This is a genomic window from Rhizobium leguminosarum (assembly GCF_010668065.1).
Taxonomy (GTDB): domain Bacteria; phylum Pseudomonadota; class Alphaproteobacteria; order Rhizobiales; family Rhizobiaceae; genus Rhizobium; species Rhizobium leguminosarum_S.
Genome location: NZ_WUEN01000002.1, coordinates 454,573 through 567,258 on the forward strand (window position 1 = coordinate 454,573; position 112,686 = coordinate 567,258).

Annotated in this window: 116 protein-coding genes, 1 tRNA gene and 1 pseudogene (1 of these 118 only partly in view); 43 read left to right on the forward strand and 75 right to left on the reverse strand. The window is 59.7% G+C overall.

Annotated features, from left to right (window positions below; translation table 11 throughout):
• Positions 1–381: 381 nt before the first annotated feature.
• Positions 382–1,118, forward strand: a pseudogene (locus GR198_RS06695) (hypothetical protein).
• A 17-nt stretch (positions 1,119–1,135) separates the two neighbouring features.
• Here the strand turns inward: GR198_RS06695 and GR198_RS06700 are convergent.
• Positions 1,136–2,629, reverse strand: coding sequence for an FAD-dependent monooxygenase (locus GR198_RS06700; RefSeq protein WP_164068001.1), 1,494 nt, complete (start codon positions 2,627–2,629; stop codon positions 1,136–1,138).
• A gap of 325 nt (positions 2,630–2,954) precedes the next feature.
• Positions 2,955–3,125, reverse strand: coding sequence for a hypothetical protein (locus GR198_RS35305; RefSeq protein WP_204337029.1), 171 nt, complete (start codon positions 3,123–3,125; stop codon positions 2,955–2,957).
• Positions 3,126–3,269: 144 nt separating this feature from the next.
• Between GR198_RS35305 and GR198_RS06705 the strand changes: the two genes are divergently transcribed.
• Positions 3,270–3,497: a hypothetical protein gene (locus GR198_RS06705; RefSeq protein WP_029873201.1), complete on the forward strand. Its 228-nt coding sequence runs from the start codon at positions 3,270–3,272 to the stop codon at positions 3,495–3,497.
• Positions 3,498–3,571: 74 nt separating this feature from the next.
• On the opposite strand, the gene GR198_RS06710 is transcribed toward GR198_RS06705, so the two are convergent.
• Both GR198_RS06710 and GR198_RS06715 read right to left on the reverse strand, forming a co-directional pair.
• Positions 3,572–3,775 (reverse strand): CsbD family protein, encoded by a 204-nt coding sequence (locus GR198_RS06710; RefSeq protein ID WP_012757373.1) that lies wholly within the window; start codon positions 3,773–3,775, stop codon positions 3,572–3,574.
• A gap of 155 nt (positions 3,776–3,930) precedes the next feature.
• Positions 3,931–4,158, reverse strand: a complete 228-nt coding sequence (locus tag GR198_RS06715) for a hypothetical protein (protein ID WP_164068003.1) — start codon at positions 4,156–4,158, stop codon at positions 3,931–3,933.
• Between the two features lie 266 nt (positions 4,159–4,424).
• Between GR198_RS06715 and GR198_RS36200 the strand changes: the two genes are divergently transcribed.
• The 3 genes from GR198_RS36200 to GR198_RS06730 all read left to right on the forward strand — a co-directional run bounded on the left by GR198_RS36200 (position 4,425) and on the right by GR198_RS06730 (position 5,492).
• Positions 4,425–4,619, forward strand: coding sequence for a hypothetical protein (locus GR198_RS36200; RefSeq protein WP_164045652.1), 195 nt, complete (start codon positions 4,425–4,427; stop codon positions 4,617–4,619).
• 126 nt (positions 4,620–4,745) lie between these two features.
• Positions 4,746–4,946, forward strand: coding sequence for a hypothetical protein (locus tag GR198_RS35700; RefSeq protein WP_012757370.1), 201 nt, complete (start codon positions 4,746–4,748; stop codon positions 4,944–4,946).
• A gap of 108 nt (positions 4,947–5,054) precedes the next feature.
• Complete coding sequence (locus tag GR198_RS06730; RefSeq protein ID WP_225510385.1) at positions 5,055–5,492, forward strand: ATPase inhibitor subunit zeta; 438 nt, start codon at positions 5,055–5,057, stop codon at positions 5,490–5,492.
• Positions 5,493–5,696: 204 nt separating this feature from the next.
• Here GR198_RS06730 and GR198_RS06735 read toward each other — a convergent pair.
• A tRNA-Lys gene (locus GR198_RS06735) sits at positions 5,697–5,772 on the reverse strand.
• 231 nt (positions 5,773–6,003) lie between these two features.
• On the opposite strand from GR198_RS06735, the gene GR198_RS06740 reads away from it, so the two are divergent.
• The 6 genes from GR198_RS06740 (at position 6,004) to GR198_RS06765 (ending at position 12,089) form a co-directional block, all read left to right on the forward strand.
• Entirely contained in the window at positions 6,004–6,753 is a 750-nt protein-coding gene (locus GR198_RS06740) for a cytochrome c biogenesis CcdA family protein (protein WP_164068005.1), read from the forward strand.
• Positions 6,754–6,841: 88 nt separating this feature from the next.
• Positions 6,842–7,612, forward strand: a complete 771-nt coding sequence (locus tag GR198_RS06745) for an SDR family NAD(P)-dependent oxidoreductase (protein ID WP_164068007.1) — start codon at positions 6,842–6,844, stop codon at positions 7,610–7,612.
• Between the two features lie 110 nt (positions 7,613–7,722).
• Positions 7,723–8,517, forward strand: a complete 795-nt coding sequence (locus GR198_RS06750; protein ID WP_164068009.1) for a potassium channel family protein — start codon at positions 7,723–7,725, stop codon at positions 8,515–8,517.
• Positions 8,518–8,821: 304 nt separating this feature from the next.
• Entirely contained in the window at positions 8,822–9,613 is a 792-nt protein-coding gene (locus GR198_RS06755; protein WP_164068263.1) for an SDR family NAD(P)-dependent oxidoreductase, read from the forward strand.
• Positions 9,614–10,029: 416 nt separating this feature from the next.
• Positions 10,030–10,965 carry an MBL fold metallo-hydrolase gene (locus GR198_RS06760; RefSeq protein WP_164068011.1) on the forward strand — a complete coding sequence of 312 codons (936 nt, stop codon included), beginning with the start codon at positions 10,030–10,032 and terminating at the stop codon, positions 10,963–10,965.
• Between the two features lie 161 nt (positions 10,966–11,126).
• Positions 11,127–12,089, forward strand: coding sequence for an AEC family transporter (locus tag GR198_RS06765; protein WP_164068013.1), 963 nt, complete (start codon positions 11,127–11,129; stop codon positions 12,087–12,089).
• Here the strand turns inward: GR198_RS06765 and GR198_RS06770 are convergent.
• Genes GR198_RS06770 through cysG form a run of 5 tightly spaced genes read right to left on the reverse strand, consistent with a single transcriptional unit; the run spans position 12,057 to position 17,262 of the window.
• Positions 12,057–13,268 carry a UbiH/UbiF family hydroxylase gene (locus GR198_RS06770; protein WP_164068014.1) on the reverse strand — a complete coding sequence of 404 codons (1,212 nt, stop codon included), beginning with the start codon at positions 13,266–13,268 and terminating at the stop codon, positions 12,057–12,059. The two genes, GR198_RS06765 and GR198_RS06770, sit on opposite strands and share 33 nt — an antisense overlap.
• A 38-nt stretch (positions 13,269–13,306) precedes the next feature.
• Positions 13,307–13,819: a DUF934 domain-containing protein gene (locus GR198_RS06775; RefSeq protein ID WP_164068016.1), complete on the reverse strand. Its 513-nt coding sequence runs from the start codon at positions 13,817–13,819 to the stop codon at positions 13,307–13,309.
• A gap of 10 nt (positions 13,820–13,829) precedes the next feature.
• On the reverse strand, positions 13,830–15,500 hold the full coding sequence (locus GR198_RS06780) for a nitrite/sulfite reductase (RefSeq protein ID WP_164052097.1): 1,671 nt from the start codon (positions 15,498–15,500) through the stop codon (positions 13,830–13,832).
• Positions 15,501–15,508: 8 nt separating this feature from the next.
• Positions 15,509–15,823 carry a DUF2849 domain-containing protein gene (locus GR198_RS06785; RefSeq protein WP_011651871.1) on the reverse strand — a complete coding sequence of 105 codons (315 nt, stop codon included), beginning with the start codon at positions 15,821–15,823 and terminating at the stop codon, positions 15,509–15,511.
• Between the two features lie 2 nt (positions 15,824–15,825).
• Complete coding sequence (gene cysG, locus GR198_RS06790) at positions 15,826–17,262, reverse strand: siroheme synthase CysG (protein WP_164068018.1); 1,437 nt, start codon at positions 17,260–17,262, stop codon at positions 15,826–15,828.
• A gap of 268 nt (positions 17,263–17,530) precedes the next feature.
• On the opposite strand from cysG, the gene GR198_RS06795 reads away from it, so the two are divergent.
• On the forward strand, positions 17,531–18,118 hold the full coding sequence (locus tag GR198_RS06795) for a deaminase (protein ID WP_164068020.1): 588 nt from the start codon (positions 17,531–17,533) through the stop codon (positions 18,116–18,118).
• A gap of 51 nt (positions 18,119–18,169) precedes the next feature.
• Entirely contained in the window at positions 18,170–19,015 is an 846-nt protein-coding gene (gene mazG, locus GR198_RS06800; protein WP_164068022.1) for a nucleoside triphosphate pyrophosphohydrolase, read from the forward strand.
• Positions 19,016–19,231: 216 nt separating this feature from the next.
• Here the strand turns inward: mazG and hflX are convergent, their stop codons facing one another.
• The 5 genes from hflX to GR198_RS06825 form a co-directional block, all read right to left on the reverse strand.
• Entirely contained in the window at positions 19,232–20,557 is a 1,326-nt protein-coding gene (hflX, locus tag GR198_RS06805) for a GTPase HflX (protein ID WP_164068024.1), read from the reverse strand.
• Positions 20,558–20,634: 77 nt separating this feature from the next.
• Positions 20,635–20,877 (reverse strand): RNA chaperone Hfq, encoded by a 243-nt coding sequence (gene hfq, locus GR198_RS06810; protein WP_003539403.1) that lies wholly within the window; start codon positions 20,875–20,877, stop codon positions 20,635–20,637.
• Between the two features lie 112 nt (positions 20,878–20,989).
• Positions 20,990–21,853, reverse strand: a complete 864-nt coding sequence (locus tag GR198_RS06815; RefSeq protein ID WP_029873182.1) for a D-amino-acid transaminase — start codon at positions 21,851–21,853, stop codon at positions 20,990–20,992.
• A gap of 64 nt (positions 21,854–21,917) precedes the next feature.
• The gene (ntrX, locus tag GR198_RS06820) at positions 21,918–23,282 is read right to left on the reverse strand and encodes a nitrogen assimilation response regulator NtrX (RefSeq protein ID WP_011651865.1); all 1,365 of its coding nucleotides are present in this window, start codon (positions 23,280–23,282) and stop codon (positions 21,918–21,920) included.
• On the reverse strand, positions 23,272–25,542 hold the full coding sequence (locus GR198_RS06825; protein WP_029873181.1) for a sensor histidine kinase NtrY-like: 2,271 nt from the start codon (positions 25,540–25,542) through the stop codon (positions 23,272–23,274). The genes ntrX and GR198_RS06825 overlap by 11 nt, the downstream gene beginning before the upstream one ends.
• 734 nt (positions 25,543–26,276) lie before the next feature.
• Between GR198_RS06825 and GR198_RS06830 the strand changes: the two genes are divergently transcribed.
• Positions 26,277–30,320: a hypothetical protein gene (locus tag GR198_RS06830; RefSeq protein WP_164068026.1), complete on the forward strand. Its 4,044-nt coding sequence runs from the start codon at positions 26,277–26,279 to the stop codon at positions 30,318–30,320.
• 396 nt (positions 30,321–30,716) lie between these two features.
• On the opposite strand, the gene GR198_RS06835 is transcribed toward GR198_RS06830, so the two are convergent.
• From GR198_RS06835 to dusB, 4 genes are all read right to left on the reverse strand, one after another.
• On the reverse strand, positions 30,717–31,706 hold the full coding sequence (locus tag GR198_RS06835) for a potassium channel beta subunit family protein (RefSeq protein WP_164068028.1): 990 nt from the start codon (positions 31,704–31,706) through the stop codon (positions 30,717–30,719).
• Positions 31,707–32,314: 608 nt separating this feature from the next.
• Positions 32,315–33,766 (reverse strand): nitrogen regulation protein NR(I), encoded by a 1,452-nt coding sequence (gene ntrC / locus GR198_RS06840; protein WP_003539347.1) that lies wholly within the window; start codon positions 33,764–33,766, stop codon positions 32,315–32,317.
• Positions 33,763–34,917, reverse strand: coding sequence for a two-component system sensor histidine kinase NtrB (locus GR198_RS06845; protein ID WP_072638582.1), 1,155 nt, complete (start codon positions 34,915–34,917; stop codon positions 33,763–33,765). The genes ntrC and GR198_RS06845 overlap by 4 nt, the downstream gene beginning before the upstream one ends.
• Positions 34,914–35,930, reverse strand: a complete 1,017-nt coding sequence (gene dusB, locus GR198_RS06850; protein WP_312876437.1) for a tRNA dihydrouridine synthase DusB — start codon at positions 35,928–35,930, stop codon at positions 34,914–34,916. Before dusB ends, GR198_RS06845 begins: the two co-directional genes overlap by 4 nt.
• Positions 35,931–36,075: 145 nt before the next feature.
• Between dusB and GR198_RS06855 the strand changes: the two genes are divergently transcribed.
• Positions 36,076–37,293, forward strand: coding sequence for a bifunctional 2-C-methyl-D-erythritol 4-phosphate cytidylyltransferase/2-C-methyl-D-erythritol 2,4-cyclodiphosphate synthase (locus GR198_RS06855; protein ID WP_164068030.1), 1,218 nt, complete (start codon positions 36,076–36,078; stop codon positions 37,291–37,293).
• Complete coding sequence (locus GR198_RS06860) at positions 37,290–37,793, forward strand: CinA family protein (RefSeq protein ID WP_204337031.1); 504 nt, start codon at positions 37,290–37,292, stop codon at positions 37,791–37,793. The genes GR198_RS06855 and GR198_RS06860 overlap by 4 nt, the downstream gene beginning before the upstream one ends.
• Positions 37,794–37,804: 11 nt before the next feature.
• Here GR198_RS06860 and GR198_RS06865 read toward each other — a convergent pair whose 3' ends face one another.
• The 16 genes from GR198_RS06865 to GR198_RS06940 form a co-directional block, all read right to left on the reverse strand.
• Positions 37,805–38,260: a type II toxin-antitoxin system RatA family toxin gene (locus GR198_RS06865; RefSeq protein WP_017993995.1), complete on the reverse strand. Its 456-nt coding sequence runs from the start codon at positions 38,258–38,260 to the stop codon at positions 37,805–37,807.
• Between the two features lie 9 nt (positions 38,261–38,269).
• Entirely contained in the window at positions 38,270–38,866 is a 597-nt protein-coding gene (locus GR198_RS06870) for an AAA family ATPase (RefSeq protein ID WP_164068034.1), read from the reverse strand.
• A 40-nt stretch (positions 38,867–38,906) separates the two neighbouring features.
• On the reverse strand, positions 38,907–39,455 hold the full coding sequence (locus GR198_RS06875; RefSeq protein WP_029873169.1) for an AAA family ATPase: 549 nt from the start codon (positions 39,453–39,455) through the stop codon (positions 38,907–38,909).
• 68 nt (positions 39,456–39,523) lie between these two features.
• Positions 39,524–40,495, reverse strand: a complete 972-nt coding sequence (lipA, locus tag GR198_RS06880; protein WP_012757334.1) for a lipoyl synthase — start codon at positions 40,493–40,495, stop codon at positions 39,524–39,526.
• Between the two features lie 48 nt (positions 40,496–40,543).
• Entirely contained in the window at positions 40,544–40,792 is a 249-nt protein-coding gene (locus GR198_RS06885) for a GlsB/YeaQ/YmgE family stress response membrane protein (RefSeq protein WP_003539331.1), read from the reverse strand.
• A gap of 24 nt (positions 40,793–40,816) precedes the next feature.
• Positions 40,817–41,071, reverse strand: coding sequence for a GlsB/YeaQ/YmgE family stress response membrane protein (locus GR198_RS06890; RefSeq protein WP_003539329.1), 255 nt, complete (start codon positions 41,069–41,071; stop codon positions 40,817–40,819).
• A gap of 120 nt (positions 41,072–41,191) precedes the next feature.
• A complete protein-coding gene (gene lpdA, locus GR198_RS06895) occupies positions 41,192–42,640 on the reverse strand; it encodes a dihydrolipoyl dehydrogenase (protein ID WP_164068036.1) in 1,449 nt (482 codons plus the stop codon).
• Between the two features lie 16 nt (positions 42,641–42,656).
• Positions 42,657–43,238, reverse strand: coding sequence for a GNAT family N-acetyltransferase (locus tag GR198_RS06900; RefSeq protein ID WP_164045633.1), 582 nt, complete (start codon positions 43,236–43,238; stop codon positions 42,657–42,659).
• A gap of 2 nt (positions 43,239–43,240) precedes the next feature.
• Positions 43,241–43,882 carry an SGNH/GDSL hydrolase family protein gene (locus GR198_RS06905; RefSeq protein ID WP_164023754.1) on the reverse strand — a complete coding sequence of 214 codons (642 nt, stop codon included), beginning with the start codon at positions 43,880–43,882 and terminating at the stop codon, positions 43,241–43,243.
• An 18-nt stretch (positions 43,883–43,900) separates the two neighbouring features.
• The gene (locus GR198_RS06910) at positions 43,901–45,262 is read right to left on the reverse strand and encodes a pyruvate dehydrogenase complex dihydrolipoamide acetyltransferase (RefSeq protein ID WP_025394427.1); all 1,362 of its coding nucleotides are present in this window, start codon (positions 45,260–45,262) and stop codon (positions 43,901–43,903) included.
• Between the two features lie 15 nt (positions 45,263–45,277).
• Entirely contained in the window at positions 45,278–46,669 is a 1,392-nt protein-coding gene (locus GR198_RS06915) for a pyruvate dehydrogenase complex E1 component subunit beta (RefSeq protein WP_164068038.1), read from the reverse strand.
• Positions 46,670–46,684: 15 nt separating this feature from the next.
• On the reverse strand, positions 46,685–47,731 hold the full coding sequence (gene pdhA, locus GR198_RS06920; RefSeq protein WP_003539317.1) for a pyruvate dehydrogenase (acetyl-transferring) E1 component subunit alpha: 1,047 nt from the start codon (positions 47,729–47,731) through the stop codon (positions 46,685–46,687).
• Positions 47,732–47,876: 145 nt separating this feature from the next.
• Positions 47,877–48,197 carry an FtsB family cell division protein gene (locus GR198_RS06925; RefSeq protein ID WP_003539314.1) on the reverse strand — a complete coding sequence of 107 codons (321 nt, stop codon included), beginning with the start codon at positions 48,195–48,197 and terminating at the stop codon, positions 47,877–47,879.
• Positions 48,198–48,334: 137 nt separating this feature from the next.
• Positions 48,335–49,609, reverse strand: a complete 1,275-nt coding sequence (eno, locus tag GR198_RS06930) for a phosphopyruvate hydratase (RefSeq protein ID WP_164068040.1) — start codon at positions 49,607–49,609, stop codon at positions 48,335–48,337.
• 137 nt (positions 49,610–49,746) lie between these two features.
• Complete coding sequence (gene kdsA / locus GR198_RS06935; protein ID WP_164068042.1) at positions 49,747–50,592, reverse strand: 3-deoxy-8-phosphooctulonate synthase; 846 nt, start codon at positions 50,590–50,592, stop codon at positions 49,747–49,749.
• On the reverse strand, positions 50,589–51,482 hold the full coding sequence (locus GR198_RS06940) for a VOC family protein (RefSeq protein WP_164068044.1): 894 nt from the start codon (positions 51,480–51,482) through the stop codon (positions 50,589–50,591). The genes kdsA and GR198_RS06940 overlap by 4 nt, the downstream gene beginning before the upstream one ends.
• A 197-nt stretch (positions 51,483–51,679) precedes the next feature.
• Here GR198_RS06940 and lexA point away from each other — a divergent pair, with 197 nt between their 5' ends.
• On the forward strand, positions 51,680–52,399 hold the full coding sequence (gene lexA / locus GR198_RS06945; protein ID WP_029873161.1) for a transcriptional repressor LexA: 720 nt from the start codon (positions 51,680–51,682) through the stop codon (positions 52,397–52,399).
• Here lexA and GR198_RS06950 read toward each other — a convergent pair.
• Positions 52,380–54,812, reverse strand: a complete 2,433-nt coding sequence (locus tag GR198_RS06950; protein WP_164068046.1) for a ComEC/Rec2 family competence protein — start codon at positions 54,810–54,812, stop codon at positions 52,380–52,382. The two genes, lexA and GR198_RS06950, sit on opposite strands and share 20 nt — an antisense overlap.
• 290 nt (positions 54,813–55,102) lie before the next feature.
• Here GR198_RS06950 and gltA point away from each other — a divergent pair, with 290 nt between their 5' ends.
• Complete coding sequence (gene gltA, locus GR198_RS06955; protein ID WP_003539304.1) at positions 55,103–56,392, forward strand: citrate synthase; 1,290 nt, start codon at positions 55,103–55,105, stop codon at positions 56,390–56,392.
• Positions 56,393–56,424: 32 nt separating this feature from the next.
• Here gltA and lpxB read toward each other — a convergent pair whose 3' ends face one another.
• From lpxB to GR198_RS07025, 14 genes are all read right to left on the reverse strand, one after another.
• Complete coding sequence (lpxB, locus tag GR198_RS06960) at positions 56,425–57,603, reverse strand: lipid-A-disaccharide synthase (RefSeq protein ID WP_164068048.1); 1,179 nt, start codon at positions 57,601–57,603, stop codon at positions 56,425–56,427.
• Positions 57,600–58,481 carry an LpxI family protein gene (locus tag GR198_RS06965; protein ID WP_003559080.1) on the reverse strand — a complete coding sequence of 294 codons (882 nt, stop codon included), beginning with the start codon at positions 58,479–58,481 and terminating at the stop codon, positions 57,600–57,602. Before GR198_RS06965 ends, lpxB begins: the two co-directional genes overlap by 4 nt.
• 3 nt (positions 58,482–58,484) lie before the next feature.
• A complete protein-coding gene (gene lpxA / locus GR198_RS06970) occupies positions 58,485–59,303 on the reverse strand; it encodes an acyl-ACP--UDP-N-acetylglucosamine O-acyltransferase (RefSeq protein WP_003559078.1) in 819 nt (272 codons plus the stop codon).
• A complete protein-coding gene (gene fabZ, locus GR198_RS06975) occupies positions 59,300–59,767 on the reverse strand; it encodes a 3-hydroxyacyl-ACP dehydratase FabZ (RefSeq protein WP_003539296.1) in 468 nt (155 codons plus the stop codon). The genes lpxA and fabZ overlap by 4 nt, the downstream gene beginning before the upstream one ends.
• Entirely contained in the window at positions 59,760–60,824 is a 1,065-nt protein-coding gene (gene lpxD, locus GR198_RS06980; protein WP_029873158.1) for a UDP-3-O-(3-hydroxymyristoyl)glucosamine N-acyltransferase, read from the reverse strand. Before lpxD ends, fabZ begins: the two co-directional genes overlap by 8 nt.
• Positions 60,825–60,874: 50 nt before the next feature.
• Positions 60,875–63,208, reverse strand: coding sequence for an outer membrane protein assembly factor BamA (bamA, locus tag GR198_RS06985; RefSeq protein WP_032984271.1), 2,334 nt, complete (start codon positions 63,206–63,208; stop codon positions 60,875–60,877).
• Positions 63,209–63,407: 199 nt separating this feature from the next.
• The gene (rseP, locus tag GR198_RS06990) at positions 63,408–64,541 is read right to left on the reverse strand and encodes an RIP metalloprotease RseP (RefSeq protein ID WP_029873157.1); all 1,134 of its coding nucleotides are present in this window, start codon (positions 64,539–64,541) and stop codon (positions 63,408–63,410) included.
• A gap of 28 nt (positions 64,542–64,569) precedes the next feature.
• Entirely contained in the window at positions 64,570–65,400 is an 831-nt protein-coding gene (locus GR198_RS06995) for a phosphatidate cytidylyltransferase (protein WP_029873156.1), read from the reverse strand.
• Positions 65,400–66,143, reverse strand: coding sequence for an isoprenyl transferase (locus GR198_RS07000; RefSeq protein ID WP_003539291.1), 744 nt, complete (start codon positions 66,141–66,143; stop codon positions 65,400–65,402). Before GR198_RS07000 ends, GR198_RS06995 begins: the two co-directional genes overlap by 1 nt.
• A 37-nt stretch (positions 66,144–66,180) precedes the next feature.
• Positions 66,181–66,741, reverse strand: a complete 561-nt coding sequence (frr, locus tag GR198_RS07005; RefSeq protein WP_011651816.1) for a ribosome recycling factor — start codon at positions 66,739–66,741, stop codon at positions 66,181–66,183.
• Between the two features lie 51 nt (positions 66,742–66,792).
• Positions 66,793–67,515 carry a UMP kinase gene (gene pyrH, locus GR198_RS07010; protein ID WP_003539289.1) on the reverse strand — a complete coding sequence of 241 codons (723 nt, stop codon included), beginning with the start codon at positions 67,513–67,515 and terminating at the stop codon, positions 66,793–66,795.
• 96 nt (positions 67,516–67,611) lie between these two features.
• Positions 67,612–68,538 (reverse strand): translation elongation factor Ts, encoded by a 927-nt coding sequence (gene tsf, locus GR198_RS07015; protein ID WP_029873155.1) that lies wholly within the window; start codon positions 68,536–68,538, stop codon positions 67,612–67,614.
• Between the two features lie 241 nt (positions 68,539–68,779).
• Complete coding sequence (gene rpsB, locus GR198_RS07020; RefSeq protein WP_003539287.1) at positions 68,780–69,547, reverse strand: 30S ribosomal protein S2; 768 nt, start codon at positions 69,545–69,547, stop codon at positions 68,780–68,782.
• Positions 69,548–69,874: 327 nt separating this feature from the next.
• A complete protein-coding gene (locus tag GR198_RS07025) occupies positions 69,875–70,711 on the reverse strand; it encodes a cell envelope integrity EipB family protein (RefSeq protein ID WP_029873154.1) in 837 nt (278 codons plus the stop codon).
• A gap of 136 nt (positions 70,712–70,847) precedes the next feature.
• On the opposite strand from GR198_RS07025, the gene GR198_RS07030 reads away from it, so the two are divergent.
• The 5 genes from GR198_RS07030 (at position 70,848) to GR198_RS07050 (ending at position 74,343) form a co-directional block, all read left to right on the forward strand.
• On the forward strand, positions 70,848–71,318 hold the full coding sequence (locus GR198_RS07030; protein ID WP_029873153.1) for a RidA family protein: 471 nt from the start codon (positions 70,848–70,850) through the stop codon (positions 71,316–71,318).
• Positions 71,315–72,034, forward strand: coding sequence for a glycerophosphodiester phosphodiesterase (locus GR198_RS07035; RefSeq protein ID WP_029873152.1), 720 nt, complete (start codon positions 71,315–71,317; stop codon positions 72,032–72,034). The genes GR198_RS07030 and GR198_RS07035 overlap by 4 nt, the downstream gene beginning before the upstream one ends.
• A 180-nt stretch (positions 72,035–72,214) precedes the next feature.
• Entirely contained in the window at positions 72,215–73,405 is a 1,191-nt protein-coding gene (locus tag GR198_RS07040) for a GNAT family N-acetyltransferase (RefSeq protein WP_029873151.1), read from the forward strand.
• A 158-nt stretch (positions 73,406–73,563) separates the two neighbouring features.
• Positions 73,564–73,995, forward strand: a complete 432-nt coding sequence (locus GR198_RS07045) for an HIT family protein (RefSeq protein ID WP_029873150.1) — start codon at positions 73,564–73,566, stop codon at positions 73,993–73,995.
• Positions 73,996–74,052: 57 nt separating this feature from the next.
• The gene (locus tag GR198_RS07050) at positions 74,053–74,343 is read left to right on the forward strand and encodes a Dabb family protein (RefSeq protein WP_029873149.1); all 291 of its coding nucleotides are present in this window, start codon (positions 74,053–74,055) and stop codon (positions 74,341–74,343) included.
• Positions 74,344–74,416: 73 nt separating this feature from the next.
• On the opposite strand, the gene clpA is transcribed toward GR198_RS07050, so the two are convergent.
• From clpA to GR198_RS07080, 6 genes are all read right to left on the reverse strand, one after another.
• Positions 74,417–76,909 (reverse strand): ATP-dependent Clp protease ATP-binding subunit ClpA, encoded by a 2,493-nt coding sequence (gene clpA / locus GR198_RS07055; protein ID WP_017993976.1) that lies wholly within the window; start codon positions 76,907–76,909, stop codon positions 74,417–74,419.
• A gap of 10 nt (positions 76,910–76,919) precedes the next feature.
• Positions 76,920–77,270, reverse strand: a complete 351-nt coding sequence (gene clpS / locus GR198_RS07060) for an ATP-dependent Clp protease adapter ClpS (protein WP_017988219.1) — start codon at positions 77,268–77,270, stop codon at positions 76,920–76,922.
• 276 nt (positions 77,271–77,546) lie between these two features.
• The gene (locus GR198_RS07065) at positions 77,547–77,921 is read right to left on the reverse strand and encodes a phasin family protein (RefSeq protein ID WP_029873148.1); all 375 of its coding nucleotides are present in this window, start codon (positions 77,919–77,921) and stop codon (positions 77,547–77,549) included.
• A gap of 274 nt (positions 77,922–78,195) precedes the next feature.
• Positions 78,196–78,399 carry a DUF3126 family protein gene (locus GR198_RS35705; RefSeq protein WP_003539277.1) on the reverse strand — a complete coding sequence of 68 codons (204 nt, stop codon included), beginning with the start codon at positions 78,397–78,399 and terminating at the stop codon, positions 78,196–78,198.
• Positions 78,400–78,539: 140 nt separating this feature from the next.
• Positions 78,540–79,373, reverse strand: coding sequence for a serine O-acetyltransferase (gene cysE / locus GR198_RS07075; RefSeq protein ID WP_017960263.1), 834 nt, complete (start codon positions 79,371–79,373; stop codon positions 78,540–78,542).
• Positions 79,374–79,501: 128 nt separating this feature from the next.
• Entirely contained in the window at positions 79,502–80,287 is a 786-nt protein-coding gene (locus tag GR198_RS07080) for an alpha/beta fold hydrolase (protein WP_138329648.1), read from the reverse strand.
• Positions 80,288–80,445: 158 nt separating this feature from the next.
• Between GR198_RS07080 and GR198_RS07085 the strand changes: the two genes are divergently transcribed.
• Positions 80,446–80,691, forward strand: a complete 246-nt coding sequence (locus GR198_RS07085) for a zinc-finger domain-containing protein (protein WP_003539274.1) — start codon at positions 80,446–80,448, stop codon at positions 80,689–80,691.
• A gap of 27 nt (positions 80,692–80,718) precedes the next feature.
• Positions 80,719–81,873 (forward strand): FAD-dependent monooxygenase, encoded by a 1,155-nt coding sequence (locus GR198_RS07090; protein ID WP_164023742.1) that lies wholly within the window; start codon positions 80,719–80,721, stop codon positions 81,871–81,873.
• A gap of 31 nt (positions 81,874–81,904) precedes the next feature.
• On the opposite strand, the gene GR198_RS07095 is transcribed toward GR198_RS07090, so the two are convergent.
• Positions 81,905–83,095, reverse strand: a complete 1,191-nt coding sequence (locus GR198_RS07095) for a cystathionine beta-lyase (RefSeq protein WP_164023741.1) — start codon at positions 83,093–83,095, stop codon at positions 81,905–81,907.
• A gap of 360 nt (positions 83,096–83,455) precedes the next feature.
• Here GR198_RS07095 and GR198_RS07100 point away from each other — a divergent pair, with 360 nt between their 5' ends.
• The 4 genes from GR198_RS07100 (at position 83,456) to GR198_RS07115 (ending at position 87,753) form a co-directional block, all read left to right on the forward strand.
• Entirely contained in the window at positions 83,456–84,481 is a 1,026-nt protein-coding gene (locus GR198_RS07100; RefSeq protein ID WP_003559026.1) for an amino acid ABC transporter substrate-binding protein, read from the forward strand.
• A gap of 104 nt (positions 84,482–84,585) precedes the next feature.
• Positions 84,586–85,788 (forward strand): amino acid ABC transporter permease, encoded by a 1,203-nt coding sequence (locus GR198_RS07105; RefSeq protein WP_164068050.1) that lies wholly within the window; start codon positions 84,586–84,588, stop codon positions 85,786–85,788.
• A 1-nt stretch (position 85,789) separates the two neighbouring features.
• On the forward strand, positions 85,790–86,944 hold the full coding sequence (locus tag GR198_RS07110) for an amino acid ABC transporter permease (RefSeq protein WP_138329657.1): 1,155 nt from the start codon (positions 85,790–85,792) through the stop codon (positions 86,942–86,944).
• Between the two features lie 35 nt (positions 86,945–86,979).
• On the forward strand, positions 86,980–87,753 hold the full coding sequence (locus tag GR198_RS07115) for an amino acid ABC transporter ATP-binding protein (RefSeq protein WP_012757299.1): 774 nt from the start codon (positions 86,980–86,982) through the stop codon (positions 87,751–87,753).
• A gap of 63 nt (positions 87,754–87,816) precedes the next feature.
• On the opposite strand, the gene GR198_RS07120 is transcribed toward GR198_RS07115, so the two are convergent.
• The gene (locus GR198_RS07120) at positions 87,817–88,422 is read right to left on the reverse strand and encodes a hypothetical protein (protein ID WP_246711053.1); all 606 of its coding nucleotides are present in this window, start codon (positions 88,420–88,422) and stop codon (positions 87,817–87,819) included.
• A 469-nt stretch (positions 88,423–88,891) separates the two neighbouring features.
• Here GR198_RS07120 and GR198_RS07125 point away from each other — a divergent pair, with 469 nt between their 5' ends.
• Positions 88,892–89,341 carry a DUF3597 domain-containing protein gene (locus GR198_RS07125; protein ID WP_164068054.1) on the forward strand — a complete coding sequence of 150 codons (450 nt, stop codon included), beginning with the start codon at positions 88,892–88,894 and terminating at the stop codon, positions 89,339–89,341.
• A 159-nt stretch (positions 89,342–89,500) separates the two neighbouring features.
• On the forward strand, positions 89,501–89,812 hold the full coding sequence (locus GR198_RS07130) for a hypothetical protein (RefSeq protein WP_029873139.1): 312 nt from the start codon (positions 89,501–89,503) through the stop codon (positions 89,810–89,812).
• A gap of 188 nt (positions 89,813–90,000) precedes the next feature.
• On the opposite strand, the gene GR198_RS07135 is transcribed toward GR198_RS07130, so the two are convergent.
• Positions 90,001–90,180, reverse strand: coding sequence for a hypothetical protein (locus GR198_RS07135; protein WP_003539245.1), 180 nt, complete (start codon positions 90,178–90,180; stop codon positions 90,001–90,003).
• A gap of 166 nt (positions 90,181–90,346) precedes the next feature.
• Positions 90,347–90,547 carry a hypothetical protein gene (locus tag GR198_RS07140; RefSeq protein WP_155248937.1) on the reverse strand — a complete coding sequence of 67 codons (201 nt, stop codon included), beginning with the start codon at positions 90,545–90,547 and terminating at the stop codon, positions 90,347–90,349.
• A 41-nt stretch (positions 90,548–90,588) separates the two neighbouring features.
• Here GR198_RS07140 and GR198_RS07145 point away from each other — a divergent pair, with 41 nt between their 5' ends.
• Positions 90,589–90,879 (forward strand): DUF982 domain-containing protein, encoded by a 291-nt coding sequence (locus tag GR198_RS07145; RefSeq protein WP_011651794.1) that lies wholly within the window; start codon positions 90,589–90,591, stop codon positions 90,877–90,879.
• An 83-nt stretch (positions 90,880–90,962) separates the two neighbouring features.
• Here GR198_RS07145 and GR198_RS07150 read toward each other — a convergent pair whose 3' ends face one another.
• Together GR198_RS07150 and GR198_RS07155 are read right to left on the reverse strand one after the other, a co-directional pair.
• Positions 90,963–91,802, reverse strand: a complete 840-nt coding sequence (locus tag GR198_RS07150) for an isocitrate lyase/PEP mutase family protein (protein WP_164045618.1) — start codon at positions 91,800–91,802, stop codon at positions 90,963–90,965.
• Between the two features lie 750 nt (positions 91,803–92,552).
• Positions 92,553–93,131, reverse strand: coding sequence for a helix-turn-helix domain-containing protein (locus GR198_RS07155; protein WP_130827684.1), 579 nt, complete (start codon positions 93,129–93,131; stop codon positions 92,553–92,555).
• Between the two features lie 65 nt (positions 93,132–93,196).
• On the opposite strand from GR198_RS07155, the gene GR198_RS07160 reads away from it, so the two are divergent.
• The 4 genes from GR198_RS07160 (at position 93,197) to GR198_RS07175 (ending at position 96,957) form a co-directional block, all read left to right on the forward strand.
• Positions 93,197–93,496: a hypothetical protein gene (locus GR198_RS07160; protein WP_164068056.1), complete on the forward strand. Its 300-nt coding sequence runs from the start codon at positions 93,197–93,199 to the stop codon at positions 93,494–93,496.
• 18 nt (positions 93,497–93,514) lie between these two features.
• Positions 93,515–95,503 (forward strand): AAA family ATPase, encoded by a 1,989-nt coding sequence (locus GR198_RS07165; protein WP_164068058.1) that lies wholly within the window; start codon positions 93,515–93,517, stop codon positions 95,501–95,503.
• A 213-nt stretch (positions 95,504–95,716) separates the two neighbouring features.
• On the forward strand, positions 95,717–96,529 hold the full coding sequence (locus tag GR198_RS07170) for a metallophosphoesterase (RefSeq protein ID WP_164068060.1): 813 nt from the start codon (positions 95,717–95,719) through the stop codon (positions 96,527–96,529).
• A 113-nt stretch (positions 96,530–96,642) separates the two neighbouring features.
• On the forward strand, positions 96,643–96,957 hold the full coding sequence (locus GR198_RS07175; protein ID WP_164068062.1) for a hypothetical protein: 315 nt from the start codon (positions 96,643–96,645) through the stop codon (positions 96,955–96,957).
• Positions 96,958–97,187: 230 nt separating this feature from the next.
• Here the strand turns inward: GR198_RS07175 and GR198_RS07180 are convergent, their stop codons facing one another.
• Positions 97,188–98,081 (reverse strand): hypothetical protein, encoded by an 894-nt coding sequence (locus tag GR198_RS07180; RefSeq protein WP_246711054.1) that lies wholly within the window; start codon positions 98,079–98,081, stop codon positions 97,188–97,190.
• 548 nt (positions 98,082–98,629) lie between these two features.
• Here GR198_RS07180 and GR198_RS07185 point away from each other — a divergent pair.
• Positions 98,630–98,956, forward strand: coding sequence for a hypothetical protein (locus GR198_RS07185; protein ID WP_164068064.1), 327 nt, complete (start codon positions 98,630–98,632; stop codon positions 98,954–98,956).
• A 143-nt stretch (positions 98,957–99,099) separates the two neighbouring features.
• On the opposite strand, the gene GR198_RS07190 is transcribed toward GR198_RS07185, so the two are convergent.
• The 4 genes from GR198_RS07190 to GR198_RS07205 all read right to left on the reverse strand — a co-directional run bounded on the left by GR198_RS07190 (position 99,100) and on the right by GR198_RS07205 (position 101,746).
• Positions 99,100–99,561, reverse strand: a complete 462-nt coding sequence (locus GR198_RS07190) for a hypothetical protein (RefSeq protein WP_164068066.1) — start codon at positions 99,559–99,561, stop codon at positions 99,100–99,102.
• The gene (locus GR198_RS07195) at positions 99,536–100,174 is read right to left on the reverse strand and encodes a protein kinase family protein (RefSeq protein ID WP_164068068.1); all 639 of its coding nucleotides are present in this window, start codon (positions 100,172–100,174) and stop codon (positions 99,536–99,538) included. Before GR198_RS07195 ends, GR198_RS07190 begins: the two co-directional genes overlap by 26 nt.
• Before the next feature lie 6 nt (positions 100,175–100,180).
• Positions 100,181–100,588, reverse strand: a complete 408-nt coding sequence (locus tag GR198_RS07200; RefSeq protein WP_164068070.1) for a DUF3010 family protein — start codon at positions 100,586–100,588, stop codon at positions 100,181–100,183.
• Positions 100,589–100,909: 321 nt separating this feature from the next.
• Entirely contained in the window at positions 100,910–101,746 is an 837-nt protein-coding gene (locus GR198_RS07205; protein ID WP_164068072.1) for a carbon-nitrogen hydrolase family protein, read from the reverse strand.
• A gap of 101 nt (positions 101,747–101,847) precedes the next feature.
• On the opposite strand from GR198_RS07205, the gene GR198_RS07210 reads away from it, so the two are divergent.
• A complete protein-coding gene (locus GR198_RS07210; RefSeq protein WP_164068074.1) occupies positions 101,848–102,447 on the forward strand; it encodes a hypothetical protein in 600 nt (199 codons plus the stop codon).
• Between the two features lie 117 nt (positions 102,448–102,564).
• Positions 102,565–103,470 carry a hypothetical protein gene (locus tag GR198_RS07215; RefSeq protein ID WP_164068076.1) on the forward strand — a complete coding sequence of 302 codons (906 nt, stop codon included), beginning with the start codon at positions 102,565–102,567 and terminating at the stop codon, positions 103,468–103,470.
• A gap of 130 nt (positions 103,471–103,600) precedes the next feature.
• On the opposite strand, the gene GR198_RS07220 is transcribed toward GR198_RS07215, so the two are convergent.
• Both GR198_RS07220 and GR198_RS07225 read right to left on the reverse strand, forming a co-directional pair.
• A complete protein-coding gene (locus GR198_RS07220) occupies positions 103,601–104,344 on the reverse strand; it encodes a phosphotransferase (RefSeq protein WP_164068078.1) in 744 nt (247 codons plus the stop codon).
• Between the two features lie 182 nt (positions 104,345–104,526).
• A complete protein-coding gene (locus tag GR198_RS07225; protein ID WP_164068080.1) occupies positions 104,527–104,847 on the reverse strand; it encodes a hypothetical protein in 321 nt (106 codons plus the stop codon).
• Between the two features lie 326 nt (positions 104,848–105,173).
• On the opposite strand from GR198_RS07225, the gene GR198_RS07230 reads away from it, so the two are divergent.
• Positions 105,174–105,722, forward strand: a complete 549-nt coding sequence (locus GR198_RS07230) for an AAA family ATPase (RefSeq protein WP_164068082.1) — start codon at positions 105,174–105,176, stop codon at positions 105,720–105,722.
• Between the two features lie 50 nt (positions 105,723–105,772).
• Here GR198_RS07230 and GR198_RS07235 read toward each other — a convergent pair whose 3' ends face one another.
• Positions 105,773–106,333, reverse strand: a complete 561-nt coding sequence (locus GR198_RS07235) for a hypothetical protein (protein WP_164068084.1) — start codon at positions 106,331–106,333, stop codon at positions 105,773–105,775.
• A 697-nt stretch (positions 106,334–107,030) separates the two neighbouring features.
• Here GR198_RS07235 and GR198_RS07240 point away from each other — a divergent pair.
• The 3 genes from GR198_RS07240 to GR198_RS07250 all read left to right on the forward strand — a co-directional run bounded on the left by GR198_RS07240 (position 107,031) and on the right by GR198_RS07250 (position 108,913).
• Entirely contained in the window at positions 107,031–108,005 is a 975-nt protein-coding gene (locus GR198_RS07240; RefSeq protein WP_164068086.1) for a hypothetical protein, read from the forward strand.
• Between the two features lie 237 nt (positions 108,006–108,242).
• Positions 108,243–108,437 (forward strand): hypothetical protein, encoded by a 195-nt coding sequence (locus GR198_RS07245; RefSeq protein WP_164068088.1) that lies wholly within the window; start codon positions 108,243–108,245, stop codon positions 108,435–108,437.
• 125 nt (positions 108,438–108,562) lie between these two features.
• A complete protein-coding gene (locus GR198_RS07250) occupies positions 108,563–108,913 on the forward strand; it encodes a hypothetical protein (protein ID WP_164068090.1) in 351 nt (116 codons plus the stop codon).
• Between the two features lie 60 nt (positions 108,914–108,973).
• On the opposite strand, the gene GR198_RS07255 is transcribed toward GR198_RS07250, so the two are convergent.
• The 5 genes from GR198_RS07255 to GR198_RS07275 all read right to left on the reverse strand — a co-directional run.
• A complete protein-coding gene (locus tag GR198_RS07255; RefSeq protein ID WP_164068092.1) occupies positions 108,974–109,585 on the reverse strand; it encodes a 2'-5' RNA ligase family protein in 612 nt (203 codons plus the stop codon).
• A 140-nt stretch (positions 109,586–109,725) separates the two neighbouring features.
• Positions 109,726–110,469 carry an NUDIX hydrolase gene (locus GR198_RS07260; RefSeq protein ID WP_164068094.1) on the reverse strand — a complete coding sequence of 248 codons (744 nt, stop codon included), beginning with the start codon at positions 110,467–110,469 and terminating at the stop codon, positions 109,726–109,728.
• A 63-nt stretch (positions 110,470–110,532) separates the two neighbouring features.
• Positions 110,533–111,117, reverse strand: coding sequence for a nucleotidyltransferase family protein (locus tag GR198_RS07265; protein ID WP_164068096.1), 585 nt, complete (start codon positions 111,115–111,117; stop codon positions 110,533–110,535).
• Between the two features lie 108 nt (positions 111,118–111,225).
• Positions 111,226–112,617 carry a calcium-binding protein gene (locus tag GR198_RS07270; protein WP_164068098.1) on the reverse strand — a complete coding sequence of 464 codons (1,392 nt, stop codon included), beginning with the start codon at positions 112,615–112,617 and terminating at the stop codon, positions 111,226–111,228.
• Positions 112,617–112,686 carry the final stretch of a hypothetical protein gene (locus GR198_RS07275; protein ID WP_164068100.1) on the reverse strand. 674 nt of this gene lie beyond the right edge of the window, so 70 of the gene's 744 nt are visible here — the last part of the coding sequence; the start codon falls outside the window, past its right edge; its stop codon occupies positions 112,617–112,619. The genes GR198_RS07270 and GR198_RS07275 overlap by 1 nt, the downstream gene beginning before the upstream one ends.

The window sequence follows — 112,686 nt, forward strand, 5'->3', positions numbered from 1 at the left end:
AACAGGAGAACGGTTCCCCATGAACAATTTGATCTGGCTTGTCGGCGCTGTCGTTATCGTGCTCGCGATTTTGAGTTTCTTCGGCTTCCGCTGATTGCAGACGTGCTGATGGAATGTGGTGGCTCAACCACGCCTTCCCTGGCCCGCGGCTTGGCCGGGCTGGGCCGATATATGCACGTCGAGCGGCTTGCTGCTGAGTGCAGTTGCACTGTCTTTAGCCCACTTCCCGAGTGGCGTCGGGGCCAATCGAGACGTACCGCCATTTCTTTGACAATCCGCAGAATGACCGGTGATCAGCGCCAAAAGTAGATGATCACCCCCTCGGTCTTCCTTTACAATCAGTCGTTTCGGCCGCTCAAGGCAGACCGTAAAGGAAAATCGATGGATCGCCTTGTTGGCGCAGATGAAGCAGCTCAATCAGAGAAGCAAGGGGTAAAAGCGGATCGGCCGGAGGGCTTGGCGCGGGATGTTACAGCCATCAAGGTCGGCGACTGTCTGCTCGGTTACAAGGCCGTCCAGCGCCGTACGCGGGCCAGCCGTTGGAACCATTTCCGCGGCCGGATGCGCGAGATCGAAAAATTGATCAGGCATCGCCATGGAGATATCGTGCCGGAGGCCGATGACGCATTGATTTACGTCGAGGTGATCGCCGGCCTCGCCCTTGTCGAGTTCAAGGAAGTGTTTGTCGAGGTGGTCCTCGGCTGGGCGGCGCGATGGCTTCCCTGGGCTGGGAAAGCCGACATAGAGGACGTGATCTACGAGCGGACAAAGGTGCGCTTTTCTGATTTGTCGGCCGACGCGCTCGGCCATGCTCTGCACCTCAGCTACTTAGAACGGAGCGCCCTCAATATCCGCACCATCGATGCATTCGATGTGCCGAAGCGGAAGAGAGCAAGACTTCAAAAGGAAAAGCGGCGACAGCGGGACCGAAGCCGAAAAGAGGAGCAGCGCCGTGCCGCCGGCGCGCTTTCCAGAGCCGATTATCTCGCCAATTCTTTCAGCCAAGCACGCCCCTGGAGGCTTTCGGCATCAGCCGCCGGACCTGGGAACGCCGCGGCAAACCGATGCCGGATCCTGCGACGATATTGGATTGCGGTTCGATCTCGCTCGCCGCTTAGTCAGCGCTTTTCGGCCTTTAGCCGGGTGACCCGAACCAGCTATTCAGAGCCTCTTGCAGACCATCCTGCGTCCCGTCGTCCACCCAGGCCACATATCCATCGGGCCGGATCAACACTGCCGTCGGCGCGGAGACCAAGCCCAGCGCCGGCAGCTCCCATGCGCCGTGATATCCGGCGTCGACCAACTTGATGCGGTCCGACCACGGCGCGATGTCGAAGCTGCCGGGCGCGTTAAGGTTCAAGAACACGGGCCGCGCATCCTGGAGCAGCGTAAAGAGTTGCAGAGGACCATCAGGCGTGGTGAGATCGAGGTCAGGCATGCGGCGGCCGAGCAGCGGATGCCCGTCGCCGAGATCGTAGTGGATTGCCAATCCGGACATTTCGGCTGCGATGCGTTTGCGCGGCTCCTCCATGCCAAGCAGCTCCGTTACCACGTCACGCAGGGCTTCGGTGCGATCGTCGGTCCGCTGCAATGCCACCTGCGCCATCGTCATGCGCAACACGCGGGCAGCAACCGGATGCCGCTCGGCGTGATAGGTGTCGAGCAATGCTTCAGGCGATATCCCTTTCACCACTTGGGCCAACTTCCAACCGAGATTGACGGCATCCTGCACACCGGTATTCAGGCCTTGCCCGCCGACCGGAGAATGCACATGGGCGGCATCGCCGGCGAGGAGTACCCGGCCCTCGCGGTAGGCCGTTGCCTGCCTGGACATGTCGGTGAACCGGGAAATCCAGTTGACGCGATGGAGTCCGTAATCCGTTCCGAAGGCGGCGATGAGCGCTTCCCTGAGATCACTGAGCGTCGGTTCGGTCGTGGCGCCGGAATTGTTCTCCGGCACCATCAGGCCGATCGGACCTTCCTTGGCAAAGACGATCTTGCCGTCGTGGATTTCATACTCCTCCCTGCCGAAGGCATAGATGCCAAGGGCGGTGCGATGTATGCCCAATGGCGGCTCCTCTTCCATCTCCACTTCGGCGAGAATGTTGCCGGTCGTCGGATCCCATCCGGGAAACTCGATGCCGGCAGCCTTGCGAACCAGACTGCGGCCGCCATCGCAGCCGACGAGATAGCGCGCCCTGAGCGAGGCGCCATCGGAGAGTGCGATGGTGACGCCGCTGTCATCCTGGGCGAAACCCGTTACCTCAAGGCTGCGATAGATCGGCACCGCCAGCTCGCCGACCCAACCGGCCAGAATGCGCTCAATATGCTTCTGCCGCAGCGCCAGCCCGTAATTGTGCCGGGTCGGAAAATCGCTGATATCCAGACGCGTGACCGCAAAACCCGTGACCTGGGCTATCTGCCCTTCCGCGAGGAACCGGTCGACGATGCCGCGCTGATCGAGAACCTCGAGCGTGCGTGCATTCAGACCGCCGGCACGCGTACCGGCAAGCCCCTGGTCAGGGCGGCGCTCGACAATGGCGGTGTCGACGCCCGCCAAGGCCAGTTCGCCTGCCAGCATCAGGCCTGTCGGCCCGGCCCCTGATATCACGACTGCATGTTCCCTCATCCGCAAACTCCCCTGTTCCGACGCACTCTTCAGGATTCCAGACAGAGCTGACCCACTACTAATCGGTCCTACGCAGATGCCGATTTTCTTTGTCGCAGGTTGTTCCCCCTATAATAAGAGTTCCATACCGGTTGGAAGGACTTGCGACAGGATGTCGGGCTTGCTCTCTAAAGCCATATTCTTTGCCACTTGCTGATTTCCTGCCGTGGAGCCAAAGGCGTTTCAGCACGACCTGACCGGGTGGGCGCCGGATTTTGACAGGCATCTTCCCCGGTCATCGTCTGTTCTCGGACGGCGATCAATCAATTCCCTAGAGAGACGTATCTCACTGCGGAGTCGGAGCTTTTTGCGGAATCGTCTCGGCCGCCGGTCGCTCGGACGGATCGGCGGGATGGCCATAGATCGTGTAGGCGGCGCCTGCCAGCACCCCGAGCACGAGAAGAGCGAGCACGTACAACATCATGCCGCGGATGGCCGTCTTCGGTGTCTTGTCCATCAGGATCTCCAGGATTGCTCAGCGGTCAAATTCCATGCGCGCGTGTTTGGTTCCGACGCGGCGGTTTTTCAGGTGAAGCCAAGCACGGAACGATCAGGTCCGGATTTGGTTTAACCCACATCCTCATCGCTAGCGGAGGCCATCATGTGGGCAATCCTCACCGGAGCCGCTCTCATCATCGGCGGACTTCTTTTTCTCTTTACCTCGGCGCTTGGTCGAAGACCGAGTGACCCGCATCAAATGCCGCAAGGCGGCACCACGCTGGAACCACGGCGCCAAGGCCTCAGGTTCCTCGGCGTATCACAAAACTGGCCGGCGCTCGCCGTGATCGCACTCGGCGCCCTTCTCCTGGGTTATGGCGGATATTCATGACATCCGACGGCCCTTGACCGCCTTAACTCCTTCGGCAGCAAAAACCCGGCTTTCACCGGGTTTTTGTTGAGTCATTACCAAGTCTGGCGACCAGACCAGTCATCGATGTCGCGTTTAATACGGTCCTTTTCGATGCCATACCGCTCCTGGATCTTGCCTTCCAGTTGGTCGCGCTTGCCGGCGATCTGGTCGAGATCATCGTCGGTGAGTTTGCCCCACTGTTCCTTGACCTTGCCCTTCGCCTGCTTCCAGTTTCCTTCGATACGATTCCAATCCATGGTGGATTTCTCCTGTTGTTGATGAGGAGAAAACGGACCGCAGCGGAATTTTGTTCCTGTGTCTGAGCCAATTTCACAAACCGTCACGTGACTTGCATCGACGCACCTAAACGACCGGACAGGCCATGCGCGCAAGCGCTCGCCATCGGCTTATTTCAGTGTTTGAGCAAATCGGCACCTATTGTACCGACCATAGTGCGGAGATCATCTTTCGACCGTACCCCATGCTCGAACATGGAGATCAACTCTTGAGCTGCTTTGATTGCACTTGGGCTATCCTTGGAGCAGCAGCGCGCGGCGCACCATTCGTCATAGATGTCTTTGATCATTGTGAGGTCTTCTGGACCGAGTGCCGACTTGGAGCCATGCATACCCTGAAACATCGCAATCCTCCCAGATGCTGACGTGACACGTAACCACAACGAACTGATTTTATAACAACTTTCAGAGATTTCAATGGGGGTATGGGATCGAGCGAAGCTCAATTCCTGCGGCAAAGACGCAAGGCCCTGCCCGCGTCGAATCAACCCTCACGTGAACCAAGAAACTCGGAAACAATTCTTGAAACGATAATATATGTTGAAAATATTTATCTGAGACTAAGAAAATACTTCTCTCCGTGTTATACTGCTCTAATGGGAGAGTAACAATGTCACTCAATATATTCGTTAACCTCTACAACTTAGGCGGCCTGGACGCGCTTAACGTTTCTCTGCGGAGCCTATCGAATGAAGAAAGGCTTGGCGCATTACTCTCGCTGGAGAAGATAGGGTACGAAGTGATCTGGAATGCCCGGAGAAAGCCGGCTTCTGCATATGTGTGGAGCGGGCCGAACGAGAATTAGTTGCCAGATGGGACAAAGACCTATCACGACAATGAGGGTGAGACCTCACGACCTTGTGTCTCCTTTCACCCGAATAAAAAGCAGATGTTCCACCCTCCTATCGATCCGAAGGAAGCGAGGGCGATCATGATCCGATCCCAGATAGCCGACGCACAAACCGTGTTGAGCGACGAAGAAGTTGCCCTCTGCCAGAGAGTATTCGACCACATCAGCTCGATGCGACAAATCACAACAGACACCGAGCGCGAAGATCTGGCTCGGCGGGTTATCCATTCGTACCAGCATGGGGTGAAGGACGAGGGCGCGTTACTGCGACTGTTGATCTAATATCGCTTCTTTCCGTGAAATTTATACCGGCGCTTGCCAACTCGTTCATGACTACGAAAAGCGATGCTTCGTGAGACTCGGGCTTGCGGCAGGTGCGGATAGAATCCGGTGACACACGATGTCCAAAGAGATGATGACTTCGTCGTGAACGCCAAAAATCAAGTTAAATCAGATGGTGTGGCGTTTGATGTGCTAAAATACCCTGTAGGCGGAGATGAAACAAATCAGGGAGAAAAAACGATGGCCGACTTAGGAGACCGCAAAAAGGCGATGGAGGATCAATACTTCCAAGACGCCGAGAGGTCCATCAAGCTCAAATCTCGCATGGACAGGCTTTTGGCACAATGGATTGCAGGGCTCATTGGTCGGGATGATGTTGCGGGCTACGGCGCTGAAATCACTGATGCCCGCTTTAAAGGGGGTGGAGACGCTGGAGTTCTCTCGAAAGCTATATCGGATCTTCAAGCGGCTGGTCAGAACGTCAGCGAGCAGGACGTGGCAGCAAAGATGAGTGAATTTCTGGTCGAGGCCGCTGGACAGCCTTGAGCACGAAGCGCTCCTGCACTGCGGGCGCTTTCCATACAGTATGTAGCCGTCGGCCTCGCCAGCCGACGGTTGTTTTTACATGCCCATGTGTCATGTGCCAATCGTGTGCCGTAAAACCGCGTCATGCGCCGTAAAGTGCGTAAAAAGGCCCCAATAACTGACGCCTTTTACACATACTACAGTATTGATATTGCTGGCAAATTATGGTGAGAGCGTCGGGGTTCGAACCCGAGACCTACTGATTAAAAGTCAGTTGCTCTACCAGCTGAGCTACGCTCTCCCTCTCCGCGGGTGTGACCACCCCGGCTGGAAGTGGGCGGAACATAGGCAGGCGACCCATGCCGGTCAACCGAAAATTTTGCCTTTTGCAAACGTTCGGCACATTTCTTGCGGGCGCCAAGACAAATGTCTTGCGTGCAGAGACAGATTTCTTGGGCGCGCAAAAAGGTGATTGGCAATCGCTTGGCTGCAAAGCTAGGAACATCACGCAGATTGCAGCCGGAGAGAATGCGTGTCGATTGCCGATATTTCCCTGTGGAGCGCGCTGATTGCCGGGGCGCTTTCCTTCCTGTCGCCCTGCGTGCTTCCCCTCGTTCCGCCCTATCTCTGCTATATGGCCGGCATTTCCGTCGAGCAGTTCCGCGGCGGCGGTACGGTGGCGGTGGCGCCCGACATCAGGCGCGGCGTGTTCTTCTCGGCACTGCTCTTCACGCTCGGCTTTGCCACCGTCTTCGTGGCGCTCGGCGCCGGTGCTTCCAGCATCGGCATGGCGCTTCGCCAGCATCTCGACCTCCTGTCGAAGATCGGCGGGCTGATCATCATCGTCATGGGGTTGAACTTTCTCGGCCTCTTTCGAATCGGGGTGCTGGCGCGTGAGGCGCGCTTCCAGGGCAGCGGCAAGCCGGCGACGCTGACGGGCGCCTATATCATGGGCCTTGCCTTCGCGTTCGGCTGGACGCCCTGCATCGGCCCGGTGCTCGGCGCCATCCTCGGCGTTGCCGCCTCGCGCGAGACGGTCGGCTCCGGCGCCGGGCTGCTCGCCATCTATTCGCTCGGCCTTGCCATCCCCTTCTGGATCGCCGCCGGCTTTTCCGGCGCCTTCATGCGCTTCCTGTCGCGCTTCCGCCGCCATCTCGGCACAGTGGAAAAGGTGATGGGTCTCCTCCTCGTGCTGACCGGCCTCGCCTTCCTGTTCGGATGGGTCAGCAATGTGGCGATCTGGTTCCAGCAGACCTTTCCGATCCTGATGCAGATCGGTTAGGCCACCGGCTGGGTCAGCACTTGCAGAACATCTGGCATCCGCACGCCGACGCTGCCATAAATGGAGCTTCATCGAGGGAGGCATCGTGATGCAAAAGAATGCGCCGGACTTCAGCCTTGAGGGCAAGGTGACTTTGGTGACGGGAGCGGGCCGTGGCATCGGTCGAGCTTGCGCACTTGCCTGTGCCGCAGCAGGTTCCGATATTGTTTTGGGGGTCCGCGATGTCGCAGCGTCGGCGGGCCTGGTTGCCGAACTCGAGGGCACGGGACGAAAAGTTTTGCCTGTTGAACTGGACATTCCCAACAAGGCCCATATCGCGCAAGCCGTTGAGGCGGCGCTCGCGACGTTCGGCCGGATCGACGTCCTCGTCAACAATGTCGGCGTGGCTCCGGGCAATCTCGCGGAACTCGTCGAGGAGAAGGATCTTGACGAGATACTCGATGTCAACATCAAGGGCACCTTTCTGATGACGCAGGCAGTAGGGCGTCACATGATCAAGCGCAATGGGGGCCGGATCATCAACATCAGCTCACAGGCCGGTACCGTGGCACTGCGCGGCGAGGCAATCTATTGCATGAGCAAGGCGGCCATCAATCACCTCACGCGCTGCCTTGCAGCCGAATGGGCACGCTATAATGTCACTGTAAACACCGTATCGCCGACGTTCATTCACACCGATGGTACAGCACCTTTTTTATCCGATGCCGACAATCGTGAAGCGACGCTCGGTCACATTCCACTCGGCCGGATCGGTGAAACCGATGATGTGGTGGGTGCCGTAGTCTTCCTTGCATCACCAGCTGCGAGCCTGATCACCGGCGCGAACCTGCTGGTGGACGGTGGATGGTCCGTCGCCTGAGATCGAGGCGCCCCTGCAGTGCAAGTCCTGTCCAGACGAGAACAACGATTTGCCGGACAAGGATCTCTTCGGCGACTTGCGGACGCCGATGAGGGATCTACATTCCCTGGATGAAGACTTTCGAATCCGACGACGGCTCTCTGCAGAATTCGCTTCGTCAGGTGCTGCGAAGGCTCGATAGGGCCGACGGCAGGCAGGCGATCGCCTTTCGGCTGGTATTTGCTGCCATTGACGTCGCCATTCTCGCCTTCTTCCTGCTCGGCCCGTACCTGCGATCCGGTCCGTCCTATCTGATCATCGACTATGCGATAGCAGTGTGGATCGCCGCCGAGATGGTCGGCCGGGCGGTCGCCGCATACTCTGTGCGCGAGTGGCTTCGGCGGCCGATGACCTGGATCGACTTCGTGGTGCTGGCCACGCTGTTGCTGCCGGACCTGCTCTTCAATTTCGCTTTCCTGCGGATCATGCGGCTCTGGGCGATCGGCACCAGTCCGCTGCTCAAGGACTTGCTGCGCAAGGCCGGCTATTTATACCTTCTCGACGTCGTCCGGGCGGTGATCAATCTCCTTGTATTCCTCTTCATGGCAACCGGGTTCGTTTATACGTCCTTCTTCTACAACAGGGAGGGAAGCGAAGGATTCGTCGATGCGCTATACTTCACGGTCGCGACGGTGACGACGACGGGATTCGGAGACATCACGCTTCCGGGAACGCTGGGCAAGCTCACTTCCGTCGTGACGATGATCGTCGGCATTTCCCTATTCGTCAGGCTTGCTCAGGCTGTGGTCCGCCCTCACAAGGTGACCTATTCCTGCCACCGATGTGGCCTTCAGCGCCATGACGCCGACGCCGTTCACTGCAAGGCGTGCGGAGAGGTCTTGAACATACCGGACGAGGGATCGTGACCGTCGACCCTGGCTAGACGATACGCTAGGAATTCGCACGCAGTCGTTGTCTAAGAGGGCGCCCAAGATCGTATTGAGACAACCAATGAACGTGGAATCGTGCAAGCGAGCCACGTCTTCAGGTTGGAGCGCAGCCCTGCAGATGCTGTTGTGCCAGCTCATTGGTTTGCGCCGCCCCGGCGCACCATTTCAAATCGGGTCCGTCGACATCATTCTCTCGCGAGAGGATTATCCGCATCGTGGGCTGTTGCGAGACCGGTCGCCAGTTCATACGTTCTGTCATCCAACCTCACAGGAGCAGAAGATGCAGATCGACCTCACAGGCAAGACCGCTCTGGTTACCGGATCTACCGAAGGCATTGGATACGCAATCGCCCGCCAGCTCGCGAGGGCGGGTGCGGACGTGGTGGTCAACGGCCGGTCCGAAGAAAAGACCGCGAAGGCCGCCGACCGCCTGAAAGGCGAAGGCGCCAAGGGAAGCGTGACCGCGGTGGCAGCAGATCTCGCAACCGCTGGCGGATGTGACGCTCTTGTCGCCCAAGTTCCACATGTGGACATCCTTATCAACAATGCGGGCATCTTCCAGCCGCTAGACTTCTTCGATGCGGACGACGAGGTATGGGACCGCCACTGGCAGGTGAACGTCATGTCCGCCGTCAGGCTTTCGCGCGCATATCTTCCGGGCATGCAGAAGCTCGATTGGGGCCGCGTCATCTTCATCGCGTCAGAATCCGGCTTTAACATACCGGTCGAGATGATCCACTACGGTGTCAGCAAGACCGCGGACATCGCGGTTGCCCGCGGCCTTGCTAAACGCATGGCTGGCACGGGCGTCACCGTGAACTCCGTCCTTCCCGGCCCCACACTGTCCGAAGGTGTCGAGGCGATGCTCGCCGAGGAACGTGCGAAGACAGGGAAACCGATCGAGGAGGTGGCGGCGGACTTCGTCAAGAAGCACCGCGCCGGTTCGATCATCCAACGCGCCGCGAGCGTCGAGGAAATCGCCAATCTCGTCACCTATCTGGCCTCCCCTTTGGCGTCCGCAACGACTGGAGCTTCGATGCGCGTGGACGGAGGCCTGATCGACACGCTTTGACGGACTCCACCGACCGGCCACTGCACCGTCTTCGTCGGAAGGTGTCTTCGCGATGCGCTGCGGTGGCGGGCTATTTTGGCAGCTTTCCGAAGCGGCTTTCGCGCGCCCGCTATGGTCCGTTGGCCCGGCATGGTGCCTCCCGGCAGCGTGGAAAACGGCATCAAGTCCAGGCTCGACTGTCAAAAATGACATTTGTGCGAGCCCCGTTACAGGCTTGCCGCGTTCGCTGATCTGATCGACTCCGCCCATCAGCAAGCCGCCGACAGCAAAAAGCGGGGCCTGCACCTATGCCGTGGTATGGCTTGTCCTGTCCCTCGGCCCCACTCGTCCTTATCCCTCGACCAATCGATCGCAAACACGCCTCCATGTAGCCTCGTCGATGCCGTGTTTAAGGCGGCGGTCAGAAGGAGACGAACATGAACCTTGAGACAAAGATGAGCCTGGAAAACACCGCACACACCGGCAGACCTCGGCTCGACGAATTGGTTCCGTCGCGCTACGCGGTGCAGGTCGGCGAGATTGAGGTGCTGGTGGTCAGCGACGGAGTGCTACCGCTCCCGACCGCGATGCTGGGACACAACATCGATCCCGCCGTCCGAGCGGCCTGGCTGAAAGACATGTTCCTCCCAGCGGACGCTTTCGACTGGGCGCTGAACGTGGTCGTGGTACGTAGCGGCGACCAGACCATACTCCTCGACGCCGGGCTGGGGCTCGACCCGGACTTGCACCTGCCGCGGGCCGGGCAGTTGATCAAGCGATTGGAAGCCGCCGGCATCGATCTTGCGTCGGTGACCGACGTGGTGTTGACCCACATGCACATGGACCACATTGGCGGGCTGCTCGTCGACGGAGTGAAGGACCAGCTGCGTCCGGACCTGCGGATCCATGTGGCGGCCGCCGAGGTCAAGTTCTGGGAGGAGCCCGATTTCTCCCGGGTCTCCATGCCGCCGGGGTTCCCGGACGCGCTTCGGGCGACCGCCAAGCGGTTCGCCAAAGAGTATCGCAGCCATTTCAGGCTGTTCGATGACGAGTACGAGGTGGCGCCGGGCGTGGTCGTCCATCGCACCGGCGGCCACACCCCCGGCCACAGCGTGATCCGCGTTGCCTCCGGCGGCGACAGGCTGATGTTTGCCGGCGACGCCGTGTTCGCTGTCGGGTTTGAACATCCGGACTGGTACAACGGCTTCGAACACGACCCCGAGGAGGCGGCGCGCGTTCGGCTCCGTCTTTTGCGGGAACTGGCGGAGACCGGCGAGCAGCTGGTGGCCACTCACCTGCCGTTCCCGTCCGTCGGCCGGGTGGCGGTCGACGGCGACGCCTTTCGCTGGGTGGCGGCCTTCTGGGACTACTGATCGATTGTTGGGTTGGGATCTTAGAGCGTGTATTCAATGAGTCCACGCTCTATCGATCTGTTTTTGCACAATTCCGGACGCAAAAACCGCTACACACTTTTGCTGGAATTGCTTAAGTCAGATCCTTACCCGCCGATCATCCCCGCGCTCTGGAAGACCTCTTGGCCGATATCGTCAGCCTGCTTTTGCCGTTCTTCGGCCTGATCCTGATCGGTTACATCGCCGCCAAGGCGACGAAGCAGCCTGCCGAAGCGCTCGGCTGGCTGAACACTTTCATCATCTATGCCGCCCTGCCCGCCCTGTTCTTCAAGCTCGTCTCGCGCACGCCGATCGAAGAGCTGACGCGCGTCGATTTCATCGTCACCGACATCGCGGCGACCTATGCGGTCTTCATCCTGCTTTTCGTTATCGGCCGCGTCTTGCGTGGCAATTCGCTGGCCGATTGCACCATCCAGTCCTTTGCCGGCGCCTATGGCAATATCGGCTATATGGGGCCGGGCCTGGCGCTCTTGGCGCTCGGTGAAGGTGCGGCCGTGCCGGTGGCACTGATCATCTGCTTCGAGAACGCGCTGCATTTCATCGTGGCGCCGGCGCTGATGGCGGCAGCCGGCGACGACAAGCGTTCGAAGGGCCAACTCGCCGCCGATATCGTCCGGAAGGTCGCGCTGCATCCCTTCATCTTGTCGACGGCAGCAGGCTTTGCGGTGGCCGCCTTGCACATCGACCAGCCGCCGGCGTTTCAGCGCCTGGTCGACTATCTCGCCCAGGCGGCGGCGCCCTGCGCGCTCTTTGCCATGGGCGTGACGCTGGCGCTGCGGCCGCTGAAGCGGATCCCGGCAGAAATCTCCTATATCGTGCCGGCGAAGCTGATCCTGCATCCGATCGCGGTTTTCGTTGCACTGACGGCGGTCGGCGGTTTCGAGCCGGTCTGGATCCAGGCCGCCGTGCTGCTCGCCTCACTGCCGACGGCGACCAACGTCTTCGTCATCGGCCAGCAATATGGCGTCTGGCAGGAGCGCGCCTCGGCGACGATCCTCATCACCACGGTGTTTTCGGTGGTCACTGTTTCGCTCTGGCTGATCGTGATCCGATCAGGCCTTCTTCCGCTTCAGCTTCTCCCGTAGCGCATCCGGAATATCGCGGAAGCCGCGGCCGGGCTCGATGCCCTCGCGCATGACGATATTGCGCAGCGGCGGTATGGCCGAGAGGATATGCAGGCCGGCAGCCCGCAGCATCTGGACGGGCAGGAAATCCGAAAGCAGCGAACGGTTGAGAAGATCGACACTGGCCGTGCGCGTCATGATGTCGGCGCGGCGCCTGCGGTCGAAGCTTTCGCCGGCGTCGGCCGGTACCGGCAATTCCGCCCTGTCGCAGAGGATATCGGCAAGCGCCATGATATCGCGCAGGCTGAGGTTCAGCCCCTGCGCCCCGATCGGCGGGAAGACATGGGCGGCCTCGCCGATCAGCGCAATACGTCCCTTGCCGAAGCGATGCGCCATCATGCCGGACAGCGACCAGACCTGGACGCCCTCCTCGACGCTGACCTTGCCGAGCATGGATTGCATGCGCGCCTCGACGAGAGCGCCGAGCTCGGCAAGCGGCAATTCCATGCGGCTCGCCGCCTCGGCCGGATCCTGCACCCAGACCAGGCTGGAGCGGCTTCCCGGCAGCGGAACCTGGGTGAAAGGGCCATGTTTGGTGTGGAATTCGGTCGAGATGTTCTGGTGCGGCAGCGAATGGGCGAAATTCAGCACCATGGCCGATTGCGGATAGGACCAGTTGCGCACGCTAATGCCCGAGGTCTCGCGCAGTTTCGAGCCGCGGCCATCGGCGCCGACGGCAAAATCGGCCGACAGCGTCTCGCCGCCGGCAAGCGTGATCGAAGCGGCCTCGGCCGATATTTCGATCGATTCGGCCATATCGGTGAAGCGGGTGATATTGCCCTCGCCGGCCGCAGCTTCTTCGAGAATGCCGGTCAGCACCTTGTTGGGGAAATTGTAGCCGAAGGCATCGAGGCCGACCTCGGCCGCGCGGAAGGTGGTGGTCGGCGCGCGCAGCAGCCGATCGGTACCGTCAACGATGCGCATGCTGGTCAGAGGAGCGGCTGCGGGACGGAGCTTTTCCCAGAGCGCCAGCCGGTCGAGGAAGCGGATCGACTGATCCATCAGCGCCGTGGTGCGCCGATCCTCCTTCGGAGCGAGGGGTGCCACCAGCGCGACATTGCGACCGCCGCGGGCAAGCGCGATTGCGGCGATCATGCCGGCGAGACCGCCACCGATCACCGCCACTTCGAATCTCTTCATGCTACCGTTCCGTCAAGGTAAAACGGCTGACCAGCCGCTTATGCGGCCGGCTTCGCCTGACGGCGCCAACTATAGCCCTTGCCGGCTTCGGCGTCACGCACCGCCGGCTGATAATGATGGGGAATGGCGGGAAGACGGTTTTCGGAAAGACGCTTCAGCGCCGTGGCGTTGGTGACCGAAAAGCTGTCGATCCCGACGCGGAGCATCAGCGGCACCTGATCGATCAGCACGTCGCCGACGGCACGCAGCTCATTGGTGTAGCCGAGGCGCTGGCGCAGCAGCGAGGCATGGCTGAAGGCGCGACCGTCATTGAAAGCCGGAAAGGCGACGGCGACGATTTCGAGGCGATAGAGATAAGGCTCCAGCCTGCGCACATCGTCGGCCGGCTTGATCAGCACGCCGAGGCCGACATCGTTGCTTTCGTCGGCCCTGGCGATCAGTTCGTCGAGACCGAGCAGCGGCTTCTGCTCCTCGGTCGCCTTCACCTCGTCGGTTTCGATCACCCAGGGATCGTTTTCGACAAAACCGGTTTCTCTCCAGATCTTCGTCATCATCCCCTCCTTATGCCGCTTCGGCGGCCGAGCCGTAGAGCGCAGTCTTGAAAGGCTGCGGTCCGACACGGCGATAGGCGGCGAGGAAGTTCTCGGAATGATCGAGGCGCAGGCCGAGATAGGTGTCGACGATCGTCTCGATCGCATCCGTCACCCGGTCCGGCTCGAAGCCGCGGCCGATGATTTCGCCGATCGAGGTATGTTCGTCGCCGGAGCCGCCGAGGGTGATCTGGTAGAGTTCGGCGCCCTTCTTCTCCACACCGAGCAGGCCGATATGGCCGACATGGTGATGGCCGCAGGCATTGATGCAGCCGGAGATCTTGATCTTCAGCTCGCCGATCTCGGCCTGGCGTTCGGCATCGCCGAAGCGGCGGGAGATTTCCTGCGCCAGCGGAATCGAGCGCGCATTGGCGAGCGCGCAGTAGTCGAGCCCCGGACAGGCAATGATATCGGTGATCAGGCCGGCATTGGCTTCCGCCAGATTGATGGCGACGAGGCCGCGATAGACGGCTTCGAGATCGGCAAGCGCCACATGCGGCAGGATCAGGTTCTGCTCATGGCTGACGCGGATTTCGTCGAAGGCATATTCCTCGGCGAGATCGGCGATCGCATCCATCTGAGCATCCGAGGCATCGCCCGGAATGCCGCCGATCGGCTTCAGCGAGATCGTCACCATGCCGTAATCGGGGTTCTTGTGCGGCTGCACGTTCTGCTGGACCCAGCGGGAGAAACCGGAATCGGCCTTCTTCCAGCGTGCGAGGTTTTCCCAGCCTTCGGCGCGCTGGGGCAGATCAGGCGGCGCGAAATAGGCAGAGATCGACTGGACGTCCTTTTCCGGCAGCTTGAGCTCGGTATCCTTCAGCGCGGCGAATTCAGCCTCCACCTGGCGCGTCAGCTCCTCGGTGCCGGTTTCGTGCACGAGGATCTTGATGCGGGCCTTGTACTTGTTGTCGCGGCGGCCGTGCAGATTGTACACACGCACGATGGCCGTGGTGTAGGAGAGCAGGTCTTCCTCGGGCAGGAAGTCGCGGATCAGCTTGGCGATCATCGGCGTACGGCCCTGGCCGCCGCCGACATAGACGGCAAAGCCGATCTCGCCCTTGTCGTTTGTCTTCACGTGCAGGCCGATATCATGGACCTGGATTGCCGCGCGGTCGCGCTCGGCGCCGGTGACGGCGATCTTGAACTTGCGCGGCAGGAAGGAGAATTCCGGGTGGACCGACGACCACTGGCGCAGGATTTCAGCGTAAGGACGCGGATCGGCGATCTCATCGGCGGCAGCACCGGCGAAGTGATCGGCGGTGACGTTTCTGATGCAATTGCCCGAGGTCTGCAGGGCATGCATTTCGACGCTGGCAAGATCGGCGAGCGCATCTGGAATATCGGACAGTTTCGGCCAGTTGAACTGCAGGTTCTGGCGCGTGGTGAAGTGGCCATAGCCGCGGTCATAGGTGCGGGCGATATGAGCGAGCATGCGCAGCTGGCGCGCGCTCAGCGTGCCGTAGGGAATGGCGATGCGCAGCATGTAGGCGTGGAGCTGCAGGTAGACGCCGTTCATCAGGCGCAGCGGCTTGAACGCATCCTCGGCGAGCTCGCCGGAAAGGCGGCGCTCGACCTGATCGCGAAACTGCTCAACGCGCTCGGTAACAAAGGCATGGTCAAATTCGTCGTAACGGTACATCGTCTTCCTCAGACTGCAATGAATTCGGGATCGGCAGGAGCGTAGCCCGGGGCATATTCCATGGTCGGGCCCTGTGCGCGGATGCGCTCGCGAAGGCGAAGCGGCCAGAGAATGCCGTTGGTTTCCTGAACGTCGACGACGGCGACGTCAACGACCTCGTTGTCGGCATAGGACTTTTTGCCGATCGCCTCCAGCGCCGCAACGGCCTCGGCATGACGGGCAACGAGCGCCTCCTGCAGCGAGGTGGACCACTTGCCGTTCGCATCCAGCCAGACGGCAATGCCGTCCGTCAGCCGGTTGGCGGTCAGAACCTTGTCACCCATATTCAGCTCCTTGCAAGTTCCTCGAGCCGGGCGTTTGCGCGCACCAGGGGCTCGGACAGTTCGAAATTAGCGCCTGCGACCGCATCGCCGATGATGACCATGACGGGCCCGGTCAACTCGTCGCGGTGCTGCAGATCGGGCAGATCGGCAAGGGTGCCATGCAGCAGGCGGCGCTCAGCGCGGCTGGCATTTTCGATGACGGCGACGGTGGTCTCAGACGGAATGCCCGCCTGCATCAGCCGCTCGGCGACGGAGGCAGCAACCGTGCGGCCCATATAGACGGCGATCGTCGCGCCGGAGACGGCAAGGCTTGCCCAATCGGGAAGCACGTCGCCGGTGAGATCATGGCCTGTGGTGAAGACCAGCGAGGAGGCAACACCGCGCAGCGTCAGCGGCAGCTCGAAATCGGCAGCGGCGGCGAAAGCCGAGGTGATACCAGGCACGACCTCATAGGTGACGCCGGCAGCCCGCAATGCCGCCATCTCTTCGCCTGCCCGGCCATAGACCAGGGGATCGCCGGATTTCAGGCGCACGACGCGCTTGCCCTGGCGGCCGAGATCGACCAGCAGGTCGTTGATTTCTTCCTGGGACTTCGAGTGACAGCCCTTGCGCTTGCCGACGGAAAGCCGCTCGGCATCGCGGCGGCCCATATCGACGATCGCCTGCGGCACCAGCGCGTCATAGACGATGACGTCGGCTTCCATCATCACGCGCTGGGCGCGCAGCGTCAGCAGATCCTCGGCACCCGGACCGGCGCCGACCAGCCAGACATGTCCGGCGACCTTGTCCATCGCATGCAGCAGCCGGTCGGCGGCATGGCGGGCCTGCGGCAGGTTGCCGTTGGCGACCGCATCGGCTACGGCGCCGGAAAAGAAGCGGTGCCAGAAGACCCGGCGGGAGACGCCTCTCGGAATCAGTTGTTCGACGGCTTTGCGGTAGCTCGTCGCCAGCCCGGCAAGGCGGCCGAGCGAGGGCGAAAGAAGCTGGTCGATCTGCGCGCGGATCATCTGCGCCAGAACCGGCCCTGCCCCTTCGGTGCCGATTGCAACGGCGACGGGGGCGCGGTTGACCAGTGCCGGCGTGAAGAAATCGCAGTAATCGGGCTGATCGACGGCATTGGCCGGAATTCTGGCGGCACGCGCAGCATCGACGATGCTGCGGTCGTCGGCTTCATTGCCGGTTGCGGCGAAGACGAGCGCCGAACCCTCGACCTGTTCGGCTGCGAAGGCAGCGCGCACGGTCTCGATCCGGTTGGCGATCAGGAAGGCGTGGTAATCGGCTTCCGGCCGATCGGCATAGGCAATGATCCGCGCCTTTGTGTTCAGCAGCAGCCGCACCTTGGCGAAAGCTTCGTCGCCATTGCCGAAGACAGCCGTCTTCTGGCCTTCCACGCGAAAGAAGGCGGGAAATACCGAAAGCTGTTCAGTCTTGGAAGGCATCATCAATCCACTTCGAGGTTGCCGGAATATGCCCTTGATCGACAAGGGATTGAAGGAACAGAAATTCGAAAGCCCAAGCAAGCGGGTATTCTTTTGCTCGTGCCGTCAGTGATTTGAGAAAAGTCACCCGTGCGGCCAAAAAGCCGCATATTCCCAGCCCGCTTGCTGCAATGCAGTATAAAGCCTGTGACAAAAGACGTCCACCGGTGCTTGACGCATTTCACTCGCGCCGCCAAGGCGATAGACTGAGGAAAACTGGAGGGCCCTCATGCCTGATAAGACCATTGCCTCCCGCCTGCTTTCGGTCATGGAAGACGATATCCTGCCGCTGACGGAGCGTGGCGTTTCGCTTGGCAATAAGGTGTTCGGTGCGGCGATCTTAAGGAAATCCGATCTTTCGCTTGTCGTCGCCGAGACCAATAACGAGCTGGAGAATCCGCTCTGGCACGGCGAGGTGCATACGCTGAAGCGCTTCTATGAGCTTGGGGACAAGCCGCCGACCAAGGATCTGATCTTCCTGTCGACGCACGAACCCTGCACCATGTGCATGTCGGCGATCACTTGGGCCGGCTTCGACAATTTCTACTATTTCTTCAGCCATGAGGATTCGCGCGATGCCTTCGCCATTCCGCACGATTTGAAGATCCTGAAGGAAGTCTTCGGGCTTGAACCCGGCGGCTACCGCAGGCAAAACGCCTTCTGGAACAGCTTTGCCATCGCCGATCTGGTCGAGACCGAAGAGGCTCAGCTTAAGACCGGGCTGAAGACGCAGACTGCCCGCATCAAGGCGCGCTACGACGCGCTGTCGACCAGCTATCAGTCGTCGAAGAGCGCCAACGACATCCCCTTGAACTGAGGGCCTCTGAACTGAGGGCCTCTGAACTGAAGCCTGCTGAACCGAGGCAACATGGAACCTTCCAAAGACATTTCGCGGCTGATCGAGATCATGGCGGCGCTGCGCCATCCCGAAACCGGCTGCCCCTGGGACATCGTGCAGAACTTCGAGACGATCAAGCCCTATACGATCGAGGAGGCCTATGAGGTCTCCGACGCGATCGAGCGCGGCGATATGGACGATCTCTGCGACGAACTGGGCGATCTGCTGCTGCAGGTGGTCTTTCACGCCCGCATGGCCGAGGAGGCCGGCGAATTTTCCTTCGGCGACGTGGTCAACGCCATCACCGCCAAGATGATCCGCCGCCACCCGCATGTCTTTGCCCGCTCGGCGGCGGATACGCCGGACGCGGTGAAGAGACAATGGGACGAGATCAAACAGGCGGAGAAACGCGAGCGCACTGAACGGCGGTCACGGCGTGGCATCACCGAGGATTTCAACAGCGGGTTCCTTGGATCCGTACAGCGCAGCTTCCCGGCTTTGACGGAGGCACTGAAGCTGCAGGAACGCGCCGCCAAGGTCGGCTTCGACTGGTCAGCGCCCGAGCCGATCCTCGATAAGATCGAGGAGGAGATCGGTGAATTGCGGGCAGCCCTTCGCGAAGGCGATCAGGCAAAGGTCAGCGACGAGCTCGGCGATCTGATCTTCGCCGTCGTCAATATCGGCCGGCATGTGAAGGCGGATCCGGAACAGGCAGTGCGCGGCACCAATACGAAATTCCGGCGTCGCTTCAGTCATATAGAACAGGTTCTTGAAGCAGAAGGCGAGACGCTGGAGGCTGCGACGCTGGAGCGGATGGAGGAAATCTGGCAGGCGGCGAAGGCGATTGAAAGAGCTGTTACGTCGGGGGCTGAGTGAGCGGGACGTTGCCACACATCCCTTCTCCCCGGCGGGGAGAAGATGCCGGCAGGCAGATGAGGGGTGAGCGACGACAGGAGCGAATGCGCTGAGCGCAAGCGAAGGGCAATGAAGGGCGTGCCGCGTGGCCCCCTCATCCGACCCTTCGGGCACCGACCGGGGTCGAGCCACGGGTCTCGATCCGTCCTTCGGACCCCCGCTGGGGAAGGGAACGCCTCACCGCTCCCAATCTTCCTTTGAAGACTTCGGGCCGTTGCCGATGCGGCGCTCGAGTTCGGTCGCTTCCGTTTCCGAGAGGCGCAGATCGAGGGTGATCGTGCCGTCCTCATTGTCCTCGCGGCCGTCGACGATCGCGTGATCGTAAAGCCAGGGCAGCAGCGCCAGCTTGTCGACAGGAAGGCGGATCGTTGCCACGGTCATCACGCCGGACAGCCTGCGGCTGATCTCTTCCATCAGCGTGTCGACGCCCTCGCCGCTGACGGCGGAAACGGCCACCACGTTGCTGGCGCCGGCCGATTTCTGCACCATGGTGTCGTGCACCTCGGGCTCCAGCCGGTCGATCTTGTTCCAGACCTCGATCAGCCGTTTTTCGGCTTCGGCCTCGTCGATGCCGAGGTCGTTCAGGATGCGCATCACGTCGGAGCTCTGCGCCTGGTTGTCGGCATCGGACATGTCGCGGACATGCAGGATGAGATCGGCTTCCAGCACCTCTTCCAGCGTTGCCCGGAAGGCGGCGACGAGATGGGTCGGCAGGTCGGAGATGAAACCGACGGTGTCGGAGAGGATGACGGTGCGGCCGTGCGGCAGCTTCATGCGCCGAAGCGTCGGGTCGAGCGTGGCAAAGAGCATGTCTTCGGCCAGCACGCCGGCGCCGGTGATGCGGTTGAACAGCGTCGATTTGCCGGCATTGGTGTAACCGACCAGCGCCACGATCGGGTGCGGCACCTTGCGGCGCTTGGCGCGGTGGAGCTGGCGGGTGCGCACGACCTGCTCCAGCTCGCGTTCGAGCTTGATGATGCGGTCCTGCAGCATCCGTCGGTCGGCTTCGATCTGGGTTTCACCAGGACCGCCCATGAAGCCGCCGCCGCCGCGCTGGCGTTCAAGGTGGGTCCAGCTTCGCACCAGACGGCCCTTCTGATAGTTCAGATGGGCAAGATCGACCTGCAGCGTGCCTTCCTTGGTGGAGGCGCGGCGGCCGAAGATTTCGAGGATGAGGCCCGTCCGGTCGATGACCTTGGCGTTCCATACCTTTTCGAGGTTGCGCTGCTGTACAGGTGTCAACGGATGATCGACGATGACGAGACCGGAATCGCGCTCGTCGAGCAGCGCCTTGATCTCCTCGATCTTGCCGGTGCCGAGCAGTGTAGCCGGTCTCGGATCGTTGACCGGGACGATCTGGCCATTGACGACATCGAGGTCGATCGCCTGGGCAAGGCCCGTCGCCTCTTCGAGCCGGCTTTCCGGCGTGCGGGTCGAGGCCGATTCGCTCTGGCCGCCGCGACTGCGCGATTTCAGAACCGGCACGACGACAGTCGCGCGCATGTCGTCCCTGTGCTTGGCGGCCTCAGGGATGATCGAATCGTTCTTGGTATCGCGTGTCGAAATGACGGCTGATCCTGTTAGGACGCTGCTTCTTCGCTCTCGAACATCTGCATGGGCTGGCCCGGCATGATCGTCGAGATCGCATGCTTATACACGAGCTGCGAATGGCCGTCACGGCGAAGAAGAACACAGAAATTGTCAAAAGACGTAACAACGCCCGTGAGTTTCACGCCGTTGATCAGAAAGATTGTCAGGGAAATCTTTTGCTTGCGAACAGTATTGAGAAATAAGTCCTGAAGATTCTGAGAACGTTCCGCCATCGCGCCGCTTCTTTCTTTATTGCCGACCTGATCCGGCCGGTAGAATATCAATCAACCTCACCATGCGAAGACCGGTGGCATCCTCATTCCACCTGTCCAGCAAATCTTGGTATCAAATCGCAATCTTTTCCGCAACGTCGAAAAAGGCCTCGCGGACTTTCTGCGAAACGCTGCCCGGATGACCGTTGGCAATGGCCTGGCCGTCGACGGAAACGACCGGAAAACAAATGCTTGTGGCTGCAGTGAGGAAGACCTCGCGGGCTGCGAGCATCTCCGAAACGGAGAAGCTTCGCTCGGCGATCTTCAACCCCAGCTTGGCTCCGACATCCATCAGAGTGGTGCGGGTAATGCCGCGCAGGATCCCGTGTTCGGCCGGGCGCGTCACCAGCGTTCCGTCCGGATCGACGATCCAGACATTGGTCGCCGCCCCTTCCTTCACCATGCCGTCGCCGTCGACATAGATCGCTTCCTGGGCGCCGGCCTCCTTGGCCTGCTGGCGGGCCATGGCATTCGGCAGCAGGCCGACGGACTTGATGTCGACGCGGTCCCAGCGATTGTCGACAAGGGTGATCGCCTTGATGCCGTTGGCGTTCTTGGCCGCGATGATCCTGGCATCGGTGCTCTTGGCGGTGATGACAAGCGAGGGCGGCGTTCCCTCGGCCGGAAAGACATGATCGCGGCGGGCGACGCCGCGCGTCACCTGCATGTAGAAAAGCCCGTTGCGGACATGGTTGCGGCGCAGCGTCTCGCGAATGACCTGCGTCAGCGCCGCCCGGCCCATCGGCCAGGCGATGCGCAACTCACCAAGCGAACGGTCGAGACGGTTCAGATGGCGCGTGAGGTCGACGATATAGCCATGGCGCACCTCGCAGACCTCATAGACGCCATCGGCAAACTGGTAGCCGCGATCCTCGATATGCACGCTAGCATCGGAATGCTTGACGTAACGGCCATTCACATAGGCAATTCTCGGCATGGGAAACCTGGTCTTCCGGGAAGCAATATGGGACGCGGCGCGGCGTCGGCCGCGCCGGATACACTCAGACGCCGAGCGACTTCAGCTTGCGGTGCAGCGCCGAACGCTCCATGCCGACGAATTCCGCGGTGCGCGAGATATTGCCGCCAAAGCGGTTGATCTGGGCGATCAGATAATCCTTCTCGAACATCTCGCGGGCTTCGCGCAGCGGCAGCGTCATGATGTGATAGTCGTTCTTGGCGGACACCTTCGGCAGCATGTCGCCGAGATCGGTCGGCAGCATGTCGGCGGTGATCGGTGCATCCGGCCCGTCGGTGCGGGCAAGGATCATCAGCCGCTCTATATTGTTGCGCAGCTGGCGGATGTTGCCGGGCCAATCATGCGCCTGCAGCACCGCCATGGCGTCGTCGCCGATGCGGCGCGGGCGGATGCCGGCCTGCTCCGATATCTGACGCATCAGCTGATCGACGAGGAAGGGAATGTCCTCGCGCCGTTCGGCCAATGCCGGCACACGCACCGGCACGACGGCAAGGCGATGGTAGAGATCCTCGCGGAACCAGCCCTCGGCGATGCGGCTCTCGAGATTATAGGCGGTCGAGGAGATGATGCGGACATCGACCTTGACGCGCTTGGAGCCGCCGACGCGCTCGAACTGTTGATCGACCAGCACGCGGAGGATCTTGTTCTGCGTTTCGCGCGGCATTTCGCCGACTTCGTCGAGATAGAGGATGCCGCGATGGGCCTCCTCGAGCGCACCGATCTTGCGCGCCTGGCCGGGCGTGCCCTCGGTGCCGAACAGCGCCACTTCCATGCGTTCGGGCGTGATGTTGGCGGCATTGATCGCAACGAAGGGTCCGTTGGCGCGGGCCGACTTCTTGTGGATCATTCGCGCCACCAGCTCCTTGCCGGAGCCAGAGGCGCCGAGGATCATGATGCGGCTGTTGGTCGGCGCAACCTTCTCGATCGTCTGACGCAGCTGCGAAACGGCAACCGAGGTGCCGATCAGCTCCAGCGCATCGCCGGTGCGGCGCTTCAGATCCGAGACCTCGCGCTTCAGCTTGGAATTCTCCAGCGCGCGTTCGGCGATCAGGATCAGCCGGTCGGCCTTGAAGGGCTTCTCGATGAAATCGAAGGCGCCCCGCTTGATCGCCGAGACGGCGGTCTCGATGTTGCCATGGCCTGATATCATCACCACGGGCAATTCCGGATGGCGGGTCTTGATCTCGTCTAGCAGCGACAGGCCATCGAGCTTGCTGCCCTGCATCCAGATATCGAGGAAGATCAGCCGCGGCACGCGATCGGAAATCGCCGCCAGTGCGCTGTCGCTGTCATGGGCCGTGCGCGTCTCGTGCCCTTCGTCGGAGAGAATGCCGGAAACGATCTCGCGAATATCGTGCTCATCGTCGACGACGAGAATATCAGAGGCCATAAACGCTTTCCTTGTCATTGGCTGCGGGGGCAGCAGGCGTCGGATCCAGGCGTGGCAGATGCACGCGGATCATGGCCCCTCTTCCCCGGTCAAAATCGGCGGGCGCATCATGCAGCTCGAGCTGCCCGCCATGTTCCTCGATGATCTTCTTGACGATGGCGAGGCCGAGGCCGGTGCCCTTCTCGCGCATCGTCATATAGGGTTCCAGAATGCTGTGGCGGTTCTCTACCGGCAGGCCGCGGCCATTGTCGATCACGTCGACGGTGAAGCGGTCGCGGCTGGTATCGAGGGCTGCGCGGACGAGAACCTTGCGTTCGTCCCGCTCGTCGCTCGGAACGGCCTCGATCGATTCGACGGCATTCTTGATGAGATTTCCGAAGGCCTGGCCGAGCATGCGGCTGTCGAACAGACCCTCCAGCGGCTGGTCGCCGAAATCCTGCTCGAAGGTGACGTGATGGTTGCCCATCTCGCGCAGAAAGATCGCGTCGCGCAGGATATTGCGCAGATCGCTCGGCTCCTTGGTCGGCTTCGGCATGCGGGCAAAGGCAGAGAATTCGTCGACCATGCGGCCGATATCGCCGACCTGGCGGATGATCGTATCCGTGCACTGGTCGAAGACGGTCCGGTCACCCGGGTCGATCTGCTTGCCGTAGCGGCGCTGGATGCGCTCGGCGGAAAGCTGGATCGGCGTTAGCGGGTTCTTGATCTCATGGGCGATGCGCCTGGCCACGTCGCCCCAGGCGGTCGAGCGCTGGGCGATGACGAGATCGGTGATGTCGTCGAGCGTGATCACATAGGATTCACTCATGTCGCGCACTTCCTCGCGGGTGACCTGGACGCTCAGCGTCCTCACCGTGCCGCCGCGCACAAGGGCGATCTGCTTGCGGAAATCGCCGCGATAACGCACCGCCGCCTCGGTCAGCACGTGATCGACCTCCGGCGCGATGTCGACCAGCTGCTTTCCGAGCATTTCGTCGGCCGACAGCGACATCAGCGTCTCGGCCGAACTGTTGACGATGGCGATGCGGCGATCCTGCTCGACGCCGATAACGGCGGCGGTGACGCCCGACAGCACCGCCTCGATGAAGCGGCGGCGGTCGTCGACCTCGTCTTTGGCCTCCAGGATCTCGTCGCGCTGGGTGCGGATTTCCGAGATCATCTTGTTGAAGGTGCGCGAGAGATTGGCGACGTCGCCGTCAACGGCATGCACCGGCACGACGATATCCATATTGCCCGATGCAACGCTGTCGGCCGCCGTGATCAGCAGCCGGATCGGCCGGACGATGCGGTCGGCGACGGCGATTGCGGTCCAGATCGCCGCCAAAAGCACGATCAGCGCGAAGCCGATATAGAGCACGGCGAAGGCGACCTGCAGCGAGAAGCGGTTGGCCTCCATCGAGCGATATTCGGTGGCGTTCTCCTCCATCATGCGCATGGCGCCCATGACCTTGGGATCGACGGCGCGCACGGTATAGAGGAAGGTGCCCTGGATGGCATCGAGCTTGATGATGGCGCCGACGAGATTGGTAACGCCGGGCGGGATCAGCGTCGGCTGGCCCGCAGCCGCCTTTTCCAGCGCGTCCTGCGGAATGGCCGGCAGCGGCTTTTCGGTGGCGATGTCGGCCTGGACGATCACCGAGCCGTCGCGCTCGACGAGGAAGGCGCCGAGCAGGCCGCGGCCCCTCGCCTGGCGGGTCATCAGGTCGGCAAAGCCGGTCCTGTCGAGGCTGTAGAGCGCGCGGTTGCGCTCCAGGTCGTTGGCCATGGAGACCGTCTGCCCCTGCAGGTAGCTGGCATTCTCCATCATATAGGCCTGGCCGATATTGCGCGACGAGCTGACGATCGACTGGGTGCGCAAGGCAAACCAGCGGTCGAGGCCGGCATTCAGCGTGATACTGGCGAAGATGGCGACGAGGATCGCCGGCGTGATCGCGACGATCGAAAAGAGCACGACGATGCGGATGTGCAGGCGGGCTGCCGCACGGCCGCGGGTGCGCGCCTTCAGCAGCCTTGCCACCTCGCGGCCGATCAAGGCGAGCAGCGTCAGGACAAAGAAGGAATTGACGATCACCGAGGTGATGACGACATGCGAGGTCGGGGCGATCGGCGTCAGGCCGAGCAGCACGAAAAGCGTCGCTGTGGCGCAGAGAAGCGCGCCGCCGGCGAGCACCAGGCCGGGCACGGCAAAAAGGGCGCGGCGGTCGGTCACTGTCGTCACCGTCTCGCCCGCCGCCGCCGGCGATACCCCATCCTGCGTCATTCGGCCTCTCTTCAGACGACACCTGCCGCCCTCGCCATCCGATCGAAAACCAAGCAACGCCGGCTTAAAAAAGCCAGCGCTGCAACGACTCGATCGGGAGCGAATGTCCAAAACCCTTGCGTGACCTTTAAGCAACGCATTGTGGCGAAAATGCAACGCGTGCCGTCACATTGTCAAGCCGTGTGAGCTCGAGCCGTCACAATGGCCAGCGGCTCGTTGAAGCGGTCGGAGAGAGCTGGACCAGAGGCGACGCGAATGGGTCATCCACTCAGTAAGATTTATGGAATTGCGCAAGCTTATGGGCGTACTCATCTCAAAAGACTAGGGCGGGCACGCGGAAGGAAAGCTCGAAACTCCTGCGGGAACGAGATGCAGTATTCTCGATGATATTTCGAAATTGGTCACCTATGATGCCGAGGATAGTCGCGTCGATGAACTTATCGCTAGAGCGAGCCATGAACCTTGCAGGAAGACCGGTCCGCTTTTGGACGCAAATATTGAGGTTCCTTCGAGTCGTGAAAAGATTCTGCCTTTGGCTGCCTCGGGCGATAAGACGTAGTTCAAGCATACCGGAACACGGCTAGCGTCGGCGGATTGTTCTTGCCGCAATAGACGGCCTTGCGGTCGTCTGCCGTCAGTCATTTGGATCCATCCGATTCACTCGCGAGCACGGATGACACATCAACCAGCATCTGGCGCTTGCGCCGCGTTCCGACTCGGTCATAGATCAGCTCATGGATGAAAATCCCGACCCAATTCCGCTTGTCAACGACGCCGCTCGCGAGGCAGTGGATGCTATGCGGGGTTATTCCTATCAGATCCTGCACAGCATCGAAGCCTGGCTCGATCTCGCTGTGGGAGAAATCCTCGTCCTTGAAGGCGCCGAGGATCTTGACCGAATCTACGCCTCGGGGGCCACGGTCGAGCAGGTCAAAGACACGCCCGGGTCGGGTAGCCTAACACTTCGGAGCCCGAACGCTCTTAAAGCGATCGGCAATTTCTGGCAGCATGGCCGGCGCAATCCGTCGACCACCATCCAGTTTCGCTATCTGACGACCTCCGGCATCGGTCAGGAACGCGGCGAGACCCTGTCGGCGCTGGGCGCTCCCGGCATTGAAGTCTGGGAAGACATCAGGCGCGCGCCGAGAGCATCAGCTTCGCTGGCAAACGCGAAGGTCATTCAAGATTATCTCGCCGTTAGCGACGTGCTTCCAAGGTCGCTGCGTGAATTCCTGGCTGAAGCCGCCGTCGACATCGTCATCGCGCGCATCATCCAACCAATCGAGTGGATCACCAGCCGGCCGGGAGCGGACGCCCTTTGCCGCCGCATAGAAGCCCGCCTCATCGAACTCGGAGAACCGCGAAACATCGGTGCGGCTGCCGCCGCACGTGCGCTTGCAAGGCTCTATCTTGAAGCGTGGACAAACGCCACAGATCATGCTCGTGAGCCGCTGCGCCGGGGAGACCTAATCCGGATCCTTGAGGATGCAGGAACGACCAGAGTCCCTGACGCGCTCCTGATGGAGTTGCTGAAACAGATAACCGGAACGGCCTCGTCGCAGGCGGCTGTAACCCATCTCGATCGGGCGATCACGAAACCTCCGCGTCCACCGCTGCGGCGCTTTGGCCGCCAAGATCTCGAAGAAGGCATTGGCAAGGCGTTGCTGCGTGGCGCCGTTTACATCCACGGATCGACTGGCACAGGAAAGACCCTGCTGGCGGCAGCAGCCGTCGCCGCGTCTGAAGCTGTTGGTTGGATTGATTTGCGTGATCTGGACCGTCAGGCGGTCGTCGCCAGGCTGCATGCGGCGGTCCAGTTTGTCGATGCTCACGCCGGGCGGATGACAGTCGTGCTCGATGATTTCGACCCTGGGGACGATCCGCGTCCTATCTTGCCGGGGCTTCAACGGCTGGTGGCCTCACTCAGCACGAGTGGCGGTGGCCTATTGATCACCGGCGCGCATCGCCTGCCGCCGCGTCTTGCTTCCGCGATCAACCTTACCGAGAAGGGCATCTTTCAGGCACCGTCCTTCGAGACAGCCGAAATCACCGTTTACTTCAGATCGGCCGGTTGTCCAGCCGAGGACGCCGACAATTGGTCAAAGATCGTCCATGCCTCGACCAGCGGCCATCCCCAGCTTGTCGACGCGCGCCTTGCCGCCCTTCAACAGCAAAACTGGCCCAAGCCGTCCGTCGGGGAATGGCTGGCGCCGACCTTAGATGTGGCCGATGTCCGAACCGAAGCGAGGCGGATGGTGTCGTCGCTTCCCGAAGATCAGCGGGAGATGCTTTCCCGCGCAAGCTTGGTTATGGGGCGCATATCTCGCAAGCGGCTCCTGGCGGTTGGGGGTATTACTCCTGCTATAGTCGAATCCGGGCACACGATTGATCGGCTGACGGGTCCCTGGCTTGAAGTGACCGATACGGCCGATCTGCGCGTGTCGCCGCTTTTGCGGGGGCTGGGCGGGGAGATCCGCGGCTCCATCTGGACCGAGGATATGCATGCCAGCATCGCCTGGGCTTGGCTCGCCGAAAGGTCGCTTACGGCCGGTGATGTCTCGACGCTTCTGATGCATGCGATGCTCAGCAAGCAGATGGGGCCTCTTGTCCATATTCTACCGTCTCTGCTTGAAGCGTCAGCCGAGGTCTGGGAGCAGATCGGCGAGACCGCAGGTTTCTTCGCGATGATCGGCGTTGACGAGGGACATGACAGTCCGTTCCCAGCGGCCGTCGACACCGCCGTGTTCCGGATCCTGCAACTGCGCGTTGCTGCCGAAGTGCAGGAAGTCCAAATCCGAGCCATTGTTACGCGGGCTCTGCAGGAAATCGACAGCCGCAAGGACGTTGATCTTGCCTCCGATTTCTTCGATTTCCTGTTCCTGTGGCAGGTTATCCGCGTGGAAACCATCATGCGCAACATTGAGTTTGCCGTATCTGTCGGCCGCAGATTCAGGCGTGTGATGGAAAATGTCGGAAGAGGGCTCGCGGCTATCGACCATGATGATAGAGAGGTTTTGGAAGTCTTTCCGGACTTGTCGCCGGTCTTCGCACTGAGCCTTATGCCGTCTCTTCCGGACGTGGCTGCATTTAACGAATTCCTCGCCACCGTCGAACCCCTTGAGTTGGAGGACCGCCAATTTATCCTGCCTGGCCTATCCGGCGGCAACGATGCCGCTGCCGTTATGCTCGACAGACTCTGGCTGAGCGAAATTGCAAAGCCCGTTCCGGACTGGATCGGCCTAGCGGCCGCACTGAGGCGGGCAATGTCAATCGCTCTCAAGTCGGATCTGCCGAGGCTCGCCGACACCGCGGCCGCGCGTCTAGTGCGGGTCACCGATGAGGACCTGAAAGATCCGGCCGCGGCAATGTCTGCAGCTGACGCCGCCGCGACACAGATTGGCGATCCGGTCCGCGTGCTCGCTGCTAAGGCGAAAGTCCTTTACCGCCTGGAACGATCCTCGGAGGCTTTGAAAATATACGAGCAGATCCTGCCTGCTCTTGAGGTGTCGCCATCCTATCGCGCGGAAATCCTCCGTGATGCTGCGCTTGCGGCTGCGCAGACCAAAGCATGGCCCTTGTGCGCGCGCCGGTTCGGCGAAGCCCTGTCTCTGCTTGGAGCTCAGGATCCAGCCGAGCGACAGGTTGGCTTCGGTGTCGATTACGCCCTTACGCTCGCGCTGGCGGGGGATCAGCGCGCTGCGGTCGCGGCCTTTGGCGTGGCACTCGACCGGATCCTCGAAGACGGTCGGGAGCGACCGCCCGAGCCGTTCCTATCCGTGAGGCAACTCGGCTCCGAAGCGATAAAGCGAGTTCAGATGATCATCACAGCCATCCCCAGCCAGAAGCATGACGATCTCGAGTCACTCGTCGGTCGCGCGAGTTCGCTCGACCCGCTCCGCTGGGACGATCAACGGCCCGCCAGCGTAGCACTCCTTGCAAGACAGGTTCTGGATCTGCAACTGTCAATCGTGGATTATGATCCCGCCGCGATCGCCCATCTCGCGACATGGATAAGACAGTCCCGTGATGTCGCGGTTGTGGGAACGAACTGGGAGACGTTCACGCGGCTCGCCGTGATCACCGGAGACGTGGCGCCTGTGATCCGTGACGCAATTCGGGAAACCGCCTATTTCGTGCGCCTTCGCATCCTGTATGAGGCGGGGCAGGATCCATACGAACAGCTCGAAAATGAACCGCCGACGCCGCAGTTGAGCGAAGCCGCAGGCTTCCTAATTATCTGCCGCATCCTGGCGGTGATCGTCAGCCTGATGGCAAAGGACACCCTTCGATCACTGCCGCTGCAAGGCTGGAGGGGGGATCTGCCGGCCGATCCTAGCTATGACCAGCTCCGCAGCTTTCTGACGGACGTTGAAGACCACTTGTTCGGGCCGGACGATCCGATATCGGAGCTTTTCGGTAAGCATTCGACCTGGGAGACCCGCATTCTCAGGTCGCTCGGCGCCCTGGCGCGTCAAAGGAGCGCGGACGAGTTACTGACGGCCCAGACCGTGCTTGCCCTTGGTCTTAATCAGCCTCAACTGGTTGCCGTCATTGCCGAGCCGCTTTCGGAACTCGTGACGCAAGCCTGGGAGCGGCTCTGCAGCGTGCCCGCCTTAATGGCGATGCCCAGATTGTCCGTCCCGAATATCCGGGCCGCCGTCTCAGCAACGCCATCTGGGTGGACACGAACGAAAGCTGTTCTCCATGCGGCCTTGTCGGCAGTTTCAAGCAGAACGGCGCGGGATCTGCGCGATTTTGTTGCGGCAATCAAGGAATAATAGTGGGCTTGCGTTGGATCGGTGCCTCGCGGATCCGTGGACCTTCCCCCGCTCGATGGTCTGTTTAACTCTCTGTAGCAAGTCAAATGCGGATGCTCTTTAAGTGCGTCGTCGTCCATTACGGGAACTTGGTGACGTTTGGCATGCAAATGAGAATGCGGCTGTTTTGACTTGGTTTGGCAGTTTTTTTTGTGGACGCTTAGGATTATCGATTTAACTGTACCTACCATCGCCATGAATTTGCTGATCTTTTTGTCGGCTTCATATTTTCCGTGCGGTTGTACTTTTTGGGCTGGCTCTCAAATTTATTGCCAAATGTCCGGCGTATGGGGCGGTGGGCAAACATGACTGCCCACAGCCTTCCTTCAATCAAGCCCGTCCTCCTCGATGGTCCCTCTAGAAGCGACGTGGTCCTTCGGGCTTGTTTCCGACGATCGTGTCGATCCGCTCCAGCACGTCAGACGTCATCTTCTCTCGGTGTGAGAGAGCGGCGAGATTGTCCTGCAGCTGGCTGGCGCGCGAGGCTCCAAGAATGACGGTCGAGACGTTGCGGTTGGCGAGGCACCACAAAAGGGCAAGATGCGTGATCGACATGCCGATCTCGTCCGCGAGCTTTGCGAGCTCGCCAACTTGTTTGAGCTGGGCAAGGCCGGCATCACTGGACCACTTTTCCTTCAGCCATTCGTAGCCCGGCAGGTTCATACGGCTGTCGGCCGGCACACCGTCGTTATATTTGCCGGTCAGGACGCCCGAGGCGAGCGGTGACCAGATCGTGGTGCCAAGGCCGATCAGGTCGTAGAGCGGCAGATAGTCGGATTCGACCTTCTGGCGTTCAAAGATGTTGTACTGCGGCTGCTCCATGGTCGGCGGCGTAATGCGCAGGTCGCGAGCAACGGCGTAGGCTTCCGTCAATTGCTGCGCGGACCATTCCGACGTGCCCCAATAGAGCACCTTGCCCTGGACGACGAGATCGTGCATCGCCCGGACCGTTTCCTCGATCGGCGTGTCTATATCCGGGCGATGGCAGAAGTAAAGGTCGAGGTAGTCGACCTGAAGCCGCTTGAGCGCTGCGTGGCAGGCGTCAGTCACATGCTTGCGCGACAGGCCGCGCTGCGTCGGCTTCTGGCCTCCCCAGAAGACCTTGCTGGAGACGACGAAGCTGTCACGGCTCCAGCCAAGCCTGCTGAGCGCCTCGCCCATCACGATCTCGGACTTGCCGCTCTCGTATCCTTCGGCATTGTCGAAGAAGTTCACCCCATTGTCGTAGGCAAGCTTCATGAGGTCGACGGCGTCGCCTCCATTGACCTGCTTGCCGAACGTGACCCATGAACCGAAGGAGAACTCGCTCACTTTCAGGCCCGACTTTCCCAAACGTCGATATTCCATCATGCAACTCCCGCAAATTATGAATATGTGCCGGCTGGTCACCGGGGTCGGCGTCGCCCGATTGATCGACGACCGATTCGCGTAATTTATGGCATGCGCAACGATATGCGAGGCTCAGCCCGCAAGTTGACCAAAACACGATGTCGCAGTTCCTGCCAGCCCCGACCGTGAAGAAAAAGGGCGCTCCACGACATCAGTCGGAGCGCCCCGTGGCATGCGATCGACGACGTTTGCGGCGGAGGTCGACAGCAGCAACGGCAGAATGACGAGATTCGGAACGGATAGGCAACATGCGATTGGAACCTGCGACATTATCGCCCGCTGATTGATCACGTCGTCCACCTGTTATCCACAGCTTATCCACAGGCACGGCGACGACGATCGCAGCAACTTCAATGACATTCACCCGGCGTCACATCACTCCTCACAAATGCTTATGTGACTGTTGAATGACACCGCATCTTTGTTTGTCTGCTTGGATATAAACCGCGACTTGGCTCAGATAGGCTCACCTCTCCTCCCGACCGTGGCGGCGGACGCCGGGAGGGGTGGGCGGTGGGCAAACATGAGGGCCCGCCGCCTTCTTTTCATCGTGCCCCAGAGCAGGCTCAGGCGGTGCGGGAACTCCTGTAGACCGAAACCCCAAGTTCCCTGATCTTCTTGCGCAAGGTGTTGCGGTTGAGACCGAGAAGATCGGCCGCCTTGATCTGGTTGCCGCGCGTCGCCGTCAGTGCGGCGAGGATCAGCGGATATTCCATTTCGGTCAGCACACGATCATAGAGGCCGGGCGGCGGCAGATTGTCGCCGAAGCCTGCGAAATAGCTGCGCATGTTCTCCTCGACGGCTTGCGCGATCGTCATCGAACCGCTGCGCATCGGCCCCTTGTCGATCGGGCTGTCGGGCACGTCGGAACGCAGTTCCGCGTCGATGATCTCGCGGGTGATCACATCCTGCGGATAGAGCGCCATCAGACGGCGGATGAGATTTTCCAGCTCGCGGACGTTGCCCGGCCAGGCATAGGCCTTCATCAGTTCGAGCGCTTCCTGATCGAAGCGCTTGGAGCCGAGGCCTTCCTTTTCCGCCTGCTGGATGAAATGGCGCACCAGATCGGGGATGTCCTCGGCGCGGTCGCGCAGCGGCGGCAGGCGCAGCGGCACGACATTGAGACGGTAGTAGAGATCCTCGCGGAAGAGGCCCTGGTTGATCGCCTGCTTCAGGTCCTTGTTGGTGGCGGCAACGATGCGCACATCGGTGCGGATCGGCGTGCGGCCGCCAACGGTGGTGTATTCGCCCTGCTGCAGGACGCGTAAGAGCCGTGTCTGGGCGTCCATCGGCATGTCGCCGATTTCATCGAGGAAGAGCGTGCCGCCTTCGGCTTGCTCGAAGCGGCCGGTCGAGCGCGTCTGCGCGCCGGTGAAGGCGCCCTTCTCATGGCCGAAAAGTTCGGATTCGATCAGGTCGCGCGGGATTGCGGCCATGTTGATTGCAACGAACGGGCCGTTGCGGCGCTTGCCGTAATCATGCAGCGCGCGGGCGACGAGTTCCTTGCCGGTGCCGGATTCGCCGGTGATCATCAGCGTCAGGTCCGTCTGCATCAGCCGGGCGAGCACGCGGTAGATTTCCTGCATCGCCGCCGACCGGCCGACGAGCGGCATGCCGTCCTGCATGTCGTCTTCGAGTTTGGCGGGCTTGCGCTTCGGCTCGGCCAGCGCCCGGCCGATGATGCCGATCAGCTCGGTGAGATCGAAGGGCTTCGGCAGATAGTCGTAGGCGCCCTTCTCCGAGGCCTTGATGGCGGTCATGAAGGTGTTCTGGGCGCTCATGACGAGGACCGGCAGGTCGGGCCGCGCCTTCTTGATGCGCGGCAGCAGATCAAAGGCGTTCTCGTCGGGCATCACCACATCGGTGACGACCAGATCGCCCTCGCCTGCCGAAATCCAGCGCCAGAGGGTAGCGGCGTTGGAGGTGATGCGGACGTCATAACCGGCGCGGCTCAAAGCCTGGTTGAGCACGGTCCGGATGGCCGCATCATCATCTGCAACGAGGATCGTGGCTGTCATCGAGAAGGTCCTGTCGAGCTTGCTATAGAGGCGTCTTCAAGCGAGGCGTCCTTCGACGCCGGCATGAGAACGCGGAATGTCGTGCGGCTGTTCTGGCTGTCGCATTCGATGATGCCGCCGTGATCGCCGATGATCTTGGCGACCAGCGCCAGGCCGAGGCCGCTGCCGTTCGGCTTGGTGGTGATGAAGGGATCGAAGAGATGCGGCAACAGATCGAGGGGAACGCCGGGGCCGTTGTCATGGACGCAGAATTCCAGCGGCAGCGAGATCTTTTCGCGCGTGCCGGCGACCGAAAGACGGATGCCGGGGCGATAGGCCGTCGTCAGCATGATTTCGCCGTCCGGCCGATCGCCGACCGCTTCGGCGGCGTTTTTCACCAGATTGAGGAAGACCTGGACGAGTTGGTCGCGATTGGCATAGACGGCCGGCAGCGACGGATCGTAACTCTCGGTGACCCGAATGTTGCGGGCAAAACCCGCCTTGGCGACCGCCTTCACATGATCAAGCACGGAATGGATATTGACCGGCATGCGGTCGACAGGGCGTTCGTCGGAAAAGACTTCCATCCGGTCGACCAGCGAAACGATGCGATCGGTCTCGTCGCAGATCAGCCGGGTCAGCGCCCGATCGTCGTCGTCCGCAGATTGTTCGAGCAGCTGGGCGGCGCCGCGGATGCCGGAGAGCGGGTTCTTGATCTCGTGCGCCAGCATCGAGGCAAGGCCGGTCACCGAGCGGGCGGCGGCGCGATGCGTCAGCTGCCGGTCGATCTTGTCGGCCATCGAGCGTTCCTGAAAGACGATGACGACGGCGCCGGGCTCGCTGAGCACCGGGGCGACGTAGAGATCGACGAGCTTGTCCTGGCCGAGGCGGGGCGAACTCAGGTCGACGCGATATTCGTTGACCGGCGCCTTGCGCTCGCGCACCTGGTCGATCAGTGCGAGCAGCGGGCTGCCGAAAGGAATGAAGGTCGAGATGCGGTAACGCGCCAGATGCGAGGCGCTGGCGCCGAAGAAGGCCTCCGCTTCCCAATTGGCGAAAACGACGAAGCCAGATTCGTCGACCATGACGACGGGGTTCTGGATGGCGTTCAGCACGGCCATGGCGACGGTCCCGCCGGCGTGATCGGACGGAGATGTCATATCCTTCATCATGCCGCCTCCCGGCTGTCGACAACACTGGCCGCCAATGCATCGTAAAGGCGCGCGGCCACCTCGCGCGGGTCGCGCGAGGTAATGATCTCAGCCTTTTCAGGGCCTGACAGATCAGGCGCGAAACGCTGGAGATACCAGCCAAGGTGCTTGCGGGCGTGGCGGATCGCCACCGCTTCGCCGTAGAAATCCAGCATCATCCGGTAATGTTCGATGGCGATATCGGCGATCTCCTGCGGTAGCGGCTCGGGCGCCCCCGATATGACGCCGGCATGCCACGGCCTGCCCTGGCAGCCCCTGCCGATCATCACGGCATCGGCGCCGGAGCGGCGCAATATTTCCTGCGCATCGCCTGCGGTTTCGACATCGCCATTGGCGATCAGCGGAATGGAGATCACCTCGCGGACGGCGCGGATCGCATCCCAATCGGCGCGGCCTTCATAGAATTGCATGCGGGTACGCCCATGAATGGTCACAAGCTGGATGCCGGCCGCCTCGGCGCGGCGGGCGATATCAGGCGCGTTGATCGAATTCTCATCCCAGCCAAGGCGCATCTTCAGCGTCACCGGAATGTCGACGGCCTTGACCGTCGCCTCGATGAGGCCGAGCGCGTGATCGGGATCGCGCATCAGCGCCGAGCCGGAATAACCGCCGATCACTTTCTTTGCCGGGCAACCCATGTTGATGTCGATGATATCGGCGCCGTGATCGGCGGCGATCTTGGCCGCCTCCGCCATCCAGTGCGCCTCGCGCCCGGCAAGCTGCACCATATGCGGCCGGAAGCCCGCAGCGCTGAGCCGCGACCAGGATTCGGCCGTGTCGTTGACCAGTTCGCGGCTCGCCACCATCTCGGTGACGACGAGGCCGGCGCCGAAGCGCCAGGCAAGCTCGCGGAAGGGCATATCCGTGACGCCGGACATCGGCGCCAGCACAACGCGGTTCCGCACGGACACGGGTCCGATTTGGAAAGGCGCTGCGAGGTCCTTGGAAATCAAATGATTATCTTTCGGGCACACAATAGAACTGCATTATTTTTAGCCACTATTCCCTGGCTTGCCAAGGGGGCTCGGACGGGAATTGATATTTTTCGGGCAGATGCTGGAAAAGGCGAAAGCAAGACGTTAGAGCACTCGGGTCAATTCCGCATAATTTAGGGGATTTATGCTGCAAATGCCTTCTAAGCAACCGATATCGGCTGGAATTGTCATCGTTGCCGCCGGCCGCGGCGAGCGCGCAGGATCTTCCAAGGAAGGCCCCAAGCAGTATCGCATGATTGGCGGCAAGCCGGTTATCGTGCATACGCTTGAAAACTTCATGACATGGGAAGCGGCAACTGAGATTGTCGTCGTCATTCATCCCGATGACGAGGCGCTGTTTGCGAGAGCCTTCCGCCACATCATCTCGGCAACGCCGATCGAAACGGTGCATGGGGGTGCGACCAGGCAGCAATCCGTGCTTGCCGGCCTCAGATACCTCAAGGACAAGCAAATCAGCCATGTGCTGATCCATGATGCCGTGCGGCCGTTCTTCGACCATGCGCTTCTCGATCGCATCGCCGAGAGCCTTGGCGCCGGCGCGCAGGCGGTCCTGCCGGCGATCCCGGTCACCGATACGCTGAAACGCGCCGACAATACAGGCACCGTGCTGACGACGGTTTCACGCGAGCATCTTTACGCGGCGCAGACGCCGCAATCCTTCGCCTTCGAAACGATCCTCGAGGCGCATGAGAAGGCGGCTTCAAGCGGACGAAGCGATTTCACCGACGACGCCTCGATCGCCGAATGGCTGGGCATTCCGGTGACGATCGTCGAGGGCACGGCCGACAACGTCAAGCTGACGGTTAAAAGCGATATCGCCATGGCCGACGACAAGCTCTCGTCTTCGCTGCTTCCAGACGTGCGCACCGGCAACGGCTACGACGTGCACCAGCTCGTCGCGGGCGATGGCGTGACGCTCTGCGGCGTGTTCATTCCGCATGACCAGAAACTGAAAGGACACTCCGATGCCGACGTTGCGCTGCATGCGCTGACGGACGCGCTGCTCGCCACCTGCGGCGCCGGCGATATCGGCGATCATTTCCCACCGTCCGACCCGCAATGGAAGGGAGCGGCATCGCGGATATTCATCGAGCATGCCGCCCGGATCGTGCGCGAGCGCGGCGGCACGATCATGAATGCCGACGTCTCGCTGATTGCCGAGGCGCCGAAGGTCGGCCCACATCGCGACGCCATGCGGGCGAAACTGGCGGATTATCTCGGCATCGATATCGAGCGCTGCTCGGTCAAGGCGACGACCAACGAGACGATCGGCTTTGTCGGCCGGCGCGAAGGCATCGCGGCGATTGCCACGGCAACCGTCGTCTATCGCGGGAGGAAATGATGAGCCTTTTTCCCGACGATATCCTTTCGGCGGCGGAGACGATCATCCATGACTTCACGGCCGCAGGGCTGATGGTCTCGACCGCCGAATCCTGCACCGGCGGGTTGATCGCCGGGGCGCTGACGGAGATTTCGGGTTCGTCAGCTGTCGTCGACCGAGGCTTCGTCACCTATACGAATAGCGCAAAGATCGAGATGCTCGGCGTGCAGGCGGAAACCCTGCTGCGCTTCGGGGCGGTTTCCGAGGAAACGGCGCGGCAGATGGTACATGGCGCCCTCTTCCGCTCACGCGCCGAGATCGCCGTCGCCGTCACAGGCATTGCCGGCCCCGGCGGCGGATCGGCGGAAAAACCGGTCGGCCTCGTGCATCTCGCCGCCAAGTCGCGCGCCGGTACGCTCATCCATCGGAAAATGCTCTATGGCGATATCGGCCGCAGCGAGGTCCGGCTGGCGACGATCAGGACGGCGCTGGAGATGGTGCGCTCGCTCCTTGCTGCCTGACGCCGGTTCGCTCATCGGGCCGGCGTGTAGATCCTGTTTGCCCTGGTCTCGAAGGCTTCGGTGAACATGCGGAAGGCGCGGTCGAACATCGAGCCCATCAACGCACCCAGGATGCGGCTCTTGAACTCGTAATCGATAAAGAAATCGACGGTGCAGCCGCCAGACGGCGTCTCGGCAAAGTGCCAGCGGTTGTCGAGATATTTGAACGGGCCATCGATATATTTGACCTCGATGACGTGTTCGGCCCGGTTCAGCAGCACCTGTGTCGTGAAGGTCTCGCGGATCGCCTTGTAGCCGACCGTCATGTCGGCGACGAGCAGGATCTTGCCGTCGCGCTCCTTGCGGCTCCTGATGGCGAGCGCTTCGCAGAGCGGCAGGAATTCCGGATAGCGCTCGACATCGGCGACGAGGTCGAACATCTGCTCGGGCGTGTGCGGGACGGGACGGTGCGTTTCGAATTGCGGCATAAGCGGCAATTAATCGGGCCGGCCGAGAAGATCAAGAAGCTCGCGCATCTGGCGGCGGGATTTTAGCTGAAGAACCGGCACTTCGGGGCCGTGCTCGGCGATGCCCGCGACGAGACGCGGCGCGAATTTTTCCTCGAAAGTCCAGATGAAGCGGAGGAATTCCAAATCGATCTTCTCGATACAGCCCGGCGCCATTTCGGGGCGAGTGCGGCCGATCCATTTCGCCCACCGGCTGATTGCACCCCAGATACAGAGAAGCCGCGGCATGCGGACCCAGACGACGAGATCGGTGCGCGGCAACCGAATGTCCAAGGAAGACGAATTCGTGCCGTCCATGATCCAACGTTCTTCGAGGATCCGACTGGTGATGATATTTCTCTGCTCGACCCTGTCGCGCACCACCCAGCCGGGAAGCCAAAATACGTCGCGATCGAGCGAAATGTAGGAAAGCCCGAAGCGCTTGGCAATCTTCAGCGATAGCGTGGATTTGCCGCCGCCCGAGCAACCCATGACGAGGATGCGGCGGGCTGTGCGAATATGCTCCGAAGCCTGTTCGAGATCGGTGATCTGCTGACGCGGCGGCAAGTCTACTCTCTGATCCATCATGCAACTCCCTCGAGCCAGACGTGCGTTTCGCCGGCGCGACTCAAGCGCTAAGAGCGGCGAACCGGTTAGCTGCTTTGCGCGATTTTATGATGACGGTGGAATTTGCAAGCCCGTGATCCTGAAGTGCTACCTCGATCAGAGGTGCGGCATCGCGCTCGAAATTCCAGATATAGGCGAGCGCGTCCAACGAGAGGCGTTCGGGGCAGCCGGCAGGCAGTTCGGGACGGTTGCGCCCAAAATAACGGTATGTTCTCGAGACCGCGCCGTACAGGCATGCATATCTGGGCAGCCGAAGCCAAATGACGGCGTCTGCGCGCGGCAGGCGAAGATGGAAGGAGCTGAGGCCGGTTCCATCCATGATCCAGCGTTCTTCCGCCACCGCCTTGGCGATCAGGCTGTCGATCTCGTTGCGCGGCCTCTTTCTCCAGCCTGGTAGCCAGTAGAAGTCGCGGTCCATGGAGATGTAGTCAAGGTCGAGCGCGCGCGACAGCCGCTTTGCCAGCGTGCTTTTGCCGCTGCCGGGGCAACCGATCACCAGGATACGGTCGGCTTCGGCCAACGCCGATTTCAATCCGAAGGTGATGTTCATCGTCGGCCGCCCAAAGAAAAACCGCGGCAAAAATCGCCGCGGTTCAATCAAAAAGCAAGTACTAGATGTTACTCGGCGGCGATCAACAGCTTCTTCTCGCGCGCCGCCCGCAGCCGAGCAAAGTCGTCGCCGGCATGGTGCGAGGAGCGGGTCAGCGGGCTGGAGGCGACCATCAGGAAGCCCTTGCTGTAGGCAACGGTCTCGTAGGACTTGAACTCGTCGGGCGTGACGAAGCTTTCGACCTTATGGTGCTTGCGGGTCGGCTGCAGGTACTGGCCGATCGTCAGGAAGTCGACATCGGCGGTGCGCAGATCGTCCATCAGCTGCAGGACTTCGTTTCGCTCTTCGCCAAGGCCAACCATGATGCCCGATTTGGTGAACATGGTGGGATCGAGTTCCTTCACCCGCTGCAGCAGGCGGACGGAATGGAAGTAGCGGGCGCCGGGGCGAACCGTCAGATAATTACCAGGCACCGTTTCCATATTGTGGTTGAAGACGTCGGGCTTGGCGGCGACGACGCGTTCCAGCGCACCCGGCTTCTTCAGGAAGTCGGGCGTCAGGATCTCGATCGTCGTCATCGGCGAGGCGGCACGGATTGCCCAGATCACCTTTTCGAAATGTTCTGCGCCGCCGTCTTCCAGGTCGTCACGGTCGACCGAGGTGATGACGACGTGGCTGAGGCCCATCTCCTTGACCGCCTTGGCGACGTTCTCCGGCTCGGCCATGTCGAGCGCATTCGGCTTGCCGGTGGCGACATTGCAGAAGGCGCAGGCGCGAGTACAGATCTCGCCCATGATCATGAAGGTCGCGTGCTTCTTATCCCAGCACTCGCCGATATTCGGGCAGCCGGCCTCCTCGCAGACGGTGACGAGCTTATGCTCCTTCACGATCGCGCGCGTCTCGGCATAACCCTTGGAGGTCGGCGCCTTGACGCGAATCCAGTCCGGCTTGCGCATGACTTCCGTGTCCGGCCGATGCGCCTTCTCCGGATGCCGCACGCGCTTGGCGTCGGGATTGATCGTGTCGAGGATGGTCACCATTGCAGTTTCAGCTTTCTACCGCCCCTATGCGGCAAATCTCATTCGGATCTAGCGCCGCACCAGCCGCGCAAGGAATATCAACAAGCAGGCGCCGAGGAAACCCGTCACGAAGTAGCCGAGCCGCCCGCCGACCACCTCGAGATGAAACTGCGCGAGGATGGCGCTTGCGACGACCGAGCCGACGATGCCGAGCACGATATTCAGGAAAATCCCGTATCGCGCTTCCATCAGCTTGCCGGCGAGCCAGCCCGCAAGCCCGCCGATGATGATTGCCGAAATCCAGCCGACGCTTTCCATATCTGCCCTAACCTCTTTTGACCCTTAAGCGACCGCTCTTGCGATCAGAACCACGATAATGGCACCGACCGTCGCGTGGATGATCTGCACGACCAGCGCGTTTTCAATGCCCAGCGAAATGCCGAGCGCGCTGAACAGATAACCGCCGACGAAGGCGCCGATGATGCCGCTCAGCAGGCATCTTATCAACCCGCCGCCACCGACGACCAGGCTTGCGAGGAAGCCTGCAACCAGGCCGATCAGCAAAAACACCAGCAACGCCTGCGTCTCCATAGACATGATGATTTCCTTTCTTGTTTTCCGCCCCAGCGGAATGGCTTTCCACTCCGGGGGGGATGGCTTTGCCACCCCGGCGGGACGGCTTTGCCGCCCTGAGATAAAGGGCGGATTGGGAAATTATCAAGCGTTCAGCACGCGGCCGTAAGCATCGAGCACCGCTTCCTTCATCGATTCGGATACCGTCGGATGCGGGAAGATCGTGTGCATCAGTTCTTCCTCAGTCGTTTCGAGATTCATCGCGACGACGAAGCCCTGAATGAGTTCGGTGACTTCGGCGCCGACCATGTGGGCGCCGAGCAGCTCGCCGGTCTTCTTGTCGAAGATCACCTTCACCATGCCCTGGTCTTCGCCGAGCGCGATCGCCTTGCCGTTCGCTGCGAAGGAGAAGCGGCCGACGCGGATGTCGCGGCCCAGTTCCTTGGCTTTGGCTTCGGTGATGCCGACGGAGGCGACCTGCGGATTGCAATAGGTGCAGCCCGGCACCTTGGCCTTGTCGGTGGGATGAACGTTCGGCAGGCCGGCGATCTTTTCGACACAGACGACGCCCTCATGCTCCGCCTTGTGCGCCAGCATCGGCGGGCCGGCGACATCGCCGATCGCATAGATGCCGGCGACATTGGTCTTGCCGTAGCCATCGATGACGACGCAGCCGCGGTCGGTTTTGATGCCGAGCGCCTCGAGGCCGAGGTTTTCGATATTGCCCTGAACGCCGACGGCCGAAATCAGCCGGTCCGCGGTGATCTGCTGCACCTTACCATCGGCGGTCTCGACATGAGCGGTGACGCTGCCAGCGCCCTTCTCGACCTTCGAGACCTTGGCGCTGGTGAAGATCTTGAGGCCGCGCTTTTCAAGCTGCTTGCGGGCGATCGCCGTTATCTCGGCATCCTCGACCGGCATGATGGTCGGCATGACTTCGACGACCGTGACGTCAACGCCCATCGAGCGATAGAAGCTGGCAAATTCGATGCCGATCGCGCCCGAGCCCATGACGATCAGCGACTTCGGCAGAACATCCGGCTTCAGCGCCTCGAAATAGGTCCAGATCAGCTTGCCATCCGGCTCGATGCCGGGCAGCGCCCGCGGGCGGGCGCCGGTGGCGATGATGATATGCTTGGCGGTATAGGTGCCCTCGCCGCTCTTGACATTCTTCGGCACGGGATGCTGCGGCTCGACGACCGGCTTCGACGACTTGCCGACGACGATCTCGCCGGGCTTGGTGATCTTTGCCTCGCCCCAGATGATGTCGATCTTGTTCTTCTTCATCAGGAAGCCGACGCCGGCATTCAGACGGGCGGAGACGGCGCGCGAACGGCCGACAACGGCCTTGGCATCCGGCTTGACCGTGCCTTCGAGAACGAGGCCGTAATCCTTGAAGTGATTGGCGTGGTCGAGCACCTCGGCCGAGCGCAGCAGCGCCTTGGTCGGGATGCAGCCCCAGTTCAGGCAGATGCCGCCCATATGCTCGCGCTCGACGATCGCGGTCTTGAGGCCGAGCTGGCTGGCGCGGATGGCAGCGACATAGCCGCCGGGACCCGAACCGATGATGATGACGTCGTAGGATTCAGCCATGTGTTTCCTGCCTTTGTTACACTGCGCTGCGGGTCATGAGCACCCACGCATGTCTTTTGCTGTTTTCGAAGAGCGGCACGGCATCGGCGCGCGCAGCCTCCAGGAATCCGTTTCTTCCATAAAGCGACAAAGCCGCTTCGTTGTCGCTGGCGGTGATCAGGCTGACGGGCCGCCGATCGGCCCTTTCGATCTGATCGTCCAGCAGCCTGCGTCCGATGCCGATGCCGCGCAGGTGGCGATAGACGCCGAGACTGCCGATGAACCAGCTTCCAACCACCGTCTTCTGCAGGGCAAGCATCGGTGCGGTCGCCGGAATCGTCGCCTCGATATCGCCTATCCCCTCACCCAGCGCGTGGCCGATCGCCACACCAGCGACCTCGCCATAGGCCTCGGCAATGACCGCATCCCGCCAGCCTCCGACAGCCTCCTCCTCGCTCATCTTCAGCCGGCCCCGCTCCAGCGGCGTGTCGCTTACGCCGTTTTCCACACCGCCAAACCAGAGCCAGGAGGCAAAACCGCGCGAAGCGATATCCGCCAGAATCGCCAGCTCCGAGGCATCCCGCCGTGAGGCCTGCCGGAGGGCGATGAAGGAGGTCATGGTCAGATCCCCAGCATCATCCGCACGATCGATTCCAGCCCGCGTCCGAGCCCACGCGTATTCTCCGCATCGAGGTGAATGCCGTCGATCGGTGTGGTCTTGGCGACCGAATTGCCGTCGAAGAAGCCACAACCGAGTTCGTCGGCAAGATCACGATAAAGCGTTGCAAGTTTTGCCGATTCCTCGATGCCGCCGGGAAACGATGCGGCGAAGGGCACATTGCCCGTCGCGCGGATCGCCGGCGGCGCCACGATCAGAATCTCCGGCCCATCGAATTCGAAGGGCCAGGCATGATTGCGGATCAGCCGCACGAGCCGGCTGATGCCCTGGCATGCGGCAAAGGCCGAGCCTGCCACGACCGGCTTCATGTCATTGGTGCCGAGCAGAAGGATGACCAGGTCGAGCGGCGCATGCGTCTGCAGGATCGTCGGCAGGATGCGCGCACCGTTGCGGTCGCAATCGGCGAGATGGTCGTCGAAAGCGGTGGTGCGACCGTTCAAGCCTTCGGCGATGATACGCGCGTCACCGCCGAGCGCTGCCTGAAGCACGCTCGGCCAGCGATTCTTGTAATCATGACGGCCGATCGTCTCGGCGTCATAACCCCAGGTCAGCGAGTCACCATAGCAAAGAACGGTCTTGGTCATTTCCGCCTCGTGCCGCTATCAGACAAGCATGCCCATCGGGTTCTCGATGTAGCCCTTGAAGGCCTGGAGCAGTTCGGCGCCGAGCGCGCCATCGACGCAGCGATGGTCGGTCGAGAGCGTGACTGACATCACGGTGGCAATCGCCATTTCGCCCTTCTTGACGACAACCCGCTGTTCACCGGCGCCGACCGCGAGGATCGTCGCATGCGGCGGGTTGACGACGGCTGCGAAGTTCTTCACGCCCATCATGCCCATGTTCGAGACCGAGCTGGTGCCGCCCTGATATTCCTCGGGCTTCAGCTTGCGGTCCTTGGCCCGCTTGCCGAGATCGCGCATCTCGTTGGAGATCGTCGACAGGGTCTTTTCCTCGGCCTTGCGGATGATCGGGGTGATCAGGCCGCCGGGGATCGAGACGGCGACGCCGACATCGGCGTGCTTGTGCTTGACCATGTTGCTGTCGGTCCAGGAGACGTTGGCATCCGGAACGTCGCGCAGCGACAGCGCCATGGCCTTGATGACCATGTCGTTGACCGAGAGCTTGTAGGCCGGAGCGTTGTCCTTGCGCGGAGCCGCATCGTTCAGCTGGGCGCGCAGCGCCAGCAGCGCATCGAGCTCGCAATCGACGCTGACATAGAAATGCGGGATCGTCTGCTTGGATTCGACCAGGCGCCTGGCGATCGTCTTGCGCATGCCGTCATGCGGCACGAGCTCGTAGGAGCCAGGCTCGAAGAGCTTGAGCACAGCTTCTTCGGACGCGCCCTTCGGCGCGGCGGCCGGAGCCGGAGCCGCGGAGGCTTGCGGAGCGGAGGCAGCAGCGGCAGGGGCTGCGGCCTTGGCGCCGCCACCGGCAACGGCGGCCTCGATGTCGCTCTTGACGACGCGGCCGTGCGGGCCGGAGCCTGCGATTGCAGAAAGGTCGATACCGGCTTCCTTGGCCAGCCTGCGGGCAAGCGGCGAAGAGAAGGTGCGGTTGCCATCAGCCGAAACCGATGCGGGTGCAGCGGCGGGTGCTGGTGCTGCAGCCGGAGTGGACTGCGCCGGAGCCGGTGCAGCTTCGGCCTTCGGCGCGGCTGCACCATCTGCCTTCGGCGCTGGGGCGGCGGAACCCGCAGCGCTTGCGGCAGCAGCGACGTCCTCGCCATCGGCGGCGAGAACCGCGATCAGCGCATTGACCTTGACGCCTTCGGTGCCGGCGGCAACGACGAGCTTGGCGACCGTGCCTTCATCGACGGCTTCGACTTCCATCGTCGCCTTGTCGGTCTCGATCTCGGCGATCACATCGCCAGACTTGACCTTGTCGCCTTCCTTGACCAGCCATTTGGAAAGATTGCCTTCCTCCATGGTCGGAGAGAGGGCGGGCATCGTGATATTGATCGGCATCGAAACACCCTCCCCTTATTTGTAGCAAACAGCCTTCACCGCATCGACCACTTCGCCGACGTTCGGAAGGGCGAGCTTTTCGAGATTGGCGGCGTAAGGCATCGGAACGTCCTTGCCTGCGATCGTCAGGATCGGCGCATCGAGATAGTCGAAGGCCTGCTGCATGACGCGGGTGGCGATTTCGGTGCCGACTGACGATTGCGGATAACCTTCCTCGACGGTGACCAGACGGCCGGTCTTCTTCACCGATTCGATCACGGCCGGCAGGTCCATCGGGCGGATGGTGCGAAGGTCGATCAGCTCGACATCGATGCCGAGCTTTTCGAGTTCGGCGACAGCCTTGATCGCATAGGTCATGCCGATGCCGAAGGAGACCACGGTGACGTCCTTGCCCGGACGATGGATGCGCGCCTTGCCGATCGGCAGGACGAAATTGTCGAGCTTCGGCACATCGAAGTGCTGGCCGTAGAGAATTTCGTTTTCGAGGAAGATGACCGGGTTCGGATCGCGGATCGCAGCCTTCAGCAGGCCCTTGGCATCGGATGCCGTGTAGGGCATGACGACTTTCAGGCCGGGGATGGCGCTGTACCAGGCTGCATAATCCTGGCTGTGCTGGGCGCCGACGCGAGCCGCAGCACCATTCGGGCCGCGGAAGACGATTGGAGCGCCCATCTGGCCGCCGGACATATAGAGCGTCTTGGCGGCGGAGTTGATGATCTGGTCGATCGCCTGCATGGCGAAGTTGAAGGTCATGAACTCGACGATCGGGCGAAGGCCGGCCATGGCTGCACCGACGCCGACGCCGGCAAAGCCATGCTCGGTGATCGGCGTATCGACGACGCGGCGGGGGCCGAATTCCTGCAGCAGGCCCTGCGTGACCTTGTAGGCGCCCTGATATTCGGCGACTTCCTCGCCCATGACGAAGACGTTTTCGTCGGCGCGCATTTCCTCGGCCATGGCGTCACGAAGCGCTTCGCGCACGGTCGTCGACACCATTTCGGTGCCGGCCGGGATTTCCGGATCGTTCTGCACCTGGGCTTTCGGCTCGGCCGGAACGGGCGCGGATGCCGGAGTTGCGGCAGCCGGCTTTTCCTCCTGCGCGGCCTGCGGTGCAGCAGCCGACGCTGCTGCCGGAGCGGACGCAGACATGTCGGATGCGGATTCACCGTCCTGCAGGAGAACGGCGATCTTGGCGTTCACCTTGACGCCTTCGGTTCCGGCAGGAACCAGAAGCTTGCCGATGACGCCTTCGTCAACGGCTTCGACTTCCATCGTCGCCTTGTCGGTTTCGATTTCGGCGATCACGTCGCCTGAGGTGACCTTGTCACCTTCCTGCTTCAGCCATTTGGACAGTGTGCCTTCTTCCATGGTCGGAGAGAGGGCGGGCATGAGGATATCGATAGGCATGGGTTCCCTCCCCGATTAGAGCAGAATGTCGGTATAGAGCTCGGATACATCCGGCTCCGGATCGGCCTGGGCGAAGTCGGCGCTGTCGGCGACGATGTCGCGGACATCCTTGTCGATCGCCTTCAGATCGTCTTCGGAAGCCCAGCCCTTTTCGACGAGGCGTGCCTTCACCTGTTCGATCGGGTCATGCTCGGAGCGCATCTTCTGCACTTCGTCCTTGGAGCGATACTTCGCCGGGTCGGACATGGAGTGACCGCGATAACGATAGGTCAGCATTTCGAGAATGATCGGGCCCTTGCCGGAACGGCAATGCTCGAGCGCCTCGTCGGCCGCCGCCTTGACGGCGCGGACGTCCATGCCATCGACCTGAATGCCGGGGATTCCGAAGCCGGATCCGCGCAGCGAATAGTTCGACTGCGCGGTGGCGCGGGCGGTCGAGGTGCCCATGGCGTAACGGTTGTTCTCGACGATATAGACGATCGGCAGCTTCCAGAGAGCAGCCATGTTGAAGCTCTCGTAGACCTGGCCCTGGTTGGCAGCGCCGTCGCCGAAATAGGCGATGGAGACGCTGTCATTGCCGCGGTAGCGGTTTGCAAAGGCAAGGCCCGTTCCGAGCGAGACCTGGGCGCCGACGATGCCGTGACCGCCGTAAAAATGCTTCTCTTTCGAGAACATGTGCATCGAGCCGCCCTTGCCATGGGAATAGCCGCTGCGACGCCCGGTCAGTTCCGCCATGACGCCGCGGGCTTCCATGCCGGTTGCCAGCATATGGCCGTGGTCGCGATAGGCGGTGATGACCTGGTCGCCATCCTTCTGCGCCATCTGCATGCCGACGACGACAGCTTCCTGACCAATGTAGAGGTGACAAAAGCCGCCGATGAAGCCCATGCCGTAAAGCTGACCGGCCTTCTCCTCGAAGCGGCGGATCAGCAGCATCTCGCGATAGGCCTTCAGCTCTTCATTGCGATCGAAGTCGGCTACCGGGCCTCCATTCGATGCTTTGGCTGCCGGTTTTGCTGCAGTTTTGCGGCTGGAAACGGTCGCGGTCTTTCGCGGCGCCATTCAACCCTCCCTATGGGTTTGTCGTTTCTTGGTGGCGCGTACCATAGGGAAGAAATATGACCACAGCAATGCCATAATTGCATGGCTCGTATTCGGTGCTAAATTATTGGAAAAGCAATGAAAATTCCAATTAACCTGTTTCCGGTTAATTGGAATAATGGTTGAATACGACGATCTCGTCGGCGCGCGACATGTTGAGCTGATAACGCGCTTTTTCGTCCAACATATCCTTGTCGAGCGAGCCATCACTCAAAAGCGCGACCTGGTTTTCCAGATGTTCGCGCTTCGTCTTCAAGACCGCAAGCTCTTTTTCACGGGCCACACGCTGACGCTCGAACGTCTCCGTCGCGCGCAGGCCGTAATCGCCATGGATGCAATGATAACCGAAATAGGAGAGGAAGGCGACCGTCATGGCCGGAATGACGAAGCGACCGATCTTTCTCTTCTTATGATGCTTTGTCCACATACACGCATGCTCTTGAACGCATTACCAATTCATTCAATCTAGCGCGCAGAGATTAACCGTTCGTTGACTCTAAAAAACGGGCAACAAAAAACCCGCGCCGGGAAGGCGCGGGTCGAGCCGTTGAAAATCAGATCCGATCAGCCGCGAATGATCGAGCGGCCGGCATACTGGGCCTGGGGGCCGAGGCCTTCTTCGATGCGGATCAGCTGGTTGTATTTGGCAAGACGGTCGGAACGCGACAGCGAGCCGGTCTTGATCTGGCCGCAGTTGGTGGCGACAGCGAGATCGGCGATGGTCGAATCTTCGGTCTCGCCGGAGCGGTGAGACATGACGGCGGTATAGGCCGCCTTGTGCGCCGTGTTGACGGCATCGAGTGTTTCCGTCAGCGTGCCGATCTGGTTGACCTTCACCAGGATCGAGTTGGCGACGCCCATGCGGATGCCGTCGCGAAGACGGGCGGAGTTGGTGACGAAGAGATCGTCGCCGACGAGCTGGGTCTTCTTGCCGGCCAGGTCGGTCAGCGTCTTCCAGCCGTCCCAGTCATCTTCGGCCATGCCGTCCTCGATCGAGATGATCGGATAGTTGGCGGCGAGCTCGGCCAGATATTCTGCCATGGCGCCCGATTCCAGCGTGCGGCCTTCACCTTCAAGAACGTATTTGCCGTCCTTGAAGAATTCGGTCGAGGCGCAGTCGAGGCCGAGGCACATGTCGTCGCCCGGCTTGTAGCCGGCTTTCTCGATCGACTTCATGATGAAGTCGAGGGCCTCAGGCGCGCTCTTCAGGCCAGGTGCGAAACCGCCTTCGTCGCCGACATTGGTGTTGTGGCCCTGCGCGGCAAGTTCCTTGCGCAGCGTGTGAAAGACTTCCGAACCCATGCGCACGGCTTCGGCGATCGAATCGGCGCCGACCGGCAGGATCATGAACTCCTGGAAATCGATTGGGTTGTCGGCATGGGCGCCGCCGTTGATGATGTTCATCATCGGCACCGGCAGCAGGCTGGCGGAAGCGCCGCCGACATAACGGTAGAGCGGCAGGCCGGACGCCTGGGCGGCAGCCTTGGCGACGGCGAGCGACACACCGAGGATGGCGTTGGCGCCGAGGCGCGACTTGTTCGGCGTGGCGTCCAGCTCGATCATGATGTTGTCGATCTGGATCTGATTTTCGGCGTCGATGCCGCCGATCGCGTCGAAAATCTCGGTGTTGGCGGCTTCGACCGCCTTTTCGACGCCCTTGCCGAGATAGCGCTTGCCGCCGTCACGCAGTTCGACCGCCTCATGCGCGCCCGTCGAGGCGCCCGAGGGAACGGCCGCGCGGCCCATGCTGCCATCTTCGAGATAGACATCGACTTCGACGGTGGGGTTGCCACGGCTATCGAGAATCTCGCGGGCGATGATATCGGTGATTGCAGTCATGGGTTCTTCCTGCTCGGTGGGTGATAAATGGTTCGAAACCTGTCTTAGTCGAAGGCGTGCAAATTACAATGCTGCAATAGCCTTCGGACCAGCGTTCGGATGTGGCCTATAGCACGATCATGTCAGACTGTTGAACGTCAAGCCTTGGCGACCGCATCGAAGGCGAGCAGCTTTTCGAGAAGCCGCGGCATGTCCTTGAGATAGACCATGTTCGGGCCGTCCGAAGGGGCATTGTCGGGGTCCTGATGGGTTTCGACGAAGACACCGGCGATACCGGCAGCCACCGCTGCGCGCGCCAGGGTTTCCACGAATTCCCGCTGACCGCCGGAGGATTCGCCCTGCCCGCCCGGCTGCGCCACGGAATGGGTCGCATCGAAGACAACGGGGGCGCCCATCGCCGCCATGATCGGCAGCGAGCGCATGTCGGAAACCAGCGTATTGTAGCCGAAGGAGGCGCCGCGCTCGCACAGCAGCACGTTCGGATTGCCGCTGGCGTTGAGCTTCTTCAGGACGTTCTTCATATCCCAGGGAGCGAGGAACTGGCCCTTCTTGACATTGACGACGCGGCCGGTCTTGGCGGCGGCGATGAGAAGGTCGGTCTGGCGGCAGAGGAAGGCAGGGATCTGCAGGACGTCGACGACCTTTGCCACCTCCTCGCATTGCTCGGCGGTATGAACGTCGGTCAGGACGGGAAAACCGAATTCCTTCTTGAGGTCGGCAAAGACCTCCATGCCCTTCTCGATCCCGATACCGCGTTCGGCCGACAGCGAGGTGCGGTTCGCCTTGTCGAAGGAGCTCTTGTAGACGAGGCCGATGCCGAGCTTTCCGCAAAGCTCCTTCAGCGTGCCGGCAACCATGAAGGCGTGGTCGCGGCTCTCCATCTGGCAGGGACCGGCAATTAGCGACAGGCGGCCGGTATTGGAAAAGGTGACCTGGCCTTGGCCTTCGCCGACCCTGACTTCGGAATTCGTATCAGTGCTCATCGTGTTTCCTCGAAGGCGAAGAGCGTGCCCTGCCCGGGCGCGGGCTTCACCAGAATGCGATTGTTCTTGCGCGTGTATGTCACCCCGTTAGCAGCCAAATGCGCTTCTGTCACGGCAAGATCGGCGACAGCGAAGAGGATTGCCCGGCCGCGCAGGCCGCGATCTGCGGATGAGCCGGCGATGTCGAAATAGGCCTCCAGCCCTTCCGGCGTCATCAGGCTGATTTTCGCATTCGACGCCGCGATATTGGCGCCGAAACCGGTTTTCTCGACTGCCGATTGCGCGGCAAGGCTGACGAAGGCGGCGAAGGCGGCAGCATCAGGCGCGCAAAGCGCTATCTCGACTATGCCGGTCACGCCATTGGCATGCGTCTCCAGCGCGGCGCGGTTGGCCGGTAGCGGATTGACGCGCTCGACGGTGAAAAGCAGGAGATCCGGAGCGCGCAGGTCGCCGGCGAAAGCCAGCTTGAAGCCGGCAATCGTCTCGGAACCGTCCGGCATCGTCATCGGCCGGGTGAACTCCAGCATCTCGCCGGCGCTCGATCCGTTGCCGACGAAATTCTGATGATCGATGCCGGCATCCTTGCTGCCGAAAGCCAGCCCTGAAAGCCCCTCCTCGCCGCAGCGGAAGCGGAAGGCCTGGTTGCGGGCAGTGAAGACATTGCCTTGCTGCGCAGATGCCTCGCTCTCCTCGACGCTCGCAATCCCGAGCGGCTCCAGATAGGTCTTGTCGGCAAAGAAGACGCAGGCATTCTCCGTTCCGAAGGGATGGCGTGCATCGGCGGCAACGGTGAAGCCGAGCTTGCCAAGCCTCTCGCGCGCCAGATCGATATTGACGACCGGCAGCACGACATGATCCAGCGGGTGCGCCTTGGCGGAATGCTCGTTCATGTGTCCCTCCTGGAAACGGCAAGAGATGTGCGACAGCGCCACCCTCAATACAAGACTTGTGTCCCAATCCGGCGAATGAAAATAAAAATCTCAACGAGTTGGCGCCAAGTTTTACGGAAATTTAGCTACTTGCGGAACACATATGGAACATATAGTGTCTGTTCTGGATTTGTTTCAATCACGAGGTCACAACGTCGATGCTCACGCGCAAACAACAGGAGCTTCTCCTTTTCATTCACGAGCGCATGAAAGAATCCGGCGTTCCGCCGTCTTTCGACGAAATGAAGGATGCGCTGGACCTCGCCTCGAAGTCCGGGATTCACCGGCTGATCACGGCGCTCGAGGAACGTGGCTTCATTCGCCGCCTACCGAACCGCGCCCGTGCGCTCGAGGTCATCAAGCTTCCGGAGGCCTACAGCCCCAGCATCCAGCCGCGGCGCGGCTTTTCGCCGAGCGTCATCGAGGGCAGCCTCGGCAAACCTCAGCCGGTCGCCGCCCCTGCTCCCGCAAAACCCGTCGCCGACAACGGCAACTCGGTCTCCGTGCCGGTCATGGGCCGAATCGCTGCCGGTGTGCCGATCTCGGCGATCCAAAACAATACCCACGACATCGTCGTTCCGGCGGACATGCTCGGCTCCGGTGAACATTATGCGCTCGAGGTCAAGGGCGATTCGATGATCGACGCCGGCATCTTCGACGGCGACACCGTGATCATCCGCAATGGCAGCACCGCAAGTCCTGGCGACATCGTCGTTGCTCTCGTCGACGACGAAGAAGCGACGCTGAAGCGCTTCCGCCGCAAGGGCGCCTCGATCGCGCTGGAGGCCGCCAACCCGGCTTACGAGACCCGGATTTTCGGGCCGGACCGCGTCAAGGTTCAGGGCAAACTCGTCGGTCTCATTCGCCGCTATCACTGACATTGGCCAGGCCCGATTCGGTAAAACTGTTGCTGCGCCAGTCATAGGCGCGATGGCGCATCCATGGCCGCGACAATGCATCAAATGCGGTTGCGACCTCCAGGCCGGTGTCCGTGAAGCGCAACTCGATGGAACCCGTCCTGCGCAGCGTCTCACCGGTGAAGAGCGTCGCACCTGAGCGGCAATTGTTGAAGCGAAGGCGGACCGATGTCACGACGATATCGGCCGCGTCACATGCCGGGCCGAGATAGGCGGCATTGTCGATGACGGTTACCACCTGACCATTGCCGAGCCTTGATGTGCACCAGGCCTTCTTGACGCAGGAAAAGCGGTTTGCGTCACCGGCCGCTGCGGCCGCCCGCATCGCGGTCCTTGCTTCGTTCTGCTGATCGCGGGAAAGCCTGACGCGGCGGTCTTCTCCCTCAGGCGGGATAGCAGGACCATCCAGCATCTTCGGCGGGTCATGCCTCGGCAGGACCAGAGCTCTCTGCCACTGGTCGAAGATGAAATCCGGCGGTCTTTCACGGTTGGAAGCCATTGCCGCCGCCTCGACCACCGCGACGAGACTGCCATCCTCCGAAATCACCAGATCCGGCGGCCGGGGAATCGGCAGAAGCAACAGGATGAGCGTTGCGACCGCGATGATCGATGTGCCGGCATGGCGCAACCGGGTGCGGAGCAGCGTCAGCAGCAGAAAGCCCGCCACGGCGACCGCGAAATACCAGGCGGGCAAGCGGCCGACGTCGATATTGCCATCCCAGCCGGACACCGCCTTTGCCACCGCGATCACCAGATCGAGGCCGAATCCGACGACCTTCCAGGCCCAAACATCCAGACCGAAAGGCATGAGCAGCATCGCCAGCAAGCCGGCCGGCATGACGATGAAGGAGATGATCGGCATCGTCGCGAGGTTTGCCGGCAGGCCGTAGGCGGTCAGGCGATGAAAATGCTCGATCGAAAACAGTGCGGTGGAAAAACCGCCGATCAGCGAGGTCAGGAAGACGCCGCCGAAGAAGCCCGCAACCGTAACGAAGGGCCTGATGATCGGCAGCTTCAGGAAGGCGTTTTCGCGGACGCGCCGGTCCTTCCACAACTGATAGCCCGAGACCAGCGCCAATGTCGCGGCAAAGGACATCTGGAAGCTCGGACCCAAGACCTCGGACGGCGAAATGACGATGATGACGAGGGCGGAGAGAGCGACATTGCGCAGGCTGATCGACGGCCGGTCGAAGAAGACGGCAATCAACATGATGGCCATCATGATGAAAGCGCGTTCTGCAGAGACCGCAAAGCCCGAGATCAGGAAGTAGGCAGTGACGGCGATGAGCGCGCCGGCGGCAGCGATCTTCTTCGTCGGGTAGGCTTCAGCGATGCCGGGAAAGAGGCTGAGCAGCATCCGGAAGCCGACGAAAAAGATGCCGGCCGACAGCGCCATGTTGAGACCGGAGATGGCGATGATATGAGCCAGGCCGGACTGGCGCAGCGCCTCCGTCGTTTCATTCGAGATGGCACGCCGCTCGTCCGTCACCAGAGCAGCGGCGAAAGCGCCGGTGTCGCCGGGCAGGATCGACCTTATGCGGTCACCAATGCCGCTGCGCAGCCGGTAGAGCCCTTCGAGCAGCGTTTCCGCCGTCGATCTGGCCGCCTGGGGACCAGCCTGCGCATCGACCTTCGTCGGTGCACCGTAGAAGAAGCCGTTGGCGCCGATGCCATCGAAATAGGCACTGAAGGAGAAGTCGTTGAGCTCGGGAAGTGCTGGGCCCGCCGGCGGCGTCAGCCGCGCCCTGCCGGTGATGATATCGCCGATCTCGAAGGCCGCGTCCGCGCCGCGGGCGATCGCGGTGATGCGTTCCGGCGGCCGCTTCACCTGTGGCGCCTCAGTGCCGGTGACGGCAAGAATGTAGCGCCACCGCCCGCGACCATCGCCTTCGCGCCGCTCAACGCGGCCGGTCACCGTCGTCGTCACTGATGAATCGAGGATCACAGTCGAAGCCCGCCGGCTCTCGAACTGCGCCGTGACCATGCCGCAGGCCACCAGCGAGAGCGCCAGCAGCGTTGCCCGCACCGCCGCCCGGCTGCGGCTGGCGATGAGAACCGCAACGGTCAGCGCCAACAGGCAGAGCAGTGATGCAACGAGAGGAAAATCCGATGCCGCGAGAAACCAGACGGCTGACCCGGCGCCGAGGAAGACCGGCGAGAACAGCAGCAGGCGGCCATGGTCCGCCTCCTCGCCCAGCATGCGCATGCCGGCACGCAGCAATTGCGAGGCTGCGGCCGGCAGCCGGTGGCGCAATGTTGTCGCCGACTGCGTCCGTGTCGGTCGCATCACCACGACAGGTGATGAAAAACTGGAGGAGTCGGCAAGGCCTTCGCCTGCTTCCGGCCGCAATTCGACTGTCGTCAACTCCTGCATGAACCGCCCCAGCCCGGCTGCGAAGGCGGCCAGAATGCAACCTCCAATCAAATCCGGCAAGAATAATCGATTGAAATATGAGGGAAAATCGCGAGCGCCAAAAGACCAGTCGAATCATCGGCTTCCGATATGCGTGCGGCTCATCGCTGCAGTGCCTAAAAGGTGATACCGCAATGCACAAAATGCCATCACGGTAACTTGGCATTAGCTTCGCGATCATATAGCTATCGGTGAGGACGCTTAACCCCTATGGCGCTTTTATGGCGCCACCGCCATTTCGGAGGATCAGCATGACGGATCAAAGCGCTACAATAAAAATCGGTGACAAGTCTGTCGACCTTGCTGTCAAAAGCGGTACGATCGGCCCGAGCGTCATCGATATCGGTGCCCTCTACAAGAACACGGCTTCCTTCACCTACGATCCGGGTTTTACCTCGACCGCATCCTGTGAATCGAAAATCACCTACATCGACGGCGACGAAGGTGTCCTGCTGCATCGCGGCTATCCGATCGAGCAGCTCGCCGAGCACGGCGACTTTCTCGAAGTCTGCTACCTCCTGCTTTACGGCGAACTGCCGACCACCGTGCAGAAGAAAGATTTCGATTACCGCGTCACGCACCACACCATGGTGCACGAGCAGATGAGCCGCTTCTTCACCGGCTTCCGCCGCGATGCGCATCCGATGGCCGTCATGTGCGGCTGCGTCGGCGCGCTGTCGGCCTTCTATCACGACTCGACCGACATCACCGATCCGCACCAGCGCATGGTCGCCAGCCTGCGCATGATCGCCAAGATGCCGACGCTTGCCGCCATGGCCTACAAGTACCATATCGGCCAGCCCTTCGTTTATCCGAAGAACGACCTCGACTATGCCTCAAACTTCCTGCGCATGTGCTTTGCCGTGCCTTGCGAGGAATATGTGGTCAATCCGGTGCTTGCCCGCGCGATGGACCGCATCTTCATCCTGCATGCCGATCATGAGCAGAACGCCTCGACCTCGACCGTCCGTCTCGCCGGTTCGTCGGGCGCCAACCCGTTCGCCTGCATTGCCGCCGGCATCGCCTGCCTCTGGGGGCCTGCGCATGGCGGCGCCAACGAAGCAGCGCTCAACATGCTGAACGAAATCGGCACGGTCGACCGCATTCCGGAATATGTCGCCCGCGCCAAGGACAAGAACGATCCGTTCCGCCTGATGGGCTTCGGTCACCGCGTCTACAAGAACTACGATCCGCGCGCCAAGATCATGCAGAAGACGACGCATGAAGTGCTCGGCGAACTCGGCATCAAGGACGATCCGTTGCTCGAAGTGGCGATGGAGCTTGAGCGCATCGCGCTCACCGACGAATATTTCATCGAGAAGAAGCTCTATCCGAACATCGACTTCTATTCCGGCATCACGCTGAAGGCGCTGGGCTTCCCCACGACCATGTTCACCGTGCTCTTCGCGCTTGCCCGTACCGTCGGCTGGATCGCGCAGTGGAACGAGATGATCGAGGATCCGGAACAGCGCATCGGCCGTCCGCGCCAGCTCTATGTCGGCGAACCGAAGCGCGATTACATCCCGGTTTCGAAGCGCTGATCGCTTCAGAAAGAACCCAAAAGAAAACCCGGTCAGAAACGACCGGGTTTTTTCTTTTTCAGCACGTCGAGAAGGATCTCGGCAGCGTGTTCGCCGGGCGGCTTTTCGGTCTGCATGCGTTGCCAGACGAGATCATAACCCTCGTTCATCGCCTTCAATTGGAACGTGTCGGCCGACAGCCGCTCCATCCAGCGCGCCAGGCTGGCGCCGCGGACGATCTCGTTCAGATATTCCGGCACGACGGCATAATCGGCGATGATGTTGGGCAATGCGCCCGTCCATACCTTGATGCGCCGGGCGAGCAGGCGGATAATCCAATCCGTCTTGTAAACGGACACCGTCGGCACGCCGGCAAGGGCGAGTTCGAGGATCACCGTGCCGGAAGCTGCCATCGCCGCATCCGCCTCGGCAAGGGCCTTCCATTTCTGCGCCGGCCCGACCGCCACCTCCGGCGGCGTGGCCCAGCCGGCGACGAGCCCCTTCACCAGCGCTTCGTTGTGCGGCACGGTCGGCAGCAGGAATCGCATCGGGCCGTTGCGGGCGACAAGTTCTTTGGCCGCATCCTCGAAGAACGGAAGCAGTTTGGCGATTTCGGAGGATCTTGATCCAGGAAGCATCAGGATCGCCTTGCTGGCTCCCTCGACGGGTGCGCGCATGGCGCGCTGCCGCCGCGCTTCGAGCAGCGCTGGATCGGCGGTCAAGCGATGGCCGACATAGGTGGTCTCAGGCCCGCCGAGCGCACGCATTGTTGCCGGCTCGAAGGGCAGGACGGCGAGCACATGATCGACATAGGCGAGCATGCGCGTGGCGCGATATTCCTTCCAGGCCCAGACGCTCGGACAGACATAATTGACGACAGGCAGATCGGGCAGCGCGGTGCGGACACGCTTGGCAACGCGATGGGTGAAATCCGGGCTGTCGATGATGAGAAGAATATCAGGCCTTGCGGCGATGATGGCAGACGTCGTCTGGCGGATCAGGGTATAGAGCTTCGGCAGTCGGCTCAGCACCTGGGTGATGCCCATGATCGACAGCTCGGAGAAATCGAACAGGGATCTCAAGCCTTCGGCCTGCAGCCCCTCGCCGCCGACGCCGACGAACTCCACCGGTCCGCTATGAATTCGCTTCAAGGCGGCGATGAGATCGGCACCAAGCAGATCCCCCGACACCTCGCCGGCAATGACGGCGATCTTCAGCGGCGCCCCGTTCATTCAAGCCCCCATGCCGGCAGGCCGCGATCGATGCCACAGACGAAAAGCCCGGCCTCATCGGCGGCTTTGATGACGGCGGCGCGATCGAGCACCAGCGAGCGGCCGGCCTCGACGGCGACGCCGGCAAGGCCGGCTTTCCTGGCGTTCAGGACCGTGGAAACGCCGATCGCCGGCAAGTCGGCGCGAATATCCTGCTGCGGCTTGCAGAGCTTGACCAGCGCGCCGCGGCGGCGCGGCGAGATGCGTCCGGCGGCTCTAAGACCCGCGACACGCTCCAGCATCTCGTCCGTGCCCTCAAGACCCTCCAGCGCGACGATACGCCCGCCGATGGCGACGGCGCCCTGACCGACATCGAGCCGGCCCAGCATCTCAGCGGCATCGGCTGCGCGCCTGATATCGCGCCGGTCTTCCTCGCCAGGCGCTGCAGCGCCAAGCGGACCGACGTAGGCAAGAAGGTCGGGAGCGATCTCATGAGCGCCGACGACCCGGCGGCCGTTTCCCTCGATCAGCCGGATCACCATCTGCAGCACCGTATCGTCGCCGCCGGACAGCAAGGTGCGGATCACGGCCGGCATCTTCATCAGCGTGCGCAGCGTCGGGCGCACCTCGCGCCATTCCGGCCGGCGCCGGACGCTGCCGGACATGACGACACGGCCGATGCCGTAGCGGTTCAAGAGGCCCTCGAGAGCTGCAAAATCGCCGACGCCGATGACGGCATGGTCATACCCTTCCCAGCGCCGGTCGCTTTCGTCCTTCAGCGCGACGATGACGGGATTTTCGCCCGCCGCGCGCGCAGCTTCGGCGACATAGGAAGGCAGAAGGCCGCCGCCGGCGATGATCGCCAGCCGGCCCGCAGCGGTATCGCCGGAAAGAGTCACGGACTAGCCCTTCTGCCCCCGGGTTGGCGAGGACAAGGCGCGGTCGCTGTCGGCGGCGATGAAGTCGAGGATGTGGACCGCCTGCTCGCAATCAGCATATTCTTCGCGGATGGCGGCGGCGTTTTCGCGGACGGAGCCCGGTCCTTCGAAGATCGACTTGTAGGCGCGCCGCACCCTGTGAATGACGGCGCGGTCGACGCCGGCGCGCGTCATGCCGACGACGTTGAGGCCGCTCAGCAGCCCGGGATTGCCGTTCAGCATGCCGTAGGGAATGACGTCGTAACTGACTGCCGAGAGCCCGCCGACGAAGGCCTGACGGCCGACGCGGGTGAACTGGTGAACGGCCGAGCCGCCGCCCAGGATGACGCGATCTTCGATGACGACATGGCCGGCGAGCATGACGTTGTTCGACATGATCACATGGTTGCCCACCCGGCAGTCATGCGCGACATGCGAATTGGCAAGGAAGAGGTTGTTGTCGCCGACGATCGTCTGGCCGCCGAAATCGGCCGTGCCGGTATTCATCGTCACGCCTTCGCGGATCGTGCAGTTGGCGCCGACCGTCAGCGTCGTCTCCTCGCCGCCGTGATGCACGCTCTGCGGATCGCCGCCAACGACCGCCATCGGGAAGATGCGTGTGCCCTTGCCGACCACGGTGCGGCCGGTCACGACAGCATGCGACAAAAGCTCGACATTCGCATGCAGGACGACGTGCGACCCGACATGGCAGAAGGGACCGATCTTGACGCCCTCACCGATGGTCGCGCCGTCTTCGACGACAGCCATCGGATGAATGCGAGCGCTTTCGGCGATAGTGCTCATGCCTGATCCTTACGAACGATCATCGCGCCGATATCGGCTTCGGCGACAAGTGCGCCGTCGACCTTGGCGTCGCAATGGAATTTCCAGATATTGCCGCGCTGCTTGTGCTTCCTGACATGGAATTCAACACGATCGCCGGGTACGACGGGCTTGCGGAAGCGCGCATTCTCGATGGTCATGAAATAGACGAGGTTGCCTGGCTGGCCATCCTTCTTGGCACAGATCGCACCCGCGGTCTGGGCCATGCCCTCGATCAAGAGAACGCCGGGCATGATCGGAGATTCCGGAAAATGACCGGTGAAATGCGGTTCGTTCACCGTGACGTTCTTGATGCCGATCGCCGTGTTGTCGCCGTCAATCTCGATGATCTTGTCGACCATGAGAAACGGGTAGCGATGCGGCAGCAGTTTCATGATCTCGATGATGTCAGCCGAAGAAAGCGTAGTCGTGGCTTCCTCAGTCATTTTGCTTGCCTCCAGGTTTCGTCCCGCGCAGCTTCGTCCTTGACATCTGTTGCGCGACATCTCTCAGATAGTCATTCAGCGGGCGCCCAGGTGTACCACCATATTGTCCGCCGGCGGCAAGATCGGTCATGATACCGCTTTGGGCGGCGATCTGCACGCCGTCGCCGATCGTCACATGCCCCTTGATACCGACCTGGCCGCCGATCTGAACGCCATTGCCGATCTTCGCGCTGCCGGCAATGCCGACCTGCGCAACGATGGCGCAATGGCGGCCGATCTGAACGTTGTGGCCGATCTGTACCTGGTTGTCGATCTTGGTGCCTTCGCCGATGACCGTATCGTCCATGGTGCCACGGTCAATCGAGGTGTTGGCGCCGATCTCGACATTATCCTGGATGATCACTCGGCCGATCTGGACGATCTTGATCATGCCGCGCGGGCCCGGCGCATAACCGAAACCATCCTGGCCGATGCGGGCGCCGTTGTGGATGATGACGCCATTGCCGAGCAGCGCGCAGAGAATACTCGCGCCGGCCGCAATCGAACAATCCCGGCCAATCTTGACATTCGGACCGATGACGCTGTGGGCGCCGATGCGCGTCCCTTCGCCGATCTCGGCATGCGCTCCGATGACGGCCAGCGGCTCGACGATCACGCCCTTTTCAAGCTTGGCGCTCGGATCGATCACCGCGCTTGGCGCGATCTCGCTTTCACCGGAGAAGACGACGGGGCGCAATGCCGCGGGATAAAACAGGCCGCCCGCCATCGCGAAAGCCGCATGTGGATTGGACGACAGGATGACCGGAATATGGGGGGGTATGAGATCGGCGAGCGCCTTGTCGCAGATCACTGCCGAGGCTTCGCATGTCGCCAGTTCATCGCGGTTACGACGCGACAGGATATAACAGACATCGCCCGCCCGGGCCCGGCTGATGGGGGCAACGGACCTGACGATAACATCGGCATAGTCGGAATTGGCGAGTTCCGCCCCAAGAAACTCTGCCAGCTCAGCGAGCTTCAGACCTTCATGGGGCAGAAAAAAAACGTTTTGCTCCATCGGCAATGCTCCAGAACGGAATTGAGTCTTACAGTTCCGGACTGCCGATATCAGAATTGGTTGTTGATGCCAAACTTGAAGTTCTGCGTCTTGTCGAAGTCTTCCTTGAGAACCGGGATCGCGTAATCCAGACGCAATGCACCGAAGGGAGACTGCCAGACGACGCCGACACCGACGGAGGCGCGCAGCGAAGCGCTGGTACCGTCGGCCTGATCTGACCCAAGAAGCTCGACGTCATTGCCGAACAGCGTACCGGCATCGGCAAAGACTGCGCCACGCAGGTTGAAGTCACGCGGGAAGCCCGGCATCGGGAAGGTCGCTTCCGCAGACGCCGTGAAATAGGTCGTGCCACCGAGCGGGTCATCATTATCCCCGCGGATGCGCGGGCCGATACCCTTGTTCTCGAAGCCGCGAATATCGCCGTTGGTCAGCGTAAACTGGTCGAAGACGTTCAGATGGTCACCCAAGGGAACGACATAACCAGCCGAAGCGGAGAGCGAGCCGATGATATCGGCATCGTCAGCGAGCAGGTGGTAATAACGGGCCTTGCCGTAGATCTTGTAGAACTGCGAGTCGCCGCCGAGGCCGGCAAGTTCGTGCGTCGCCGTCGCATAGATGCCTTCACGCGGCAGGACGGTGTCGTCAAGCGTGTTGTAGGTCAGCGTCTGCGAGACGGAAGAGCGTGTCCACGGGCTCTCGTCGACCAGATTAGCGTAGGTCGCCGAAAGATCAGAGGTATCGCCATCATACTTCATCTGCTTGTAGTTATAGCGGAAGGTCGTCGCCAGATCTTCGGTGATCGGCGCAGTCACACGCAGAACGACGCTGGTTTCCTCGTAGTCGTAGTCGTCGTTGCTCGACGTTTCGCTGCGGTTGACGTCGAAGCCTGCCGCCAGACGGTAGCCGAGGAAGTAGGGTTCGGTGAAGCTGACGCCGTAGGCGCGCGAGCCTTCCTGGCCGCCACCGGCCGAGATGCGGATGTACTGACCACGGCCGAGGAAGTTCTTTTCCTCGATCGAGGCTTCGAGCAGCAGACCGTCGCCGCCGGCGGCATAACCCGCGCCGACACCGAACGAACCGGTCGACTGATCCTGCACGTCGACGACCACCACGACGCGGTCCGGCGAGCTGCCCGGCTGGGTGGAAATGTTGACCGAGGAGAAGTAACCGAGCGCTTCGAGGCGACGCTTCGCCTTGGTGATCATCTGCTGGTTGAAGGCGTCGCCTTCGCTCATGTCGAATTCGCGGCGGATGACGTAGTCGCGCGTGCGGCTGTTGCCGCGGATCTCGATGCGCTCGACATAGGCGCGCTCGCCCTGGTCGACCAGATATTCGACACCGATCGTGTTGTTGTTGAGGTCGCGGTTACCGCGCGGCGTGACACGCGCAAAGGGATAACCGGCAGACGCCACCTGATCGGAGATCGCCTCGATCGACTTCTGCACTTCCTTGGCGTTGTAGACTTGGCCTTCGCGGGTGCGCACCAGCGGCTGCAGCTGCTCTGAGCCGACGCCTTCGACGGTCGACTGCACGGTCACCGGTCCGAAGTCGTAGCGCTGGCCTTCCTCGATGTTGAAGGTGAGCGTGTATTTGTTGGTCGCGTCGTCGAAGGTGGCATCGGAAGAGACGATGCGCATGTCGGCATAGCCGCGATTGTAATAGAACTGGCGCAGCGCTTCTTCGTCGGCGTGGAGCTTGTCTTCGTTGTAGACGTCCTTGCGGGTCAAGAACGACAGGAAGTTCGAACGCTTGGTGGCGATCACAGCAGCCAGGCGGCCGGCGCTGTAAGCATTGTTGCCGACGAAGTTGATCGAATCGATCTTGGTGCGGTCACCCTCGTTGATGACGAAGGCAAGGTTGACGCGGCCTTCGCCGAGCGGCACTACCTGCGTCGTGACTTCGACCTCGCTGCGGCCGGTGGCAGCGTAAGCTTCCTTGATCGACTGGATGTCAGCCTGAATCTGGGTGTCGCTGTAGGGACCGGCAGCGTGGGTCTGGACGATCGTCGCGAGCTTGTCGTCCTTGATCTTCCGGTTGCCGTTGAAGACGACCTGATTGACGAGCTGGGCTTCCTGAACGTTGACGACGAGCGTGCTTCCGGAAACCGAGATCTTGACGTCGGAGAAGTAACCCGTGCCGTAGAGCTGCTTGACCGAGGCATCGATATCGCTGTTCGAAAAACTCTTTCCGGGAGCGATGGTGAGGTTCGACCGAACGGCTTCCGCGCCGACACGGCTTGCGCCGCGCACATCGATGCGCTGGATGACCGCGGCCTCAGCGGCCGTAGCGGAAACGAACGTCAAAGCACCTGCGCCCGAAGCAACAACACTAGCAGACAGCGCAACCGCCGATACTGCGTTCAAAAACTTTGAACCAGCCTTCATTTCACCCATTACCTTTTGTTTCCCTCGTCCCCGGCTCCAGGAGAACCCGATTCCGGTCACGTGTGTCGTTTTACCCGCTTTTGACATACAAGCAAGGCAGGTCGTTAATTTCTGTTTACTTCATTTGCAAGCGTGACCCATTCGCCACTACAGCCTTGAAACATCGTAAATAAATAGTAATTACCGTCGCCTTGCTCGTTTACCCTCTCAACGAGCCAATGTCGTTCCAGGTCGTGAAAACCATCAATGTCAGTATCATCGCCAGGCCGATGCGAAATGCAATTTCCTGGGCCGAAGAGCCCAGCGGTTTCCCCCTCACCGCTTCCACCGCATAGAACATCAGGTGGCCGCCATCAAGTACCGGAACCGGCATCAGGTTAAGCAATCCTATCGAAACAGAAAGCACCGCCGCAAGCTGCAACACTGCGCCTATTCCAAGCGACGCCATCTGGCCCGAAGCTTGCGCCACGCGGATCGGCCCGCCCAATTGATCGGCCCGCATCGTTCCGCTGAAGATGTTGCCGATATATTTGAAGGTGCCGGTGACAATGTCGCGGGTCTCGATCACAGCCTCGCGCAACGACTCCAGCGGCGTATAGGTCTTCAGACGGAAGTTGCCGGCCTCCCGGCTGGTGACGATGCCGATCTGGCCGAGCTCGACCTTGTTGCCGAACTGGTCGGTCTGGTCTACGCGCTGCGGCACCATCGGCACATCGAGCTTCTGGCCGGCGCGCTCGATCGTTACGACGATCTTCTGGCTCGGGCGGATGCCGACATAGCGGCGCACGTCGTCGAAGGTCTCGACCTTGCCGCCATCGATGGCGACCAGCAGATCGCCGGGAAGGATGCCGGCGGCAGCGGCTGCGCCGTCTGGCTTGACCTCGGCAACGACAGGATCGGCGATCGTGCGGCCATAGACCGAGAAAAGAATGGTGAAGATGGCGATCGCCAGCAGAAAATTGGCGATCGGGCCAGCCGCGACGGTTGCAGCGCGTTTCCACAGCTTGGCGCCGGCAAAGGAGCGCGCCCTGTCCTCCTCGGACATGGCGGCGATCTTGTCGGTGTCGGGCTTGCTCGAGGCATCTTCATCGCCGAAGAACCGTACGTAGCCGCCAAGCGGGATTGCCGCAATCTTCCAGCGTGTTCCGTGGCGGTCGGTGAAGCCGAAGATCTCCGGACCGAAGCCGACGGAAAAGGCAAGGATGCGAATGCCGCTCCAGCGCCCGACGAGGTAATGGCCCATCTCATGCACGAAGACGAGCAGTGACAGCACGAGGATGAAGGTAACGATGTTCCCCATCAGAAATGAGTATATGCCGCTCATCGTTTCCATGAGTCCCTTCCGTCAGACCGCCGCGTTGTCAGAGTCCGAACAATGCCGCACCAAGCGACGTCATTCCGGCCCCCTTTATCAGGGAAAAAAGCCCAGCAAGCAAGAACGCCGAAAAACAGGCGAAAATCAGTCCGTCGACACGGTCCATGACGCCGCCATGACCCGGAATGAGACGGCTCGAATCCTTGACGCCGAATTTTCGCTTGATGAACGATTCGAAGAGATCGCCCGACTGGCTGCAAACCGAGAGAACCAACGCCACGCCGGCGGCGATGATTTCAGCGCCCGGAAGGAGAAAATGGACGAGAACGACGCCGGCTACGACCGCCGAAACGGCGCCGCCGATTGCACCCGACCAGGTCTTTCCGGGCGAGATCGAAGGGGCAAGCTTCGGTCCGCCAAGCGCCCTGCCGACGAAATAGGCAAGGATATCGGTTGCCCAGACGACGGCAAAGACGAAGAGCATGGCATAGAGGCCGGGCTGGTCATCGCCTCTGATGGCGGCGAGCGTCAGGCCGGTGACGCCGGCATAAAACAGGCCCACTGGCAACCAGCGGCTCGTGCCCTGCAAGATGATCAGGGCGATGCCGACGGCGGTGACGCCGGCCAGCATGCCGGCGGCGAATTCGAAATTGCCGACAAGCACCAGGAAGGCAATCGCCGCTTCGCCGATCCAGCCGACGGCATTGGCGACCCAATCCCGCGCGATGCCTGTGATTTTCGACCATTCATAGTAGATCAGCAGGCCGATCACGACCGCCAGGATACGGAAGGCAAGGCCGCCATACCAGGTGGCGGCAAGAACGATGGCCGCAAGAATCACTCCTGAAACGATGCGGAGCTTCAATTCCCTCTGCATCAGGTGCCGACCGCGGCCGCTTGCGACGACAGGCCGCCGAAGCGCCGGTCACGAGAGGCGAATGTCTCGAGCGCCGAGCGGAAGATCTCGGGGCTGAAATCCGGCCAATATTCCGGAAGGAAGATGAATTCCGAATAGGCGGCCTGCCAGAGAAGGAAGTTGGAAAGCCGCTCTTCGCCGCTGGTGCGGATAATGAGATCCGGATCGGGAATGCCGGCCGTGTCGAGACGGGCGTTGATCAGCGCCGGTGTAATATCCTGCGCTCTCAGGCGGCCGGCCTCGACATCCCGGGCGAGGCTGACGACGGCGCGGGCGATCTCGTCGCGCGAACCGTAGTTGAAGGCGATGACGAGCGTCAGTGACGTGTTGTCCTTGGTCGTCTCCTCCGCCTCCAGCAACAGGCCCAGAATATCGCTGCGCAGGCTGTGGCGGTCGCCGATCACCTTGATCCGCACGTTCTGGCGATGGAGCTCGGCGAGGTCGCGCCGGATGAAAGCCTTGAGCAGACCGAGCAGATCGGAAACCTCGGCTTCGGGCCGGCGCCAGTTCTCCGAGGAGAAGGCAAAGAGGGTCAGATATTTTATGCCGGCCGCACCGGCGGCGCGGACTGTCTCGCGCACCGCCTCGACGCCCTTGCGATGGCCCATCGTGCGCGGCAGGCCACGCTGCTTGGCCCAACGGCCATTGCCATCCATGATGATGGCAACATGCTCTGGCACAGTCACAAATACAGATTCCGACATTTCCCGTCCGGTCTTTCCAGGCAAAGGCACAGATCCACTAGACCTGCATGATTTCCTTTTCCTTCTCGCCAAGCAAGCGGTCGATTTCGGAAATCGTCTCGTCCGTCATCTTCTGTACACGTTCCGACTGCGCCCGGCTCTCGTCCTGGCCGATTACGCCGTCTTTTTCGGCTTTCTTAAGGCCGTCCATGCCGTCGCGGCGGACATGGCGAATCGCCACCTTGCTCTTTTCGGCATAGTCGTGGGCCACCTTGACGAGCGACTTGCGGCGCTCCTCGTTCAGCTCCGGCAGCGGAATGCGCAGGTTCTGGCCGTCGATGATCGGGTTGAGGCCGAGATTGGATTCGCGGATGCCGCGCTCGACGGCGCTGACCATAGACTTGTCCCAGACGGAAACAGACAGCATGCGCGGCTCAGGCACGGTGATGTTGGCGACCTGGTTCAGCGGCATGCGCGAACCATAGGCCTCGACCGTCACCGGGTCGAGAATGTTGGCCGAAGCACGGCCGGTGCGCAGCGATGCGATGTCGCCCTTGAATACGGAAATCGCGCCGTCCATGCGGCGCTTCAGTTCCTTGATGTCGATACCTTCACTCATGTCGATGCTCCCGTCTGGCGAGGGCTGCGCCGAAACCGCGGCGCAGCTTTATCAGTTGTCGGAGACGATGGTCTTGAGGCCACCGCCCGTCAAGATTTCAGCAAAACCACCCTTCTCGTGGATCGAGAAGACGATGATCGGAATGGAATTTTCTCTGGCCAGCGCCACGGCGGCAACGTCCATCACCGCCAGCCCCCTGTCCAGCACTTCCTGGTGCGTCAGCCGGTCGAGCCGGGTCGCATCAGGATATTTCTTCGGGTCGGCGGTGTAGATGCCGTCGACCTGCGTGCCCTTGAAGATCGCTTCCGCACCCATTTCGGCGGCGCGAAGTGCTGCGGCGGAATCGGTGGTGAAGAAGGGGTTGCCGGTGCCGCCGGCAAAAATCACCACGCGTCCCATCGACAGATGATAAAGGGTCGCGCGCTGCGAAAAGCTCTCGCAGATCTCGGGCATGGAGATGGCCGAAAGCACCACCGTATCGATGTTCAGCTTGCGAAGCGAGGTCGCCAGCGCCAGCGCATTGATGATGGTGCCGAGCATGCCCATATGGTCGCCGGTGACCCGGTCGCCGCCCTTGGACGCTACCGCGACACCGCGGAAGATATTGCCGCCACCGACGACGACGCCGACTTCCACGCCCATATGCCGTGCCTCGGCGATGTCGGATGCAATGCGGTCCGCCACCGTCACATCGATCCCGAAACCCTGGCCACCCATGAGCGCTTCGCCGGAAGCCTTGAGTAGAACACGTTTATAGACAGGCTCTAAAGACATCTTGGCTCCTCGTAAATTGCCGTGAATGCCCGATACACGAAGGGCACCGCGTTGTCACGCGATGCCCTTCGTGTTTTCCCAATTATGGCTGGAAGATCAACCCTTGACGGCAGCAGCAACTTCGGCCGCGAAGTCAGTTTCTTCCTTCTCGACGCCTTCGCCAAGCAGCAGACGGGCCATGCCGGCGACTTCGATCGGCGCGCCGACGGCCTTTTCAGCTTCCTTGATGGCGGCGGCGACCGTCAGATCCGGATTGATGACGAAAGCCTGCGAAAGAAGGGCGACTTCCTCGAAGAACTTGCGCATGCGGCCGTCGACCATCTTTTCGATGATATTGTCCGGCTTGCCGGAAGCGCGCGACTGCTCGATGAAGACGTTGCGCTCGCGCTCGGCGACGGCGGCATCGACTTCTTCCGGGCGGATTGCCAGCGGCGCGGTGGCGGCGATGTGCATGGCGACCTGGCGGCCGATAGCGTTCAGGGCTTCCTTGTCGCCGGTCGACTTCAGCGCAACGAGAACGCCAAGCTTGCCGAGGCCGTCGGAAACAGCATTGTGGATATAGGTGGCGACGACGCCGTCCTCGACCGAGAGAGCGACCGAGCGGCGCAGGTTCATGTTCTCGCCGATCGTTGCGATCGCATCCTTGATCGTGTCGGACACAGACTTGCCGGATGCCGGGTAGGTCGCTGCGGCAACGGCGTCGACAGTGCCGTCGGTCGAGACGGCGACCTTGGCGATGCCGCGGACGAGTTCCTGGAAGGCATCGTTACGGGCGACGAAGTCGGTTTCCGAATTGACTTCGACGACGACGGCCTTGGTGCCCTGGCTCGAAACGCCGATGAGGCCTTCGGCAGCGGTGCGGCCGGACTTCTTGTCGGCCTTGGCGATGCCCTTGGCGCGCAGCCAGTCGATCGCCGCTTCCATGTCGCCACCGGTTTCAGCAAGAGCCTTCTTGCAGTCCATCATGCCTGCGCCGGTCTTTTCGCGCAGTTCCTTCACCATTGCAGCCGTAATCTCGCTCATTAGCTTCCTCTTGTCGGTTCATACGGTGGACCGCAAAGCGCGGCTCGGCACCGGATTGAGGCACGAAATGTACCTGTATGTATGACAGCGTGATGAAGACGCGTCATAACGAAACTTATCGGGCGGAGAGCCTGACGCCCTCCCCATGAAACAGGCAAGGCCGCCGAACTTCGATGAGTCGCGAGCGGCCTTTCCCAGTCTCTGCAAGCGTCGGCGGACCTTTTCGATCCGCCCGCCTTCATCAGCCTTCGGCTGCTTCCTCGAGAGCCGGCTCGACCGGAACTTCGGAGGATGCGCCGAGATCGCGGCCGGAAGAACCCTGCTGACGCGCGATGCCGTCGATGGCGGCGCGGGAGATCAGCTCGCAGTAAAGAGCGATCGCGCGCGATGCGTCGTCGTTACCCGGGATCGGATAGTCGATCAGGTCCGGATCGCAGTTCGAGTCGATGATGGCGACAACCGGGATGCCGAGGCGCTTGGCTTCGTCGATCGCGATCTTTTCCTTGTTGGTGTCGATGATGAACATCAGGTCGGGCGTGCCGCCCATATCGCGGATACCGCCAAGAGCCTTGTCCAGCTTTTCACGTTCGCGCTCGAGGTTCAGGCGTTCCTTCTTGGTGAAGCCCTGGGCTTCGCCGTTCAGGATCTCGTCGAGCTTGCGCAGACGCTGGATCGAGTTGGAGATCGTCTTCCAGTTCGTCATCATGCCGCCGAGCCAGCGCGAGTTGACGTAGTACTGGGCCGAGCGCTTGGCGCTGTCGGCAATGATCTCAGACGCCTGGCGCTTGGTGCCGACGAAGAGAACGCGGCCGCCGCGGGCAACGGTGTCGCTGACGACCTGAAGGGCGCGCGACAGCATCGGAACGGTCTGGGCCAGATCGATGATGTGAATGTTGTTGCGATCGCCGAAGATATACGGCTTCATCTTCGGGTTCCAGCGATGCGTCTGGTGGCCGAAGTGGACGCCTGCCTCAAGAAGCTGGCGCATAGAAAAATCAGGCAATGCCATGCCTTGTTACTCCTTTTCCGGTTGAACCTCCGCAAGGCGAACAGCACCCTCTTCGAGGATGCCACCGGGCGGAACAGCCCGGATTTCTCCCGGACGATCCCATGCCTTACGTGTGGAATGCCGGTGCCCATACATTCGATTGGGCGCAAAAGCAAGGCTTATGCCGAAAAAACCTGGCTCACGCACCGGCCACGGCGCATGGATCCCGCAACAAAAGAGACGAAGGCGACTGCCTGCCCCTTGGAATGCCGCACTCAGCCTGCCAGCGTCGGCAGCAACATCGACAGGATGAATATCAGTCTCAGGGGCTGCGGAAGGCAACGAGGCCTACTTGCAAACCTCGGCCTTGCGGTCGAGCAGCTCCAGCTTGGCGAGCTTGCCGGTCAGGATGAAATCGCCGTAATCCATCGTCAGATCGCGGGTGATGCCGTTCTCATAGAGCTTGAAGGACATGCGGTAGACCGGCACAGCATCCGATTTCGCATTCTCGTTGAAATAGGCGATCGTCACCGGCCAGAAGGCGGTCTTGGAGAAGGCGCCGGCGTTGCCGGCATCGGCTTCCTCGGCGATCGGCGTCTCCTGCTTGCCGACGATCGTCGTCGTCGCCAGCGACTTGTCGCCGTCGTCCGAACCGTCGAAGACACGCGCCTCGAAGAAGCGCTTGCCGTCCTTGGCATGCTGGATCACATCGAGCATATGTTCCGTGGGAAAACGGCTTTCTAAAAGCTGCAGCTCGCGGCTCGCCGGCTGCTTGAGATCGACCTTGACGCCATCAGGCTGGTCCTGCGCCGCACCGTTGACCTCTTTGTCGAGCTGCTCGTCGGTGAAGGATTTGGTGTCGAAGGTGAACTTGCCGTCCTTCAGGTTCTCGAAGGTCTTGGTCTGCTGGTCGCTGACGCGCACGCTGTCGCCGGTGTCGATCTGTGTCACGAAGCGGAAGTTGGTGGTGAAGCCCTGGCAATAGCTGCCGTCGAACTCATAAACCATGCGACCGTACATGCCGGCGATGCCGGAGCGGTCCGAAGCGTCCTTCAGTTCCAGATCGTAGACCGCGCGATGGGCGACGAGGCCGGTCGCGATCGCAGCGCTCACCGCGGGCGCAGCCGCCCATGCATTGGCGGAAACGCTGGCGAGAAGCAGAGCGACAAGACTCGATCGGAACATTCATTAACTCCTGTTGGACTCGGTCGCGATGTTATAAGAACGCTTTCGGCCAAATCGAGGCTCGAAACTGTCATATTAAAGATTCTAGTCTTGATGCATAATTTTTGAAGAATTGACAACAAAAGCGGAGACGAAAATGTCCGATGAAATTGCAGCGCGCCTGATTGAGATGGGGATAACCCTGCCCGAAGCCGCAGCACCTGCTGCAAATTACGTTCCCTATGTCATCAGCGGCAATCTTCTCTACATTTCCGGCCAGTTGCCGCTCGAAGGCGGCAAGATCACTGTCTCGGGCCATCTCGGCAAGACCGTCGACGTTGCAACGGGCCAGCGCGGCGCCGAACTCTGCGCCATCAACATCCTTGCCCAGGCGAAGGCGGCACTTGGCGGCGATCTCGGCCGCATCCGGCGTGTCATCAAGCTGAACGGCTTCGTCGCCTCGGCGCCCGACTTCGTCGAGCAGCATCTCGTCATCAACGGCGCTTCGAACCTGATTGCCGGCGTGCTTGGCGAAGCCGGCAAACATGCGCGTGCCGCCGTCGGCATGGCGGCCTTGCCGCTGAACGCTGCCGTCGAGATAGACGCTATCATGGAAATAGCAGAATGACCAATGCTGCCTGGATCAGGGACCTGCCGGTCGCCCATCGCGGCTATCACGACCTCAACACGCATGTCTGGGAAAACACGCTTTCGGCCTTCTCGCGCGCCGTCGAAGCGGGCTTTGCGATCGAATGCGACCTGCACTACGCCTCCGACGGCGTACCGGTCATCTTTCACGACGAGGACCTGCAGCGCCTGTGCAATCTCAACGGCGACATCCGCGAGCGCACCTCCCGGGAACTCGGACTGATCGCCGTTGGCGGCACGAGCGACAAGGTGCCGACGCTACGCCAGCTTCTCGATCTCGTCGAGGGCAAGGTGCCGCTGGTGCTGGAGCTCAAGGGGCGCGAGGCCGATGACGAAGGTTTCGCCGAGGCCGTGCTCGAGGTGCTCGAAGGCTATGAGGGCCAGGTGGCGCTGATGAGCTTCGACCACTGGCTGCTGCGCGACCTGAAGGCGCTTGGCTCACCCTACCCGCTCGGGCTGACCGCCAACGGCAACACGCCGGAAGAGTTCAAGACGCATGCGAAGGCGATGGAAATCGGTCTCGATTTCATCTCCTATTATTATGACGACCTGCCGAATGCCTTCATCACCGGCGAACGCGAAAAGGGCATTCCCGTCATCACCTGGACGGTGCGTGACGAAGAGGCGCGCCGACGCACATTCGCCAATGCAGACCAGATGACCTTCGAAGGCTTCGATCCGCGTGTGGCTGCTTGACGCTCGCTTTTTGGCCATGATCATGCGCAGACTGCTGCATAACTCCTTAAATCGGATCGATTTGAGGATAAAATTATGCAGCAACTCAAAGTGTTACAGCGTTCTTTGCGCGTCTGAAAAGACGCGCGGCGCTGTAAGGCAGAGCCGAGACTATCCTCCCACAGGCTTCGCATTTGTCCCATGACTGATGAATTATCCATTCGCGTCGAACGCTCCTTCACCGCGATTTCCCCAGAGAGCTGGTCCAGGCTTTCCGGGGCGTCGAAGACCTGTGCTACGATTGCCTACAACCCTTTCGTTTCGCACGCCTTTTTATCGTCGCTGGAGGAATCCGGCTCGGCCGACGCAGAGACTGGATGGCTCGGCCACCATCTGCTGCTCGAGACCGAGCGCGGCGAGTTGATCGGCGCCCTGCCCGGCTATCTCAAGAACCACAGCCAGGGCGAATATGTCTTCGACCATGGCTGGGCCGACGCCTTCGAGCGGGCCGGCGGGCGTTATTATCCCAAACTTCAGTGCTCGATCCCGTTCACCCCGGCGACAGGCCCGCGGCTTCTTGTCGCCGAGGGGCTGCAGCGGCTGCCGATCCAGAGCGCGATCGCCGAAAGCCTGAAGGAGGTGGTGCGCCGGCTCGGCATCTCTTCGGCCCATATCACCTTCGTTCCGGACGAAGAGATCGGCGTCTTCGAGATGGACGGCTATCTGCACCGCACCGACCAGCAGTTCCATTTCATCAATGACGGCTATGCCAATCACGAGGATTTTCTCGAAACGCTTGCCTCGCGCAAACGCAAGGCGTTGCGCAAAGAGCGCCGCGCCGCACTCGAAAACGGTATCAGCATCGACTGGCTGACCGGCCGCGACCTGACGGAACACATCTGGGACCAGTTCTTCAAGTTTTACATGGATACCGGCGGGCGCAAGTGGGGTCGGCCCTACCTCACCCGTAAGTTCTATTCGCTGATCGGCGAACGCATGGCAGACGATATCCTGCTCGTCATGGCCAAGCGCGACGGGCGCTATATCGCCGGCGCGATCAATTTCATCGGTGGCGATGCGCTCTACGGCCGTCACTGGGGCTGCATCGAGGATCATCCCTTCCTGCATTTCGAGGTCTGCTATCACCAGGCGATCGACTTCGCCCTTTCGAAAGGACTGAAAAGGGTCGAGGCCGGAGCGCAGGGCGAACACAAGCTCGCCCGCGGTTACCTGCCGGTGACGACGCATTCCGCCCATTATGTCGCGCATGCCGGCCTTCGCCGGGCGATCGGCGATTATCTCGCCCGCGAGCGCGCCGATGTCGAACAGATGAGCGAGCTGTTGACCGAGCATAGTCCTTTCCGCAAGGGCGAGCGTCAGCAGGAGGATTGACGCGGCCGCACCGGCCGCGCTACCCGAACAACGACGCGTATTCCTTCAATCGGAATCGATTTAGGGATGAAATTATGCAGTAATTTCATAAAGTGCCACAGCATCCTTTGCGCGTCTGAAAAGCCGCGCGGCGCTGTAGAAAACGAGGAGATTTCGTGATGACCAGCCCGACCGCTTATGACGACGACAACATCTTCGCCAAGATCCTCCGCGGCGAAATCCCCTCGCACCGAGTTTACGAGGACGAGCATACCGTCGCCTTCATGGATGTGATGCCGCAGGCGCCGGGCCATGTGCTCGTCCTTCCGAAGGCGGCGTCGCGCAATATTCTCGATGCCGATCCAGCCACCCTGACCCATGCGATTACCGTCGTCCAGAAGATCGCCAACGCGGTGAAGGATGTCTTCGACGCCGATGGTGTGTTCATTGCCCAGTTCAACGAACCAGCGGCCGGGCAAACGGTGTTCCATCTGCATTTCCACGTCATCCCCCGGCATGAAGGCTCGGCGCTTAAGCCGCATTCCGGCAAGATGGAGGACGGTGCCGTGCTCGCCGCTAATGCAGAAAAGATCAAGGCCGCACTGGCGTAAGGTCAACACCCGTCGACTTCAGAGAATTCAATCCGGACAATCATTTGGAACAAGATCATGATCCGCCATACTGTCGCATTCCGCCTGAAGCACGAAGCTGGCTCGGCTGAAGAAACCTCGTTTCTCGCCGACGCGCTGGTGCTTGCCAAGATCCCGAGCGTGCGGAATTTCGAACAGCTTCGGCAGACGAGTCCCAAAAACGATTTTACCTTCGGCTTTTCGATGGAATTCGACGATCAGGCTGGCTACGACACGTACAACCTCCATCCCCTGCATGTCGCCTTCGTGCGTGACCGCTGGGTGCTCGAGGTCGCCGATTTTCTCGAGATCGACTACACCAAGCTCTGAAAAGGGCACATGCAGATCCGGAAACGAAAAAGGCCGCGGGTGACGCGGCCTTTTCCAATTCGATGACGGTATCTCACTTCTTGCGTGGAACCTTCGGAACCGCGCTTCCCTTCTTCGGGGCGTCGCGAACCTCAGGCTCGGCCTGTGGCACCGCCTTGGCGCGGGTCTTGCGGGCCGCCTTGGTCTTCAGCTCGCCGTCATCCCCATCATCGCCTTCGGGATGCACGACTTCAGCTTCCGGCTTCGGCTTGATCGGCGCCGTTTCCGAAATGGCTTCGAGCACGATGCCGGGTTTGCCGTCTTCCTTCGGGCCGACGGTGACATTGACGACGCCGCCCTTCTTCAGCTTGCCGAAGAGGATTTCGTTGGCGAGCGGCTTCTTGATCGTATCCTGAATGACGCGAGCAAGCGGGCGGGCGCCCATCTTCTCGTCGTAACCCTTTTCCGCCAGCCAGGCGATCGCATCCTCGTGCAGGTCGAAGGTGACGTTCCTTTCGGAAAGCTGGGCCTCCAGCTGCATGATGAACTTCTGCACGACCTTGTGGATGACGGCCGTCGGCAACGCCGCGAAAGGAATGATCGCGTCGAGACGGTTGCGGAATTCCGGTGTGAACAGACGGGTCAGCGCCTCCTCGTCCTCGCCGGTGCGCTTGGACGAGCCGAAGCCGATCGCCGCCTTGGCCATTTCGGATGCACCCGCATTCGTCGTCATGATCAGGATGACGTTGCGGAAATCGATCTTCTTGCCGTTATGGTCGGTCAGCGTGCCGTGGTCCATGACCTGCAGCAGGATATTGTAGATGTCGGGATGCGCCTTCTCGATTTCGTCGAGCAGCACCACGCAATGCGGGTGCTGATCGACGCCATCGGTCAGAAGGCCGCCCTGGTCGAAGCCGACATAGCCGGGAGGTGCACCGAGCAGACGCGAGACCGTGTGCCGCTCCATATATTCCGACATGTCGAAGCGCAGGAGTTCGACGCCGAGCGACGATGCCAGCTGCTTTGCCACCTCGGTCTTGCCGACGCCGGTCGGACCGGAGAAGACATAGGCGCCGATCGGCTTGTTCGGCTCACGAAGGCCGGCGCGCGCCAGCTTGATCGAGGTCGAAAGCGCTTCGATGGCGATATCCTGGCCGTAGACGACCGAGCGCAGTTCCTTCTCGAGATTGGCAAGCACGGCTTCATCGTCCTTGGAAACGGTCTTCGGCGGAATGCGCGCCATCGTGGCCACCGTCGCCTCGATCTCCTTTTCGGTGATCAGCTTGCGGCGCTTGGACGGCGGCAGCAGCATCTGCGCCGCACCGGTTTCGTCGATCACGTCGATCGCCTTGTCGGGCAGTTTGCGGTCGGAGATGTAGCGGGCCGACAATTCGACGGCCGACTTGATGGCGTCGTTCGAATAACGCAGGTGGTGATACTCTTCGAAATAGGGCTTCAGGCCCTTCATGATCTCGATCGCATCTTCGATCGACGGCTCGCTGACGTCGATCTTCTGGAAACGACGGACCAGCGCCCGATCCTTCTCGAAGAACTGGCGGTATTCCTTGTAGGTGGTCGAACCGATGCAGCGAATCGCGCCCGATGACAGGGCCGGCTTCAGCAGGTTCGATGCATCCATCGCCCCGCCTGAGGTGGCGCCGGCGCCGATCACCGTGTGGATCTCGTCGATAAAGAGCACGGCGCCCGGATATTCTTCCAGTTCCTTGACGACCTGCTTCAGGCGTTCCTCGAAATCGCCGCGGTAGCGCGTGCCGGCGAGCAGCGTGCCCATGTCGAGCGAGAAGATCGTGGCATCGGCAAGCGCTTCCGGAACCTTGCCTTCGACGATGCGCTTGGCAAGGCCTTCGGCAATCGCCGTCTTGCCGACGCCGGGATCACCGACATAGAGCGGATTGTTCTTCGAACGGCGGCACAGGATCTGGATCGTGCGGCTGACCTCGGCGTGACGGCCGATCAGGGGATCGATCTTGCCGCCCTTGGCCTTCTCGTTGAGATTGACGCAATAGGCCTTGAGCGCATCCTGCTGCTTCTTGGGGCCGCCCTCTTCTTCGCCGCCGCGCGCCGTCGGCTTGCTGCTTTCGGCTTCGTCCTCAGCGCCGCGCGGGGGACGCACATCCGAAGCGCCCGGGCGCTTGCCGATGCCGTGAGAGATGTAGTTGACGGCATCGTAGCGGGTCATCTCCTGCTCCTGCAGGAAATAAGCGGCGTGGCTTTCGCGCTCGGCGAAGATCGCGACGAGCACGTTGGCGCCGGTCACTTCCTCGCGACCGGACGATTGCACGTGGATGACGGCACGCTGGATGACACGCTGGAAGCCGGAGGTCGGCTTCGAATCCTCGTCATATCCGGTGATCAGGTTGGAAAGTTCGTTGTCGACATATTCGACGAGCGTCTTGCGCAGCGCGTCGAGATCGACATTGCAGGCACCCATGACCGCGGCCGCATCGGCATCGTCGATCAGGGCGAGCAGCAGATGCTCGAGCGTCGCATATTCGTGGTGCCGCTCGTTGGCAAAGGTCAGTGCCTGATGGAGCGCCTTCTCTAAACTAGGCGAAAATGTTGGCACGTTCAGATCCTCACTTCTTTTCCATGACGCATTGCAGCGGATGCTGGTGCTGCCGGGCGAAGTCCATCACCTGGCTGACCTTCGTTTCCGCTACCTCGTATGTGAATATTCCGCATTCGCCGACGCCGTGGTTATGGACATGGAGCATGATGCGGGTGGCACTTTCACGATCCTTCTGAAAAAAACGCTCCAGAATATGAATGACGAATTCCATGGGAGTGTAGTCGTCATTCAAAAGCAGCACACGATAAAGATTGGGCTTCTTGGTCTTCGGCTTGGTGCGCGTGATGACCGAGGTTCGATTTGCGTTGTCCCCGTTCCTTTCGCTGTCGTTCTGCATCCGGATCGGCTTTGCGATCATTGTCATTCATTCCTCAAGCAATCCGGCGGAGCATGGGAGGGTGCTTTTCCCGCCGAATATCTGAAACACTAACTTAGTTCATAATAGGCTGATTTTAAGCCCCCTGTCAGACACTGCAATCAAGAAATGGCCGGCATGCACGGGAAAGACCAAAAAAGTCCCCGGTCGATCCCATGCGGGCGCTGCAGCGAAAGTGGAAACAAAAAGACCGGCTACAGATGCGTAGCCGGTCTTCATTTTTCAATATGTAGCGCAGGTTGCGCCTTTGAAATCAGTTCAAGCAGCAGCAGCAGGCGTCGCCGCCGACACCGACTTGGCGGTCTTGACGACCGCAGCGGCGATCGGTGCCTCATAGGGCTTGTAGGCTGATTTGGCGAGATCGGCATACATCTCACTGAGCTTCGTCGTCTCGGAGACAAAGCCTTCAAAATACGCCTTGACGTAGCTCGTCTGCAGCTCGAAGGCAGCCTCGAAGCTCTTGACGCCGGCCAGCGTTTCGAAATGCGTCACCGCATCCTGAAAAGATTTCTTCGAATATTCAGTGGCTTCGGTGGCGATTGCCTGAAAGCCCTTGGACGTGTCGGTATAGGTCTTCAGGGCCGTGTCGACGGCTTCCTTGCTCTTCTTGTTGGCGTCTTCAAAGTTGAACATGAGCCATCCTCCGTTGGGCTGTTGGTGGCCGCAGGGTAGCTGCAATGCACAAATAGTCAAGTAGTCTTGTGCGTTGCAAAACATCCAAAGGTTGCATTACAAAAAGATAACCAAGGCAGCGCGCCGGGGCACGTACGTCTTTAACTGATTTTGCTAAAATATATCAGAATGCCGCAACCGGAAGTTTTGAATAAATTCTCGTTGCGAATCGAAAAAACGAAAAAAGGACCGAACGGATCGCGCCGTTCGGTCCTTTTGAAGCTTTCGAACGCGATCAGAGATCGACGTCGAGGATCGCCATCGAAAAGTTGTAGGAGCGGTCGCCGTCCTCGTCATCGATATAGACGACACCCAGAAATTCTTCGCCGAGATAGACTTCCGCAGAATCATCCTTGCGCGGACGCGCCTTGACGATCATCTGCGGATTGAACATGCGCTTGAAATAGGCGTCGAGCTTCTTGATTTCTTCTGGCTTCACTCTGTCATCTCCGTAAGCGGTCTTGATTGGCCGCTTCTTGCACAGGAAATGCAGCGGTGTAAAGGCAAGGTTGCCGTTTGCTCATGGCCCTCCCCGCTCGGATCCCGCCGACTTTTCCTATCCTTGTTTCCAACGGGCGCTCAGATATCGGCGCCGATCACCTGGTCCATGTTGCGCGACGGCTCGGAACAACCGGCCTCGCCGACGACCTTGGCCGGCACACCCGCGACTGTCTTTTTGGGCGGTACCGCCTTCAGGACAACGGAGCCGGCGGCGACGCGTGAGCAATAGCCGATCTCGATATTGCCGAGGATCTTGGCACCGGCGCCGATCATGACGCCGGAGCCGATCTTTGGATGGCGGTCGGCGCCCTCCTTGCCGGTGCCGCCGAGTGTGACGCCGTGCAGGATCGAGACGTTGTCGCCGATGACGGCCGTCTCGCCGACGACGAGGCCGGTGGCATGATCCAGGAAGATGCCCTTTCCGATACGGGCGGCCGGGTTGATGTCGGTCTGGAAGACGCTGGAGGAGCGGCTCTGTAGATAGAGCGCAAAATCACGCCGGCCGCGGTTCAGCAGCCAATGGGCGAGACGATGCGTCTGCAGCGCATGGAAGCCCTTGAAATAAAGCACCGCCTCCATGAAGCGCAGGCAGGCGGGATCGCGGTCATAGATCGCCTGGATATCGACGCGCAGGATGGAGCTCCAGTCCGGCCAGTCGAGGAGCATTTCTTCGAAGGTCTGGCGAAGCAGGTTCGCCTGCATGTCGGGGTGATCGAGACGTTCGCAGATGCGGTGGATGACGCATTCCTCGAGCGAATGGTAGTTGATCACGGTCGAATAGAGGAAGGCGGCGAGAACCGGGTCCCGTTCGGCGGCGAGCCGGGCTTCCTCGCGCAGGCTGTCCCAGATGGGATCCATCACCTTCACCGGATGGCCTGTGTCAAAAGCACGGATGTCAGTCTTTGCGACCATCGCCGCTCTCCTCGTTGCCGGAAGGAATGCCGTTTTCGGAATGCCGATATATAGAGGAAAACGCCAATAACATAAATGGGTGCCGTCGCCATGGTTTTTTAGCATGGTTTTTCGGCATCACGATGTTGTCAGCGATGGGCAACCCTTGCGTAGAAGGCCAGAACCGCCTGCTTGAAAACCCTGTCGCCGACGGCGAGCATATGATCGCGGCCCGGAATATCGAGCGCTTCGGCATTTTGCATCAGCGCCGCCAATTCCTGCGGCGAGCCGGCGATATCATCCTTGGTGCCGACGCCGATCAGCGTCGGCATATCGAGCTTGGCCATATCGGAGCGGGCGACGAGATCGCGCGAGCCGCGGATGCAATCGGCAAGAGCGACGCGGTCGCTCTTCGTCTGCTCGGCGAAGGCGCGGAACATGCGGCCGCGGGCATGCGTCACCGCCTCCAGCGAGGGAGCGAGCAGTGCATCGGCAATCGGGTCCCAGTCGCCGACGCCGTCGGTCATGCCGATGCCGAGGCCACCGAGCACCAGCGAACGGACGCGATGCGGATTGGCAAGCGCGGCGAAGACGGAAATGCGCGCGCCCATCGAATAGCCCATGACATTGGCTTCGGGGATGCCGAGATGATCGAGCAAGGCGATCGCATCGCCGGCCATGACCCAGGGACGATAGGCTTCGGCATCATGCGGCTTGTCGCTTGCGCCGTGGCCGCGATTGTCCATGGCAATCACCCGGTAGCCGGCATCACCAAGCGTCTTCAGCCAGCCCGGATGCACCCAGTTGACGTTTGCGGTCGAGGCAAAGCCGTGGATCAACAACACGGGCACACCGGCCGGATCGCCCTCATCGAAGAAGGCGAGTTGCAGTCCGTCATGGGTGAAGCTCGAAAATGTGGGCGTATTCAGGTTCATCGGGCCTTCCTTTTTGGCGCGACCATAGTCGAGCGGCCCTTCATCGTGAAGCCAAAAACTGTGGCTAAAAACTGTGCCTGGCGCGGCGGTTTGGCTCTACACATTTGCGGCGAAGGCTTATAAGGTTCGCGCACATTTCAAAGCATTCGGAGAGCGACATGGCCGGCCACAACATTCCCCACTTCCAGAACGACGGCGGTCACCGCGTTATCGAAGTCGGCGTCAAGGAATTCATGTGCACCGGCGCTTCGGCTCCCTTCGATCATCCGCATATCTTCATCGACATGGGCGACGACAACGAGAAGGTCTGTTCCTACTGCTCGACGCTCTATCGCTTCAATTCCGCGCTCAAGCCCAGCCAGACCAATCCGGCCGGTTGCGTTTTCCACGTGAAGGCGGCGTAGTCAGTCCAGATCCGGACCGAACGGACAATGCCGATCGAACATGCCGCCATCATCGGCGCCGGGATATCAGGGCTGACCGCTGCCCTTGCGCTTTCGCGCCGGGGTATCAGCTCGGAGATCTTCGAGCAGGCGGGCGAACTCACCGATATCGGCGCCGGATTGCAGGTTTCGCCGAACGCTTCCCGCATCCTTGCCGAACTCGGTATCCTTGAAGGCCTGTCAAAGGTCTGGCTCGAGCCGGAAGCGATCCGGCTGATATCGGGTGGGTCGCTCCGCCAGCTCGCGGCGGTGCCGGCCGGCAAATTCGCGCGGGAACGCTGGGGCGCACCCTACGGCGTCCTGCACCGCACCACATTGCAGAAAGCCCTTTTGGCTGCGGTTGCGGACGATCCGCTCTGCCGGCTTCACCTTGGCGTGCGGATAGATTCGACCCTACCGCCTTTCGAGCGGGCGGCCGATGTCGTGATCGGCGCCGACGGCGTCTGGTCGAAGCTGCGGCAATCCGTTCCGGGCAGCCCCTCGCCGCGCTTTTCCGGCAATATCGCCTACCGCTTTACCATTGCCGAGAACGAGGCGCCCGCGTTCCTCGACCGGGCAAGCGTTTCGGCTTTTCTCGGCGGTTCGGCGCATCTCGTCTGCTATCCGCTGAGGGAAAGCGGCAGCTTCAACATGGTGGCGATCACCGCCGGCAATATCGCGCCGCAGGCTTGGCAAAGCGAAGCGACGGCCGAGCAGCGGGCGCAGCTGCGGGCGCGCCTTTCCGGCTGGAACGCCGCGATCGTCTCTCTGCTCGACAGAAATAGGAAGCTGACGTTCTGGCCGTTGTTCGAAACCACATCAGGCGCATGGCAGGACGGCCGAAAGACGGTACTGATCGGCGACGCCGCGCATGCGATGATGCCTTTTGCCGGACAGGGAGCAGCGATGGCGATCGAAGACGCCTACGAACTGACGGCGTTTCTTTCGAATAGCCCCGTGGCGGAAGCGCTGGCGCGTTTCGAAAGACACCGGGCGCCGCGCATTGCGAGGCTTCGCCAGCGTGGCGCCTTCAACCGGTTCGCCTATCATGCGAAAGGGCCGATCCGGATCGGCCGCGATCTCGTGCTCGGCCTCAAGCCGCCGCTAAGCCTGGCGGCTGATCTCGACTGGATCTACGGCTATCGGGCTGCAGATCTGCCTTGAGGTTTCACAAGCGACGACAAAGCCTGTCTGATCAGACCGCGCTTGCCGCCGCAAAACCCCGTTCGATATCGGCCTTCAGATCGACCACGTCCTCGATGCCGATCTGCAGGCGGATGACTGGACCATCCGTGGGCGCCTTGGCGACCTTGCGATCGTTGAGATAGGCATGCAAGGCGAGGCTTTCAAAGCCACCCCAGGAATAGCCGAGACCGAAAATCCTCAGCGCATCGAGGAAGGCATGCGCCTTTGCTCTGGACTTCTCGGGACCGTCGGCGGCCAGCACGAAGGAAAAGATGCCGCTGGCGCCTTTGAAATCGCGCTTCCAGAGATGATGAGAGGGAAAACTCGGCAGGGCCGGATGCAGCACGCGGGCGACATCCTCCCTGCCCTCCAGCCATTTCGCGATATCAAGCGCGCTTTCATAATGCCGCTCGAGGCGCAGGCCCATGGTGCGCAATCCGCGCAGGATCTGATAGGCATCATCGGGTGCGCCGCAGATGCCGAGCACACCGTTTGCCTCCTTCAGCCGCTCCCAGTGCTCGGCATTGGCCGAAACCGTTCCGAGCAGGATGTCGGAATGGCCGGACGGATATTTCGTCGATGCGTGGATCGAGATGTCGACGCCGTGATCGAGTGGCCTGAAATAGATCGGCGTCGCCCAGGTATTGTCCATCATGACGACGGCGCCGTGGCGGTGCGCAACTGCCGAGATCGCCGGAATATCCTGCATCTCGAAGGTGTTGGAGCCGGGAGCCTCGGTGTGGACGAGCTTCGTGTTCGGCCGGAACAGCGTCTCGATGCCGGCGCCGATCTCCGGATGGTAATATTCCACCTCGACGCCGAGGCGCTTCAGCATCGTGTCGCAGAAATGGCGCGTCGGGCCATAGACCGAATCGACCACCAGCGCATGATCGCCGGCAGCGACGAAACCCAGAAACGGAATGGTGACGGCCGCAAGGCCCGACGGCACAAGGATCGTTCCGGCCGAGCCTTCGAGCGCGTCGATCGCCTCGCAGAGCGCATCCGTCGTCGGGGTGCCGCGCGTCCCGTAAGTGTATTTCTGCGTGCGCGTCTCCATCGCCCGCGCGTTCGGAAACAGCACCGTCGAGGCATGCACGACCGGCGGATTGATGAAGCCGTGATAATCGAAGGGGTCGTTGCCGATATGGGTCAGGCGGGTGTTGATGCCGGCATTCTGCAGCAAGCTGTCTTTGTCTTTCATGTCGGGGATAGCCTTTGGCAAGGGTCGCGAAGCCAGACTTTTGGACGCCCGGCCGTTTCGGGTCAACCCCTTGAAGATCGGTTGCAGGAGACGATCCGAAATGATGGAAATTTCGATTTTCGCGTTATTTTTCCGCAACCGGACGCCTATTTCCTAATCAACCGCCCATGAATGCAGCGCCATCTGCCAAAATGTTGCATTTCGCCGCAATTATTGAGCGCGACACTTGACCATAGTGACATTTGCGACTGTGATAGACCCACTCGCGCCGGGAGGGTGTCGAGACAATGGGGAGGCGGCACGGATTGTCGGCACGCACTCCCCACAAGAAAAGATAAGACAACGGAAAAGGTTGGGAAAATGAAAAATAAGCTCCTGTCCGCCGCTATCGGCGCAGCAGTTTTGGCAGTTGGCGCCTCGGCCGCCTCCGCCACCACTCTCTCAGACGTCAAGGCAAAGGGTTTCGTTCAGTGCGGCGTCAATACCGGCCTTACCGGCTTTGCCGCACCTGACGCTTCCGGCAATTGGGCCGGCTTCGACGTCGACTTCTGCAAGGCCGTCGCTTCGGCCGTGTTCGGCGACCCCACCAAGGTCAAGTACACGCCGACAAATGCGAAGGAACGCTTCACCGCCCTGCAGTCCGGTGAAATCGACGTCCTCTCGCGCAACACGACCTGGACGATCAATCGCGACACCGCACTCGGCTTCAACTTCCGTCCCGTCACCTATTATGACGGCCAGGGCTTCATGGTGCGCAAGGGCCTGAACGTGAAGTCGGCTCTCGAACTCTCCGGCGCCGCAATCTGCGTGCAGTCGGGCACGACCACGGAACTGAACCTCGCCGATTACTTCAAGACGAACAATCTGCAGTACAATCCGGTCGTCTTCGAAAATCTTCCTGAGGTCAACGCGGCCTACGACGCCGGTCGTTGCGACGTTTATACGACCGACCAGTCCGGTCTCTATTCGTTGCGTCTGACGCTGAAGAATCCCGACGAACACGTCATCCTTCCTGAGATCATCTCCAAGGAGCCGCTTGGCCCGGCCGTCCGTCAGGGTGATGATCAGTGGTTCGATATCGTTTCCTGGACGGCTTATGCGCTGATCAATGCCGAAGAGTTCGGCATCACCCAGGCAAATGTCGACGAGATGAAGAACTCGCCGAACCCTGACATCAAGCGCTTCCTCGGCAGCGAGACTGACACCAAGATCGGCACCGATCTCGGCCTGACCAATGATTGGGCAGCCAACGTCATCAAGGGCGTCGGCAATTATGGCGAAATCTTCGAGCGCAACATCGGCCAGGGCAGCCCGCTCAAGATCGCACGCGGCTTGAATGCTCTGTGGAACAAGGGCGGCATCCAGTACGCACCGCCGGTTCGTTAATCGAGCACTGGCAATGAAATACCGGGAAGGCGGCCAAGCCGCCTTCCCGCTTCCAAAAAGTTAAAAAGAAAGCCCGAAAACGGGCACAAGGGGATTGGCGCGGCATGACGCATGAGGCTGTGGATAAGACACCTTTGCATGGCACCGGCTGGAGTTTCCAGTCGGCAATGTACGACCCGAAATATCGGAGTATATTTTACCAGGTCCTAACAATCGTTATTCTCGTGGGCTTTGTGTGGTGGGTGGCCCACAACACAGCCGTGAACCTTGCGCGCAGCAATACGGCATCGGGTTTCGGCTTTCTTCGCGGCCGCGCCGGTTTCGAAATTGGCCAGTCGCTGATCAGCTTTTCGAGTGACTCGACTTATGCGCGCGCACTTCTCGTCGGCATTCTGAATACCTTGCTGGTGGCGGTGACCGGTATCTTCACGGCGACCATCATCGGCTTTCTGATCGGGATCGGCCGGCTGTCGCGCAATTGGCTGATTGCCAAGCTCTGCACGGTCTATGTCGAGGTTTTCCGCAACATTCCGCCGCTGCTCGTCATCTTTTTCTGGTATCTCGGTGTTCTCTCCGTCTTGCCGCAGCCGCGCGAGTCGGTGGGCCTGCCGTTCAACATGTTCCTCAACAACAGAGGACTAGCCTTCCCGAAGGCGATCTTCGAGACAGGCATGATAGCGGTCGGCATCGCCCTGCTGATTGCGATTGTCGCCACCATCATCATCGCGCGTTGGGCTCACAAACGCCAAGCCGCAACCGGCCAGCCGTTCCACACCGTATGGACGGCGATCGCGCTGATCGTCGGCTTGCCATTGCTGGTCTTCGTTGTGTCCGGCTTTCCGCTCACCTTCGACCTTCCGGTTGCCGGAAAATTCAACCTCACGGGCGGCTCCGTCGTCGGCCCCGAATTCATGTCGCTGTTTCTCGCTCTGTCCTTCTATACCGCCTCGTTCATCGCCGAGATCGTTCGCGGCGGCATTCGCGGCGTTCCAAAGGGGCAATCCGAAGCAGCCGGCGCGCTGGGGCTGCATCCGTCGAGCGTGACGAGACTTGTCGTGGTGCCGCAGGCGCTGCGCATCATCATCCCGCCGCTGACGAGCCAGTACCTGAACCTGACTAAGAACTCCTCACTCGCCATCGCGATCGGTTTCTCGGATCTCGTTGCCGTCGGTGGCACGATCCTCAATCAGAGCGGTCAAGCGATCGAGATCGTCTGCATCTGGGGTATCGTCTATCTCAGCTTGAGCATTCTCACGTCGCTGTTCATGAATTGGTTCAATGCCAAGATGGCACTGGTGGAGAGATAAGATGTCGGTCGCCGATAAACCCTTTGTCAGAACGTCCATCCTTGCCGCCGAACCGCCGCCGCCCGGAGAGAGGGGAGCCGTCGCCTGGATCCGCCGTAATCTCCTGGCAACTCCGAAGGACGTGATCCTGACGATTCTCGCTCTTGCGCTCATCGCATGGGCCGTGCCGCATCTCGTCAACTGGCTGTTCATCCAGGCCGTATGGTCGGGGCCGGACCGCACATTCTGCGCGACGACGATCCAGGGCGGCATCCAGCCCGACGGCTGGAGTGGTGCATGCTGGGCTTTCATCAGCGCCAAGTACGATCAGTTTATCTTCGGCCGCTATCCGCTCGGTGAGCGTTGGAGGCCGGCGATCGTCGGGATCCTGTTCATTCTGCTGCTGGTTCCGATGTTGATCCCGTCGGCGCCGCGCAAGGGCCTGAACGCCATTCTTCTGTTCGCCGTCCTGCCGGTCATCGCCTTCTGGCTTCTTCACGGTGGCTTCGGCCTCGAAGTGGTGGAGACTCCGCTCTGGGGCGGGTTGATGGTGACGCTCGTCCTGTCCTTTGTCGGTATTGCCGTCTCCCTACCCGTCGGCATTCTGCTTGCGCTGGGACGCCGCTCGAAGATGCCCGTCATCCGGATGCTCTGCGTTACCTTCATCGAGGTCATTCGAGGCGTTCCGCTGATCACCGTTCTGTTCATGGCAAGTGTCATGCTGCCGCTCTTCCTTCCGACAGGCTGGAACGTGGACAAATTGCTTCGGGCGCTGATCGGTGTGTCGATCTTCACGTCGGCCTATATGGCTGAAGTGATCCGCGGCGGCCTTCAGGCGATCCCGAAGGGACAGTTCGAAGGCGCCGATTCACTCGGCCTCGGCTATTGGCAGAAGACCCGGCTGATCATCATGCCGCAGGCCATCAAGCTGGTCATCCCGAGCATTGTGAACACCTTCATCGGAACGTTCAAGGACACGTCGCTGGTCACCATTATCGGCATGTTCGATCTGCTCGGCATCGTCAAGCTGAACTTCTCCGATGCCAATTGGGCAAGCGCCGTCACGCCGATCACGGGCCTGATCTTCGCCGGCTTCATCTTCTGGCTGTTCTGCTTCGGCATGTCGCGCTATTCAGGTTTCATGGAACGCCATCTCGATACCGGCCACAAACGATAAGAACGCTACAACGATAAGAATGAGGGAAAATAGTCATGGCTGAAGCTCCAGCGAAAAAGCTCACCGTTTCCGCAACGGAAGTGGCGGTCGAGATCGTCAACATGAACAAATGGTACGGCGATTTCCACGTGCTGCGCGACATCAACCTGAAGGTCATGCGCGGCGAGCGCATCGTCATTGCCGGCCCGTCGGGTTCGGGCAAGTCGACGATGATCCGCTGCATCAACCGCCTTGAAGAGCATCAGAAAGGCAAGATCGTCGTCGACGGCACCGAACTCACCAACGATCTGAAAAAGATCGACGAGGTGCGGCGCGAAGTCGGCATGGTGTTCCAGCACTTCAACCTCTTCCCGCATCTGACGATCCTCGAAAACTGCACGCTGGCGCCAATTTGGGTCCGCAAGATGCCGAAGAAGCAGGCCGAAGAAGTGGCCATGCACTTCCTGAAGCGGGTCAAGATCCCGGAGCAGGCCAACAAATATCCGGGCCAGCTCTCCGGCGGCCAGCAGCAGCGCGTGGCGATCGCGCGTTCGCTATGCATGAACCCGAAGATCATGCTGTTCGACGAGCCGACCTCGGCGCTCGATCCCGAAATGATCAAGGAAGTGCTCGACACCATGGTGGGTCTTGCCGAGGAAGGCATGACCATGCTCTGCGTCACGCATGAAATGGGCTTTGCCCGCCAGGTCGCCAACCGTGTCATCTTCATGGACCAGGGCCAGATCGTCGAGCAGAATTCGCCGGCCGAGTTCTTCGACAATCCGCAGCACGAACGCACCAAGCTGTTCCTCAGCCAGATCCTGCACTGAAGCAGGGAGCTGAAGCTTTTAAAGGACCCGCCGCACCTTCCGGTTCGGCGGGTCCTTTCACGTTCAGCGAGAGGCTGTCGCCTGCAGCAGACTGCAGAGACCGGCAAGACCGGAATCACCGCCGGAGGCGGAGATATCGGCGCAACGGACGAGCATCTTGCGCTGCTCATTGACAGGCCTTGCCTGGAAGGCCTCCAGGGTGCGGATCTGGGACGCGCTGAGGCTGCGCTCGCCCGCGGGTCTGCCGCTGCTGCCTGCCCCATCTACCCTGCCGATGGCGAGATCGGCATCGACGCCATTACCGCCGCCAACCGAGGCCGTGGCGTTGGCATCGATTCCATCGGAACCGCCGGTGCGTGCATTGAGATCGGCATTGACGCCGCGCCCGCCACCGATTCTGGCGTTGACACCGGCATCGATGCCCCGGCCACCGCCGGCATTGGCGGTCGCATCGGCATTGACGCCGTTCGAGCCACCAACGGAAGCATTGGCATCGGCGCTGATGCCGCTCCCGCCGCCAATTGAAGCCCCGACATCGGCGCTGACGGCATTGCCTGCATTCACCGACACACCGACATCGATCGCACGCGCATCGCTTGCCGGCACGGCAAGGAGGGCGCAGGTGGATGCGAGCACTGCAAAGGAGAGTCTATTGTGGTTATGGGTCATGTTTTCCTCCGTTTCCATTCCGCCGAACGATCTGCCCGGCAGTCGAAAATCGAGGAACGCGCGTACCTTCGATCGATCGGACGCCTGCAACTTCAGGACGTCCATGGCAAGGCAACGTGAAGAGATGACGAATGTTTCACGACAGGGCGCGGCAAGTCGGTTCTGCGGCGTATAATGATGTTTCGCGGTTAGTGAATTCCGAATCGCTCGACCGACTGTGCCATAAGCGGGCATGTCTGCTGACAGTCGGAGGGTTGCTCAAGTATTCCCTCCGATGGCGCCAGCAATCTTCAGCCGGCGGCGAATAATCCGATCGCAGCTTTCCTTGAGATCGACCACAGCTATCGCGGGCATTAGCTTTTCCATCAGCGATTGAACATACTAAAAATAACTCCCTTTCCGCCTGGATATATCAGGCGGGAAGTCCATGTTTCAGCATGTTCTCATCTGATGGAACTGGAGGTTTAGAATGGGCATTTTCGACAAGATCAAACATGCAATCTTCGGAGAGGCGAAAGCAGCCGAACCCGTTGCTACCGGCGCGCCGAAGACAGAGACGGCGCAAGCGCCTGCCTCACCGTCGGCAGCCCCCAGTCCGGCGCCTGCGGCCCCTGCCCCGCAGAGCAAGCCGGTCCCCACGGCCACCGCACCAGGCACAGCTACAGTGGATATCGTCCCGATCCTCGACGCGGCGGTAAAGAAGAGCGGTCAGAAACTCGATTGGCGCCGCTCGATCGTAGACCTGATGAAAGCCGTCGGGATGGATGCGAGCCTGACCGAGCGCAAGGAACTTGCCGCTGAACTCGGCTATACCGGCGACACCAACGATTCCGCAAAAATGAACATGTGGCTGCACAAGGCACTGATGAAGCGGCTTTCGGAAAACGGCGGCAAGGTGCCGGCCGACCTCCTGGATTGATCGATGACGCATCGCTGCCGCTATTCTGTGGCGGCAGCGATGCGGGTAACATCTCGGGCAAGGGGACGCCGAAACAAGGCGTCCCCTTGCCCGCAGGTGCTGGAACCAATAACGTTTCGCTCGATACTTCGATAATCGATCAGGGGAGAATTAAGTCCAATGAGATTGATGGCAGTCGTTGGTGTTGCACTCAGCCTGGCCTGTATATCGGCCGCAGAATCTCCTTCAAACTATCAATCCTACAGCGGCATTCGGGTCGATACCGACCCGGTCCTCCTGGCTCGATACGACAAGGCGCTCCAACGCTGCGTGCCGGAGGCAAGCTCATGGCGACGAGGCTCGCCGGACCCGCGAAGCCTGCACTACAACGCGGCTCTCAGAAATTGCCTCTATAGGCGCAGCTTCGTCGACAGGGGCGTCTACGCCTACCCCATCCCCCAGGTCTACTTCGATCATTTCCTGGATCGCTGAGAAGAGCCGAGCCCTTCAGAGGCCTATCTAACAAAAAACCCGCCAAACTTGGCGGGTCTGTCTTCAATCGCGATGCTGCCGCTACCGCATAATTCCTTAAAACCGAATCGATTTACGGACAAAATTATGCAGCAGTTCAAAGTGCTGCAGCGTCCTTTGCGCGTCTCAAAAGACGCGCGACGCTGTCGTCAGCGTTTGCCGCCAGCTGGTGGCCGGCCCTTGCCCGCCGGGCGGTTGCCGCTTCCGGACGCTGTCTTGGCGTCATTGCCCTGACCGAAGTTGGTGCCGCCGAGATGGCCACCGCCGCTGGTATTGGCAACCTGGCGCTGCGCTTTGCGCAACAGTGCCTCTGCATTGGTCTTGCTCATGAAATTCTCCTCAATGGCTGGAAAACCCAGCCGGAATGCCGGCACTGACTTCCGCGGTCAAAGACCGAAGGCATATCAGGCAGCGACGATGTGCGTTTGCTGGAGGCTTGCGTCGATCAAAGACTTGCCTGCATTCATGACGATTCCCCCTCAACCGGCATGACAATCACCCTCCGGCGGCTGCCGGACGGCGCAGAAATCGATTTTGAAAGGAAAGATCAGCCGGGACGCCAGAGCGCAAACCAAGCTCGACAAGCAATTTCGATAGATGAATCAATATGACGGCAATGTGTTTAAAACAAGTTCCCGGCTTCCTGCCTGGAGAAGCGTTGCCGACTGCTTTTGCCGATTCATAGAAGATAATCATCCTGCGGCGTCAGTTGGAACGCTTCTTGCAGAGTTACTAATATGTTTATGATGCAAGGACCAAATGTCATGAATCGGTACACATCGCATCAGTTTCCCGCGCTGAGGATCCTCATGAGCGGCCAGGAAAAATACAGCGTCGTCAGAACCCTCGGCGACGCAGCCACCATGCTCATTTCCGAATGGCCGGGTGATGACGGCGAGGAGTATGTCGTGGCGGTGAGGACATGCCTCGACGCCATCCGCGGAACCACGCCCCCGGGCGCCGCGCGGGAAGCGCTGATGAGAGCGGCTGATGAAGCCGGCATCCGCTACCTCTCGGTCGTTCACTGAGGTCGCTCGAGCAGATTCCAGAGAAGAATTTGCGGAAACGCTCGAGCAGTGCAAATCCGCCGCGACTTTCGCTTCTGCCCAGCTCATAGCCTGTCCTGGCGTTTCTCCCGTGACATCAGTTGGCTAACCACTGCAGCAGAGAGCGCGCCGTCGGCATACTCAAACGTACCGGCTGTTTTGACCTCCATAGCGGCGCGCATCAACGCACCCAGCGCGGCCCGCGCGAAAGAGCCGCCGACACTCACGCGGCGCACGCCGACGCTCGACAGTTCGGCAACAGAGTATTTTCGCCCTTTCAAACCCATGACCACGTTGACTGGCTTGTCCACGGCTGCACAAACGGTTCTGATTGCTTCGATATCAGGCAAGCCGGGTGCGTAAAGCACGTCCGCTCCGGCGGCCGAGAATGCTTGCAGCCGTTCGATGGTGTCGTCCAGATCGGGTCTCTCCCAAAGATAATTCTCCGCCCGCGCCGTGAGAAGAAAAGGCAGACCGCGCGCAGCCTCTGCTGCAGCATGGATGCGTTCGACGGCTTGCGACAGCTCGTAGATCGGGGCAGCAGGATTGCCTGTTGCGTCTTCGATCGATCCGCCGACAAGTCCGATTTCATAGGCCAAGCGGATGGTTTCCGCACAGGTTTCTGGCGACGTGCCGAAGCCATCTTCAAGATCAGCAGAGACAGGAAGATCAGCAGCGCCAACGATCTCGGCAGCGTTCTCAAGAACCTCATCCCGTCCAAGGCTCGCGAATGAATCCAACTTGCCTTTGGAAAAGGCGTAACCCGCGCTGGTGGTTGCGAGCGCCTCGAAGCCAAGACTTGCGAGAAGGCGAGCCGAACCGGCGTCCCACGGGTTCGGGATGACAAAGGCACTGTCCCCCTGGTGAAGTGCCTTCAGTCGCTCGAACTTGGCCCATTGATCCATAAATGCCCCCTCGCGGTCACTGAAGGTGAGACTAGCACCACGGGAACGAAATGTGAACACGCGCCGCGAACTTGCTTTGGAGAGAATAGCGACGATGGCTCTTGGGGCGCCTTTCCATAAGTCTCAAGCTCCTGGACCGGGCATCAGTCCGCAGCAGAGGCCGAAACCAGCTATTACCCGTGTCTTCGGTATGGACACTTGAAATGGTGGCGACCCATAGCGGACGAAAATCTGAACCCTGATAAGTATTGGAATATATTGATTAATTCCAGATAATTTCGGAGGCGAACTTTCTCGCCCAAGGGGACAGTGGATTTCTTGACCTCGTTGGAGCCACGAGAGCCGTCGGCCTTATGATTCTAAATTCTTTGGTCTCTGCGGAGGCGCTACTGCAAAAGGACATGGATCAGCTTGATCAGGAGAGATGCTGCAGCTAAAGGCTTTAGCTCGTGTCTGAATCAGCAGATGCGTTTAACCGAAAGAGCCAAGTGGCGGACGGATTGATGCGGGGCAACCCAAGTCAATATGATCGATCTTTCTTAAGTCGATCAGCCCGATGTTCGTCGTCTCATAGCTATACCGGCTTGGAGGCGCACCCCCTGCTTCCACCTCCGCCTCTCGCCGAGGATTGACACGCCGCCTTCGAAAAGCACATCGCGTAACCGCCGGAGCCCGGAGCCGCCTGCTCGGGGAATCTGCGAAGCTTGCCGCTCTCGACACGGTAATCACACGAGGTTAACGCCTAGTCTGTTAATATTGCCGCACCCGAAACCGGACTCCTGCCCCGAGGCCTTGCTCCTCCGGCAGGATTATAACGTGACGCTGTTCAAGTGTGTTGCGCAACATCCGAATGGCATGTTCGGGAGGCCTTTTGAGTAGTCCACGTTCAATGCGAGCAATCGTATCTCTTCCGATGCCAGACACTTCGGCCATTTCGTCGAGGGACAAGTCCAGCAAGGCTCGCGCGTGACGCAACATATTGCCCCACTCTGAAGCGTTCGGTTGATCAAACCGCACGCCTTCGCCGAAACTTTCACTGGCGTCCAAAAACCTGATCCCTTTTCCCTCAAGTGCAGTGCGCAATTGCAATAACGTGCGCGGGTCGGGGCGCTTTCTTTCGGGGTCTTCCAGCAATTTCAGAACGCTTCGCGTCACCCTAGCCCGTATCGCCAAAGCTAGCTGACTCTCGCCCGACATCGAACGAGCCGCGCGTATTTGTGCAGGAGTGACATAGAGCACCATGATAGCGAAAGAAAAGGAACAACAAAGAATGTCAACATATCCGCCTTGTGTAGCTTTAATGGACTTTTCTTTGCGTTTTGACTCCATTTGTAGCTCGAATCACTATAGATGGTTAGGAAAGTCGAGTTTAATGCGAATCAAAAGGAACCCTTATGAACGACAAATGGCTTGGAACCCCGCCCTTCGTGATCCTCCCGCGACTGAGGTCGCTCCTCGCTGATCTCGAACAACTTGCCGTGCCCGGCAGCCACCCAGTACCCAATGAGCTTGTCAACATCCGGAATTGCCTTGTCGCGAGCCGCGCGGTGCCCTGCTTGATGGGCGAGATGAGCGGGCATCCGTCTATCAAGGACGGTCCCGGGATCACCTCCGAGCTGTTTTACCTCGACAGGGAGCAGCGGCTTGGAAGGACGTTGAGCCGTTGGTATCGGTTCGACGAAGGCCTCATCTGATCCGGGTGGAGAATATCGATGGACACGGCCTTTAGGGACAACCTCGACGAATACATTAGCAAACTTCAGCGGATCGCGATCCAGCTGAACGGATTGCGATCTGCCCGCCCCTTCAGGGCTCGTCGCGAAGGTGCAGCACTCGCGATGAAGTCTGCCCGCCTTTTCTTGGCTTATTGTGCATTAGTGAGCCTGGTTCGCCGAAATATCGAGCCGATCTGTAATCCATTTTGCGTTGGGCTTGTCGTGGTACCGGCCGAATGGCACCTGAAAGATATCCAGGAGGCGGCGAAAATCATCTTCAAAGATGAGAAAGTTCGCTTCTGTCTGCATCCGGCTTCTAAGAGCAGGCGCGGCTGGGAGATCGACCCTGCTGAGCATCTCACATCGGGCAGATTGATCGTCTTCGTGACCGAGGGATCGACAATCCATGAGGATTTCGAACTCGCCGCAACGGTCCGTGACCGCCTCCACCTGTGTGATCCCCGCCACCTTCGAGCGCTTGGGAGGCTCCGGGGCTGCGGAGTCCTCTCCGACGAACAGGTTGCGGTAATAGCCGAACAGCCTTCAGAGAGGATGGAAGCCATCTTTCGGATTGGGCAACCGGCCGAGCGGGCGGCGATGCGGCTCCTGAAGGAAAGCAAGCAGCGCCTCCAATCGACCGAAGTCAAACGGCTGGATGTCTCCAAAGGCTTCGGTGAGGCTTCCACTTGGGCACTGGAGCTGAGGAAAGACCTCCAGGATTGGCATGACGGCAAGCTATCCTGGTCCGATGTCGACAAGGGGTGCTTGCTCTACGGTCCGCCAGGTACTGGAAAGACGAGGTTTGCAGCGGCCCTCGCCGCCGAATGCGAGATGCATCTGGTAGCCACGTCGATTTCAAAGTGGCAGAGTAGTGGGGATGGAGCACTGGGCGATATGCTCAAGGCAATGTACAGAACCTTCGCGTCTGCTAAGGAAAGTGCGCCGTGCCTCCTTTTTCTGGACGAGTTTGATTCGATTGGTGACCGAGCCAATTTCCCTTCGAGGCATTCTGACTACAGCACCCAGGTAGTAAACGGGTTACTCGAATGCCTCGATGGCATCGAAGGACGTGAGGGCGTGGTCGTCGTGGGGGCTTGCAATCACCCTCAACGAATTGACCCTGCGCTCATCAGGAGCGGCCGGTTGGAGAAGCGCGTTTACTTCCCCTTACCGAACGCGGTAGCGCGAGCCGAAATCCTCGCTTTCCATCTCCCGTCGCTCGCCGACCACGCTTCCTTGAAGGAAATCGCCGCCAGACTGCCCGGCAAGAGCGGTGCCGATCTGGAACGCCTGTCGCGGGATGCCCGTCGAATTGCGCGGCGGGAGCACCGGGACGTAACGATTGACGACCTTCGAGGGAAGATCGAGCCACTGCCTGTTTTGAATGAAGGTTACCAGCTGCACATCGCAATTCACGAAGCGGGTCATGCGCTTATCGCTCACGCATTGCGGGTTGGGAGAGTCGAGCGAGTTGAGGTGTTCGATAACGCCCGGAACTTCGCAACAGACATCGATGCGCACGGGATCACTGTTATCGAGCACCCAAGGCTACCCTTCAAAACTAAGGGGGAAATGATGAACCTGGTCGCCATGCACCTGGCCGGGGCGGCTGCGGAAGAAGTCTCTTACGGAGACCGGTCGACAATGGCTTCAGGTTCGAGCCAAAGCGACTTCGCGATGGCAACGGAACTCGCCGTCGAAATGATCACGAAATACGGCTTTGGTACGTCGCCCTACTATCTCCAAGGGTCCGTAAACACGAGCAACGCATCAGAGCTATGGCAGGATCGCAGGCTAAGAGCGGAGGTAGATGGCATCCTTCAAACCGAATACGCGCGGGCGAGAGACATGCTCAGTGGCCTTCGGCACACGCTGGTGATGTTCGCCACCGAGCTGGCCAAACACAAACGGCTGCAAGGAAATCAGCTGGAAAAGCTTTGGCCAGGAGCAACAACCTCAGACCAGACGGTGGCAAGGAAATGTTGAGCGGCCTTTTTCGTCTGCATTTCCTTTGGCAGAAGGAAACCTTCCTCTCACGGTGGCGCAGGCCGTGGCTTTCGACCTGAACGAACTGTGCCTGGCGATGCGCCCATGAAATCTGGCTGACGCCCAGCTCTCAGAAATCCTGAACCAGAAAAACTGCGGCGGAATACCGGCGCGTCATCCCCACACCTTTGCGTTCACGAAAGGAACGGCTAAGTGCGAGCTTGGATCATCAGTGACCTTCACTACTCCCCGATGGATGCTCTCGTGGGCGCTCCCCTTCGGATTCCGGATGCGGACATCTGCATCTGCGCAGGTGATATTTCGGAGAACGTCTCAAGGAGCATCGCTTACCTTCGGCGAGATATCGAGCCGCATATGCCCGTCGTCCTGGTCTTGGGAAATCACGATTATTACAACAGCAGCATTGAGTTTGCGCTGGAACGAGCACGCCGCGAGATTGAGGGCACCCATATTCATCTCCTCGAAAATCAAAGCATCGAATTGGCCGAATGTCGCTTCATCGGCGCGACGTTGTGGACGGACTTTGCGGTTTCCGTCGGAGACGATGAGCATGTTCCGCCGGAGGAACGGAGGACGAAAGCCTTCGGCTTGGTGCCGTACCTCATGGCAGACTTCGAATGTATTTTCCGATCCGACCCACGACCGCCCGGTGAAAACGGGCTGATTACAGTTCAGGAAATCCTTAAGCGCCACATCGTGAGCCGATCATTCATTGACCGCGAACTGGAAAAGCCATTTGCAGGCCGCACGTTCGTCGTGACGCATCATGCACCGCTCATTCAGAGCTTCGACGCTCGTTTCTACGGCGAGATAACCAATGCGGCATTCGGAAGTGATCTGTCCGACTTGATCGCGCGGCGGCGGCCATCGGTCTGGATTCACGGCCATATTCACAGAGCCCGCGATTACTTGGCTGGCGACACTCGAATTATTTGCAATCCTCGTGGCTACGGAGGCGAGCGTGAGATGAATGGATTTCGCTCCGATTTTGTCATCGATCTGTAGGATATGCTCAGCGGGACTGCCACACTTCGTCCGCACCGGCCTACTCATGCAATGGATCGCAAGGCCATCATGGATGTGTCCGCAAATCGAGGGTTTCGACGTGGATATAGATGTTGGACATGTCCGATTTGTGGTTCGAGGCATCTGATGGAGCAAGCATGGATCAAGAGAAGGCAACGCTCCTCGAATTCCGTCATTTGCTCGACGATGCACGAAATGCACGCCTGTTGGGAAGCGATCAGCCAATCCTCTCATTGGCGAAAGCGTTGCGCCAGGTCGATCACCTCGTTCGCGGGCGCACAGACGTAACCTTTCGCTTCAAAAAGATGGGTGGATGGCGAAGTCTACAGCCGGTTTGCTTCTTCCCGAACGGTCGAGATCGAATATTCAATGGTTGGGCCGCCCTCCTTAAGGGCGGCCATCGCTGAGATCATGGCGAAAGCTCGGGAAGAGTGCTTGGCGGATCGATGAGCATCTGTACCAGAGCGTTGACGAAGGTTCAGACTGGCAGGTATGCGCTGGTTTCCGATTTCTCCCTGTATCGCCTTTAGAATTGGGTCACTCATCGTACCGTGCCCTCCTTAGGTTGTAGACGCGCGGCCACCTTGCGAGAGGACCGTCGTCAATCGCCGTGGACGTGGGATAGAGATCAGACGAACTAAAGCTCAACGCCGTAATGCGCGGCAATGTGTTTCGCTTCAGTTTTATTATGCTTCACAATTGCGATGACAATCGCGACCAACGAGAAACATTCATCAACGTCTACCTTCGAGATGGCCTTGGAAGGTTCATTGTGGGCGATCCTATTCCGAAGGTCCTCGCATTTGGAGAACACGTTCTTGACGTCGCCCCATATTTTCACGTCGTTGAGCGCGATTTGCGTTCCAATCGCTTCTTTCACAACGATATCTAGCTTTTGCTTCAGCTTTTGTTCTGTTTTGATTACCGTGCTTTCGTCCCGGCCTTTATTGATCCGTAGGCGCTCTGATTCGATAAAGCTGTCCAATGCGGCGAAGTACCCGAAGAAGGCCTGTTTCATTTTGCCTTCACTTTCGAAAGACAAAGCCTCCGCGACGGCTTCTGCAGCATACCCCAGATCATGCCGACCAGGGACGAAGCCGACGATCTTGAATCGGAAAAGGACGTCCATATTCATCTCCATGGAAGAGCCTTGAAGAGTGCCGTGCACCACTGCGCGGCACGCAAAACGATCAACAGAGAGTATCCTCAGGTTCAAAATGCCAGCGTCACCTCGGGACACCGACCCGCTTGTCCATTTGAATAGGTCGTGATTCCAGTCGGCTTGATCTGGATGATCACTGCCGTACCCGTAATCGTGCAATTCCAATTCGTGTATGAACGTGAATTGGTCCGAGAAGCTGAACTCTTCCAACACAGGATAGTCTTTGTCTGTGAGGCCGCCGTACGAAACGAAATCGAAGTCTGGGAGTATTTCGGTGGATCGTTCGACCTCAAGAACGTGCGTCGCGCCCATCTCGAATGCAACCCGGAGCTTTGCGAGCGAAAGGCTTTTAAAAATCTTGTTCAACATGAATGCACCCATTCCGCATTGTCATTGATAACGCTCGTTTCTGCACGAAAAGGAGCCGCCCGTCATGTCATGGTAGCATCTATCGGCACTTTCCCTTGTTAGTCCAAATGCACGGTTCGAAGCGACTTCCCGAAGGTAGTGGATTAGTTCGTCTTATGTGTCGTCCGGGACGAACAGCAGTAGCTTCGATTGCGTTGCGGCAATCCCCTAAGTTCGCAATTTGCGGCGAATTGCATCGGAATAGCTGAGAAATTGCGACTGTATTTTTCACAGAATACTCAACGAGTTAAACCATTTAAAGTTGATAATCCTACGCGACATCCTAAACTGACACCGGCGAAACAAGTGCAGATACTCAGGCTAGTGGAATAGTGGTTCGAACACCCCGTTGGGCAGAAAAGGACTTTTCGGCGCGACGCTCTCTTGGAGATGCAGTCGCAACGCGGCCATGGAATTCGAAGCCTGGGTGCAGCCCGTCACAATAGCAACGCCCCACTTGCCAGGGCGACCTTGATCGCCCAGCATCCGGGAAATGCAGGAGTTTCAGGTTGGCCGAAATTAACATACCCGACTACGAAACGAGCGCCCTCAAGGCCATCGATGAACGCGAGTTAGACAGCCTAATCGACCAGGCGATACAGGAAGGGCAAACGGGGAACTTGTCTCGGCTTCCCCTATCGGCTGAACAACAGTTCATGGCAACGCTCGCCAATGCGGTGCTCCCCAAGTATCAAGGATGGGCTCTTCGGGAGGTCAGACGACGGACAGACGAACAAGAGAATCCGAACAAATTTCCTTTCGACTATGACAGCCTGCTTCCATGGATGGGCCGGATAAACCGCCTTGCGGAGGCAAAGGGTGGAGAATTATTTTGACGCTGTACCGGCTGATCCGGACCGCGTCGGTCTCGACATCAAGCTCGCCCACTTGGACACTCGCACGACGTAGCTGGGAGATTACCCGCACCGGTCCAGCGCCGATTGTCGAAGAGGACCGGGGATCGCCGACAGGGGTTTGATCACAGCATTTCAGCAATCTCGACGGCGTGGCGTAGGGATATCACTTTCTGACCGTGGTATTTTTTCCAACCATTTCCGCTATTCTTTTGAAGAAACCATCCGGCTTCGGTGTTCTCCACCTTGATAGACTTTTTTTCACGTGTCAGGAGGTAGCCGCCCTCTACACGCTTCCAGTCAAGCAGCCGAACCCTGAGATTGTTCAAGGCAGCCAAGAAGTCGGCAACGCTTTCGTGGCGTTTCGTGTGCTCCCTGTGCGTGGCCTTTCTCAAAAAAGTTCTCAATGCTGGCGGCACGTACGCTGGAAGGGTGTCAGTATCGATGACGCGGCCTGCCTTTATCTTTGCTTCAATAATCGCCGTGGCGAATAACTGGTCCTCCGGGGCCACAAGCCCTTCGTACTTTTTCTTCTGCTGGAGACTAAGCCAGTCGACTTCCTCATAGGAAAGTGCACCACCGAGCAATTGATACAGAACGACTCCGAGTTGATAGATATCGCTCGCTTTGAAGTGCTTCTTCGGTGACGACTTCCGGCGGGCGGTATATTAGTGAGTGCTGGGTGATGGTGTCACAAGCGCCGTTCCCGCCATAAGGCGCAACTGAGCCAAAATCTCCAATGACGAAAACGTCTCCATCGCAAAACACGTTTTGAGGTTTTAGGTCCCGGTGCACGTAGCCATTTGCGTGGAGAAAACTAGCTCCTGACGCGATGTCCATGACGACGTCGATAGCTTTCAAGACGCCGGTCTGTTCGGAGTTCAGCAGATGATCGAGATCGCCTCCTTCACAGTATTTGGTAGTAAAATAAGCGTAATCGCCGTTGACGGGTGCAGCGTGAAAAATCTTTAGAATGTTCTTATGATCGAGTTTGGCCAGCAGCTCCGGCTCTGCGTGATCCCCGTTCTCCCAATAATAGAATTTGATGGCAACGTCGCGCTTTAGGACCTTGTTCCGCCCAAAAACAACGTAACCCGAAGCGCCCTTCTCGCTATAGCCGTGAATTTCGTTCTGCTCAGCGAGGGTCAGGAGAGTGTCGTGCAGCTCACTCGGAAAGTTTTCTAGCTCAAACTGTTTCACGCTTGTCTACTTCACAAGCTTCCAAGCCGCCGCCAAATAGGCGTCAGTTTGGTATTTCAGAACCCCTTGGGGTATTGCCCCAACATTCGTCTTTCCAAAGGCACGCAGGGTGTTGCCGTGCACAAAGCTCACGTTCGCATGCGAGAGCTGGATCAATGCCTCTATTTTATACGTTATGCCCGAAGCTGCGGTTAGCCCGCCCCCAGTGCGTTCTTTGATGACGACCTGTTCCACGCCGTTTTCTTTAAAGAAACTTTCCGCTGCAGCCATAAATTGCCGCATCTGTGGAGCACTGTGCTCCTGGCTCAAGGCAAGCTTTTTTACCGGCTTACTACTGATCTGAGGCAGGCCGTCATGTTCCGTAACAATGACAAGCACGGCCGCGTTAGCTCTGATGTCAATACCACAGATCATGTAATTTTGTCCCTTCCTGAGCCGCAACCTCTCCAAACGACCGAATCACAAACATAGTATCAATTTCACGTTATGGTTGGTGAAAATCGGATGTTAAGTCAGAAAAACTCGGCGCTTGCTGTTTGCAATCTTGTGGGGCCAAACGAGTGGATAGCCAAAGCAGCTTATATCATAAGTTGTGCAATAGTGCTGTCGCTCGGGACACACGTCTCGCGGGGCCTGGAGGACTCGGGGCAGGCAAACGTTATCTGTTGTCGCAAAGGGCTATGAGACGCCGTCCAACGCGGGATTTTCATTGGAAGTCGTCGCTGTCCTTGCGCCTCAATATCCCTTTCTATTTATACTGCGATGATCGTTCACGATCTTCTCTCGGTAGATATCGCCCAACCTGGCGTTCTTCCGCCACGGACGCGCCTTTTGGAGCGGGATATCGTACAACGGATCATCCCGATTGATCTCTGCTATGGCAAAGCCCTGTTCGGGGGACGCAGGGCATCTCGCTGCCCAATTGCCGTCTGGACCAATAATGCAGGCGGGTCCCTTGTGGGCCTTTTGCACTTGCGGCGCACCGCTAATCCAGATGCAATTTAATCCCGCATGAGCCCGGAGTGCGATCTGATAATATTCGGGAATGCCCAGTGAGGAAAAAAGGACGCCATCGACCTGAAGGCGCTCATACTCGCTGAACACTTCGGGAAACTGCGACTCAATGCAGATCGCGCAGCCGAACCGATAGCCATCGACGTCGAATGTTATTGGTTCCGTTCCGGGCGTGTACCAACCGTCAAGTTCCGAGTTTGACAGAAACCTCTTGTCGTACCTCGTGAGCAGATTCCCGTTATCGGCGAAGACATACAGGCAGTTATGAGGCGGGTGGCCATCAGACAGCCGATGGGCTCCCCCGACAACAGCGAAGATGCCATGGCGGGAGCAAAGTTCAGCTATGGCCCGAAGCTCGGTTTCCTGCGATGCCCAGTCAAACGTTTTCCAATCTTCCTGCCTCACGATCTGAAACTTTCCATATCCGGACAGAGCGCCTTCGCAGAAGTTGATAAGCCGCACCCCCTCGCCCGCCGCGCTTGAAATCAGCGCACGAATGGCGTGTCCATTGTCGGCAATATTTGACGCAACAACTGTTTGTGCTGCAGCAATTTTCAAAGTCGACTCCCCTCCGTTGCCGACTCATATTCTTCACCGAATTAGGCGGCTGGGACACCCTTAATTGTAATAGCCTCGGCCCAGGTCACGGAGAACGTTCAATGCTACAGCTTCTAGATGCTCAAAAGCATATGCAGGTCGAGGCAGATGAAGTTGTCCGCATCCTGGGCTTAAACGAGCTTCTAAGTGAGATCGGCCGCCCAATTCGTGTCGGCAGTTCTGCTCTCGGGCTCATGGTCCGACGCGACATCGATATTACGGTCGTGTGCGATGGGTTGGATGATGGCGCTCTCGCGGCTTTTACTGGCGTCGGCGCACGCATGATGCAAAGAGCGGATTGCGTGGTGGCAGTCCGGTTCCGAAATGACACCAAGGATTGGAACACAGAGCCTGACAAATATCCCGACGAGCTGTACCTGTGGCTGTCTGTCCGTATGCCCGATAAGACAGCCTGGACTATCGATATCTGGTTGGTCGACCAGCCGGAAAGGCAGCCCGACCTTGCTCACCTGAAAACATTGCTGCCGCGTCTAACTGATGCGGATCGCGCCACAATCCTGCAGTTAAAGCAGGTTTTGGCAAATGGAGATCAGAAGGTGGCCGCGATACCAAGTGCGCTGCTTTACGATGCCGTCATGGACCACGGCGTGCGAACGTTGCAGGAATTCGAAAAGTGGTATCGCGACCACCAATCGGGCTGACTTGGGTGCCTACGACCCAAGGTCAGTAATCACATTGTGTGGCTTGCAACCTTTAGGATCGACTTTACCGTCGTGGCACCTCGTCCCTTATGGGCCGACATGTAAGGGATATGGGCCATGGACAAAACTGATTTTGATCTGGTTCAGGTATACGTCGATCCGCGATTACAGGCAGACGGAGGCAGGCTCGGATTCGCGATCAAGTCGCTGCGAGAGCAAAACGTATGTTTAAATGCGCGTATCGACCCTGCGACTGGTGGCGCGGTCATCCGAGCTGCGAGTGAAGCGGACCTCGACACTGCGCTTGATCTAATGAAGCGCTTCCACATCGACGTGGAAATTGGCCCTTTGCAAGTCGTCTATCGTATGACGATCACCAACTCTGTTGAGGTCGACTACACGCACAAGAAGCACACAGGAACCACAGGAGAATTCGCCCGGGTCAAGTTGATCACATCACCGAATGAAATTGGAAACGGCTTTCAATTCAAGTCGACTACCGTCAACAGTATCGTGCCGGACACGTACATTCCCGGCATCGAGAAAGGTGTGCTATCAGTGATCCAGTCCGGTTCACTGACGGACGGTCCAGTGGCGGTGGATATCAACGTTGTCCTGGTCGATGGTGCCTTCCACGATATCGACTCCTCCGAGTTAACCTTCGAGATCGCTTCCCGCGCGGCTCTGCTTGAGGCGCTCCGCATGACATCCTTGGCTCTGTTCGAGCCAGTTATGAAGGTCGAGGTCGTGGCCCCCAAGGATCATGCCTTAACGATCATCAAAGACCTCAAATCGCGGAGTGGACGCATCAGAGGCCAGGTGTCCCGTGGCGACGACGTTCTGATCGATGCGGTGGTGCCACTTTCAAAGATGTTGGGATATGCAGACACGCTTGACGAACTTGCACCAGGCCGCGCGACGCACACGATCCAGTTCGATCACTATCTGCAAGTTTCGCCGGAGCATCCCGATCCGCCGCTTCGGCCAGCAGCAGCAATGCGATTGGTATCCGTCGGCCCCTAAAATCAAGGGGGCCAATCGCTTTCGGCAGTGCCTTTTGTGGGCTCGTCCGCCCGAGAGCGGACGATGCCGATGGTTTCCGAACGCAACGCTATGTCAGCGCCGCTTCCAGAGTTAGTCGATGACGGAGCATCTAGGAGGCACTTCTCGTACGCCAAGCGATAGCCCATAGCGGTTCCGCATCGGTCGTCTCTGGCGTAACAGCCGCCTCCCTTGCTTGCTCGGCCGCATCGTGAACTGCGAACAGGATCAGCTTGTCGACGAATCCGCCGCGTTGCTTCCGGGACAGACCATAGCCGTCCAGCAGCAGGCGAACTTGTTGTGCTCGCATGTTCACAGAGCCCAATCCGACCCTCTCCGCAATGTCGTCATCGTAGAGCTGAGCATTCAGCCAACAAGCCTGGGCCAATTCGATATCCGCCCTAACCGGCCCAGCCACCTCCCAATCTATTAGTCCGACAGGCAATCCTGACCGGCAGACAATGTTCCAGGGGCCGGTATCGCAGTGTCCTATTACGTGTGGACCCTCACCGAGATTACGCCCGAACCAATCGCGCCAGATCGAGGCTTCGAGAGGTTTGAAAGAAGAAGAAGCATCATGCAGTCGCCGCAACATCATTCCCAGTTGCGGGAACGCCTCGTCCGTCCAAGGGCCTGGGTGAACAAACTCACCTTCGATAAACGACAATGTCTCCCGGCCGCGCTCGTCGAAACCCGTGCCGACAACGGAAGGAGCTTCAGTGAAGCCGGAGGACTCCAAATGCCGCAGGAGTGAAATGACCGTTGACGACCAGGGGCCGCCATCGCGATACACGACTCCACCGTGCCGCGTGACAGTCGTTCGTCCGCCACCTGTCAGGCAAATCTCATGATTCATGGCAACCACCTGGACTTTCGTAGCACCAAAGGGGCGCGTTTAGACTTTCAACCATCGACCGCCAAGCTCTTTCAACACGACCTACCCCCACCGCAAAACTCAACGATGCGGCCTCGGCGAAGCGTGTCGTCCGGCGCTAGTGGCAAATATTTCGCGCAAGCTGAGAGCGGGCAAGTTGGTGGCTAATTACTGATAAAAAAATCGGGGTCCGTATAGTCGATTTCAACAAAGTCGAGCCCTTCGGCCTCCTTGGGCAAGCCAATTGCAAAGGTTACGCCCTCTTGCTTCAAGGTCGTCAATCCGTGCAGCTTGTCAGTCTCGTGCGCTCCCAAAACAAAATGGGGACCGCGCTTGGTGACCTGTCCAGTAATTTCGTTGGTAGACACCCTGGAAAACACCCACTGAATCGATGGCAGCAGTTCTTTGTCACGCTCGCTTCGCGACAGGTATTCACCGAACGCCCGTACTTCCTTCAAAGCCTTTTGAGTGAGCAAGACCCTCACGTTTTGATCCTCCGAATTCATTCCTGGCGACGATGCCCGCCCCCAGTGGGCTCGCTCCCGTCGTTGACAAGCCCACATCAAATGACACCTGCTGGTGCCTGCCGCCGGTTCAATCTACCGCTTGCGGCCAAAACGGACGAAAAAATCTCGACGATCTGTGCAAGCGGATTTGTCCACGCTGCTTAATACCACCGAGGTTAAGGTCCGCCGTGGTTGACCGTGCCCGATCTTTATAGGGGCATCCGGAGCGCCCCAACCGTGAGAGCCACGGATTTCAGAGACGTTTCGATGCTATAGTGATTGGCCGCAATTATCGGAGACGTTTGGTGATAATCAATCTCAACGGATGGCCGGGAGTTGGAAAGTTAACGACGGCCCGCGAACTGTCGAAGCTCACAGGCGGCCGACTTCTCGACAATCATACCCTCCTGAATTTCGGCAAGGCTTTGGCCGATGAGGGAAGCCCAGAATATTATGCCTTGGTGCGAGCTGTGCGCTCAGTGGCCTTCGAAGCCATTCTCAAACTGCCGTCGGCGCTGCCCGTCATTTTCACCAGTGTTGTAGCCCGGGGCGGGACAAGCGGGTTTCTTGAAGAGAACTGGCAGGCCATCGTCGATCTCGCCGAGGCGCGAGTGTGCAATCTGTTTTCGGTTACGCTGACCTGCTCCGCCACGGAGAATGCCCGGCGGATTGTTCATGAAGACCGTGGCCTTCTCAGCAAGGAACAGGACCGCGAGCTTCTCGTCGAGCTTGCGAGAACGCGGACGCTCTTTGATTATGGTGCGACATTCCGGACAATCATTGACAACAGTGATTTGTCCCCCGAAGAGACCGCTTTCCGGATTCATAGCTGGGTGAATAACACGTCCTCATGAGGCGCTGACAACGAGGGTGATCAACACGTAGCCAAGGCCACTCATGATGCCTACTCGTTGCGGAGATCGATTGCGTCAGAGGGCCCTTTGATCCGGTCTCTTTTCGTCTCAAATATTGCCATCGCTACGGGGAAGGCAGTAGGAGGTTTTCCTATGAAATGACTCGTGATTTTGATGAACTTCGCAGTTGCTGTGGCAATCACGACTTCCGATTTGGCGTTATATCCGTTTCTTGACCAGTCAACCTGGAAAACCTTCACCGGCACTGCGCCATAGAGGCTGTCGGAAGCCTTCGAGCAATGCCGAAAAACAGCCCCGATTCCATGGACGGTCTTGCGTAGTTCACGGTGCCGCAAATGCCACCTACCGAGCCCTTGGCGGTCATAAGCTAAATCGCCAACAAAGATTCCGGTTTCGATTAATTCGTAATCCCCCGTCTGTTGAACACCATAAGTGCGGGCTGAGTAATTACGTCCAAATGTGCGCTCATAGGAACGGTTGACGAAATCACACGAAGGGTCTTCGCCTGGGAGACGATCTTCTTGCGCGGTACACGGCAAGGCTACCGACAATATCAATGGGAGAATTGGAGCATAGAAGCTGAGGCGCATGGTGTCCTTCACCTATTCCGATATGGCGATTCCGACCTGGCGAGAAGCCATGTTCGCAACCCTTCGACCCAACAGACAATGCCATGCCTACCTGAAAGGTAAGACAGCGACATCAACAACCTCCATCGATACGGTTGCTATTCACTGACCAGGCAACTGCCGTTCTTAGCAGTGCTCGCCGTGAGTGGGCAATCCTGGTAATCGCTCGCGCTGCTGGCCTCTGGAAGCGTATGTTGCAAAGTCGCCGTCGCCGGTAACTCGTCTTTTACGTGTGCCATTTTATAGTCGCTGATCGTTTGCGGCGGCCAGCATGCCAGAGGACCTGTCGGCATTTCTTCTCCGGACATTGATGGTCGTGGCGTTAGCCGCCAGTTGCATGCTGTCGTCTTCCGCATTCGCGACCAACACGCCGTGCAGTGGCAAGAAGGGCGGCATCGATCATTGTCAGGGGTCGACTTTCATCTGCCGTGACGGGTCGGTGAGCGGAAGCAGGAAGTCCTGCGAAGCAGTTATGGGCGGTCTCGGTCTCCTGGGGTCTGGCGCGACTGAAATGCAGCCGACTGGCTCGGCCAGCTGTTCGTGTCGGATCGGCTCATATTGCACTGGCCCGCGCGGTGGCCGCTACTGCATCACGGATGACGGGTCGAAGAGCTACCTTCGACGTTGAGGCGTGGTCTGAAATATCGAAGGATCATCCATGAGCCAGGCTAGCTTCATCCTCAGTGCGTTTGATTTGAACCTCTGGTGCTCAGTCCTTGAAACCAAGTTTACCGTCGACGATCTCGCAGCGCTACAGGCGATCATTGATGCGGATATCGCTGACGATCCGGATTTTGCCGGTTTATATTCTGTCGACCCGGACGAACTGAACGCCATCAACCAGCGTTTCGACGGCGGGTTCGACCCGGCCCGCCTCAAGCTTCCCGACATCGAGATATGGTTGGAACGGGAGCGGAAAGGCCGCTCAATTCGAGATGTCCCTTATCTCGTTCACACTAATTTCGAGCTACCGCTGATGCTGGAGGGCAGGAAGAAACTGGCGAGATTCACGGACGTCCTTCCCAAAACGGAGGAAGCATTTGATCGGTGGGTGGAGAAAGGCCTCTTTCATAAGGAAGTCTTCCTGGAACCAATCCCAGCATCGTTAAAACCCTATGTCAGCGATCCCGATCATAGTGCTGTTCGCGACGTCTATTACACCTTGAAAGGGGAGGAATGGCGCATCCCTGCCATGAACCTACTTTGGAAAGTGGGTGGTGGATGGAACGAGCACTTTGAGCGGCTTGAGGGCATGCTCTTCGGCTATGAAGACTGGCAAAACGACTGGTGGATAGCGCATTCGGGCGGCTTCGGCGGCATCCCCTTTTGCTGCACGGTCGATGCAGAAGGGCTGAAATGGATGGAATTGGCGGGTTTCAAGGCTCTGCCACCCTTGGCCGAAATTCAAATTCACATCTACGATACTGACGAAGACACCGTAGCGGCCGCGCTGCTTGCGGAAGATGAGTGTGCTGTCGCCCTCGCCCGGTTCAAACTCTCTCTCGAAATGCAGCGAAAATTGCTCGACGGAAATACACGGGGGCCATGGCAGATCAACAGAGAGCAAATTCCCGGAATCAATCGCCACCTGAAGCGACAAGTCGATGTCTTGTTCCGCCAATCAGCGCCGTAGGCTGTTTTGCTTCAAGCCGCCAGCCGGTCCAGGGGCAAATACTGAAGATTTGGAGCTTCGCGGCTTGGTAGGTAAGGGCTACTCCTGATTCTCCGAGTGGAGCGAGTTCATGCTGACGCCGATACGATACCGGAATTATCTACCGGCGGACGATGTCGATGAAGATGGAGCGGTCGACGGGAATGCCTGACAGGCGCTATGGTGGCGAACCCGGGATCACTAAATGGGAGCATCAGCATGCCAAGCCTCGCCCAAATGACCGGATCATTGCATATTCATCAGTTCTATATCGGTAAGTTGAAAGCTAAACAGGAACAGCTTTTTGACAGCGATCCGGATTTAGCGATGCCCCTCGACAATGTGGCTGCCGTTCTGTCCGAGCACGCTGAAGTCTTGGCTGGCGACATTGCTGACATGGAATGCGATGATTGATGGCCCGTGGCAGCCATTGAGCCACTCAGTCTCTTTGATAGAATTCTATGGACAGAGACGTCTATGGAGCGCGGAACGACGGAGCCTCGTCCTGCGCCGCACCACGCCGGAAGGATCAATTTTCTATGATCAAACCTGAACTTGCATTCGCCATCATATTTATGAGCAACTTCGCAGCTCCGATCTCGGCTTTTATCGCTGGCCGCAAATGGCCACGTTGCTGGAAGACATTGCATTTTTTGGCGGTGATCTGGATCGTTCTGTCGGTATACGTATGCGACAGATTGACGTTCACGCCAGATATCGCCGACGTGGGCGACGACTCTTATGACGGATTAGATCAGTTTATAGTCGTTGTCGCGATCTTCTTGCAGCAGCTAGCCATTCTAGTGACCTATCTAGCTTGGTATGTGTGCAGCGCATTTGCTAAGTGGCAGCGGGCATCTCGAAGAGAAGCAGGACCCTTCGTGCAATAACATATCAACGTCGCTGCCCGCTGGGGCGATGATGCTGATCAGTGGGTTCTAAATCGGGCATCATGTGCTTGCGCCCAGACACGACGGTTGGCCAAGCACATCAATTTCGACGCTCGGGTAAGTTTTCTCTTTCACCAATTGAAGGGCTTTCACGTTGCCTTCGATAGGCAACAACCCAGCATCGCCGGGGAGCGCTGGCAACTGTTCCTCGGCCGAGAACCTGAACAATGTGATGTGAGCTATTCGCGGCGGCTCTGGACGCCAATCTTCGAACCAGACGGCATCCGAAATAGCTGAGCGAAGCCGTTGCAGCTCTGGCGGCTCGGGTGCCTTTACGAAGATTGCCGCTTCCGAAGCCTGCACCTCCTGAAAACTGAGATCAATCGGTGGCGTCTCATTGACCAGTCTCTCGACGACCTCTTTCCATCTTTCCCCGTTCAGCTTCCAAACCTCGTCGTTTGGCATACTGAATTGCGCCCCGGCATTGATCAAAGTGACCACCGTCATGTGCAAACTCGTAGCGGGGACGCGCAGCAGCGGACCATCGCACCCGCGCACGATGCCGTCCTGCAAGGCGCAGAGCTTTGATACTGTCTCGCGGTCGGGGAAAAGCTGCAGGTGAAACGCGCAGCACCGCTTGAACCACAGCAGGTCGACCTCCGTTCTGATCACAGCAAAATTCCCTCGGTTGAGGATGTCTCAGTGGACAGCGGCACAATTCGCAACCGAGATCGGTCTCGAAGGATCAGACTTGGCATTGTCTCCCCGCAATGTACTTAGATGCCTTGTTATGGCCCCATCGGCCTGAAGGCTCAGCGCGAATGCAGCTGCAGGAACTTTCTGGCTTTGATGAAACTCCACGTCAGAGCGGCGTTTTTGTGCGGGCCATTGTTATCGAGAATATCGTCCACGGAGTAAATAAGCAGTTCAGACGCCTCATTTCTATCCGGTGCCGCATCTGCGCCCAACAGGATATCCGTAGCCGTGGATTTGCTCGGCATCAGCAGAAATAGTTCCGGGTGGCAGAAGACCGGGTCATAAGCCAGACCGATAGCGACCGCTTCAGATCGGGATACATCACCAACGCCGATTTCCTCCTCAACTTCGCGGGCAATCTCGTTGAAAAGGTCTACGGGACCGTCGCTCTCACCTGGCTCGGCGTAGCCCCCGATTAGATAGAGGCCGCCGGGGTTTTGGTCCGACAGCAGACTTCGCTTCGTGACAATGACCTTACCGTCGGCCGTCAGCACGATAGCGGTCAATCCAAGGGGATCAGCGCGATCCGCCTGCGGATGCTCGGAAGCGAAAGCGGGATGGCGTGTCGCCACGTAGGCAGAAAAGCAGGTCCGACTGGCAGAAATGCTCAGCCGTTCACCTTCAACCCGATAGGAGGCCATGCGCAGCAAAGACCCGTCGAAAGCAGCAGGACGCTTTGCGCAAACCGATGCCCAAGTCGACTTCCTGACCTCTTCCACGCGGTACAGCAGCTCGAAATTTCCAACGAGGCGGCAGTCGATTTGATCGACGGGAATGCTGAAAGACTGATCTTGGAACACGCTATGCCCATTTCGTAAGTAGTTTAGATTATGCCCGACCCAAGGATATACGAACGCGTCTCCTCATTCGCCCTCAAACCAACCCACGACACTAAGGTTTGGCCAGACACTGACCCATCGACTGACCTTCTGCTCGTAAATCTCCCGGCTGATCTGCTTCTTGTTCGGACGGACAACTCCTCCAAGGAGATCGGAAAGCCCAAAGGGAGCGCAATGGTCCAGGTTGCCATTATGAGGACAAAGGCCAACGGCCGTGGCCGTTGTCGGGAATGTGGCGATGGCATCGGCGGTCGATTGATACGGATTGATCGAATGTCCGAATTTCGCCTCATACCAGAGGTGAACCCTGGCCTCGTTTTTAACGTCGATCCAAACAGGAAAATCGGAGAAAGCCCTCCGGACACGAGCCGCGCGTTCCGCTTCGGCGTCCTCGGAAAGGTCGCTGGCGTCAAAATAGACGATATCAATGTCATTGATGCCATGAGCTGGCGGAAAACCGAACTTATGGTTCCAGACGGTCTGAGCAATCGCACCGGCAGCGAGCCAGGAGTCCGGATGCGCAATCTCGTCCCAGTGCTGCAGCAGAGCTGACAACATCGGGCTCTTGAGAACGATGCCGTGCAACTGCCGAAACTGTTCGTCCTCCATGTCCACTTCTTCCTTCAGACAATATCAATGCGGCCGGAACAGGAGAAGCTCAGCCGGAGCAATCACACCGACTGAGGTTTGCGAGATCACCGACGTTTCGCTTGTAAACTAGACCAGCAGAAATTCTGCGTCGGAGGATCGCTGCGCGGATTGCCACAGTTCTGAGCCATCAGATGCGAAGGTCGACGCAGCTATAAGCTGTTCCTCTGGTTCCGCGAAGTGATGAATAACCGTCAGAATTTTCTTGGCATCCACTACGTCGGTGTAGACCACAAAGAAACCGTCTATCATCTTGCCCAGGACGTCGCGCTGGAACGTTCCTTCCCCGGTATTGAAGGTGGCCGATCCGAGAACGTAGGGATCGCCAGTATAGCCGCTAAGAGCAGCAGCTACCATTCCACTAGTGAGCGCAAAGTCGCCCCATATGTGGTCCTGTGTAATTTGAATGTTGGCGACATAGTCCTGATCAGTCCCATCAATCCAGTCCGACTTTCGCAATGCATTCCAAGTAGCCTGATTGCTTGTAACTGAGCCGTAGAATCCCTCGGTAGCAAAAATGTAATAAGTATCGGACCCCTCCCCACCATCAAGAAAATCCCGCTCGCCATCATACCACTCAGGGTGAAGCGTGGAGACGTTCAATTGGTCCGCATTGCCTGTACCACCGATAAGGTGGTCGCCGCCTTCGCCTCCTAAAACATAGTCGCTTCCGGCCTCCCCGAAAAGCTTGTCGGAATTCGCATCGCCCGCAACCCAGTCATCACCGTCGCCTCCGAACACTGTATCGCCACCAATGCCTCCGTACAGGTAATCGTTCCCCGCACCAGCGTGGATTGTGTCATTACCGCTAAGGCCAATTAATAAGACCGGGTCCGAGAAATCCCTTGTGTCGATTTCATTCCCCCCACTGAGGCCCGCCTCTCCTAAATCATCAACAAGCACCAATCCGACGGGATCACCAAATGTTAGGCTTTCCCCAACCTCAATGCCAAGCGTGGCGAGCTGCCCCTCAAACATCGTCGAATGATAAGACGCACGTTCAACGAATAGAGGATCGTAATAAGGGTCATTAGACATTTCAGAAGCAATAATCTGCTCAATTCGAACTGTGTCGCCTACGTAGTCATAGTTTCCTGTCAGAAAATTAGGGGGAACGCCATGGTTCGCACCATCAGAATAGCCCATGACCGCATGAACGATCTCGTGCATAAGCGCCTGTTCGAACGAATAATGTGATATTGTTGCGTCGGTATCGATAACGTACTTGGTGTCAAGGACATGTGGGTCGTACTTAACCAAAAATGAGCTTTCTTCCGCCTTCATCGTATTGGGTTCATGTTTGAACGTAAGGGTTTGTGTGCCAGCTGCCACTACATCGAAAACAAGCCGAGCCGTCGGGGAGAGTCTGTACAAATCAGTTATCAGCGTTTCGATGCGTCCCTCCTCCCCGCCAAGGGCATCGACGAAATTGAGCTTGCTCAGGACCTCTTGAATCCCCATCACGGTTTCTCCTTCGATATGATGGACTTCAGTATCGAGAATAGAACAGGCGGGTCATCATCAGGTAAC

Bases quoted from the DNA above. Each gene is read 5' to 3' on its own strand.
- GR198_RS06700 (WP_164068001.1), bottom strand. From the start codon at position 2,629: ATGAGGGAACATGCAGTCGTGATATCAGGGGCCGGGCCGACAGGCCTG.
- GR198_RS35305 (WP_204337029.1), bottom strand. From the start codon at position 3,125: ATGGACAAGACACCGAAGACGGCCATCCGCGGCATGATGTTGTACGTG.
- GR198_RS06705 (WP_029873201.1), top strand. From the start codon at position 3,270: ATGTGGGCAATCCTCACCGGAGCCGCTCTCATCATCGGCGGACTTCTT.
- GR198_RS06710 (WP_012757373.1), bottom strand. From the start codon at position 3,775: ATGGATTGGAATCGTATCGAAGGAAACTGGAAGCAGGCGAAGGGCAAG.
- GR198_RS06715 (WP_164068003.1), bottom strand. From the start codon at position 4,158: ATGTTTCAGGGTATGCATGGCTCCAAGTCGGCACTCGGTCCAGAAGAC.
- GR198_RS36200 (WP_164045652.1), top strand. From the start codon at position 4,425: ATGTCACTCAATATATTCGTTAACCTCTACAACTTAGGCGGCCTGGAC.
- GR198_RS35700 (WP_012757370.1), top strand. From the start codon at position 4,746: ATGATCCGATCCCAGATAGCCGACGCACAAACCGTGTTGAGCGACGAA.
- GR198_RS06745 (WP_164068007.1), top strand. From the start codon at position 6,842: ATGCAAAAGAATGCGCCGGACTTCAGCCTTGAGGGCAAGGTGACTTTG.
- GR198_RS06750 (WP_164068009.1), top strand. From the start codon at position 7,723: ATGAAGACTTTCGAATCCGACGACGGCTCTCTGCAGAATTCGCTTCGT.
- GR198_RS06755 (WP_164068263.1), top strand. From the start codon at position 8,822: ATGCAGATCGACCTCACAGGCAAGACCGCTCTGGTTACCGGATCTACC.
- GR198_RS06760 (WP_164068011.1), top strand. From the start codon at position 10,030: ATGAACCTTGAGACAAAGATGAGCCTGGAAAACACCGCACACACCGGC.
- GR198_RS06770 (WP_164068014.1), bottom strand. From the start codon at position 13,268: ATGAAGAGATTCGAAGTGGCGGTGATCGGTGGCGGTCTCGCCGGCATG.
- GR198_RS06775 (WP_164068016.1), bottom strand. From the start codon at position 13,819: ATGACGAAGATCTGGAGAGAAACCGGTTTTGTCGAAAACGATCCCTGG.
- GR198_RS06780 (WP_164052097.1), bottom strand. From the start codon at position 15,500: ATGTACCGTTACGACGAATTTGACCATGCCTTTGTTACCGAGCGCGTT.
- GR198_RS06785 (WP_011651871.1), bottom strand. From the start codon at position 15,823: ATGGGTGACAAGGTTCTGACCGCCAACCGGCTGACGGACGGCATTGCC.
- cysG (WP_164068018.1), bottom strand. From the start codon at position 17,262: ATGCCTTCCAAGACTGAACAGCTTTCGGTATTTCCCGCCTTCTTTCGC.
- GR198_RS06795 (WP_164068020.1), top strand. From the start codon at position 17,531: ATGCCTGATAAGACCATTGCCTCCCGCCTGCTTTCGGTCATGGAAGAC.
- mazG (WP_164068022.1), top strand. From the start codon at position 18,170: ATGGAACCTTCCAAAGACATTTCGCGGCTGATCGAGATCATGGCGGCG.
- hflX (WP_164068024.1), bottom strand. From the start codon at position 20,557: ATGCGCGCGACTGTCGTCGTGCCGGTTCTGAAATCGCGCAGTCGCGGC.
- hfq (WP_003539403.1), bottom strand. From the start codon at position 20,877: ATGGCGGAACGTTCTCAGAATCTTCAGGACTTATTTCTCAATACTGTT.
- GR198_RS06815 (WP_029873182.1), bottom strand. From the start codon at position 21,853: ATGCCGAGAATTGCCTATGTGAATGGCCGTTACGTCAAGCATTCCGAT.
- ntrX (WP_011651865.1), bottom strand. From the start codon at position 23,282: ATGGCCTCTGATATTCTCGTCGTCGACGATGAGCACGATATTCGCGAG.
- GR198_RS06825 (WP_029873181.1), bottom strand. From the start codon at position 25,542: ATGACGCAGGATGGGGTATCGCCGGCGGCGGCGGGCGAGACGGTGACG.
- GR198_RS06830 (WP_164068026.1), top strand. From the start codon at position 26,277: ATGGATGAAAATCCCGACCCAATTCCGCTTGTCAACGACGCCGCTCGC.
- GR198_RS06835 (WP_164068028.1), bottom strand. From the start codon at position 31,706: ATGGAATATCGACGTTTGGGAAAGTCGGGCCTGAAAGTGAGCGAGTTC.
- ntrC (WP_003539347.1), bottom strand. From the start codon at position 33,766: ATGACAGCCACGATCCTCGTTGCAGATGATGATGCGGCCATCCGGACC.
- GR198_RS06845 (WP_072638582.1), bottom strand. From the start codon at position 34,917: ATGATGAAGGATATGACATCTCCGTCCGATCACGCCGGCGGGACCGTC.
- GR198_RS06855 (WP_164068030.1), top strand. From the start codon at position 36,076: ATGCTGCAAATGCCTTCTAAGCAACCGATATCGGCTGGAATTGTCATC.
- GR198_RS06860 (WP_204337031.1), top strand. From the start codon at position 37,290: ATGATGAGCCTTTTTCCCGACGATATCCTTTCGGCGGCGGAGACGATC.
- GR198_RS06865 (WP_017993995.1), bottom strand. From the start codon at position 38,260: ATGCCGCAATTCGAAACGCACCGTCCCGTCCCGCACACGCCCGAGCAG.
- GR198_RS06870 (WP_164068034.1), bottom strand. From the start codon at position 38,866: ATGATGGATCAGAGAGTAGACTTGCCGCCGCGTCAGCAGATCACCGAT.
- GR198_RS06875 (WP_029873169.1), bottom strand. From the start codon at position 39,455: ATGAACATCACCTTCGGATTGAAATCGGCGTTGGCCGAAGCCGACCGT.
- lipA (WP_012757334.1), bottom strand. From the start codon at position 40,495: ATGGTGACCATCCTCGACACGATCAATCCCGACGCCAAGCGCGTGCGG.
- GR198_RS06885 (WP_003539331.1), bottom strand. From the start codon at position 40,792: ATGGAAAGCGTCGGCTGGATTTCGGCAATCATCATCGGCGGGCTTGCG.
- GR198_RS06890 (WP_003539329.1), bottom strand. From the start codon at position 41,071: ATGTCTATGGAGACGCAGGCGTTGCTGGTGTTTTTGCTGATCGGCCTG.
- lpdA (WP_164068036.1), bottom strand. From the start codon at position 42,640: ATGGCTGAATCCTACGACGTCATCATCATCGGTTCGGGTCCCGGCGGC.
- GR198_RS06900 (WP_164045633.1), bottom strand. From the start codon at position 43,238: ATGACCTCCTTCATCGCCCTCCGGCAGGCCTCACGGCGGGATGCCTCG.
- GR198_RS06905 (WP_164023754.1), bottom strand. From the start codon at position 43,882: ATGACCAAGACCGTTCTTTGCTATGGTGACTCGCTGACCTGGGGTTAT.
- GR198_RS06910 (WP_025394427.1), bottom strand. From the start codon at position 45,262: ATGCCGATCAATATCACGATGCCCGCCCTCTCTCCGACCATGGAGGAA.
- GR198_RS06915 (WP_164068038.1), bottom strand. From the start codon at position 46,669: ATGCCTATCGATATCCTCATGCCCGCCCTCTCTCCGACCATGGAAGAA.
- pdhA (WP_003539317.1), bottom strand. From the start codon at position 47,731: ATGGCGCCGCGAAAGACCGCGACCGTTTCCAGCCGCAAAACTGCAGCA.
- GR198_RS06925 (WP_003539314.1), bottom strand. From the start codon at position 48,197: ATGTGGACAAAGCATCATAAGAAGAGAAAGATCGGTCGCTTCGTCATT.
- eno (WP_164068040.1), bottom strand. From the start codon at position 49,609: ATGACTGCAATCACCGATATCATCGCCCGCGAGATTCTCGATAGCCGT.
- kdsA (WP_164068042.1), bottom strand. From the start codon at position 50,592: ATGAGCACTGATACGAATTCCGAAGTCAGGGTCGGCGAAGGCCAAGGC.
- GR198_RS06940 (WP_164068044.1), bottom strand. From the start codon at position 51,482: ATGAACGAGCATTCCGCCAAGGCGCACCCGCTGGATCATGTCGTGCTG.
- lexA (WP_029873161.1), top strand. From the start codon at position 51,680: ATGCTCACGCGCAAACAACAGGAGCTTCTCCTTTTCATTCACGAGCGC.
- GR198_RS06950 (WP_164068046.1), bottom strand. From the start codon at position 54,812: ATGCAGGAGTTGACGACAGTCGAATTGCGGCCGGAAGCAGGCGAAGGC.
- gltA (WP_003539304.1), top strand. From the start codon at position 55,103: ATGACGGATCAAAGCGCTACAATAAAAATCGGTGACAAGTCTGTCGAC.
- lpxB (WP_164068048.1), bottom strand. From the start codon at position 57,603: ATGAACGGGGCGCCGCTGAAGATCGCCGTCATTGCCGGCGAGGTGTCG.
- lpxA (WP_003559078.1), bottom strand. From the start codon at position 59,303: ATGAGCACTATCGCCGAAAGCGCTCGCATTCATCCGATGGCTGTCGTC.
- fabZ (WP_003539296.1), bottom strand. From the start codon at position 59,767: ATGACTGAGGAAGCCACGACTACGCTTTCTTCGGCTGACATCATCGAG.
- lpxD (WP_029873158.1), bottom strand. From the start codon at position 60,824: ATGGAGCAAAACGTTTTTTTTCTGCCCCATGAAGGTCTGAAGCTCGCT.
- bamA (WP_032984271.1), bottom strand. From the start codon at position 63,208: ATGAAGGCTGGTTCAAAGTTTTTGAACGCAGTATCGGCGGTTGCGCTG.
- rseP (WP_029873157.1), bottom strand. From the start codon at position 64,541: ATGGAAACGATGAGCGGCATATACTCATTTCTGATGGGGAACATCGTT.
- GR198_RS06995 (WP_029873156.1), bottom strand. From the start codon at position 65,400: ATGCAGAGGGAATTGAAGCTCCGCATCGTTTCAGGAGTGATTCTTGCG.
- GR198_RS07000 (WP_003539291.1), bottom strand. From the start codon at position 66,143: ATGTCGGAATCTGTATTTGTGACTGTGCCAGAGCATGTTGCCATCATC.
- frr (WP_011651816.1), bottom strand. From the start codon at position 66,741: ATGAGTGAAGGTATCGACATCAAGGAACTGAAGCGCCGCATGGACGGC.
- pyrH (WP_003539289.1), bottom strand. From the start codon at position 67,515: ATGTCTTTAGAGCCTGTCTATAAACGTGTTCTACTCAAGGCTTCCGGC.
- tsf (WP_029873155.1), bottom strand. From the start codon at position 68,538: ATGAGCGAGATTACGGCTGCAATGGTGAAGGAACTGCGCGAAAAGACC.
- rpsB (WP_003539287.1), bottom strand. From the start codon at position 69,547: ATGGCATTGCCTGATTTTTCTATGCGCCAGCTTCTTGAGGCAGGCGTC.
- GR198_RS07025 (WP_029873154.1), bottom strand. From the start codon at position 70,711: ATGTTCCGATCGAGTCTTGTCGCTCTGCTTCTCGCCAGCGTTTCCGCC.
- GR198_RS07030 (WP_029873153.1), top strand. From the start codon at position 70,848: ATGTCCGATGAAATTGCAGCGCGCCTGATTGAGATGGGGATAACCCTG.
- GR198_RS07035 (WP_029873152.1), top strand. From the start codon at position 71,315: ATGACCAATGCTGCCTGGATCAGGGACCTGCCGGTCGCCCATCGCGGC.
- GR198_RS07040 (WP_029873151.1), top strand. From the start codon at position 72,215: ATGACTGATGAATTATCCATTCGCGTCGAACGCTCCTTCACCGCGATT.
- GR198_RS07045 (WP_029873150.1), top strand. From the start codon at position 73,564: ATGACCAGCCCGACCGCTTATGACGACGACAACATCTTCGCCAAGATC.
- GR198_RS07050 (WP_029873149.1), top strand. From the start codon at position 74,053: ATGATCCGCCATACTGTCGCATTCCGCCTGAAGCACGAAGCTGGCTCG.
- clpS (WP_017988219.1), bottom strand. From the start codon at position 77,270: ATGATCGCAAAGCCGATCCGGATGCAGAACGACAGCGAAAGGAACGGG.
- GR198_RS07065 (WP_029873148.1), bottom strand. From the start codon at position 77,921: ATGTTCAACTTTGAAGACGCCAACAAGAAGAGCAAGGAAGCCGTCGAC.
- cysE (WP_017960263.1), bottom strand. From the start codon at position 79,373: ATGGTCGCAAAGACTGACATCCGTGCTTTTGACACAGGCCATCCGGTG.
- GR198_RS07080 (WP_138329648.1), bottom strand. From the start codon at position 80,287: ATGAACCTGAATACGCCCACATTTTCGAGCTTCACCCATGACGGACTG.
- GR198_RS07085 (WP_003539274.1), top strand. From the start codon at position 80,446: ATGGCCGGCCACAACATTCCCCACTTCCAGAACGACGGCGGTCACCGC.
- GR198_RS07090 (WP_164023742.1), top strand. From the start codon at position 80,719: ATGCCGATCGAACATGCCGCCATCATCGGCGCCGGGATATCAGGGCTG.
- GR198_RS07095 (WP_164023741.1), bottom strand. From the start codon at position 83,095: ATGAAAGACAAAGACAGCTTGCTGCAGAATGCCGGCATCAACACCCGC.
- GR198_RS07100 (WP_003559026.1), top strand. From the start codon at position 83,456: ATGAAAAATAAGCTCCTGTCCGCCGCTATCGGCGCAGCAGTTTTGGCA.
- GR198_RS07105 (WP_164068050.1), top strand. From the start codon at position 84,586: ATGACGCATGAGGCTGTGGATAAGACACCTTTGCATGGCACCGGCTGG.
- GR198_RS07110 (WP_138329657.1), top strand. From the start codon at position 85,790: ATGTCGGTCGCCGATAAACCCTTTGTCAGAACGTCCATCCTTGCCGCC.
- GR198_RS07115 (WP_012757299.1), top strand. From the start codon at position 86,980: ATGGCTGAAGCTCCAGCGAAAAAGCTCACCGTTTCCGCAACGGAAGTG.
- GR198_RS07120 (WP_246711053.1), bottom strand. From the start codon at position 88,422: ATGACCCATAACCACAATAGACTCTCCTTTGCAGTGCTCGCATCCACC.
- GR198_RS07125 (WP_164068054.1), top strand. From the start codon at position 88,892: ATGGGCATTTTCGACAAGATCAAACATGCAATCTTCGGAGAGGCGAAA.
- GR198_RS07130 (WP_029873139.1), top strand. From the start codon at position 89,501: ATGAGATTGATGGCAGTCGTTGGTGTTGCACTCAGCCTGGCCTGTATA.
- GR198_RS07135 (WP_003539245.1), bottom strand. From the start codon at position 90,180: ATGAGCAAGACCAATGCAGAGGCACTGTTGCGCAAAGCGCAGCGCCAG.
- GR198_RS07140 (WP_155248937.1), bottom strand. From the start codon at position 90,547: ATGATTATCTTCTATGAATCGGCAAAAGCAGTCGGCAACGCTTCTCCA.
- GR198_RS07145 (WP_011651794.1), top strand. From the start codon at position 90,589: ATGTTTATGATGCAAGGACCAAATGTCATGAATCGGTACACATCGCAT.
- GR198_RS07150 (WP_164045618.1), bottom strand. From the start codon at position 91,802: ATGGATCAATGGGCCAAGTTCGAGCGACTGAAGGCACTTCACCAGGGG.
- GR198_RS07155 (WP_130827684.1), bottom strand. From the start codon at position 93,131: ATGGAGTCAAAACGCAAAGAAAAGTCCATTAAAGCTACACAAGGCGGA.
- GR198_RS07160 (WP_164068056.1), top strand. From the start codon at position 93,197: ATGAACGACAAATGGCTTGGAACCCCGCCCTTCGTGATCCTCCCGCGA.
- GR198_RS07165 (WP_164068058.1), top strand. From the start codon at position 93,515: ATGGACACGGCCTTTAGGGACAACCTCGACGAATACATTAGCAAACTT.
- GR198_RS07180 (WP_246711054.1), bottom strand. From the start codon at position 98,081: ATGTTGAACAAGATTTTTAAAAGCCTTTCGCTCGCAAAGCTCCGGGTT.
- GR198_RS07200 (WP_164068070.1), bottom strand. From the start codon at position 100,588: ATGATCTGTGGTATTGACATCAGAGCTAACGCGGCCGTGCTTGTCATT.
- GR198_RS07210 (WP_164068074.1), top strand. From the start codon at position 101,848: ATGCTACAGCTTCTAGATGCTCAAAAGCATATGCAGGTCGAGGCAGAT.
- GR198_RS07215 (WP_164068076.1), top strand. From the start codon at position 102,565: ATGGACAAAACTGATTTTGATCTGGTTCAGGTATACGTCGATCCGCGA.
- GR198_RS07220 (WP_164068078.1), bottom strand. From the start codon at position 104,344: ATGAATCATGAGATTTGCCTGACAGGTGGCGGACGAACGACTGTCACG.
- GR198_RS07235 (WP_164068084.1), bottom strand. From the start codon at position 106,333: ATGCGCCTCAGCTTCTATGCTCCAATTCTCCCATTGATATTGTCGGTA.
- GR198_RS07240 (WP_164068086.1), top strand. From the start codon at position 107,031: ATGAGCCAGGCTAGCTTCATCCTCAGTGCGTTTGATTTGAACCTCTGG.
- GR198_RS07245 (WP_164068088.1), top strand. From the start codon at position 108,243: ATGCCAAGCCTCGCCCAAATGACCGGATCATTGCATATTCATCAGTTC.
- GR198_RS07250 (WP_164068090.1), top strand. From the start codon at position 108,563: ATGATCAAACCTGAACTTGCATTCGCCATCATATTTATGAGCAACTTC.
- GR198_RS07265 (WP_164068096.1), bottom strand. From the start codon at position 111,117: ATGGAGGACGAACAGTTTCGGCAGTTGCACGGCATCGTTCTCAAGAGC.
- GR198_RS07270 (WP_164068098.1), bottom strand. From the start codon at position 112,617: ATGGGGATTCAAGAGGTCCTGAGCAAGCTCAATTTCGTCGATGCCCTT.